Raw genomic sequence first — 103748 nt, 5'->3', positions numbered from 1 at the left:
CAACGACATTTTCTAAGTTTTTTGAATTTTTTACGACACGGATTTGGCTTTTCCCCTGCACCCCTTGGGAATGCTGGATTCCCCCCCTGGGGATCGTCCACCAACGGTCATATTCGAGTCTAATTTGAGCTCTAGCCGATCAATAAGCAGCATCGGTTCGGTCGCTTTTGGCAGCATTGGTCCCGCCAAAGGCAACTGGCAGGTGCCACCGCTTACGGCACCGACACATGCTGCCTACCGTTCCGAGCGTTGACTTGCGTCGGAGCAGCAGTCAAATTCCACTGCATTCGCGGGCCCAGCGATGCAGAATTGCCGGGTCCGCGAGGGCCCACAGTATATAGAGAACAACAAGGGCCACGCATCGAGGCGCCTCCGGGAATGAACAGCAGCACGCCCGCTAGTGAAACATTAGGCGAAGAAGCCCCCATTGTAGCGGACGGTCGCAGCGGCCCTCCCGACCGCCGTGAGATTTCCGCACGCTGGCTGGTCGGCACATTTCTTACAGGCATCACCTCCACCGTCCTGATGGGGGTGGCGCTCTCGGCTGCCCTGGACGGGCGCCAGCAGCTGGCCACCCCGCCCGAAATCGCGCTTCTGGGCGAGATGGGCAATGACGACATCGGCGCAGCCAAGACATCGCGCCTCGTTACCCCCCGCACGGTGAGTCGTGCCGATGAGCGACGCACCATGGAAGTCTCCACCATGATTCGCAGCGGCGACACGGATGTGGTGCGCACCCTGCCTTTCGTGCATGTGAGAATGTCGCTCACCGCCAACCATCCGGCCACCAAGGATTACCCGCCCTTCGACCCGCTCACCGTATTTGCCGAAGACGGAGCCGCGAGCACCGCCCGCATGGGGCTGATCTACGGCGCCAAGGTGGAAAGCGAGGTGGCGCTCAAGACCGTCGATTTTCCGCTCGACACGGAAACCTTCAATTCCGCGCGCAGCCTGACGACCGAAGAGGTCGAGGTGATGGTGCGCAATACGGGCGCCATCCTCACCGACGGCGCGGTCCAGGTTGCCTCGCTTCATTATGTTGATCCGCAGCGCTTCGGAGAAACCCTCTCCACTCAGGCACTTTCCGCCTTCAACGCCCGCATCGTCAGGGAGAACGTCTCCGTTGCTTCGCGCACGGCGCCGGAGCTCGCTCCGGAATTCGCCGAAGACCTGATTCCCTTCCGCACAGACCGCGCCATTGCCGACGTCTTCAAGCAGGCCGGCTATATCGGCAAGGAAGCCGACGGAATGATCGAGGCGATCAGCAAGCTTCTGAACACGAAGGAACTCAAGGCAGGGTCAATTCTGCGCATCGGCGTGGAAACGGTAGGCGAGAAAAGCCACATCATGCGCGCCAGCGTATATAATGGTAAGAAGCACATGCTCACCATTGCGCTCGACGACCGCAATCAGTTCGTACCGGCGGACGAGCCGGAGGTAAACCCGGTTCTACTGGCAGCTTTGGACCATCCCGCCGCTCCAAGACGCGCTCGTGCGGACCTGCCTCTCGCCTATGACGGCATTTATCGCGCGGCCTATTCCTATGGGCTGACGCCGGAAATGACCAAGCGACTGGTCAAGCTTCTTTCCGCGGATGTCGACTTTCAGGCGCGCCTGTCGCCTGCCGATAAACTCGACGTCTTCTTTTCCGCGCCCGATGCAAATGGCAACGCCACCTCCGAATCGGCCCTTCTTTATGTAAAGGCCAGCTTTGGCGGCCAGGCCCGCACCTTCTATCGTTTCCAGTTCCAGGACGGAACCGCCGACTATTTCGACGACGAAGGCCGAAGCGCCCGCCGTTTCATGCTCCGCAACCCTGTCCCGAACGGTCGCTTCACCTCCGGCTTCGGCATGCGCCGCCACCCCGTTTTGGGCTACAGCAAGATGCACACCGGCGTCGACTGGGCCGCGCCGCGCGGAACACCCATCATCGCTGCCGGCGATGGTGTCGTGGAAAAGGCAGGATGGGCCGGCGGCTACGGCCGGCAGACCATCATCCGGCACAATAATGGCTTCAAGACCTCCTACAATCACCAGAGCGGCATCGCCAAGGGAGTGACGCCAGGCGCCCGCATCCGCCAGGGCCAGGTAATCGGCTACGTCGGCGCGACCGGCCTCGTCACCGGCAATCACCTGCACTATGAAATGATGGTGAATGGCACGAAGGTCGACCCGATGCGTGTGCGCCTTCCCGACAACCGCTCGCTCAAGGGTGAGGATCTGGTGGCCTTCAAGCGCGAGCGCGACCGCATCGATGCACTCCTGAAGGATTCCGAGCAAAATCCCTTCTCGATCGCCTCCGGAAACTAGGGCATTTTGCAGTCAGATGAAATCATCTGACATCCGAACAAATGCGGAAATACAAAGAGAGAGATCGGTTCAGGGTTTCCGTGAAACAGTAAACCGATCTGGGGAAAGAGGCCGGAAGCGCGCCAAGCGAATCTGCAACCAACTGGAATTGACTGGCTTCCGAACGCGGACGAAAGCCAGAAGATGAAGCAGCGCAACGTTTTCATGAAACGGTTGCGCCACCTCGGCCTCGGGACCTACTCCTCGAAGACGACCGGGACACCCGGCTTGACGCGTTTGGCAAGTTCCTCCGCATCCCAGTTGGTCAGGCGGACACATCCATGCGATGCAGTCTTGCCGATCTTTGAAGGATCGGGCGTACCGTGGATGCCGTATGTGGGCTTCGACAGAGCAATCCAGACGGATCCGACCGGCCCATTCGGCCCGGGCGGAATGCGCAGGACCTTGTCATTGGCGCCCTGCTTGAAGTTGATCTTCGGGTTGTAGGTATATTCCGGATTCAGCGCGATCCGCGCCACAGTGTGCGATCCGGAAGGCGACGGTGTATCGGATGAGCCGATCGTCGCGGGGTATGCCGCCATCAGCCGTCCGTCCTCGCCATAGACACGCAATTGCTTGTTTGCCTTGTCGGCAACGATGCGCCCCACCTGCCCGGCAAGCTTCTTGCCCGGATTGACGACCTTGATGATCGAGCCTGCCCGGTTGAAGTTGACCCCGGGGTTGAGCGCGATCAGATATTTCTCATCCATGTGGAAACGCTCAGCAAGCATCTCCGTCACAGACGTATAGGACAACGCATCGAGTTGAGCCTTGTGGCTGTAGTCTGCGGGCACCGAGGCAATGAAAGGACCGGCGGCGTCCTGTGCCGTGATCGTGTATTCCTGGAATGCCGGGCCGCCGGTGCGCTCCAGCTCCGCCTCCACCCAGTCCTTGTCATAGGTTTTCACCGTATCGCCGGTGATCTCGCGATAGGCGCGGATCGCCTTGTTGACGTTGTCACCCATGCGCCCGTCGATCACACCGGGCGAAGCATTGGCCCTGTCGAGCAGAATCTGGATGCGCGCAACCTCCTCGGTTGCACCGGTTGGCGCGAGCACTGCGCTTTCATTGGGCAGCGGCTGCCTGGTCGGGTCCACACGCTGGAAGCTGCCGGTCTGCCCATTGTCGAAGCCGTTATCGGGGTTCATTTCCTGCCGGGGAACAGAGGCCATATCATTGCGACCGCCTGGCGCCGGCAAGGGTGAACGCTGCACCTGGCCATTTCCGCCATACGAGGGCTCCTGTCGGGTGGCGCGCCGATTGTCGTTCCAGTCCGGCTCCTGATAGGTGTCCGCCGGAGCTTGACGGCCATAGGAACGGCGGTCGCGGCGATAGCGCTCGACCTCCTGCGGATCGTTGAAATCATAGAACTCGCCGTTCCATTCACGCAGGCGAGGCTCCTGCCGCTGCCGATAGACCGGCTGCCGCGGCGCCTCTACAGGTGGGCGAATCTCCACGACCCGCCCCGTATAGGCGTCGACGATGATTTCCCGACCCTGCTGATCGACATAGACATCGAAATCATAATTCTGAGCGAGCTGAACCGGCTTTTCGGCGGGCACGGATTGCATTCCCGGAAGCCCACCGCCGCCACGCACCTCCCCCGTTCCCGGATACAAAGAGGTGTCGGACTGACTGGCGAATACGGAAGCCGGTGCAACCGACAGGAAAAGAGCCGTCAGAAAATACAATCTCAAAACCTTTGCCCCTCATTCCAGACAATACAGGCCTCGAACCGCCCCGCCGGCGATTCGCGTTTTGACGAATTCTTCACCATAGTAGATGAACCGGACGTGAAGATGGCAACGCCTGCAACCGCAAACTGCGGAATGAGGGCGCATCCATAAGGGCGAAACGGCCAGGGCCGACCATGGGTTCCCTGCAAGCCCAGAGGATTGACCAATGTGATCTATGCGTCTTCGAAACCCAGTTCCCGCCGCAACTTGCGGGTCAGACCCGCAGCGACAAGACGATGACTTTCGGCAAGATAATCGCCGAGCGCGGCATCATCCATGGCCTCGGCGCTCTGGCGCTGTATCCATTTCATCCCGCGTGAGGCGAGATAAGGAGCAGGCCGCAGGCCGGGCTGTTCCTTGAGAATATCGTAGGCGAGCTCGGAAACCTTGAAGGACACGTCGAGAAAATCGCCACCTGACCCGATGGCAAACACCTTGCCCCCCACTTTCCAGACCTGTGAACCACCCCACTGCACCACATGCGAGGCATGGGGAAGGGAAGAACAAAGCCGGTTAAAGGCGTCGACCTGCATTCTTCCCTCCCCATTTCCTGTTCTGCCTAAATCCGTCAGGCTGCCTGTTCGGCCTCATCTTCCGGCTGCGTGCGCTGCGGTCGGAAGTTCAGCCTGTCGGAACCTGCCGTGACCTTTACCGTCGAGTTGTCGAAAATCTCGCCGCTCAGGATTTTCTCGGCCAAGGGGTCCTGAAGTTCCTTCTGCATGACCCGCTTCAAGGGCCGCGCACCATAGGCAGGGTCATACCCCTTGTTGGCCAGCCATTCGATCGCATCATCGTCAAGCGAGAGGCTGATCTTGCGGTCGGTCAGGAGCCTGCCCAGCCGTTCGAGCTGGATATGGACGATCTGGCCCATGTCCTGACGGCGCAACCGGTGGAACAGGATCACCTCATCTATACGGTTGAGGAATTCGGGCCGGAAGGCGTTTCTGACGACGCCCATCACCTCGTCGCGAACCTTGTCGACATCCTCATCCTCGCCGAGATTGACGAGATATTCCGCTCCCAGATTGGAGGTCATGACGATCAGCGTGTTGCGGAAATCCACGGTCCGGCCCTGACCATCGGTCAGACGCCCATCGTCGAGGACCTGCAGCAGAACGTTGAACACATCGGGATGCGCCTTCTCGACCTCGTCGAACAGGATCACCTGATAGGGCCTGCGGCGAATGGCTTCGGTAAGAACACCGCCCTCCTCATAGCCGACATAGCCGGGAGGCGCGCCGATCAGCCGGGCAACGGAGTGCTTCTCCATGAACTCGGACATATCGATGCGCACCATCGCCTGCTCGTCGTCGAACAGGAAGTTCGCAAGCGCCTTGGTCAGTTCCGTCTTGCCCACACCCGTGGGGCCGAGGAACATGAATGATCCGATCGGCCGGTTCGGGTCTTGCAGGCCCGCACGAGCACGCCGGACCGCCTTGGAAACGGCTTGCACCGCCTCGCCCTGGCCGACGACCCGCTTGGCGATCTCGTCCTCCATGCGCAGAAGCTTTTCGCGCTCGCCTTCCAGCATCTTGTCGACCGGAATACCCGTCCAGCGCGACACCACATGGGCCACATGGTCCGGCGTCACGGTCTCCTCGACCATTCCGCCCTTGCCGTCGTCGCCCTGAGCTTCGGCTTCGGCGAGCTTCTTCTCAAGTTCGGGAATGCGTCCATAGGCAAGCTCGCCCGCACGCTGGAATTCGCCACGGCGCTGGGCAATGGCAAGTTCGTTGCGCGCTTCGTCGAGCTGCCCCTTGAGGTCAGCGGCAAGGCCGAGCTTATCCTTCTCGGCAGCCCACCGGCTGGTCAGCCGGGCCGATTCCTCTTCAAGACCGGACAGTTCCTTTTCAAGCTTGGTCAGGCGATCCCTGGAAGCATCGTCCTTTTCTGCCTTCAACGCCTCACGCTCGATCTTGAGCTGCATGATACGTCGGTCAACCTCGTCCAGCGCCTCCGGCTTGGAATCGACCTGCATACGAAGGCGCGAAGCAGCCTCATCCACCAGGTCGATTGCCTTGTCGGGCAGGAAACGGTCGGCGATGTAACGGTTCGACAACGTCGCAGCCGCCACCAGTGCGGAGTCCGAAACACGCACCTTGTGGTGCTGCTCATACTTCTCCTTCAGACCGCGCAGGATCGAGATCGTGTCCTCGACTGTCGGTTCATTGACGAACACAGGCTGGAAGCGCCGGGCCAGGGCAGCATCCTTCTCCACATATTTGCGGTATTCGTCGAGCGTCGTCGCACCCACGCAATGCAATTCGCCGCGCGCCAGAGCCGGTTTCAGAAGGTTGGAAGCATCCATTGCCCCGTCCGACTTGCCGGCCCCCACAAGCGTGTGCATCTCATCGATGAAAAGGATGATATTGCCGCTCGCCGCCGTCACTTCTGACAACACCGCCTTCAGGCGCTCCTCGAACTCGCCGCGATATTTCGCACCGGCAATCAGCGCGCCCATATCGAGCGCCATCAGCTGCTTGTCCTTGAGCGATTCAGGCACGTCGCCGTTCACGATGCGCAACGCCAGTCCTTCGGCGATGGCCGTCTTGCCGACGCCGGGTTCACCGATCAGCACAGGGTTGTTCTTGGTACGCCGCGACAGGACCTGGATCGTCCGGCGGATTTCATCATCGCGGCCAATTACCGGGTCGAGCTTCCCGGCACGGGCATCGGCGGTCAGGTCGCGCGCATATTTCTTCAGCGCGTCATAACCCTGTTCCGCGCTCGCCGAGTCTGCGGTGCGGCCCTTGCGGATATCATTGATGACCTGATTGAGGCCGGTCGCGGTAACACCCGCCTTGGCGAGAATATCGGCCGTTTTCGCCGATTTCTCGACGGCCAGAGCGGTCAGCAGGCGCTCCACCGTCACAAAGCTGTCGCCAGCCTTCTTCGCAAGCTCTTCAGCGATGGCGAAAACCTTGGCCAGGGGCTGGGCCATATAAAGCTGCCCGTTACCGCCTTCCACCTGCGGCATGGCCTTGAGCGCAGCGTCCACGGCAAGCCGCACATCCTGGGCACGACCGCCTGCGCGTTCGATCAAGGAAGCGGCAAGCCCCTCCTCGTCATCGACCAGCACCTTCAGAAGATGCTCTGGTGCGAACTGCTGATGATTCCTGGAAAGCGCCATGGTCTGCGCAGACTGGATGAAACCCCGAACGCGTTCGGAATACTTCTCGATATTCATATGTGTCTCCACTTCCATGCCGGCCCGCTGTGCGGCACCGGCGATGTCTAAGGTGACGGACCCCCTACCAGCCGGGATGAAGTCGATTATCGCGACCGATCACAGGCAGGTCCAGTTGAATGGGATATGGGGAGCGGAAGGGAAGCCGACAAGGAAGGAACAAACGAAAAACGGCGGGAAATTCCCGCCGTTCAAAACATTTCGACAATGCCGTTGAAAACAGGTCTCAGCCCTGCGCCACAGCCTCTTCGGCAGGAGCCGCTGCGGCCTCGCCTTCTTCGGTGTTGCGGGTGCGCGGACGCCGCGTGCGGCGAACAGGCTTTTCGTCGCCTTCAGCCTCGGGCGTGCCCTCGGCTTTCGCTGCGGCGGGACGAGGGCGGCGGCGCGGCGCGGCCTTTACCGGAGCAGCATCTTCGTCGCCATTGGCGGCTTCGTGCGCATGGCCATTGGTCTGCCCCGAATTGGAATTTCCATCCGTAAGCGCGAGTTCTGCCGGCACGCCCTCGATGTCAGGCTGCGGGCCGGAGCCGTCATCAACGCGCGCAGGCTGCTTGCGACCGTTCACATTGGGGTTTTCGGAGGCTTCACGCTCATCGCTGTCATCCTCATCGTCGTCGCGCTGGTCGCGCGCACCCTGCTGCTGCTGGATCTGCGCCTGCGCGGCAGCGATGATGCGATTGTAATGTTCGGCGTGCTGAAGATAATTCTCGGCCATAACGCGATCGCCGGAACTCTGCGCATCGCGCGCTAAAGTCGCATATTTGTCGGCGATCTGCTGCGCTGTTCCGCGGATTTTTACATCCGGGCCATTGCTCTCATAGCTACGCGCCAGCGGGTTTGGTCCCTTGCGGTTATTGTTGTTACCGCGACCGCGCATACGCCTGTTCTGCTGTTGTGGCCTCATTCGACTCTCTTGGTTTTCGAGACTGCTTGTTGAGACAGTTGGTTAGAAACTCGACCCTCGACGCGGCGGGGAAGGCGGGAAGCCAGCAGTCTCACATCTCCCCTCGGCCTCACGCTGCGCATGTCCTGCGCACAGGGCCATCCTGTTCCGCTTCATGTCAGTTGCCGGACAATCCCCGTAAAGAAGCCTAGGCGTCCAAAACGCCACCCATGACAGCCAGTCCTCGGGAACCGAATCGATAACGGCGCTGCCAGCTTCGTCTCATCCGGTAGCCGGAAACTAGCCGCATTCGATTGCGATGCCAAGTTTTTTTTCATTTCCATTCACGGGGTCTTTTCAGCGTGAAAAATCAACGCTCTGTTATGGCCGGCAAGGTCTTTGGCTGCAGTCGCGCGCCGAAACGCGCACGCTTTGAAGACCCGCGTGACGGCTTCTTTCTGATCGTATCCGATCTCCACGGCCACTCTTCCACCCGTCGCGAGATGCCCATGGCACCCCTGGGCAATGGCCCTGTAGGCATCCAGTCCGTCCACCCCGCCGACAAGTGCCTTGCGGGGATCGAAATCGCGCACTTCGCGCGACAGGGACTTCCAGTCATGTTCTCGTATGTAAGGCGGGTTCGACACGATGAAGTCGAAACGTCCCTCGATTTCGGAGAACCAGTCGGACCTCAATCCGACAAAGCGCCCGCCTACCCCATTCATATCGGCATTGCGTCGCGCCGTTGCAAGGGCATCTTCCGAAATATCCGCGCCGATGGCGCAAGCCGAGGGCAGCGCACTGAGCAGGGCAATAGCAATCGCACCGCTTCCCGTCCCGAGGTCCAGAATGCGATAGGGACGGTCCTCCCCGCCCTCCTGCCGCGCTTCGCCCAGCACAAGATCGACGAGAATTTCAGTATCGGGGCGAGGCTCCAGCGTCTCGTCGGAAAGACCCAGCGTGAGACCGTAGAACTCGCGCTGCCCCATGATGCGGTGCACCGGCATGCCCAAAATGCGGCGCGCCAGCGCCTCATCCAGCGCAGAGACGCTTGGCGCGGCAATCTCCAGCTCAGGCCGCACGAGAGCATCGGTTCGCGATGACTTGGTAAAATGCTCGACCAGAAGACGCGCATCCAGAGCAGCATCCTCTATACCCGCCTGCGCAAGACGTGCGCGCGCCTCGGCGTGAAGCATGCCAAGCGTCGGACGAGCCTCAGCCATCCATACCCGTTTCCGCAAGGAGCCTGGACTGATGATCGGCGATCAGCGCATCGATCAGTTCGTCCAGCTCACCCTCGATAACGCGGTCGAGCTTGTAAAGCGTCAGGTTGATACGGTGATCGGTCACACGCCCCTGCGGAAAATTGTAGGTGCGGATACGCTCCGAACGGTCGCCGGACCCCACCTGCAGACGCCGCGCTTCCGAGCGCTCATCAGCCGCTTTCATGCGCTGCATGTCGAACAGGCGCGAACGCAGGATCTGCATCGCCCGCGCACGGTTCTGATGCTGTGACTTCTCCGCCTGCACCACGACGATGCCGGAAGGAATATGCGTGATGCGCACGGCCGAATCGGTCGTATTCACGTGCTGGCCGCCGGCACCGGATGCGCGCATCGTGTCTATGCGGATATCCTCGTTGCGGATTTCCACGTCGATCTCTTCGGCTTCCGGCAAAACCGCCACTGTCGCCGCAGAGGTGTGAATGCGGCCCTGCGCCTCGGTGGCCGGCACACGCTGCACACGATGAACGCCGGATTCGAATTTCAGGCGTGAGAACACCCCGCGCCCTGAAACCGTGGCGATGATTTCCTTGTACCCACCTGCTTCGCCCTCGCTGGTGGAAACCACTTCCACACGCCAGCCCCGGTCGGCGGCGTAGCGTTCGTACATGCGAAACAGATCGCCTGCGAAAAGAGCAGCCTCATCACCACCCGTGCCGGCGCGAATTTCCAGAATGGCGTTTTTCTCGTCCGCCTCGTCCTTCGGCAAAAGAAGGAGCTGCATCTCAGCGCTCAAGGTCTCGAGCCGCTCTTCCACCGTTTCCAGGTCGGCTTCCGCAAGCTCCCGCATCTCGCGATCGGTGGAGGCATCGTTCAGCATGGCCGTCAGATCGGCAAGCTCGCCTTCAGCCTGCTTCAATTCACGGATCTTGGCCGCTACCTCCTGCAATTCCGAATATTCGGATGCAAGCTTGACGTAGGTTTCCGCATCGGGGCCAGCCGCCATCTGCGTCTCGATGAGTTCGAAACGTTTGAGCACTTGATCCATACGATCACGCGGCAGTTCGGTCATTGGCGGAAAAGCCTGTCGGTTCTAGAGGGTTCGGTTGATTCTAAAGGGGGATATCGCGGCTCTCGGCGAATTGCCGAAGCAGCGCGCGAATATCGGTGGATGCGCTGTGCTTGGCAAGAGCTTCCTCCATGAGCGCCGAAAGCTCATGGAGCGGCAATTCACGCAACATGGCCTTCACCGGACCGATAGCGGCCGGCGCCATGGATATGGAACGGTAGCCGATGCCCAGAAGCGCCATCGCGGAGACAGAGCGGCCGGCAAGTTCGCCGCACAGCGTCACCGGCGTGCCCGACGCCTCGCCCGCCTTCACGATCTGGCGTAGAAGACGCAGGAAAGGCACACTGAGCGGGTCGAAGCGATCCGCGATCCGCGTGTTGCCCCGGTCCGTCGCTGTCACGAACTGGAAAAGGTCGTTCGAGCCCACCGACACAAAATCGACCGCCTGCATCAGCTCGTCGAGCTGCCACAGGAGAGAGGGAACCTCGATCATGGCTCCTAGTTTCAGCCGCGTCGGCAGATGATGGGCAAACCGCGACAAGTGCCGCACTTCCCGGTCGATGACAGCCCGCGCCTGCCGCACCTCGGCCACTTCCGTCACCATGGGCAGCATCATGCGCAATTCGCGCCCACCCGCAGCCTTCAGAAGTGCGCGAATCTGCGTGCGCAAAAGGCCGGGCCGGTCGAGCGTAAGCCGGATCGCCCGCCAGCCCAGGGCCGGGTTTTCCTCATTGTGCGAATCCTTGAAATAAGGAAGCACCTTGTCGCCACCGATGTCGATGGTGCGGAAGGTGACCGGCTTGCCGTCCGCCGCATCCAGCACTTCCCGGTAAAGCCGTTCCTGGGCTTCCACACGCGGGAAAGCAGCAGCCACCATGAACTGCAGCTCCGTGCGGAAAAGGCCGATTCCATCGGCGCCCGACTGGGCGAGCTGCGGCAGGTCCACCGCCAGCCCCGCATTCATCATCATGTCGATGTGAACGCCGTCCTTGGTTTCGGAAGGTTCATCACGCAATTCCTGATAGTGCTTCTGACGCCGGGCGCGGAAACGGACCTTTTCCGCATAGGCCGCCTCGACATCGCCCTGCGGACGCAGATGCACCTGCCCATCCTCGCCATCGACGATGATGGCATCGCCATTCTCCGACATGGAGACGGCGCCTTTCACCTGCCCCACGGTGGGCAAACCGATGGCGCGCGCAACGATCACGATATGGCTGGTCGGAGCCCCTTCCTCCAGCACGAGGCCGCGCAACTTCTGCCGCGGATAATCGAGCAGCTCGGCAGCGCCCATGGAACGCGCGACGATAATCGCGTCCTTCGGCACGATCTCGGCCAGCGCATCGGGCCCACGCCCCATCAGCTGGCGCAGCAGCCGGTTTGCCAGGTCGTCGAAATCGCTCATCCGCTCACGCAGATAGGGATCAGTCATATGCAGCATGCGCGCCCGCATGTCGCTCTGGACTTTCTCCACCGCCGCTTCCGCCGTCAGCCCGTTGTTCACCGCCTCCTGAAGCCGGCGCACCCAGCCCCGGTCATTGGCGAACATGCGATAGGCTTCCAGAACCGCCCTGTGCTCGCCCTCGAAAGCGACATCGCGGCGCGAAAGCATGTTGTCGATGGACAGGCGCAACGAATCGAGCGCCGTTTCCAGCCGCTGAAGTTCTTCGTCGCTGTCTTCGTTGAACAGTGCCGTGACCACGATGCGCGGTTCATGCAGAACCACATGCCCCAGCCCGACGCCTTCGTTGAAGGGCAGGCCGTTAAGGCTAACGGGGCGGCTCATGTCGAGTTCGATGCCCGGTCGCGTCAACCGGGCGAGATCGCCAGTCGCGATCATCTCCGCGATCACCATGGCGACGGTTTCGAGCGCTTCCACCTCGTCTTCGCGATAATGCCGCATGGTGCGGTTCTGCACGACGAGCACGCCCAGCGTGCGCCCGGCCCGCAGAACCGGGACACCAAGGAAGGAGTGATAAATCTCCTCCCCCGTTTCCGGCAGATAGGCGAATGCGGGATGCTTCTGCGCATCGGAGAGATTGAGCGGTCGCGCACTGGCGGCGATCGTGCCGACGAGGCCCTGCCCGAGACGCAATTGCGCCAGATGCACGGACCCGGGGTTCAGACCTTCGGTAGCATAAAGCTCAAGCATCGAATCGGCGCGCAGAACGTAGAGCGAGCAAACCTCGGCAACCATATTCTGCGCGATTTCGCGCACGATGCGATCAAGACGCTCCTGTGGCTCGAGCGCCTCGGCCATAAGCTCGCGCAAACGCCTTAACAGCACACGTGGACCACCAGCAGTGTCTCGCATTGAACCCCTCTCCATTGGCTTTTCCGAAATCCCGCCACCCGCGGGACAAAAGCCAGATTCGGGTTTTTCTTTGTCTACTGCTTATCGAGACCGTAGACGGAATGCAAAGTCCGGACGGCCAATTCCGCATAGGGACCGTCAATCAGTATCGAAATTTTGATCTCCGAAGTCGTGATCGCCCGGATATTGATGCCCTTCTCGGCCAGCGCCTTGAAAGCCGTGGCGGCAACGCCCGCATGGCTTCGCATGCCGATGCCGATCACCGAAACCTTTACCAGCCCCGCTTCCGACTGCACAACATCGAAACCGACCGTGTCGCGCACCTTTGCCAGAACCGCCAGCGCCTTGTCGAGGTCGCCGGAAGGAACCGTGAAGGTCATGTCCGTGCGCGAACCGTCCTCGGAGATGTTCTGCACGATCATGTCGACATTGATGTTCGCCTCGGCCAGCGGGCCGAAGATGCCGGCGGAAACCCCCGGCCTGTCGGCCACGCGGCGCAGCGATATCTGGGCTTCGTCCTTGGCGTAGGCGATGCCGGTGACGACTTGCTGTTCCACGATTTCATCCTCATCGCAAATGAGCGTTCCGGGCGGGTTTTCGAAATCCCCCATCCCCGGCGCGTCGGGATCGTCGAACGACGATCTAACAAAGGTTCTGACCTTATGCACCATGGCAAGCTCGACGGAGCGAACCTGCAGGACCTTGGCCCCCAGCGAAGCCATCTCCAGCATTTCCTCGAAGGAAATCTTGGGAAGACGACGCGCGCGCGGCTCAATGCGCGGGTCGGTCGTGTAGACGCCGTCCACATCCGTATAGATGTCGCAGCGATCTGCCTTGACCGCCGCCGCCACCGCCACAGCACTGGTGTCCGAGCCGCCACGGCCGAGCGTCGCCACCCGGTTGTCGGGGCCGATACCCTGAAAGCCTGCAACGACCGCAACCTGCCCCGTGCCCATACGGCGCACGATCTCGCTTCCGTCAATGTCGAGAATGCGTGCAGCGCCATGCGCATTATCGGTGTGGACCGGTATCTGCCATCCCTGCCACGACCGGGCATCCACGCCCATCGATTGCAGCGCGATAGCCAGGAGCCCGCTCGTCACCTGCTCGCCAGAAGCCACGATCGCATCGTACTCCCGCGCATCGTAGAAAGGCGTTCCCGATCCCGCCGTGCGGGCCATGCTCTGCACCCAGCCCACCAGCTCGTTGGTCTTGCCCGACATGGCAGAGACCACGACGGCAACCTCGTGACCGGCGTCCGTCTCGCGTTTGACGTGACGCGCCACATTATGGATGCGGTCGATATCGGCGACGGAGGTTCCGCCGAACTTCATCACAATGCGCGCCATGGGAACGAAGGCCTTTATCCGGAAATTCCAACCGCCTGGGAGGGCGGACATAATGGTCCCGGCGGCAGTAGCTGCCGGGCGTCGCGGCTTCCATACCCAAAAGCCCCGTCATCTGCAAGCAATGTGACAGTGCGCCCGGTGAGACAATTGCCGCCTTGACAATCGGTCCTCCACGCACGACTTCATGGCAACGAAAGCCCGGCAACCGATACACAGGCTACCCCATGTCCGAAGCTCGACAGACGACTATCGACGCGCGCGAAATCGAGCACTTCTCGGCCCTCGCGGCGGAATGGTGGAACCCGACAGGAAAATTCGGGGTTCTGCACAAGTTCAACCCGGTCCGCCTTGCCTATATCCGCGATCATATCGCGGCCCATTTCGGACGCGATCCCCATGCTGCGAAACCGTTCGACAATCTGAGGCTTCTCGATATCGGCTGCGGTGGCGGCCTCCTGTGCGAGCCCATGGCCCGCCTTGGCGCGCAGGTCGTCGGCGCCGATGCCTCGGAGACCAATATCGAAGTGGCAAAAATCCACGCGGCCCAGAGCGGCCTCGACATTGATTACCGCGCGACCACCGCCGAGGCCTTGGCCGATCAGGGCGAAAAGTTCGACATCATCCTCAACATGGAAGTGGTGGAACACGTTGCCGACGTGAACTTGTTCCTGTCGAAATGCGGGGAAATGCTGAAACCGGGCGGCCTGATGTTCGTCGCCACCATCAACAGGACCCTCAAGGCCTGGGGGCTGGCGATCATCGGCGCTGAGTATGTGTTGGGCTGGCTTCCGCGCGGCACGCATCAATATGACAAGCTGGTGCGCCCGCAGGAGCTGGAAAAGGCCCTTGGCGCTGCCGGTGTGCTCATCACGGACCGCAGCGGCGTTGTCTACAACCCACTTGCGGATCGCTGGCAGCGCTCAGGCGACATGGACGTCAATTATATGGTCGCCGCCACCAAGCCCGCTGCCTGACGGCTCTCCTCGAAATCAGTTCTGGTCGTCGGGAAATACCGGCAGCGGCATGAATTCGACGCCTTCGTCGACGAGCGATTTCGCCTCATCGGCCGTCGCCTCACCGTAAATTCCGCGCACTTCGGTTTCACCGAAATGAATCTTGCGCGCTTCTTCGGCAAACTTGTCGCCCACATAATCCGCGTTCTCGCGCACCTTGCGCGACATTTCCTTGAGCTGCGCGAGCGCCTTCTTTTGCTCCTCGCCCATGGCGAGTGCGATCTGTTCCCTGCGCTTGCCTGTGGAAACCGCTGGCGCCATCAACGCTTTCTCGACGGAGATCGATCCGCAATGCGGGCAGGAAACCAGATGGCGCTCCTGCTGGCCTTCGAAATCGGCACTGTTGCGAAACCACGCCTCGAACGTGTGGCCACCATCGCAGATCAGATTATAGCTGATCATGATGCCTTACTCCGCGCCGCGTCCTCCGCCGCGCCCACCTGCTTGACGGTAAAATCGCGGGCATTCCTCAGATTGGGCACCTTGCCGCGCGCCGCTGCCACCTCCGAAATGTCGAGATCGGCAATCACCACTTCAGGCGCGTCGCCCTCCGCTTCGGCAAGAATGCGTCCCCAGGGATCGACGATCATCGAATGACCGAAGGTTTCGCGCCCGTCCTCATGCTTGCCGCCCTGAGCAGCCGCAATCATGAAGGCGCCGTTTTCGATGGCGCGCGCGCGGATCAGCACGTGCCAATGCGCCTCCCCGGTCTGGCGGGTGAAAGCGGCAGGCGCGGTAAGTACCTGCGCACCGGCCACCGCCTCCGCCCTGAAAAGCTGCGGAAAGCGAAGGTCGTAGCAAATGGCAAAGCCCATGCGCCCGAAGGGCAAATCCGCGACAACAGCAGCCTCGCCCGGCGCATACGTTGCCGATTCACGCCAGCTTTCACCATGATCGAGATCCACGTCGAACATATGGATCTTGTCGTAGGTGGCGATGAGATTTCCTTCCGGAGAAAAAAGGAAAGCGCGGTTTGCGACACGGCCATCGGGCAGTGCAACCGCCGTCGACCCGACTTGGACGTGGATCGACAACTCCCTTGCCAACGCCTCGGCCCGCTCGGTGATCAGAGCACCGCGCGCACCTTCGATGCGTTCCAGAAGCTCCGCCCTGCTGCGCACCAGAGCACCGGTCATTTCCGGGCTTTGCACATATTGCGCACCCTTGTCCGCCGCCTCGCGCACCAGTGCCTCGAATGCAACCGCATTCGCTTCCGGTTCTGTTCCGGAGCGCATCTGCAAAGCGGCAACGCGTATCCCGGTCATGCCTGCGTCTCCGCAAGAAGCGCGTCGAGTTTTCCTGCACGCTCCAGCGCGTGCAGCTCATCGCTGCCGCCCACATGCATATCCCCGATGAATATCTGCGGGAAGGTCGCGCGACCGTTGGCGCGCTGGATCATCTCCTGGCGCAGTTCCGGCGAGAAGCTCGCATCGTGCTCCGTATAGGCAACACCCTTCTGTTCGAGAAGGCGCTTTGCAGCGGCACAATAGCCGCACATCATCCGGGTATAAATCGTTACGTCAGCCATGCTTCGTATCCGTTCACAGTCGCTGCCTATATAGGGTTTCCTTCATCTGGCCGAAAGTCCCCCGGCAGCACCCGCGCAAAGGTCAGAACGTCGACCCCGGTTGCCCCTGCGCGCCGGAGCGCGCGGCTTGCAGCGCTCACCGTCGCTCCGGTCGTATAGACATCGTCGATCAGGAGCACCCTGCGCCCCGCTATGGTGACGGAGCGTTCTGTTGGCACGTGAAAAGCACCCCGCACATTGGCTTCGCGTTCGCTGGCCTTCAATCCCACCTGCTGGCGTGTCTTGCGCACACGCACAAGCGTTTCAGGCTCGTAATCGAGGGCAGCCAGACGCGAAAGCGCCCGCGCCAGCTCCGCCGACTGGTTGAACCGCCGCGCGAGGAGACGCCGCCTGTGCAGCGGAACCGGCACAACCGCCGGGTTATCACGGACAAGCTCTGCTCCGGCCCGCAGCATCCACCTTGCCATCCAGGGCGCCAGATCGGTTCTGTCGCGAAACTTGAGCGATTGCACCATCTGCCGGGCGACATTTTCATAGATGACTGCCGAGCGCGCCCGCGCGAAGGGCGGAGGATTGGCGATGGCTTCGGCGGACAGGATTTCGTCTCCCAGGTCCACCGAGAAGGGTGTTCCCATGACCGCGCACCACGGTTTCTCCAGAAATCGCAGGCGCGGCCAGCAGGTCGCACACAGCGTGCCTGGCTCGGCGACCAGATTGGAGCAGCCAAGACAAACCGGCGGAAACAACACCTGCTGTGCCCATCCGAAAAGCGAATGCCTTATTCGCGCTGTCCCGTTCACCGCCCTCGCCTCTGTCGTTGCTATAATTGCCTCTTTGCCAGCATATTCATTTTGTGCGATGCGCAAATTCAATAATTCGCAGCGTTCTTTGGGACCCATAATGGACGCTGCAATCAATCGCAGGTGAAATATGGAAGCCCTCTTCGACACGGACCTGATCATCGCGCGCAAGAAACGGGCAAAACAGCACACCGATGAAGGTGCTGCATTTCTCATGAAGCGCGCGGCCGAAGATCTCGCCGAACGTCTTTCCACCGTCGACCGGCACTTCGAAAAGGCTGCGGCCATCTTCTGCCTCACGCCTCATGCGGCTGATGCCCTGAAGGAAAGCGGCAAGGTCGACACCGTAAGCCGGGTGGAAGCCGATCCCATTCTGCTCGATGGCGAAGGGGTCGTTGCTGCTCCGGAGACCTTGCCTCTCGAGCCGCAAAGCCTTGATCTCGCGGTGTCGTTGCTGACCCTGCATGAGACCAATGACACACCGGGAATGCTTGCCCAGATCAGAAAGGCGCTCAAGCCCGACGGTCTCTTCCTGGGCGCAATGGCCGGTGCGGGAACCTTACAGGAATTGCGCGAGGCGCTTCTTCATGCCGAGACGGAATTGAGTGGCGGCGCTGCACCTCGCGTGAGCCCGTTTGCCGACATACGCGATGTGGGCGGCCTTCTGCAGCGCGCGGGCTTTGCACTGCCCGTGGCCGACCTTGAAACGCTCACCGTTCGTTATGCAAACATGTTCGACCTGATGCGCGATTTGCGGGCCATGGGTGCCACCAGCGCGCTTCGCGCAAGATCGCGCAAACCTGCTTCGCGCGCGCTTTTCATCCGTGCCGCACAGATTTACGCAGAGCGTTTCGCCGACCCGGACGGCCGCATCAGGGCGACCTTCAATATTGTCTGGATTTCGGGTTGGGCGCCGCATGCTTCGCAGCAGAAGCCACTCGCCCCCGGCAGCGCCAAAATTTCCCTGAAAGATGTGCTGGAGAAGAAGGGTTGAACCAGCCAGCTATTGACCGATAGCGTTCATATCGTCGCCAACGCGCGTGAAAAGCCCACGCACGGCCGTGCCGGTTTGCCCGACCCCGACCAGAATACCGACGCTGATAAGCCCGGCGATCAATGCATATTCAATGGCCGTGCTACCCGACCTGTCCGCAAGAAACCGCTTCAGCATCGCTTCATCACCCCCTGTGAAGTCGGTCGACGCTAACGGATAAAAATTAAGAATTCTTAAGAGCGGGTTTTGCGCTTCGTTAACAATCGCCGCTGCGCGTCCCGTTTTCGCGGATAATGCAGATGGATTCGCGACTCGGCTGGAGAACACTGCGCCGCACCGTATAGGTATTGTTGGCGCGCTTGGTGGAAGCGGTTGTTATCGGATCGATGCCGAAGGGCGCGCCGAACTGCGCCAGCGTATTCTTCGAGCGTTTTTCCACGACGGGCGTCAGGATCAGGGCCAAGGCAACGGCTGCTGACCCGAAAAGCAGAGCGATCCGGATGGCGCCGGTTCCAGCAGAATTCAGCCGGTCGGACCAGACGTCCCGTTCATCCTGTTTCCAATCCGCATCGGAAGCCATGAGCACCCCCTGCCAGCCACGCATAATCGGCACGCATCAGGCCGCCGATCCCCGCCTTAAAATTTTCATCTTTGCGTAAAGGAATGCTTAAGCCTGCAACTGGAAAGTTGCCTGCAGCACGGGCTTGCGCCCGTCGACGGCGTACCCGGCCGGACGACTTAAAGAAGATCGATGAGAAACGGGATCAGAGGTGCGTCGGCTGGCGGCATCGGATAATCGCGCATGTCGCGCGGGCGCACCCATTTCAGCCCCTGCCCTTCACGCGGTTGCGGTGTGCCCCAGAAACGGCGGCAGACATAGAGCGGCATCAAAAGATGAAAAGCCTCATAGGTGTGGCTGGCAAAGGTCAACGGCGCAAGACACGCCGTTCGGGTCTCGATACCCAGTTCCTCCTCCAGCTCACGCACCAGCGTTTCTTCAGGCGTCTCGCCCTGCTCGACCTTGCCGCCTGGATATTCCCAGAGCCCTGCCAGCGATTTGCCTTCCGGGCGCTGGGCCAGAAGCACGCGCCCATCGGCGTCGACCAGCGCACAGGCCGCGACAAGGAGGATAGGGCGTGCTTCTTGCGACATCAGGATTTCTTCTTCTTTGTCCGTTCGGCCACCTGCGTGCCCGGCTGCCGGTAATGATAGCGATAGGCCTCGCGAAACCCCAGGGACTTATAGAGTCTGAGCGCAGCCTCGTTATCCGCTTCCACCTGGAGCCAGGCCATCTCCGCCCCGTGCGAGCGCGCCCATTTCAGAGCAGAAAGAAGCACCCTGCGGCCAAACCCCTTGCCACGGCGATCCGGCTGCGTCGCGATCTCGAACAAGCCCGCCAGGCTGCCATCGCGCACGCAGATGGCGGTGGCGATCGGCTCATCGCCCTCCTCGAGCACGAACAGCCCGGTTTCGGGGCGTATGGCCGCGATCACCCTGGAAAGCCCGCTCCTGAGTGTCTCCTCATAGCCATGCACCTTCAGCGTGGCATTGACGAAACGCTGGGTGTCCTTGAGAGGGATCTGATCCATCGCCTCCCCGAGCGGAGCGTTCTCCAGATCAAGCGACATGACGATGGATTCGCCAAAGGTCCGCCAGCCTGCCTCATCAAGATAGGTGGAGATGGCGCCCGCGCAGAGCGGCGACACGCGGAAGGTCGGCACGCGTCCATAAGCCTCGAACTGGTGCACGGCGCGCTCCACCCGTTCGGCAATGTTCCTGTCATCGCCGGGGTCGAGCGGATTGACCGAATTCAGACGTTTGGACGGATGGCCGGCAGTAAGGCGGAGAACCCAGGTGCCGTCATAGGAAACGGTTTCGGCCGGCCACGCACGCAGGCCTCCGGCCTCAAAGCGGCGGATGGTCGCGAAGTCCATCTCTACACCTCGGCCCGGACGCCCTGCCAAGCCTAGCTCCTGTAATCGCCATTGATGGCGACATATTCCTTCGTCAGGTCGCAGGTCCAGACGGTGGCCTTGCCCCGCCCGATACCGATATCGACCCGAATGGCGATCTCATCCCGTTTCATATAAGTCGATGTCGCATCTTCGGAATAGTCCGGATCGCGCTCACCCTGATGTGCAACGCGAATTTTGCCGAACCAGATCGCCAGAAGATCGCGTTCGGCAGGCTCGCCCGCCTTGCCGACTGCCATGACGATGCGGCCCCAATTGGCGTCCTCGCCTGCAACCGCAGTCTTGACCAGCGGGGAATTGGCTATCGAAAGGGCGATCTTTTTCGCCGAACGGGCGGATTTCGCGCCCGTCACGGTGATTTCGATCTCCTTGCGCGCGCCTTCGCCGTCACGCACGACCTGAAGCGCCAGCCCTTTCAAAATGCGGTTGAGCGCCCGGCGGAAACCGGCAAGGCGCGGGTCCTTGGCATCGGTGATGCGCGGTGCACCACGTTTTTCAGCCGCTCCGGTCGCAAACAGCATCAGCGTATCGCTGGTCGACGTGTCACTGTCGACGGTGACGGCGTTGAAGGTCTTGCCGGTCCCCTTGGAAAGCAGCTCCTGCAACACCGGCGCGGCAATCGGCGCATCGGTCGCCACGAAGGAGAGCATCGTCGCCATGTCGGGCGCGATCATGCCAGCGCCCTTGGCGATGCCATTGATGGTGACATCCGTGTCGCCGAGCTTGACCGTGGCGGTGACGACCTTGGGATAGGTGTCCGTCGTCATGATCGCGCGTGCGGCGTCGAGCCAGCCTTCGGGTCGCGCCTTCTGCACAAGGCCTGCAAGATGTTCGCAAATGCGATCAGCCGGCAGCGGCTCGCCGATAACCCCGGTCGATGCCATGAAGACGCTACTTTCGGGTGCCTCGACAGCCTTGGCCGCCGCGGCGCCAACCGTCGCGGTCGTTACGCGCCCCTTTTTTCCAGTGAAGGCATTGGCGTTGCCCGAATTCACCACAAGGATACGCGCCTTGCCCTCGGGTAGGTTCGAACGACAGAAATCGACGGGCGCGGACGGGCATTTCGAGCGGGTGAAGACACCTGCAGCCGTCGTTCCTTCATCGAACACCATGGCCAGAAGGTCCGTTCGGCCCTTGTACTTCACACCCGCTTCGGCGGTGGCGATGCGCACGCCGTCGATCTCGGGCATCGAGGGATATTTCTTAGGAGCGAGGGGAGAAACTGCGGAAGACATGGGCCGAAGCACCCGGATTTGACAACACGAAGGATGGAAGCCTGTTGTCGTCGGTCTGCCCGAGAATTTTGACCGAAGCAAGCCGAAACCGCGCGAGGAGCGCGCGGTTTCTGAAGTTTGTTTCCTCAGGCTCCCGCCATGCAAAGCCGCAAGGTCACGCATTCATCCCGCAGCGCTGCGCACAGCAGGGTTCAGGAAGGCACGGAAGACGCGCTGGACCATGGGAATGAGAAACCACACCATCGCCACCACCACGAAAGGTACGACAATGAGCGTTCGTTGCCACAGGGTCCATCCCTCGGTCAGCGGAAAGACCAGATAAAGGAGACCTGTGACCAGCGGATAGACACCGAGAAAAACCAGAAATGCAAAACGGGTACGGGAAAAACGGGTGGCTGAAGCAGCGGATGCCATGAGGCATTCTCCTATCAAAACGGTACGTTTCGTTAAATAAAACGAGCCGTTTCGTTTTGTCAACGTCTTTGTTAAGATGATCGCCATCCGCAATCAGGGAGGCTACGGCATGTCGAGTGATGAAGAGGAAGCGCCCAGGCGCCATTCCATTGGTGCCAAGCGCAATCCCGACACGGCGGAGGCGATACGCGCAGCCGCTCTCGACATCCTTATAGAGGAAGGACATGCGGGTTTCTCGATAGAAAAGGTCGCCCGCAGGGCACGCGCTGGCAAGCCGACCATCTACCGCTGGTGGCCGAGCAAGGCCGCCCTTCTGCTCGATGTCTACCATCGCCAGAAACGTGACGTGGAATATCCCGTAACGGATGATCTTGAGAGCGATCTCGCCCTCTTTCTGACCAGCCTGCTTCGCTACTGGCGCGACGGGCCAGCCGGAGACATATTCCGTTCGATCGTTGCGGAGGCGCAATCCGATCCCGCGGCCAGAGAAGCATTGCAGGACTATATTGCAGAGCGCGGCAAGCAGGTTGCCGGCATCATTTCAGCGCCGCGCAATGGCCCCGGCCTGGCTCCGGACTTCCCACCCCGGATCATTGCCGAGCTCGTGCAATCCTATGCCTGGATGAAACTGCTGATTCATTCCCTGGATGAGCCACAGGAGAATGCAGGACTGGCCGTGCGCGCCATACTCCGCGGTGCGATGACCGTAAAATGAAAGAGCGGCAGGTTTGAAAGCCCGCCGCTCCTGCAGAATTCCGCTCAGACCAGTTCAGGCCCATTCACGGTTGAGGAAAATGAATTACTCGGCCTTGGCCGGCTCCCCCTCGCCCTCATTATCGTCAGCGCCTTCAGCAGCATCCTGGCGCTGCTTTTCGATGCCGTCGATGACTTCCTTGAGCGCCGGATCCTTCACTTCGATCTTGGCGGTGTCGCGCAGCGCGCTGACCTGCTCGATATACTTCTCGCGCACGAGGACCGAACGGACGCGATCCTTGACCGCATCGAAAGCCGGTGGTTGCTTGGCGCGCTTGTCTTCGACCTTGATCACATGGAAGCCGAACTGCGTCTGCACCGGCTCCTTGGAATATTCGCCCGGGTTGAGGGCAAACGCCGCCTTCTCGAATTCGGGGACCATCTGGCCCTCGGTGAAATAGCCGAGATCGCCGCCATTGGCCGCCGCGCCGTCTTGCGATTTCTCCTTGGCGATTTCTTCGAAATTGCCGCCTTCACCGAGCTGCTTGATGATCGCCTCAGCCTCTTCCTTGGTCTTGACCAGTATGTGGCGGGCATGAACTTCATTGACTGCCGGCGTGTCAGCCACCTGCTTGTCGTAGTTTGCACGCACGTCGTCATCGCTCACGGCACCGTTGACGATCTTGTCGATGTAAACCGCATGCAGCGCCTGCTGACGCATGAAGGCCATCCGACGAGCGAAATCGTCGCTCTTGTCCAGCTCCTGCTTTTCGGCTTCCGAGGAGAGAAGACGGATTTCGATCAGCGCGGACAGAAGAGCCGCCCGCTGCTGGTCGCCCTGCAGACCGCCAAACTGTGCGCCATATTCGCCAGCAGCGACCGCCAGGTCGCCCTCGGTGATTTCCAGACCGTTTACGGTGGCAAGTACATCCGTGTCGGCGGCCGTGGCGCTCATGACGCCGGCTGCGACCAGCGTCAGACCCGCCCCGACCTGAATGGCCAGGAAACGGCGAAACGATTTCAGCATTGAACTCTCCGATAAGTTTTCCGGTTCGATCAAACCGCCTAGGATTATGGCGGAATTTTGCGCAACCACGCATGTTTAACGCGGCGTTGACATCACTCTTGGCCCCTCTTATCTGTCCTGTGGTCCTGCGTCCAGAAGCCTTTTCCGGGCGCTTACCGTCACATAATTGCTCCAGCACGGCGCGAGCGGGGCCTTTCTTCTGCTCGCGGTGTGCCGTCTGTCATGAACTGAAAGGACCACTCGATGGTCAGTCTCGGCGGCATCGCCCGCAAGATTTTCGGCTCCTCCAATGATCGTCGCGTGAAGGGCCTCCGTCCCCGCGTCGAAGCCATCAATGCGATGGAAGAGGAGATGAAGGCACTTTCCGACGAGGCGCTGCGCGCCAGGACGGAGGCCTTCCGCAAGGAACTTGCCGAGGGCAAATCGCTGGACGACCTTCTGGTCCCCGCTTTCGCCACGGTGCGCGAGGCTTCCCGCCGCGCGCTGGGCATGCGCCATTTCGATGTGCAGCTGATCGGCGGCATGGTCCTCCATGAAGGTTCCATTGCCGAGATGAAGACCGGTGAAGGCAAGACGCTGGTCGCCACCCTGCCCGTTTACCTGAATGCCCTAACCGGCAAGGGCGTGCATGTGGTGACGGTCAACGACTACCTTGCCAAGCGCGACTCCGAATGGATGGCACGGCTCTACGGCTTTCTCGGACTGAGCACGGGCGTCATCGTCCACGGCATGTCCGACGAGGAACGCCGAGAGGCCTATGCCTGCGACATCACCTACGGCACCAACAACGAACTCGGCTTCGACTATCTGCGCGACAACATGAAGTATGAGCGCGAACAGATGGTCCAGCGCGGACACAACTACGCCATCGTCGACGAGGTGGACTCGATCCTGATCGACGAGGCGCGCACGCCGCTCATCATTTCGGGGCCCCTGGACGACCGGTCCGAACTCTACAACACCATCGACACTTTCATTCCTCAGCTCGTTGCCGAGGATTACGAGGTGGACGAGAAACAGCGCACGGCGATCTTTACCGAAGAAGGCACGGAAAAGGTCGAGAACATGCTCCGCGAAGCCGGATTGTTCAAAGGTGATTCGCTCTACGACATCGAGAACGTCGCGATCGTCCATCACCTGAACAACGCCCTCAAGGCGCACAAGATGTTCCAGCGCGACAAGGACTACATTGTCCGCGACGGCGAGATCGTCATCATCGACGAGTTTACCGGACGCATGATGCCCGGCCGCCGCTTCTCCGAGGGTCTGCATCAGGCGCTTGAGGCCAAGGAACATGTGGCGATCCAGCCGGAAAACCAGACGCTGGCCTCCATCACCTTCCAGAACTACTTCCGCATGTACGAGACGCTGGCCGGCATGACCGGCACGGCCTCAACGGAAGCCGAGGAATTCGGAAACATCTACGGCCTGGAAGTCATCGAGATTCCGACCAATCTTCCGATCCTGCGTCTCGATGAGGACGACGAGGTCTACCGGACGGTCGAAGAGAAGTTCAAGGCCATCGTCCGCGAGATCAAGGAAGCCCATGCGAAGGGCCAGCCGATCCTCGTCGGCACCACCTCCATCGAGAAATCGGAATTCCTGGCGGAGCTCCTGCGCAAGGAAGGCGTCGGCAGCTTCGAGGTGCTGAACGCCCGCCATCACGAGCGCGAAGCCTTCATCGTCGCGCAGGCAGGCAAGCCGGGTGCCATGACGATCGCCACCAACATGGCTGGTCGCGGCACCGACATTCAGCTTGGCGGCAATCCCGAGATGCGCATCGCCGAAGAGCTCGGCGACATGGAACCCGGCCCCGAGCGCGAAGCCAAGGAGAAGGCGATCCGCGAAGACGTTCAGCGTCTGAAGGAACAAGCCATTGCTGCCGGCGGCCTTTACGTGCTCGCCACCGAACGCCATGAAAGCCGCCGCATCGACAACCAGTTGCGCGGCCGTTCCGGCCGCCAGGGCGACCCCGGTCGTTCAAAGTTCTTCCTGTCGCTCCAGGACGATCTGATGCGCATCTTCGGCTCCGACCGCATGGATGGCATGTTGCAGAAGCTGGGTCTGAAGGAGGACGAGGCCATCGTCCATCCCTGGATCAACAAAGCGCTTGAGAAAGCGCAGAAGAAGGTCGAGGCCCGCAACTTCGACATCCGCAAGAACCTCCTGAAATACGACGACGTGATGAACGACCAGCGCAAGGTGGTCTTCGAGCAGCGCCTCGAATTGATGGACGGCCACAACCTGTCGGAAACTGTTGCCGAAATGCGCCGCGACGTGATCGATGATCTTGTGGAGCGCAACATTCCCGAGCGGGCCTATGCCGAGCAGTGGAAGGTGCAGGAACTCAAGGAAGGCGTTCTCGAAAGCCTCAATCTTGACCTGCCCATCGATGAATGGGCCCAGGAAGAGGGCATCGCTGAGGAAGATATCCGTGAGCGCATCTCCACGGCCGTCGAGACAGCGGCCAAGGACCGTGCGGAGCGCTTCGGCCCCGAGATCATGACTTATGTCGAAAAATCTGTCCTGCTGCAGACCCTCGACCATCTGTGGCGCGAGCATCTGGTCAATCTCGACCATCTGCGCTCGGTCATCGGCTTCCGCGGCTACGCGCAGCGCGATCCACTGAATGAATACAAGTCAGAGGCCTTCGAGCTTTTCCAGGCCATGCTCGGCAATCTGCGCCAGGTGGTGACCTCGCAGCTGATGCGTGTCGAGCTCGTCCGCGAGGCCGCCGAGGCGCCGCCCCCGGAAGCTCCCCAAATGGTCGGTCACCACATCGACGGCACGACCGGGGAAGACGATTTCGGCGAAGAGACCCTCACCCTGACCCGCGCCGAGGCTGGCATCGTACCGCCCGAGCAGCGCGACCCCAACGATCCCTCGACGTGGGGGAAGGTTGGCCGCAACGAGGCCTGCCCCTGCGGTTCCGGCAAGAAATACAAGCACTGCCACGGCACCTTTGCCTGAGGCAGCCTGCATCCCCTGATCGACAACAGCCCGCTTCCTGCGGGCTGTTTCGTTTTTGGACAGGCCGAACTGTTTTTTAAAGACTAGCGGCTAGTTTAACGATCGAACGAAAGCCACTGGCCGCCCCATGCGGGGTGAACCGGCGCGCTTCGTCGGGGCGCGCTTCGGCATCTTCATATCGCAGGCGCTTCAACGTCCTTGCCCATGGTCGTGTCATGACGCCCATCGGCAAGGACGCATATCATGCGCCTTGATGCCGGATGGATGATCCATCCGGCATCAAGGCGCGAGGATAAACGGGAATGGGCGAAGGCGCGGGGCACCCCGACATGACGCCCTGAAGACAGGCAGGGTGCGGTCGGTGCGCTTTTCACCTTCGACGATCGGCAGTCGCTTGCTTCCCGGACGGCTCGCCGTCCGGGCCGAGCCATGGCTGCTGCGTCTGGAAGAGCTGTTGCTTGCGCGGGACGCACGCGGCGAGGCAGGCCGCAATGCCCTGCTCGCCTTCATCATCCGCGTGGTCAACGCGGCAATCGCCTTTCTCAGCCAAGTACTGCTGGCCCGCTGGATGGGCAGCTTCGAATACGGCATCTATGTGCTTGTCTGGGTGACGATGATCATTCTGGGCAACATCGCCTGCCTTGGCTTCCACACCTCGGTGATTCGCTACATTCCCGAATACAAGGCCAAGCAGGAATATGCCGAACTGCGCGGCATCAACCGGGCAAGCCGGCTTTTCGTGCTCGCCTCCTCCACGGCATTCGCTCTGGTGGGCATGCTGGGCATCTGGGCCTTCGAGCCGGTCATCGAATCCTATTATGTGGTGCCTTTTTATCTTGGCCTGATCTGCCTCCCTATGATGGCCCTGAGCGATCTCATGCAAGGGGTGGCGCGCGGCAATGCCTGGGTCGTGCGGGCGCTTTTGCCTGCCTATTTCGTTCGCCCGATTCTCATTCTCGTTTTCATGGGCGTTGCCCTGCTCACAGGCTATGCACCGGATGCGAAAACCGCCGTGGTGACCGCCATTCTGGCGACCTATGTCACGACGATCCTGCAATTCCTGAGCATCAGCGCCCGCGTCGACCGCAAATTGCCACCGGTCAAGCCCGTCTTCCGCATGCGCGAATGGACCGCAGTATCCTTGCCGATCTTCCTGATCGAGAGCTTCTTCTTTCTGTTGACCAATGCCGATGTGCTGATGGTCGGTCGCTACATGGCCCCCACCGACGTCGCCGTCTATTTTGCCACCGTGAAGACGCTTGCCCTCGTCCACTTCGTCTATTTCGCAGTCAAGGCGAGCGTGGCGCAACGATACTCCGCCTTCATGCATGGCGGCGATCATGCGGGCCTGGCAGCCTTCGCCCGCGAGACCGTGGGCTGGACCTTCTGGCCCTCGCTCGCCATGGGCGTGATCGTGCTCATTCTCGGCAAGCCGATGCTGATGATGTTCGGCGAAGGTTTCACCGATGGATATCCTCTTCTGTTCGTACTGATTGGCGGCGTCATCGCACGCGCGGCGGTGGGGCCGGCTGAAAGCCTGCTCACCATGAGCGGTCACCAGAAAATCTGTGCGCTCGTCTATGCACTGACCCTGGCGCTGAACGTCGCCTTGAACATGCTGCTGATCCCTCTTTACGGCCTGTGGGGTGCCGCAGCGGCAACAGGCATCGCCATGGTCTTCGAGGCTTCGGCCCTCTCCTTCACCGCATGGCGCAAGCTTGGCATCCCCATGCTGATCTTCCTCCCGTCGACGAAACACGAGGTTGCGTGATGAGCGTCTCTCCCATCCTCGAGGAACTGAGCGGCAGCGCCTCGGGCGCCATGATCGACCAGTTCGCCGGGCTCACCGAACGCGCTGACCCGGCACAGCTTGAGATGCTGGCAAATCAGAGGCCCGCCCGCAAGCTCGCAATCTATCCCGCCAGCGCCGGTTTCGAACTCGTCGACGAGCTCGATTATCTGGCCGCTCGCGCCATTGAATCCAACATCTTCTTCAATCCCCGTTTCCTGGCGCCGGCCATGCCGCGCCTGGAAGATCGTGAGGTGCGTCTCGCCGTCATCCGCGATGGGACCGAAACGAAAAGCCGCCTGCGCCTGCTGGTGCCGTTCTCCATCGAACGCAGCATTCTGCCCTTCAGTGTTCCGGTGCTGCGCACCTGGGCAAACCCCTTCGGGCCGCTCGGCACACCCCTTGTCGATCATGACGATCCAGCCGGTGTGATCGAGGATTTCTTCGCCATGCTGGCGCGCCCCCACCTGCACCTGCCGAAAGTGTTTGTGCTGCCGGAGGTGCGCCTCGACGGGCCTTTCACCGCCATGCTGAAGGCCGTTGCCGACGCCCGCGGCCTGCCCATCCAGATCACCAATCAGGTCAAGCGCCCGATCCTGCAGAGCAATGAGGATGGCGAAACTTATCTGCGCAATTCATTGCGCGCCCATCACTACCGCGAGTTCCGCCGGTTGAAGCGCCGTCTGGCCGATTTCGGCGAGCTTGAATACCGCATCGCCCGCCAACCCGACGAAATCCGCCATGCGGCCGAAACCTTCCTCACACTCGAGGCCTCGGGCTGGAAAGGCCGGTCCCGTACCGCCATGGCAACCGATCGCTATCGCGCGGCCTTTGCCCGCGAAGCCGTGCATCGTCTTGCCGAGCGCGACATGTGCCGCATCCACATGCTTTCACTGGACGGCAAGGTCATCGCATGCCTGATCGTCTTCATCGAGCATGGCACCGCCTACACATGGAAAACGGCTTACGACGAGGAATATGCGGCCTTCTCGCCAGGCACCTTGCTGATGATCGAGGTGACGAAAAACCATCTCGACGACCCGAACATCACGCTCAGCGATTCCTGCGCGGTGCCCGACCATCCCGTCATGAGCAGGCTATGGAGCGAGCGCCGGCCACTTGGCACGATCGTGATAGGCCTCACTCCGGGAGCCGACCGCCAGGTGCGCAAGGCAGCCGCCCAGATAAGCTTCTATCGTCGGGCCCGCAATGCGTTGCGTCTCATGCGCAACCGCTTGCGCAAGAGCGCCGGTTGAGAACAGGGCTCATTCCAGCCCTGCTTCGCGGCGCGCCCGGTCGCGAAAGATGCGCCGGATCACCTTGCCCGTGGTGGTGAGCGGCATGGACTCAACGAATGCCACCTCACGCGGATATTCGTGCGCGGAGAGCCGTTCGCGCACCCAAAGGCGGATTTCCTCGGCAAGCGCCTCGCTGGGATGCTCCCCCTCGCGCAACACCACATAGGCCTTGACGATCTCCGTGCGAACCGGGTCGGGCTTGCCGACCGCCGCCGCAAGCGCCACCTTGGGATGGCCTGTCAGGCAGTCCTCGATCTCGGTGGGTCCGATGCGATAGCCCGCCGATGTGATGACGTCGTCATCGCGCCCCACGAAATGCACATAGCCGTCTTCGTCGCGCACACCTTGATCGCCGGTCGTCATCCAGTCGCCGACGAATTTTTCCCGCGTTGCCCGTTCATTCTGCCAATATTCGAGGAACATCACAGGATCTGGCCTGAGAACCGCGATATCGCCCGCCTCGCCGACCGGTTTTTCCCGACCTTCATGATCGATCACCGCCACCCGATGGCCCGGAACGGGCAGCCCGATGGCGCCCAGCCGCCCCACCCCGAGCGCATGACATGAAGACAAAACCAGATTGCACTCGGTCTGCCCGTAGAATTCGTTGATGGCGAGGCCCAGGGCTTCGCGCGCCCATTCGAACGTTTCCCGCCCCAGCGCCTCCCCACCCGAGCCGATGCTGCGTAACGACAGGTCAAAACGGGTTCTGATGTCGGAAACGCTCTTCAGCATCCGCAGAGCCGTCGGCGGGATGAAAGCATTGCGCACCTTCATCCGTTCAAGAAGCGTCAAGGCGGCTTCCGGCTCGAACTTCTCAAACCGCCCCGCCACCACCGGCACGCCGAGATAGAGCGCCGGCAGAAGAACATTCAGAAGTCCTCCGGCCCATGCCCAGTCCGCCGGTGTCCAGATCAGATCACCTTCGAGCGGCATGAATTCATGGTGGAACTGCACGCCCGGCACATGCCCGAGCAATACCCGCTGCCCATGCAGGGCACCTTTCGGCGGCCCTGTGGTTCCAGAGGTGAAAATCATCATTGCCGGATCGTCCGGCCCCGTATCCACCGCCTCGAACGGCCCCGCATTGTCCGCGACAAGGCGATGAAAATCGACTGCACCGCCCGCATCCCCATCCACGCAGACAATCGTCTCCAGCATGGGAAGCCGTCCCCGAATCGCAGCAAGCTTCCCGAGCCCCCCGCCATTGGTGACCACCGCCTTCACACCTGCGGTGAAAAGCCGGTATTCGAGCGCTTCCGCTCCGAAGAGCAGCGCAAGCGGCACTGCGATGGCACCGAGCTTGTAGATAGCCACATGGGCAATAAGCGTCTCGAACGATTGCGGCAGAAGCAGCGCCACCCGATCGCCGCGCACAATCCCCTTTCGCGCAAGCCCCCTGGCCAGAGCGTTGGAGCGCTCGGTCAGATCACCGAAAGTCAGGGAGGCGACGGAACCGTCAGCGCGATAATCGTAAAGGGCAACGCGACCGGGAAAACGCCACGCCCATTTGTCTGCGACGGCTGTTCCGATGTTGAAATGTTCCGGGAGGTCCCAGCTGAACCCTTCGTAAAGCGTCTGGTAGCTTTCACGCCTTTGAAGCATGTCTGCGGCCTTCCCTGCCCCGCCCGGGCAGCACAAACGCCGGGCTATGGTGCCCCTGGCCGGGCTCGAACCAGCACTCCTTGCGGAACTCGATTTTGAGTCGAGCGCGTCTACCAATTCCGCCACAGGGGCCCAGCTCAGCATGGCCGGACGGTTGCGGAATATACGGGGAAGCGAACGCGCGTCAACTACCGGTCCGACAATTCGTCGCGACCGGCTTCACCTTTTCGTCATGCCGTTGCGCCACCGATCGACTGGAGCTAGACAGAGGACCTCATCGAGGGCCTTCAATGCTTCGCAAACTCTACGACTGGACCATGTCGCTCGCGGCGACCCGGCACGCCGAAAAGGCCCTTGGAGCCGTGTCCTTCATCGAAAGCTCGTTCTTTCCGATCCCGCCAGACGTGCTGCTCATTCCGATGGTTCTCTCGGAACGGGCGAAATGGCTGCGCTATGCGGTCATCTGTACCATTGCCTCGATTCTCGGCGCACTTCTCGGCTATGCCATCGGCGCGTTTCTCTACGAGACCATCGGCCAGCCCATTCTCGCCTTCTATGGCAAGGAAAACGCATTCGAGCAGGTCGCCGACTGGTACAACACATGGGGCGGCTGGGGCGTGCTGTTCGCGGCGGTCACCCCTTTCCCCTACAAGGTGTTGACCATCTTCTCCGGCGCCACGGGGCTGAACCTAGTCACCTTCATTGCCGTTTCCGTCATCGGCCGGGGCCTGCGTTTCTTCCTCGTTTCCTGGCTTCTGTTCCATTTCGGCCCGCCCATCCGCACCTTCATTGAAAAGAACCTCGGCCTTCTTTTCACCGTTTTCATGGTTTTGCTGGTTGGCGGCTTCGCTGCCATCCGCTACGTGTTCTAAAGGCTATCGCCCATGTCTCTCACCGCTCCCACCGGCAAGACACAAACTTACAGCGCAGCGCTTCTGGCGCTCGGAATGGCGGGAACCGTCGGCACGGCGCTCGGCTTCCAGCATCTGGGTGGATACATCCCCTGCAAGCTTTGCCTCGAACAGCGCACGCCCTACTACATTGGCATTCCGCTCATGGCGCTCGGTTTTGTTGCAGCAAGGCTGAAGGCGCCAGCCATCGTCACCCGTGGCCTGCTTGCGGCGGGGGGCTTGCTGATGCTCTACGGCATGGGCCTGGGCGTCTATCATTCCGGCGTCGAGTGGGGCTGGTGGGAAGGTCCTGCCGATTGCACCGTCGGCGCACCGACCAGCAGCTACGAAGGCGGCAATCTTCTCGATCAGCTCAATGCAGTGATCCCGCCATCCTGCACGCAGGCCGCAGGCCGCTTCCTCGGCCTTTCCTTCGCTGGCTGGAATGTTCTGGCAAGCGCATTGTGGGCCGCCATCGCCCTGCGGGCGGCATTCAAGCGCTGAAAGCCTTACGGCTCCAGTTCCACATCCCAGTAGAGATAATCCATCCAGCTTTCATGCAGATAGTTGGGCGGAAAGAGACGACCGTTATTGTGCAAATCCTGCACCGTCGGCCGGTAAGGTTTCTGGTGGGGCCACATCTTGGCCCGCGCCGGCATCATGCCGCCCTTCTTCAGATTGCAGGGCGAACAGGCGGCAACAACATTCTCCCACGACGTCAGTCCCCCGCAACGCCGCGGGATCACATGGTCGAAGGTGAGATCCTCCTTCGTCCCGCAATACTGGCATTGAAAGCGGTCGCGCAGAAAAACGTTGAAGCGCGTGAATGCCGGATAGCGTGAAGGCTTCACATAGGTCTTCAGGCTGATGACGCTCGGCAACCTCATCGTGAAAGACGGCGAGGAGACCTGTTGCTCGTATTCCGCAACGATATTGACCCTGTCGAGGAAGACCGCCTTGATGGCGTCCTGCCACGACCAGAGTGACAGCGGATAATAACTCAGCGGCCTGTAGTCCGCATTCAGCACCAGAGCGGGCATGCCGTCCGGCGAAGCAGCGATCGTCACGTCCTTGAAGCTCCTTCAGTGGCGGGGCGCGCTGTCCGTTGCTACCAACCTCCGGCGCGTCACTTCCAAATCTTCCGCATTTTGCGGGAAGCAGGCGAGCTGCCTGCCCGCAAAGTGCTCAAGTCGATCGACGCGGATACTGTAAGCCCGCCGTGACAGGAATGTGAAGCTGATATTTTGCTTTGTGACGGGCCAAACACCCGGATTCACGCAGCTTTTTTCGCCGATCAACCGAGCGGCGCGGCCTCCCTGCCCCGCATTTCGCGATAATAGGCCCAAAACAGGCGCGCCGCGACGGCCCGGAACGGCATCCATGATTCGGCGATTTCCGCGGCCGCACGCGCATCGGGACGCGACGGAAGGCCAAAGGCGTGCCCGATAGCCGCCTGCAAGGCTACGTCGCGGGCGGGAAAGACATCCGGATGCCCGGCGGAGACCAGCAGATAGACCTCGGCTGTCCAGGGTCCGACCCCCGGGATCACCGTCATTCTGGAGATCGCCTCTTCAGCCTCCATATGGCAAAGCGCGTCGAGATCGAGCCGGCTGCGGCAGGCCGCTTCGGCAACGGCAAGAAGCGCCCGCTGCTTGGCTCGGGAAAGTCCTGCCGCAATCAGCGGTTCCTCTCCGGCCGCCAGCAGCGCCTGCGGTGTCAGCGGATCGATGAGTTGGGCAAGCCTGCCGAAAATCGCATCGGCGCTTGCACGCGAAACCTGTTGCGACACGATGACGGAGGCAAGACTTGCAAAACCGGGCGGTGTGCGCCGAAGCGGAACATCGCCAGCAACAGCACGAACCGGACCGAGCCGTGGATCGGCCCCAACAAGCGCATCGAGCGCTTCGGTAATGTGGGCTTCGGTCTCGATGCGGCGCATGATGCTCCCTCGGCATCCTTGCTGCCGGCAAGGGAAAGCCGTAGCAATCGTTCGACATGGACTGCAACCCGATTCACACCACGCTCATGACAAGCCCTGTCTTCCGCTTCGCACCGAGCCCCAACGGAGAGCTTCACCTGGGCCATGCCTATTCGGCCTTTTTGAACCGCCGCCTGGCGGATATGGTCGGCGGCCGGTTCCTGCTGCGCATCGAGGATATAGACGTAACCCGCTGCACACCGGAGTTCGAGAGCGGCATAATGCGCGACCTTTCCTGGCTCGACATCGACTGGGAGGAGCCGGTGCGCCGGCAATCCGATCATTTCGACGACTACCAGGGCGCACTGGAACAGCTTGTCGACGCAGATCTCGTCTATCCCGCCTTCATGAGCCGCGGCGAGGTGCGCGCGCGCATCGTCGATGCAGAAGCGGCAGGCGCCCCCTGGAAGCGCGATCCGGATGGCGCACCGCACTATCCCGACGACGATCGACACCTTACCGCCAGCGAAAGGCGCCGGCGCATGAGCGAAGGCGAGCCCTTTGCCTGGAGGCTCCACATGGAGCGTGCAGTGGAGCATCTTCACGCCCCCCTCGACTGGACCGAGGACGGCGAAGGGCCAACGGGTGAAAGCGGCATAGTTCCGGCCAGCCCTCTCGATTGGGGCGACGTGATCATCGCCCGAAAGGAAATTCCCGCAAGCTATCACCTTTGCGTTGTGACCGACGATGCATTGCAGGGCATCACCCATGTGGTTCGGGGCAGAGACCTCTTCCACGCGACGGCCGTCCACCGTCTGTTGCAGGAGCTTTTGGGCCTGCCGGTGCCGCGCTATTTCCACCACGATCTCATTCTGGGCGATGATGGACGCAAGCTCTCGAAAAGCCAGGGTGATACCAGCCTTTCAGCCTTGCGCGATGCAGGTGCCACTCCCGGTGACATAGCGCGGATGGCGGGGCTTTGAAGCATCTTTCAGTCAGGTGAATTCACCTGACCCGGCACGATGGGAGAACAGCCCTGCCGGCAAAACGATATGCCGGAATGGACCTCAGACCGAACGCGTCAACAACGCCTTGATGACGGTCAGCGTCAGCAGCACCACGAATGCCCCGGCCAGTCCGGCAAGGGCTGCTTCCGTGGGGCCTGAAAAGCGAATGCCTTGCTCATTGGCGAGCAGTATGGTGCCAATGAAGGAAATGCTGATGATGCTCGACATGCCGAACGGGCCGAAGCCCTGCTCCTTGAGTATCGCATCAAGGCCGAGCGACAAAAGATAGGAAATCATCGAGACCGCTGCGACGGTGAACATCAACCAGCTTGGATCGAGCTTCATAAGCATTGCGCACCCCGGCCCATGGCCACTTCATCAAGCAGCGCTTCAAGATGATTGATGATAGAATGCAAATCTTTCGCTTTTCTTGCCGCATTGCAGGCATTACAGCGCTTCTGAAGCACCGTACACTCTTTCGGGTACTCCCTCTTTTTCACCTTTCCGCATCGATGCGGATGTCAGCGAATGCCGCCTGACTAGAAATGCTTGCCGCGATTTGGCGGCCGGGATCATCGCCAATGAAGCCGTCAGCCAGGGTAATTCCCGCCATATTCGTCATCCTCTGGGCAACGGGCTTCATCGGCGCGCGCTATGCGATGCCCTGGGCGGAGCCTTTCACCTTCCTGTGGATTCGTTTCGGGCTCACTTTTTGCGTTCTGTTGGCGATCATCCCCATCATCCGCGCCAAATCGATTGGCGCGCGCAACGCCATGCACGCGGTCATCGCCGGCGTCTTGATGCATGCGGTCTATCTCGGCGGCGTTTTCTGGTCTGTGCGCCATGGCCTGCCCGCCGGGCTCGTGGGGCTGATCGTCGGTCTCCAGCCCATGCTGACGGCGATCATGGCGTTCTTCTTTCTCGGCGAACGGATGACCGGTCGCCATTGGATCGGGTTGCTTGTCGGGCTTGCCGGCGTGGGCATCGTCCTGTCGCCGAAATTCGGTGCGATCGGCGGTGGCGTGACCGCCGCAACCGTCAGCGCGGCAACGCTCGGCGTCATCGCAATGAGCGCCGGCACTGTCTGGCAGAAACGTTTCGTCGCCCATGCCGATCTCATCACCGTAACCCTGTTTCAATATGCAGGCGGTTCCCTGGCCACCTTCGGCGTCGCCATGCTCTTTGAGAATGGCGACATAACCTTCAACGGCGAGCTGCTTTTCGCGCTGGCCTGGCTGGTATTCGTACTTTCTCTGGGCGCGATCCTGCTTTTGATGATCCTCATCCGCGAGGGCGAAGTGGCGCGCGTTGCTTCGCTGTTCTACCTCGTTCCCGGCGTAACGGCGCTCCTGGCATGGCTGCTCTTCGGGGAAACGCTGAATGTCGTGCAACTCGCCGGCATGGCCATCACCACATTCGGTGTGGCGCTGGCCACCGGCCGCGCGAAATCTCAAGCATCGCCGGCGACCAGCCGTGCCTCACGGTAACGCTTGATCGCGGCGTTGAGCTCCCCGCCCAGAATGAAAACCGCAGACAATATATAGAGGAACACCACCGCGATCATGATCGAGGCAAGCCCCGCATAAGTGCTTGAATAATTGGCGAAGCTGCCCAGATAGGCCGCGAACAGGCCGGATCCCGCAAAGGAACCGAACAGTGTGAACAGGACACCCGGCAATACGTCGAGAAATGCCCTGCGCCCCGCCGGCAGCCACAGATGCACCGAGATCAGGGCAAGAACCAGCACCGCCAGCGCGATGGCATATCGCCAGAAGGTGATGGTCCCCACATAAGGTGCGATCCATTCGAGATTGTTGACCGCAATGTTGAGGGCGATGGGCGCCGCGACGAGCAGGAGGCTCATGGCAAGAAAGCCCGCCGTGGCAATGAGCACGAAAACAAGGCTTTGCGCCCGCAGCCGGAAGATGGAGCGCTGCTCGCTCACCCGGTAGGCACGGTTGAGCGACAGCCGCAGAGCCTCCACACCGTTCGAGGCGAAGAAACCGGCAAGAACCACGCCGAAGGTCAGGACGCCGCTGCGCCGCACGCCCAGCACATTGTGAACCTCGTTGGCGATCGGTTCGGCGACTTCCTTCGGCCACGTGTCGAATATCAGGTCGACCGCCTGCTGGGAAAACGCGTCCGCCCCGAGAAAACTCGCCAGCGCCGTTGCAAATATCAGGAACGGAAAAAGTGCCATGAGCGCGGAAATGGCCACATGGCTGGCCATGGCCCAGCCGTCATCGGTATTGAAGTGACCAAGCGCATCACCAAGAATACGTCTTGTGGCTTTGATTCCGCGCACGGCGTCATCCTTCTTTTCGATTCGCTTCCGCGTTAAGTGTCGCAGCGCAGCGTAATTTTGAAACCCTTCGCCTTATGCACAAGTGGGGTCTTTCTTGACCAGTACGATACGGACAATTCTTGTGACCGGCGCCTCTTCCGGCATCGGAGCCCATTGCGCCCGCGCCCTGAAGCAGGACGGGTGGCGTGTCTTTGCCACCGCCCGCAAGCCGGAGGATATCCGTGCGCTTGAAGATGAAGGCATAGAAGCCTTCTATCTCGATTATGCAGACGCGGGATCGATCGCGTCCCTCGTCGATAGCGTACTGGAACGAACCGGCGGAACGCTCGACGCGCTGTTCAACAATGGCGCCTATGCGCAAGCCGGCGCAGTGGAAGACCTGCCGGTCGAAGCCTTGCGCCATCAGTTCGAGGTCAATGTCTTCGGCTGGCACGACCTCACACGCCGGATCGTTCCCGTCATGAGGCGGCAGGGACATGGCCGCATCGTCCATTGCTCATCGATCCTCGGCCTGTTGCCCATCCGGTTTCGGGGCGCCTACGCCGCCTCGAAGCACGCGCTGGAAGGCCTGATGCTTTGCCAGCGTGCGGAGCTGGAAGGTTCAGGCATCCATGTCTCGCTGATCGAGCCGGGGCCTGTCACCTCAAAGATCGCCAGCAACGGGCTTTCCTGGTTCGAGCGCTATATCGATCACCGAAACTCCGTCCACCGCGAAGCCTATGAGGCTCAACTGACACGCTTGCGGCAAGGCGGCGTAAAATCCCGTTTCAAGCTCGGCCCGGAAGCCGTATACAACGTGCTCAGCCACGCGCTGGTTTCCCCCGCGCCGCAGCCGCACTATGTGGTAACCACGCCTGCGCGCATCGGTGTCGCATTGAAACGCATTCTGCCGGCGCGCATCTTGTATCGCTTCCTGTCCGACAAGGGCTGACCTCAGAAAAGAAAGCCACCATGTCCACCGTCTTCAACATCTTAGCCATCCTCGTGATGATGGCCGTCGTCATCGTGCTGCTGCGCGGCCTTCTCAATCTCATGCGCGGTGGCTCCGGCAACACGTCCAACAAGCTGATGCAGGCCCGCGTGATCCTGCAGGCCGTCGCCATCGTCTTCGTGATGCTGGCACTCTACTATTCCCGTTCACGCGGCGGTTGAGACATAGGCGATGGTCAAGCTCAACAAAATCTACACCCGCACCGGCGACGACGGCACAACCGGGCTTGGCAGCCGAGAAAGACGTGTGAAGAACGACCTGCGCGTCGCTGCCTATGGCACGATCGACGAAACCAATGCCTGCGTTGGCCTGGCCCGCATTCACACCGGGGCAAGCCATCACGACATAGATGCGATGCTGGCCGCCATTCAGAACGACCTGTTCGACCTCGGCGCAGATCTCGCCACACCCGACACCGGTGCACCGCTTGAATATGAGCCCCTGCGGATCGTGCAAAGCCAGGTCGACCGGCTGGAACGAGACATCGACGCGCTCAATGCCAATCTCGATCCACTCAAATCCTTCATCCTGCCGGGCGGCACACCGGCTGCCGCCGGGCTCCACCTGGCCCGCACCGTCTCGCGGCGTGCCGAACGGCTCATGGTGGAGCTTCGCGCGAAACCCGGAGAAATCGTCGGCGATGCGGCCATGCGCTACATCAACCGCCTCTCCGACTTCCTGTTCGTGGCGGCCCGCGCCGTCAATGACAATGGCGCCCTCGACGTGCTATGGGTTCCAGGACAGAACCGATAGCGCTCCATCCAAGGCCACCCGTCAGGTCGTCCGAGGCAAGTGGCAGCGAAACGACCGCAGGGCCGATCGGGGCCCGCAATGAGGGCTCCGATGTTCATTCCGTTATATGACGCGAACAGCCTGCGCTATATCAAGCGGCAATACGTCACCCTGGCCCTGATCGCCGTCAACATCGTCGCCTATCTGGTGACCACCGTGGGCGGCGAGGATTTCGCTTTCGCCGCAGCCCTCGGTCTTGGCTATATTCCTTCCGTATCCCACGATCTCGCCGTCTTGCCGCCGGAACTGGATCTGGTGCCGGAGCCACTCACCTACATCACCTATTCCTTCCTGCATGGCGATTTGATGCACCTGGGGGGAAACATGCTCTTTCTCTGGGTCTTCGGCGACAATGTCGAAGATGCACTGGGCCATTTCCGCTACCTCGTGTTCTATCTCGCATGCGCGGTTGCCGGCGCCTACATGCACGGCTTCATCGCGCCCGACTCCAACGCGCCGCTGATCGGCGCATCGGGTGCGATTGCCGGCATTGTGGCCGCTTACCTCATACTGCACCCGCGTATCCGCATATGGGTCCTGGCCTTCGCCCGCATTCCGCTGCGCATCCCCGCATTCATCGTCCTTGCCCTGTGGATCGGCTTCCAGTTCCTGATGCTCCTGATCGACACGGAGAACCAGGTGTCCTGGGCAGCGCACGCCGGAGGCATTCTTGCAGGCGCGGTTCTCGTACTCGTCCTGAAACGCCGCGAAGTAACGCTTTTCGACCGGCAGATCGAAAAACCCCGCGCCGTCGAGCTGGAAAAGCCCGACATGGCGGCTCCGGTGGAGGGCAAGCCCCCGCACTGGGGACGGCAATAGGACTTCACGACATATTGACCTGTACGTCAGGTCTCTCTACGGTCCCGCCAACTCCGGCGGCCAGCCGAGCCGTGCGAGGGGCGGTATTGAGCAAAATCGAATTGCCCACGCATGTCGGCCTTCGGCACACCAGCCGGTGTACAGGCTGTTTTGCAGCTCCCAGAACCGAGTTCCCATTACGGAAGGTGAATGCGCATGAAGGTCCTTGTTCCGGTTAAGCGGGTCATCGACGCCAACGTTAAGCCGCGCGTCAAGGCCGACGGCACGGGTGTCGAGCTTGCCAATGTCAAGATGGCGATGAACCCGTTCTGCGAGATCGCAGTTGAAGAAGCGATCCGCCTGAAGGAAGCAGGCAAGGTCGAAGAGATCGTCGCCGTCTCCGTCGGACCGGACAAGGCTCAGGAAACGCTGCGCACCGCGCTCGCCATGGGCGCCGACCGCGCCATTCTCATCAAGACCGACGAAACGGTCGAGCCGCTCGACGTCGCCAAGCTTCTCAAGGGCGTGGTCGAGGCCGAAAGCCCCGAGATCGTCCTCCTCGGCAAGCAGGCGATCGATGACGACAGCAACCAGACCGGCCAGATGCTGGCCGCCCTTCTCGGCTGGTCGCAGGGAACATTTGCCTCCAAGGTCGAACTCGATGGCGGCAAAGCCAAGGTCACCCGTGAGGTCGACGGCGGTCTGCAGGTCGTGGACCTGAAGCTGCCTGCCATCATCACCACCGATCTGCGCCTGAACGAGCCGCGCTATGCCTCCCTTCCCAACATCATGAAGGCGAAGAAGAAGCCGCTCGATGAGAAGGCCCCCGGCGACTATGGCGTCGCGGTGAAGGCGCGCCTCAAGGTTCTGAAGACGGAAGAACCTGCCGGACGCAAGGCGGGCATCAAGGTGGGTTCGGTCGCAGAGCTTGTCGACAAGCTCAAGAACGAAGCCGGCGTGATCTAAGCGGAAGGGAAAAAGACAATGGCCATTCTTTTGATTGCCGAACACGACAACCAGAGCCTTTCCGACCAGACCGCCAAGGCGCTTTCGGCCGCCTCCAGGATCGGTTCCGACATCGACGTGCTGGTGGCCGGCAAGGGCGCCAAGGCGGCTGCCGACGCCGCCGCCAAGCTTTCAGGCGTGCGCAAGGTGCTGCTTGCCGAGAGCGACGCGCTGGCCGAGCAGCTGGCCGAGCCGATGGCCGACCTCGTGGTTTCGCTCGCCGACGGCTACGACACCTTCGTCGCCGCCTCGACCACGACCGGCAAGAACGTCATGCCGCGCGTTGCAGCCTTGCTCGACGTGATGCAGGTTTCCGACGTGATCGAAGTGGTCGACGCCAAGACCTTCAAGCGCCCGATCTATGCCGGCAACGCCATCCAGACGGTGGAATCGACCGACGGCAAACGCGTTCTCACGGTGCGCACGGCCTCCTTCCAGGCGGCAGGCGACGGTGGCTCCGCCGCTGTCGAAAGCGTCTCCGCTCCGGCCGACGCCGGCCTGTCGAGCTTCGTCGAGAACCAGATCGCTGCCAGCGACCGGCCTGAGCTCACCTCTGCCCGGGTCATCGTTTCGGGCGGTCGTGCACTTGGCTCCGCCGAGAAGTTCGAGGAAGTCATCCTTCCGCTTGCCGACAAGCTGGGCGCTGCCGTCGGTGCGTCGCGCGCGGCGGTGGATGCCGGCTATGCACCGAACGACTGGCAGGTCGGCCAGACCGGCAAGGTGGTTGCTCCCGAGCTCTATATCGCCTGCGGCATTTCCGGCGCCATCCAGCACCTCGCCGGCATGAAGGATTCCAAGGTCATCGTCGCCATCAACAAGGACGAGGAAGCTCCGATCTTCCAGGTCGCGGACTATGGCCTCGTCGCCGACCTCTTCGAGGCAGTTCCGGAGCTCCAGAAAGCGCTTTAGGCTCTTTTGGAAAGTGATTTGCAAGAAAACCCCGCCTCTCTGGAGGCGGGGTTTTTCTGTTCGAGCAACACAGCGACAATTAGCCTCCTCCAAACGCCCCGCCACGGGATCGCTCATGCCGAATTATCCGCACGCGGGGTAGACGACCCCGCCGGGGCCAATATAGTTTGCACCGCAATATGTTTGACGAAGGGTGCCGCGCGCCCAACGGGGTTTTCGATATGACAGGCAAGATTGAAAAAGTGGGCGTGATCGGCGCCGGCCAGATGGGCAGCGGCATCGCTCACGTGGCGGCGCTGGCGGGCTATCAGGTCAAGCTCTATGACCTTTCGGCGGAGCGCATCGAAGGGGGCATCGCCACAATTTCCGGCAATCTGGCCCGTCAGGTCTCGTCCGGGAAACTGGAAGACAAGGAACGCCAGGACACGCTTGCACGCATCGGACCGGCCACCACGATGGAAGGCCTCGCCGATATGGACCTGGTCATCGAGGCGGCAACCGAAGACGAGACCGTCAAGCGCAAGATATTCTCGCAGCTCTGCCCCGTCCTGAACCCCGAGGCTCTGCTCGCCACCAACACATCCTCGATCTCGATCACGCGGCTTGCCGCACAGACCGATCGCGCAGAGCGCTTCATCGGCATTCATTTCATGAACCCCGTTCCGGTGATGAAGCTGGTCGAATTGGTTCGCGGCATCGCCACGGAAGACCAGACGTTCGAGATGGCTCGCCATTTCGTGGAAGCGCTTGGCAAGACGATCACCGTGGCCGAGGACTTCCCTGCCTTCATCGTCAATCGCATTCTGCTGCCGATGATCAACGAGGCGATCTACACGCTTTACGAAGGTGTCGGCACGGTGGAAGCCATCGACACTGCCATGAAGCTTGGCGCCAACCATCCCATGGGACCGTTGCAGCTTGCCGATTTCATTGGTCTCGACACCTGTCTGTCGATCATGCAGGTCCTGCACGAAGGCTTGGCGGATTCGAAATATCGCCCCTGCCCGCTCCTCGTGAAATATGTCGAGGCCGGCTGGCTCGGGCGCAAGACGGGCCGAGGCTTTTACGACTATCGCGGCGAAACGCCGGTTCCGACCCGCTAGAGTATTTTGCAGTCAGGTGGAATCACCTGACGTCTGCATAAATGCGGAAAAACAAAGAGATAGACGGTTCAAGGTTTCCCTGAAACGGTGAACCGATCTAACGCATATCTCCCGGGATCGGGAACCGCTTCGGGGGTAAAGACATGCGTAAGGTCGAGAACTTAAAGGGCAAGCAGCGAATCTGAAAGATCGAGGCGTGCTTTACGAGATGGGTGAAAACGCCCGCATCCGTGCGAATACGGAAGAACAACGAGATAGGGCCGTCACTGGCATGGAGAGTGACGGGCCCTTTTTGTTTTGAGGGACTGACACCGGAGCCACCGGGCTCCATGCCTGCCCTTCTCAGGCTGCGCTGCGCTTGCGCTTGTGTTCGGCCAGAAATTCCGCGATTTCTTCCGAGCGGATCGGCTTGCTGAACAAATTGCCCTGAGCCTCGCTGCCTCCCATCGCACGGATGATGCGCAGCTGCTCTTCGGTCTCCACTCCCTCCACCACGGTCGTCATGCCGAGAGTGTAGGAAAGATTGAGGATCGTCTGGACGATTGCCGCCTGATCCGCGCTCTTGGTGATATCCTTAATGAACAACCGGTCAATCTTCACCTTGTCGAAGGCGAATTTCTGCAAGTAGCTCAGCGAGGAATAACCGGTGCCGAAATCGTCCAGCGAGATTCGCGACCCAAGTTTGCGCAACCGTCTCAGATCCGCATGAAGCTTGCGGTTGTCCTCGAGCAGCAGCGTCTCGGTGATTTCGAGTTCGAGCCGATGTGCCTCGGTTTCCGTCTCCTCCAGAAGCCGCGCCACGGTGCTCACGATATCATCGCGCTTGAATTGCATCGGCGAAAGATTGGCAGCAATGCTGATGTCGTCAGGCAGGCGCTTCGTCTCGAGGCAGACCTGTCTCAGCACCCATTCGCCAAGTGGCACGATGGCGCCCGTGTCTTCCGCAATCGAAATGAACTCATCGGGCGGAATGGGTCCGAGCGTGGGATGCGTCCAGCGCAGCAGGGCCTCGAAGGCCGTCACCTTGTTCATGCCAAGATCGATAATGGGCTGGAAGACAAGATGGAACTGCTCGTCGAGATTGGCTGACCGCAATTCGGCTTCCAGCGCGCGGCGCCGCTGCAGGCGCTTGTTCATGCCTCGCTCGTAGAAGCGGAACACGCCACGCCCATCGGCCTTGGCCTGATAGAGGGCGACATCCGCCTGCATCAGCAGATCGTCCACCTCTTCACGGCTGTCGATGGTCGTGGAGATGCCGACGCTCGCGCTCGTCAGAATCTGATGCCCGTCGATGAGATAAGGGGCGTCGATAGCCAGGATGAGCCGTTTGGCCAGCGTGCTCGCCTGCTCCAGCTTCTCCAGATTGCCCTGCACTACAACGAACTCGTCACCGCCAAGCCGCGCGATGCAGTCGCTTTCCCGCACGGTGTTGCGGATGCGGCCCGCCACCGCCCGCAAAAGTGCATCGCCGATGGGATGACCAAGCGTATCGTTGATGCTCTTGAAATTGTCGAGGTCGATGCACATCACCGCCGCCGCAAGCCCGCGTTCGCTGCTGGTCTGCAAGATTTCCTCCAGCCGCTCGCGCATCATGAGGCGGTTCGGCAGGTCGGTGAGCGTATCGTGGCGCGCCATATAGGCCACCTGGGCTTGCGCCTTATGCCGCTCGGTGATGTCCTCATAGGTGGCGACCCAGCCACCGCCCTTCATGGGCTGATGCGAGATCAGGATGGTGCGTCCGTCGCGCAATTCCTGAATCAGCGTATCGGACCGGTTTTGTTTGATCAGCTTCGTCTGCAGGTCCGCGATGCGATGGGCCTCATCCTCCCTGCACGCGCCGCTTTCCACCATGCTTTCCACGAGGCCCGACAGGGAAACGCCGGGCTTCACCTGATCGCTCTTCAACCCGTAGATGCTCTCCATCTTGCGATTGCTGACGATGAGTTCCTGCTCCGCATCGAACATGCACAGGCCATGCGACATGTTGTTGAGCGCGGTGTTGAAAAGCAGGTTCTGCGTGCTGAGTTCTTCATTTGCCAGGCGCGCCGCTTCCGCGCTCTCGATCAGTTCGGCGCTGGTGCGAAGAAGGTCTTCGTTCGTCGCCCTCAGGCGCTCCTGGACGCTGATCTGAAGCCGGTGCTGCCATCGCAGCATGGCCACGAATATGAAGCCGCTGACGACGAGTCCGAGCGCCAGCAGCGAAAAGATCCAGTGCAGCCGCAACAGTTCATTCTGGTCGCGCGCCTGCAATGTTGCGCCATATTCGTTGGCCTGCGAGGCAAGCGACACCATTTGCCGCTCAAGGGGCGCTGTAAGCTCCAGGGCCCGCAGCGCGTTTTCCTTCTCGTCTATGTCGCCGATGAAGGTGGATATCTCATGCACCACCCGCGACATGTCCGCCACCGTCTGCTGTGTATCGGGCACATCATTGACGAAGTTCTTGAACTCGCCGCTGTCGAAAAGACTCATGCGGCTGAGCAGGATCTGATAGCGCAGCTCCACATCCTGTTTGGTGGTCTGCGGCGGATCCACGAGAAGGCCCGCGACACGCTGCCGGAAGCGCAGCAACTCGTTCATGCCCTGGCTTGCGCTGAAGGCGATGTTGTAGCGAAATATCTGGCTGAGCGCTTCCTGGCGCTGGAAAACCAGCACCGAGATGTAAAGCGCGGACACAGCAAGTACGATGATGCTGACGGTGAGAACCGTCTGAACCACTCGTGAGGCCCTGCTGCGCCCCGGAGTTTCCGCGCCCGTCTCCTCCATGGGTCAGCCCGTTTCCCTAGCGGACCGTGAAACGGCGAACCTGCCAGACAGAGCGCGAATAGAATTTCTGCGTGTTGAGCTCGGGGTCAGAATCGTACGGGTAAATGATGAAAAGCGGCCCCTTATCGCTCACCGGCATATAATTGCCATCGCGCTTATAGGCGAGGATCACCCCATATTTGGCAAAATCATCGATCGGCACCGGCGCCTGATAATCGTTGAGCGCGGTGACTACGAGTTCACCGCCATCTGCCTTGACCTGATCCATCAGGGCCGCCAGCAGAACACCCTCGAACTCCACCGACCCGTCGAACCAAGGCGTGGTGGTCTTGATCGTCGCCTTTGGGAGCGCCTCAAGCATTGCCAGGTCGAAATCAGCGGCATCGCCTGCATTTGTAGCCCCGATCTTGCCATCCACCGTCAGGATGACATCGCCGGCGGGCTTTGAAAGTTCATCTGCAAAAGCGGCTGCCGGCAGCGAAAAGGCTGTGGCAAGCACCATCGTTGCCGCAAGGAACCGGCGCCTATTATTATTACTTATACGCATTGTTGAAGCCTCTCCACTGGCACAAATTATTTTGCCCCATCATAACGCCGGCTAACCAAACAACAGGTTAACACGCGCATACCGCATCGCTTTTTGAGCCGGCGCATTGACAGCCTGCCACCTCGATGCAAAACCTCCAACGGCAAGAGTATACATGAACTTGCGTATTCAGCCTAATCGTTGAAATCTTTAGGCGCAAACCTTGCGGAAACCGTCGGGATAAGGTGGATTTACCGTTTTGGGGCAGGGCAGCACCGGAGTTTCTAGGGAGCAGGAACAGTGGAAACATACAAGGAATTCACGTTCGAAGCCGCACATAAACTGGAACCCTATTCCGGCTTACACGGTCATTCGTTCAAAGTGTCGGTGCACCTCGTTGGCGAACCCGATCCGGTCTTTGGCTGGGCAGCGAATCTCTATGAAGTAGAAAAGCAGATCGAAGGTATCCACAAGACCCTCGACCATAAATATCTCAACGAGATCGAAGGGCTTTCCGTGCCCTCGCTCGAAAACCTCGCCAAATGGATCTTCGACAAGTTGTCCGAAAAGACCGACACGCTGGATCGCGTGGAAGTCAAACGCGGAGCGGAAGGACAGGCCGAGGGCTGTGTCTACCGCCGCGCACGGGCGGCCTGAGCGGCCGCAGTTATGCGAAAATCGAAAAGGCGCCTCAGGGCGCCTTTTTTATGCGAAGAAACAAGAAGACGGGGCACCCATTACGTACCCGGCAGGACGCTTAGTGCCCTGACCGAAAACCATGGTGCTACGCCGGCCAAACCATCACCTGCCGGCGGGTAAGGCGGCGTCGATAAGCCGCTTGGCATCCTCGCTGGACCATTCGGCAGGCCCGTTCATATGAGCGATCAGACAACCATCCTTGTCGATCAGCAGCGTTGCCGGCAAGCCGAGTGCCAGCCCCTCCCGTTTCAGGTCGTTGAAAACGCCCATGGAGGCATCGCGATAATAGCCGAGCGAATGGATTTTCGTTTCCTGCAGAAAGGCCTTCGGTTTCTCGTCGTCTCCACGGTCGACATTCACCGCCACCACCTCGAAGCGATCAGACCCCTTGTCGGCCTGCAAGGCATCGAGCGCCGGCATTTCCTCGCGGCAAGGAACACACCAGGTCGCCCACAGGTTCAACAGCACCAGCTTACCCGAAAAGTCGCTGATCGAGAGCTTTTGCCCTTCCGGTCCGTCGAAGCGCAACGCGTTCATGGATTTCGGAGGCGATGCGGCAAGCATTGCCGCCACCTCGCCGGTTGCCGCAGCTCCGATCCTGCGCGCTTCGGCCTCCTTCATGGCGCAGGCTGAATTGTCAGCCTGCGCAACAATCGGCGCAGGCGCCGTGTTGCCATTGGGGTCGCCCTTCACGTATACCGCAATCGCACCTCCGACAGCGCCCGCGGCAACGGCCAGGACGATCAGACGGAGTGCCGGAAATTTGCGTTTCTTTTTAGCCATTCTTCTTTCCAAACGAGCACCCGGTTAACATGATGAGCGAAGATCAAGCCAGCAACCGCATGTGGGGCGGACGTTTTGCCTCAGGTCCCGACGCCGTGATGGAAGCAATCAACGCTTCGATCGGCTTCGACAAGAAGCTCTACGCCCAGGACATTCGTGGCAGCCTCGCTCACGCCGCCATGCTGGCCAAGACTGGCATAATTTCGGCCGAAGACGAAAAAAAGATCGCCGAAGGCCTGAAGACCATCCTGTCGGAGATCGAGAATGGCAAGTTCACCTTTTCTACACGGCTTGAAGACATTCACATGAATGTCGAGGCGCGGCTCGCCGAGTTGATCGGGCATGCCGCCGGTCGCCTGCACACCGCCCGCTCGCGCAACGATCAGGTGGCCGTCGATTTCCGCATGTGGGTGAAGGAAGAGCTGGAACGTGTCGATGGAGCACTCGGCGGCCTGATCGAGGCATTCCTGACCCGTGCGGAAGAACATGCCGCAAGTGTGATGCCGGGCTTCACGCATCTCCAGTCGGCCCAGCCCGTCACCTTCGGCCACCACCTGATGGCCTATGTGGAGATGTTCGGCCGCGATCGCTCGCGCGTGCGCGACGCCATCGAACGGCTGAACGAGAACCCGCTGGGCGCCGCCGCGCTTGCGGGAACCGGGTTCCCCATCGACCGCCACATGACGAGCGCCGCCCTTGGTTTCCGCGAACCGACGCGCAACTCCATCGACACCGTGTCGGATCGCGATTTCGCACTGGAATTCCTGTCCATCTCCGCCATCTGCGCGACGCACCTGTCACGGCTTGCCGAGGAGATCGTGATCTGGTCGACGCCGCAATTCGGCTTCGTGCGGCTTTCCGATTCCTTCTCCACCGGCTCGTCCATCATGCCGCAGAAGAAGAACCCGGATGCCGCCGAGCTCATCCGCGCCAAGACAGGACGCATCAATGGCGACCTGATCGGTCTTCTGACTGTGATGAAGGGCCTGCCGCTGGCCTATTCCAAGGATATGCAGGAAGACAAGGAAGCCGTCTTCGACGCTGCCGAAACGCTGGACCTCATGCTCGCCGCCATGACCGGCATGATCGGCGACATGGAGATCAACACGCAGGCCATGAAGAAGGCGGCGGGCGCGGGCTTCTCCACCGCCACGGACCTCGCCGACTGGCTGGTGCGCGAAGCGGGCCTCCCCTTCCGAGAGGCCCATCACGTCACCGGACGCGCTGTCGCGCTTGCTGAGCAGAAGAAATGCGGTCTCGAAAAACTTGCTCTTGAGGACCTGACAGCGATTAATCCGGCCATCACCGAGGACGTGTTTTCCGTCCTCTCGGTTGCAAATTCCGTGAAGAGCCGCACCTCCTATGGCGGCACCGCCCCGACGGAAGTGCGCCGCCAGATCCGCACCTGGAGGAAAAGGCTGAAACGGGATGCGCAAACCTTCAAAAAAGGCTAAAACCCTGCGCAACCGATTTCGAGGAATGGAATGCAGTCGATGACCGCCCGCAGAACGATCACCCTCCTGGCCCTCGGGCTGGCGCTCGGCCTTGCAGCCTGTGGGCGCAAGGCCCCGCTTGATTCGCCTTATGAGGCGGCCATCGACGCACGCAAGGAAGCACGCAAGAACGACCAACCGGTTCCCCCGGAGCCGCAGAAACCGGTCGAGGATCGGCCCTTCATCCTCGACGGGCTCCTTTAATTCCCATGTTGCAGGAGCCGCATGTCGGCTCCATCTCGCCACCAAGCTGAGCGAAAGTCACGTCCGGTGAACCATTTTGAATATCGCGACGGCGTGCTCCACGCCGAGGACGTTCCGGTGCCTGTCATAGCGCAGGCCGTCGAAACGCCGTTCTATTGCTATTCAACCGCCACGCTGACACGGCATTATCGCGTGTTCTCGGAAGCCTTCGACGGGCTGGATGCGCTGGTCTGCTATGCCATGAAGGCCAACTCCAACCAGGCCGTTCTGAAGACGCTGGCCAGGCTGGGCGCCGGCATGGACGTCGTCTCGGAAGGCGAGCTGCGCCGGGCGCTCGCCGCTGGCGTGCCGGCGGACAAGGTTTTGTTTTCAGGCGTCGGCAAGACCGCACGCGAAATGGACTTTGCTCTTCAGGCCGGCATTCTCTGCTTCAACGTGGAATCGAAGCCTGAACTTGAGCTTTTGTCCGCCCGCGCAACTGCGCTCGGCAAGACGGCAAACGTATCGCTGCGCATCAATCCCGATGTGGACGCGCAGACGCACAAGAAGATTTCCACCGGCAAGGCCGAGAACAAGTTCGGCATCGGCTGGCAGGACGCACGCGCGGCCTACGCCCGTGCCGCCGAGCTTCCGGGTCTCAAGGTAACCGGCATCGACATGCATATCGGCAGCCAGATCACCGATCTGAAGCCGTTCGACGCCGCATTTGCTCTCCTGACCGAGCTCACGGAGACGCTGCGCGCCGACGGTCACGCGATCGAGCATGTGGATTTGGGTGGCGGCCTTGGCGTTCCCTATGCCGAGGATGGCGACCAGCCGCCCCTGCCCGCCGCCTATGCGGAGGTGGTGCGCAAGCATGTTTCGCGTCTCGGCCTCAAGGTGATGTTGGAGCCTGGCCGCCTCATCGCCGCCAATGCCGGCATTCTCGTTTCGGAAGTCATCTTCCGAAAGGACGGTGATGCGAAGAACTTCGTCATCGTGGATGCCGCAATGAACGACCTCATTCGCCCCACCCTCTACGAAGCCTTCCATTCCATCCGCCCCGTTCGCCAGGCCGAGGCAGGCGCACCGCGCTTCAAGGCCGATGTGGTCGGCCCGGTCTGCGAGACCGGCGACTATCTGGCGCTCGACCGCGAATTGCCGGACCTGAAGGCCGGCGATCTGATCGCCATCGGTTCTGCCGGCGCCTATGGCGCCGTGCAGGCAAGCACCTACAACACGCGCCCGCTCGTCCCCGAGGTTCTGGTCAATGGCGATCGCTTCCATGTGATTCGCCCCCGGCCGACCTATGAGGAGATGCTGGCGCTCGATTCGGTGCCGGACTGGCTGGCGGATTGAACCTGCGGCGTGCGATCACAATTTCGCGCGCTGCCTCGCCTTCGCCGCGATTACTGCTATCCTGAATCGCAGGACGCATACGAATCCGCATGCGCCAATGCAGAGTGCTGAGAGTGCCGATGGCCGAGACCCCTGAAAGGCAGACACCCTCCGGCAGCAACTTCGCCCGCCTTGGGCGCACACGGCTTGCCGTTCGGTGTGCCATGCTCATCGAGCGGCTCTGGCCGCTGGTTCTGCCTCTGCTCGTTCTCGTCAGCCTCTTTCTGTCCCTTTCGTGGTTCGGCCTGTTTCGGCTCATGCCGGATGTTCTTCGCATCGGTGTCCTGGCCGTTCTGACACTTGCCGGCCTCGCTTCCCTCTGGCCGCTGCGCGGCTTCCGCCTGCCTGCCCACGCCGAGATCGACCGCCGCATCGAGCAAGCAAACCAGCTTGAGCATGAGCCCATCGCGGCCCAGTCCGACACGCTTGCCGGAGACACCGACGGCTTCGCCGCCGCCCTGTGGCGGGAGCACCAGAAGCGCATGGCCGAAAAACTCGGCCGTCTGCATGGCGACATGCCCTCAACCCGTGTTCCCGAGCGCGACCCATGGGGCATTCGCGCGATGGCGGCGCTTCTTCTCGTCACCGCCGCCGCTTTCTCGACGGGGCCGCTCGGCGGTTCGCTTGGCGACGCCTTCCGCGCCCATGGCGGCGCCGAGGTCGTTCCGCCGCGCATCGACGCCTGGGTCACCCCGCCGACTTATACCCGCAAGGCTCCCATCTACCTGACCGCCGACGCCAATCGTGCGACCAGCACGTTCACTGTGCCGCAAGGCAGTATTCTGGCCCTGCGCATCAGTGGCGGTTCAGGAACCGAAACCCTGTCCCTGCTCGAAAGCGACGGCAAGGAAGCCCAGATCGAGCCGGAAGCCGCTTCACAGGCCGAAGCCGCCTCCGCACAAACCGCGTCGCGGCGCTTTTCCAGCCTGCTCGATCACGACACACGAATCGTTCTGAAGCGGGGCGACAGCGAGCTTCAGGAATGGCTCTTCAGCGTTACCCGTGACACGCCCCCGCAGATCCGCTTCTCGGGCGACCCCAAGCGGGCCGTCAATGGTGCGCTGGAACTTGCCTACGAGATCGAGGACGATTACGGCCCCGCCCATGCGGAGGCACTGTTCGAGCCGGAAGAGGAAACGCCCGGCGCACGCCCTCTTTATCCCGCGCCCGACCTGCCCCTTGCCCTGCCGAGGCGCGACGGCAAGACCATCGCCGCAAAGACCTCCCGCGATCTGTCGGAGCATCCCTGGGCGGGAAGCCGGGTGGAACTCACACTCAAAGCTCTGGACGATGCGGATCAGGAAGGCTTCAGCGAGACGAAGACCCTCACCATGCCGCAACGGACCTTCACCAATCCGCTTGCCAAGGCGCTGGTCGAGCAGCGGCGGATGCTGGCCATGGACGCCAACCAGAAGCCCCGCGTTATGGCGTTACTGGAAGCGATGATGATCTGGCCCGAGGAAACCCTGCAGAACCTCTCCCACTTCCTCGGCCTTTCCACGGCCCGCAGCCGGCTTTCCATAGCCGAGAGCGATGATGCCCTGCGCGGTGTGGTCGACTATCTGTGGGAGATTGCCCTTGTCATCGAGGACGGCGATCTCACGGCGGCCGAAAAGCGTCTGCGTCAGGCGCAGGAGGCGCTCAAGAAAGCGCTGGAGGACGGGGCGAGCGATGAGGAAATCGCCCGCCTCATGGACGAATTGCGCGACGCGATGCGTGACTTCCTGCGCGAGTTCGCCGAGCGGGCGCAGCAAAATCCCAATCTTGCTGAACAGATGAAGCAGAACGGCCAGATGCTGAGCCAGAACGATCTTGAGCGGATGATGGACCAGATCGAGAATCTGGCCCGTTCCGGAGCGAGGGATCAGGCGCGAGACCTGCTGTCGCAGCTTGAGAACATGATGAACAATCTGCAGGCCGGGCGCTCCCAGAACGGCCAGCGTGGCGGACAGCAGCAATCGGAAATGCGCCGTCAGATGGACGAACTCGGAAACCTTCTGCGCCGCCAGCAGGAACTCATGAACGAGACCTTCCGCATGGACCAGATGCAGCGCGACCAGCGCGGGCAGAACGGCAATCAGGGTCAGGAAGGTCAGGGCCAGCCCGGCAACAACCCGCAACAAGGCCAGGGCCAGGGCCGAAACCAAGGCATGACGCCCGAAGAATTCGCTGAGGCGATGCGTGGCCTGCAACAGGGTCAGGGCACGCTGCGCGGTGACCTTGAGAGCCTGATGCGTGGACTGGAGGGTATGGGCATCAAGCCGGGCGAGGGTTTCGGCGAAGCCGGCGAAGCGATGGGAGAAGCCGAAGGTTCTCTCGGCAAGGGCGAAGGTGAGCAGGCTGTCGGCGAACAGGGCCGCGCGCTTGAAGCACTCCGCCGCGGCGCTCAGGATATGATGAACCAGATGCAGCAGGCCATGCAGGGCGGCGAAGGCGAAGGCCAGGAAGGCAACCGCCAGGGCAATAATGGCCGCGACCCGCTGGGCCGGCCGCAGGCGACCACAGGTCCTGATTTCGGCGATTCCGTCAATGTACCTGACGAGATCGACACCCAGCGCGCGCGCCGTATATTGGAAGCGATCCGCAAGCGGCTGGGGGATGCGCTAAGCCCCGACCTTGAGAAGCAATATCTGGAGCGGCTGCTCGATATAGAGTGATCGGTGCGAATGGCGGCCGAGCGATTTTGACGCTCAAGCCCCCCCTCAGGCCGCGACGGCCAGCGCCTGGCCAACCCGCTGGCGCAATTCGCTGAGCGTGAAGGGCTTGTTCACGACACCCGACACCGTGCCCTCAAGTTCTGCGGCCCGCTCACGCTGGTCGGCAAACCCTGTCATGAGGAGCAGCCTGAGGTTCGGAAAACTGGTTGCCGCCGCCCGGGCCATCTCTATGCCATCCATGGCCGGCATCCGGATATCGGAAAGGACCAGATCGTAAGCGCCGGCAACGGCGTTTATCTTCTCCAGGCCTTCGAGCCCGTCTCCGGCCGTTTCCACGGTGTGCCCATCCGACGCCAGGGCGCGGGCGGTGAAAGTTCTGACGGAATCGTCGTCTTCAACGATAAGAAGCTTAGCCATGACCTGTTTTCGCCGGATCCGATTACGCTTCGGTAAACGCGCGAGCCGAATCCGGGTTCCGGCCTTAAATTTCAGGCTTCACCCTTCACCACGCCGACGAACGGCAATTCGCGAAATGCGTGGGCGACATCCATGCCATAGCCGACGACAAAATAGTCCGGGCATTCGAAGCCGACGAAATCAGCCTCAACTTCCGTCTGGCGTCGTGAGCGCTTGTCCAGAAGCACCGCGATGGAAACAGACTTGGCGCCCCGCGAAAGCATGAGTTCACGCGTGAATTTAAGCGTCTTTCCCGATTCCAGAATATCGTCGATCAGCAGGATATCCCGACCTTTGACATCGTTGTCGATGTCACGCAGCACCTTCACTTCGCCGCTCTCGGTGCCCGCGCCATAGCTGGAAATCATGATGAACTCGACCTCCGGCGTGATGCCCACATCATGCATCGCGCGGATCAGATCGCCAGCGAAAATGAACGACCCCTTGAGCACGGAAATGACGAGCAGGTCATGGTATTCCCGGGCGGCGATTTCCTTCGCCAGCTCAAGATTGCGCCGCGCTATGGTCGACGCGGAAAACAGAACCTCGATTTGTTTACCGCGCACAACAGCCATTGCCGAACCCCTGCCTTTCAAGATTGTTCCGCTAAATACAGCATTTCAGAGCCACCTGAAACCGCCCGAAGACAGGATCTCAGGAGCGAAAGGTGACCGAAACGGACTTCACGCCTTCCCTAGGCGCCACCAGCCGGCTGGAGAAGGGAAAGCGTGCTCCCGGCTCCAGAAGGAGATCGTTTGTCCCCAGGAAATACCGGGTCGTAGATCCATCGTCCGAATGCACATCGATGGCAAGACCGGGGACTGCGGCTGCCGCACCTCCGTCATTGAGGGCCGCTCCGTCCACGATCAGAAGTGCCCGCTCTCCATACCGCTCGACCCGGCTTTGCACGTCGACAAGGCGCATGGACGCGACACCGCTCGCAAATGATCGGCCTTCAACGAAACTATGCCCGCCTGAGACCCAGAAGGCCCCCAAGATGAGAAACAGCCCCGCGGCCCAGAAAAGCGGCCCTCCCCGTTTTCGTTCGCGGGGTGCCGAAAGGCCGGAGGAGGTCAGCATGCTGAGCCCCGCCATTTCGCGTTTTGCCGTGAACGAGGGTTCGGTGTCACGGCCAGCGATTTCCGGAAGGGTTTCGAAATCGGCTTCGATCACGTCGCACGAAAGCGAGGCAGCATGCGGCTCCTGCCGAATGCTGCCGGGCGCCATGATCTCGCCATGGACGAATCGTGTTGTGTCCGTCTGCTGCATCGGCTGGCGGGCATCCTTTCACCTTCTGCTTTTCCGGGGTAAACGAAAATGGTTAATGCTTCGCAATCCCGGCTCATAAAGCCAAAGTTAACTTGCCATTAACCATACGCGCTGATGGTCTGGCCGGAGTGCGTCGAGGCAAAGCGGCCACCCCAAGCAGCCCCTCGAGGGCAGCCACTCAAGGAACACAGGTCAGTTCGTGATTCGATTCGAAAATGTCGGCCATCGTTATGGAATGGGTCCGGAAATACTCCGTGACGTATCGTTCCATTTGCCCGAGCGTTCCTTCCAGTTCCTGAGTGGCCCTTCCGGCGCCGGCAAAACCACCCTGTTGCGGCTGCTCTTCATGTCGCTGAAGCCGACCCGTGGCCTCATCACCATCTTCGGCAAGGACCGCTCCAAGATAACGCGTTCGGAATTGCCGCTCATGCGCCGCAACATCGGCGTCGTTTTCCAGGACTTCCGCCTGCTCGACCATCTGACGACCTATGAAAACGTCGCTCTGCCGTTGCGGGTGCGCGGACGCGAGGAAACAAGCTATCGCGCCGACGTCATAGAGCTCCTGAAATGGGTGGGCCTTGGCGAGCGCATGCATGTCCTGCCGCCCATTCTTTCAGGCGGTGAAAAACAGCGCGCCGCCATCGCGCGCGCACTTATAGAGCAACCGCGCATCCTGCTTGCTGACGAGCCCACCGGCAATGTCGACCCGCAACTTGCGCGCCGCTTGCTGCGGTTGCTCATCGAGCTCAACCGGCTCGGCACAGCCGTGCTCATCGCCACCCACGATCTCGGCCTCATGGACCAGGTCGACGCGCGGCGCATGGTTCTTTCTGGTGGAAGGCTGGAAATCTATGACTGAGCCCGGCCGAATCCTGAAAAATCTCGGCGAAAAACTGAACGCGCATATCGGTCCGGGCATACGTGGTGCGGTCGCCAAGAAACCGATGCCCATCGTTCCGTCGGATAACATCGCTGGACGAGCCATGGTGCTGGTCATCGCCATTATGACATTCCTGTCCTGCCTGACGCTTGGCGCTGTGACCCTCGTGCGCGATACGGCTGCCACCTGGCAGACCCAGATCGCCCGCGAGGCCACCATCCAGATCAAGCCCGAGGAAGAGCTCGACATGGCGAATGCGCTGATCACCGCGCGCGACATTGCCATCAGCTACAACGGTGTCACCGGCGCGAATGTGGTCGATGCCGCAGCCACCGCGCGCCTGCTCGAGCCATGGCTCGGCACCGGCCTCGATATCGAGGCCCTGCCCGTTCCGCGCCTCGTCATCGTCACGCTCGACCCAGCCGCACGGCCGGATTTCGCCGCGATGCGGGCGGAACTGCAACAGGCCATCCCCAACGCCACCCTTGATGACCATCGCACCTGGGTAGACCGTCTCGTCGCCATGGCCCGCACAACCGTCACCATTGGCATGACGGCCCTGATATTGATGCTCTCAGCCACGGCCCTCACCGTCATATTCGCCACACGCGGCGCCATGGCCGGCAATGGGCACATCATCGAGGTGCTTCACTTCGTCGGCGCAGAGGCTTCCTTCATCGCATCCCAGTTCCGCAGGCATTTCCTGTTTGCCGGCATGAAAGGCGCCGCCGCAGGCGGTTTCGGCGCCATCGTCGTGTTCATCGCCTTCTATTGGTGGTCTTCGCGCAACATGGCCACTCCCCAAGCCGACCAGGCAACGGCCTTATTCGGCAATTTTTCCATCGGGATGTCCGGCTATCTGGGCGTGGCGATTGTCGTGGCCCTCATCGCCGCCCTGACCGCGATCACCTCGCATGTAACTGTTCTGTCCTATCTGAAGAATGTCGACACAACACATCCCGACGGCATGTAGACCGCCTGCACCAACGCTTTCCTCCAGGAAGACAGCTTGCAGACTATCCAATGCCTCAATTTGAGGTTAACCATCCGCCATGATGCAGGAACAGCGAAATGGCCGCAAAACGGGAGCTGACAAGCGCGGATCCAAGCGCCTGCCTCGCGCCTTGCGCATTACGCTCTGGGTGCCCCTGATTGCACTGGTCCTCTTCGCATCGGGCTTCTGGTTCTTTGCCGACCATGTGGGTCATCTCGCGGCCTCCGGCAATCCGCAGCAGGCTGACGGCATCATCGTGCTGACCGGCGGGCAATCGCGCATCGACGCTGCCGTCGCCCTCCTCAAAGCCGGCAAAGGCAAGCGCCTGCTGATCAGCGGCGTCAATCCTATTGCAAGGGCCGATGACCTGCGCGCCGCGACCGGCGGCGATGCAAAACTCTTCGATTGCTGTGTCGATATCGACCATGCCGCGCTCGATACGATCGGCAATGCCGAGGAAAGCGCCAAATGGGTCAAGGCAAATGCCTATGACAGCATCATTCTCGTGACCAACAACTATCATATGCCGCGCAGCCTTCTGGAAATGAAACGGCTTCTGCCTGAAGCGAGGCTCCAGCCCTATCCAGTGGTCAACACTCCGCTCGACAACGGCGCCTGGCTGGCAAAGCCCGATGCATTGCGCGTCTTATTGACCGAATACACCAAATTCCTCGGCGCTCTTCTGCGCGACTTCCTCCCCATAGAAATCCTGCGCGTCAAAAATACCCGTTCCGCCGAAGCCGCGAGCCATGGCGGATGAAGATGGCTGCACCTGCCGCTTTGTGTTCGCCCCGAGCATGCTGTAAGAGCCTCGGCTGACTGAAACGGGCCGCTCACATGCTCATCATCCGCTCCGCCATCTTCAACGTCCTCTTTTATCTGAACCTCATCCTTCAGATGCTCTTCTGGACGCCGATCTTTTTTTTGCTGCCACGCCGCAAGGCCTGGTTTGTCCCGAAATTCTGGGCGGCCTCCAGCCTCTGGCTTCAGCGCCTTGTCACCGGTGGGAAAAGCCAGATCAGCGGGCTGGAAAACCTGCCCGACGGGCCGTGCATAATCGCGCCGAAACATCAGTCCTTCTGGGACACCATCGCCTTCCTCCCCCACATTCCGGACGCGCTTTACATCCTCAAGCGCGAACTCATGTGGATTCCCTTCTTCGGCTGGTATGTGGCCAAGATGCGCATGATCCCCATCAATCGCGGCAGCCGTGCCAAGGCGCTTAAGCAGGCCGTGCGCAAGGCCCGCGATCTGATGAGGGAAAATCGCCAGCTGATCATCTATCCCGAGGGCACCCGCCGGCCGCCGGGCGCCGAGCCCGCCTATAAATACGGCATCGTCGAGCTGTACGACCAGTTGCAGGTTCCCGTGGTGCCGGTGGCCCATGCAGCCGGCCTCTTCTGGCCCCGCCGCAAGTTCCTGCGTCATCCGGGCATCATTCGCGCCCAGTTCCTGCCGCCCATCGAGCCTGGCCTGCCGCGCGCCGTGTTTCAGGAGCGGCTCCTGCGTGAAACCGAGGCCGCCTGCGATGCAATGCTTGTGGAAGCCGCAACCACCGAGAACCCGCCGCCCCTTCCCGAGACCGCCCGCAAAAGACTGCGCGAACTGGGCGTTCTGAACGCCTGATCCATCAGGATTTGATGCGGCGGGCGACACTTTCAAGCCAGTGATCGCGAATACCGAGCGCCTGGAGATGTTCCACGGTGTTCAGAACATATTCCTCATTACGGCCCGACTGACCGACGGAGCCGCTGACCTGACGCACCGCGTGCTCGACATCGATCCCGCCCGCATATTGCCCATGCGCCCTGTCGACCACATAGGTCAAGGCCCGCACATCCGGACCTGCTTCCAACCGAACAGTCACCTGCCGCTCGAGATAGACATGGGTCACCAGTTCGCGCTCGCGCAGATAGGCGACCACCTCTCCCTCCAGCTCTCCGGGAACGCGAAAGGCAAGACCGACGCAGGAACCGCCCCGGTCGAGTCCGAGAACGAGCCCCGGTCGGTCCGGCGTACCGCGATGAACATGGGAGTAGACGCACAGGGATCGACGATAGCCATGCAACCGCGCTTTGCGCGTTTCGACATGGGCAAAACCGGGTCGCCACATCAGCGATCCATAGCCAAAGACCCAAAAATCGTCCATATCGCCTGCCTGTATCTGGGCATCTGCGGTCCGCTGGAACGAGCCAGGGCCGCAGGAATGCGGGAAGAAACGAAGAGACAGAGCCTTTCCAGAGAAGCGTTTAACTGGAAACGCCCTATAAGCCTGTCCCGGTTAGCGCATTTGGCCGCCTTGAGGAAACACCTTGCCTGGCCAAGGCGCGCGAAAATCCGGGGATGAAACGGCGCGGCCCCGCCCGCGCCTGAACGGAGAACCGGATGCCATCGAGAAAACGCGCCAAACGCAGCTACAGCCGTCGCTTCCTCCTGTTGAGCGTTCTGATTGTCCTTGCCATCCTCGCCTATACCGGCGGCTGGTTCTATGCCGCCAATCTTCTGGAAACGCGCACCGTCGCCCTGATGGACAAACTGAACCTGCACCAGCGGCGTGCAAGCTGCGAGGAACCAAATGCACGCGGATATCCATTCCGCATTGGCCTGTTCTGCCGCAGCGTCTTCTATGAAGATGGCGAGAACGGCATTTCGTTAAGCGCCGGCGCTTTCCGGTCCGCCGCGCAGGTTTATGAGCCGCTGCGAACTGTCGGCGAACTCGACGGTCCCGCCCGCATCTCCATTCCGTTCCTGCCGCCGCTTGAGGCCAATTGGGAAGAGATGCGCATGAGCGCCCGCCTCACAACCACAGACCTGCCGCAACGCCTGTCGAGCGAGACGCGTAAACTGGTCCTGACCCTTGAGGAACCCGAAAACGGCGGAGTGGCCACCGCGGAAGTTTTTCAGGCCCACACACGGCGCAATGGTGCCGATGTGGATGTCGCCCTCATCGTGAAACGTCTGGCTCTTGATCCCGCGATTGCGGGCGATGCCGCAGTGCCACCGCTGGATGGCGAAATGCTCATAACCGTGACCGATGGCGTCGAACTGATCGAGCAGCGCAATCCAAGCTTGCGCGGACGCTCAGGGCGCGTCGGAAATCTTGTTCTGAAAACCAGTGATGAGAATGCATCCATCACTCTGCAGGGGCCGGTCGAGATCGATCCGGACGGGCTGATCAACGCCGAACTCAGCGTGACGGTGACCGAGCCGCAAACCGTGGCACGCCTGATCGCAGATGCCCTCCCCGAACAGCGCGACCAGATTGAAGGCGTGATTGCGGGCCTTTCCGGTCTTGGCAAGGCTCCGACCCTGCCGGTGAACATTCGCCAGGGCCGCGTCTTCATTGGCTTCCTGCCTATCGCCCGGATACCGCCCGTGCAGTAATGTTTACCGGGAGCAGGCGAGGCCGCCCGGTCCCGGTAAGATTCGCGAAACAACCGTACGGACGTGACCGGTTACGGCTTCGGAGAAGCCGGCCGTGCATGCCGTCCGAAATCCGGAACGTCGATATCCTGCCCAGCCTCGATGATCGACCGCCGGATCGCCCGCGTGCGGGTGAAAAGGTCGAACAGCTTGTCACCGTCCCGCCAGCGGATCGCCCGTTGCAACGCGGCCAGATCTTCCGAGAAGCGCGCGAGCATTTCCAGAATGGCCTCGCTGTTGTTGAGACAGACATCCCGCCACATGGTCGGATCGGAGGCCGCAAGACGCGTGAAATCGCGGAAGCCCGAGGCCGAATATTTGATGACCTCGGATTTCGTTACCGTTTCCAGATCGTCGGCCGTACCCACGATATTGTAGGCGATGATATGCGGCAGATGCGAAACGATAGCGAGCACCTTGTCATGGTGATCGGGATCCATCGTATCGACCATCGCCCCACAGCGCGTCCAGAAAGCGGTGAGGCTTTCGAGCGCGGCGGGATCCGTATTCGCAAGCGGTGTCAGAATGCACCAACGCCCTTCGAACAGTTCCGCAAAACCGGCATCGGGGCCTGAATCCTCTGTGCCCGCGATGGGATGCCCCGGAATGAAGTGCACATGTTCGGGAAGAAGCGGCTGCATTTGCGCAATCACCGACCCTTTGGTGGAACCCACATCGGTAACGATGGCGCCCTTCTTCAGCGACGGAGCAATCGCCGCAGCCACGGCGCCTGAGGCACCCACGGGAACCGAAACAAGCACCAGATCGGCGTCCCGCACGGCCTCGGCGGCATCGAGCAAATAGCGGTCGCCGAGATCGAGCTGCCGCGCCCGCTCCAGCGTTGACGCGCTGCGCGAGGAGACAACAACTTCGCCCGCCAGCTTCTCCCGGCGCACGACGCGTGCGAGGGAAGATCCGATCAGGCCGATGCCGATCAGCGCGACTTTCTCAAAAAGCGGTTCAGGCACGGTTCAACTTTCCAGAAACTCTGTCAGAGCGGCAATCAGGCCGCGATTGGCTTCTTCCTCGCCCACGCTCAGGCGCAGCGCATTGGGGAAACCATAGGACGTCACCCGCCGCAGCACATAACCACGCGCGCTGAGGAAGGCATCCGCCTCTTCCGCCGACTTGCCGCCATTGTCCGGGAAATGGATCAGCAGGAAATTGCCGACACTCGGCGTAACCCGCAAACCGAGCCGGGAAAGCTCGTGCGTGAGCCAGGAGAGCCATTTCTCGTTATGATCGACAGCGCTCTGCACATGCGCCTTGTCGCGGATGGCCGCAGCGCCCGCCTCGATGGCAAGAGCGTTGACATTGAACGGCCCACGCACCCGGTTGATCGCATCGATGATGTGCAGCGGCGCATAGATCCAGCCGATGCGCATGGCAGCAAGCCCGTGAATCTTGGAGAAAGTCCGGGTCATCACCACGTTCTCACTCGCCGAAACCAGTTCGATACCGGCCTCGTAATCGTTGCGGCGCACATATTCCGCATAGGCAGCATCGAGAACGAGGATCACGTTCTTGGGCAGGCCCGCTTGCAGACGGCGCACCTCATCGACCGGCAAATAGGTGCCGGTGGGATTGTTGGGGTTGGCGAGATAGACGATCCGCGTCTTCGGCGTCACAGCCGCCAGGATCGCATCCACATCGGCGCGCTCATCCGTCTCCTTCACCACCACCGGCGTTGCGCCGGCGGCCAGAATCTGGATGCGATAGACGAGAAAACCATGCTCGGTGAAGATGCCCTCGTCACCAGGCTTCAGATAGGTCTGCGCCAGAAGGCCAAGCAGCTCGTCCGAACCGTTGGAGCACAGGATGTTTGCCGGGTTCAGCCCATGGGCTTCCGCGATGGCGTCACGCAACTTCGTCGCCGAACCGTCCGGATAGAGCGCCAGATGGTCCATTGCCTTGGAAACGGCTTCCAGAGCCTTCGGCGAAGGGCCGAGCGGAGACTCGTTGGAGGACAGTTTCCACACCTTTGCCACACCGGGCGCGCTTTCGCGGCCGGGCACATAAGCGGCAATATCCATGACACCGGGCTTCGGTTCGGGACGGACGGGCGTGCTCATCGATTGGTCCTGTGTTGGGGAAAGCGTTGAATGAGATTTCCAAATCCGGCTGGGGGAACAAAGTCAAGCGTCAGCCGCCACCTGCTTTAGAGCATTTTACCGTCAGATGGAAACATCTGGTGTCCGCATAGATGCGGCAAAGCAAAGCACTGGCTTGATCTTCCACCCACGCAGGATGAGTACGATCTCAGCCCAAAGAATGCCACGGAGCGATTGACGCAAAGGGAACCCCGTTCTAAAAACGCCTCCTCATCCGTGGTGATTTGGCCGGTCGGCTTGCAGCCACGTAAAACAATTCGCTAAAAGACCGAGCGAAGCAAAAGTTTGCGGAGACCGGTCGCGATTTCGCCGCCGGTCTTTTTGTTTGGAGCTTATGCTATGCCCATCAAGATTCCCGATCAGCTTCCCGCCCACGACGTGCTCGTGCGCGAGGGCGTTTCCGTAATGGATGAACGAACGGCGCTGCGCCAGGATGTTCGCCCGCTGCAGATCGGGCTCTTGAACCTCATGCCGAACAAGATCCGGACCGAAACGCAGTTTGCCCGCCTGCTCGGCGCGACCCCGTTGCAGGTCGAGCTGACATTGGTGCGCATCGGCAACCACAAGCCCAAGAACACCTCCGAAGAACACCTGATCGCCTTCTACCAGACATGGGAAGAGGTTCGGGCGCGCAAGTTCGACGGCTTCATCATTACAGGTGCTCCCGTGGAGCTCCTTCCCTATGAGGAAGTGACCTACTGGGAAGAGCTTGAGCAGATTTTCGACTGGACGGCCACCAACGTCCATTCCTCCAACTTCATCTGTTGGGGAGCGATGGCAGCCGCCTGGCATTTCCACCGCATTCCCAAGCACACCCTGGAAAAAAAGGCATTCGGCGTCTATCGCCACCGCAACAACAACCCGGCCTCGCCCTATCTGGCGGGCTTCTCGGACGATTTCGCCATCCCCGTCTCGCGCTGGACTGAAGTTCGCGCCGCAGACGTTCCGGCGGATAGCGGTCTCGAAGTGCTGATGGAATCCGACGATGTGGGCCTGTGTCTGCTGACAGAGCAGGTGGGCAACCGGCTCTACATGTTCAATCACATTGAATATGATTCCACCTCGTTGAAGGAAGAATACGACCGGGACGTCTCGACGGGTGTTCCCGTGGACATGCCGCATGAGTATTTTCCCAAAGACGATCCGGCGCGGCCGCCTCTCAACCGCTGGCGTTCCCATGCGCATCTGCTCTTCGGCAACTGGATCAATCAGGTCTACCAGACGACGCCCTACGAACTGGACATGATCGGCGAAGGCCGCTGATCCCTGGAGCGCCCGGCATCCTTCAGGAAGCATGAAGGGTGCTCCACCCCGCTTTCGCATCCACACGGATGTCGGGAAATTCTACCCGCCTGCAAATGACTTAGCTCTGCAGGAGCCGTTGGGCATCGCGCATCAGCTTGACCGTCAGCTCTCCCGCTTCCATCGGCGCGGAGAGCGCGGCAGCCTGCCCTGCCCAGAGCGGCGAGAAATCGGAAAGCCCCGCAGCCTCTGCTGCCGCGCGCAATGGCCCGACGCCGGCGGTTGCAAGAGGAAACTCCGGCGCAACATCGCTCATCGGTCCCACTTCGCTGACAAAACGGTTGAGCAGGCCACGCGCCGGTCTCCCCGTGAAGACATTGGTCAGAACGGTTCGGTCGTCGCGCGCTCTGGCCAGTGCCTCGCGATGCCCTTCCGAGGTAAGCGCTTCCGGTGAGGAAAGATAGGCCGTCCCCACCTGGACCGCCGACGCCCCCAGCACGAAACAGGCAGCGACACCGCGCCCATCAGCAATGCCGCCCGCCGCAATCACCGGAACCGACACGGCATCGACCACTTGCGGCACCAACGCCAGCGTGCCGGGCTGCGTTGCGATATCGGCTTCGAGGAAGACACCCCTGTGCCCGCCCGCTTCCGCGCCTTGCGCAATGATCGCATCGCAACCGCGCTCCTCCAGAAAGCGTGCTTCCGCAACGGTGGTGGCGGAGGCGATCACCTTTGCACCGGTTGCCTTCACCCGTTCCATCAGCGCTTCGTCAGGCAGACCGAAATGGAAACTCACCACTTCAGGCCGGAACTCCTCGACTATGGCGCAGCTTTCCGCGCTGAACGGGTTACGCCCGGCTCCTGCGGGTGCCGTATCGGGATCGATGCCGAACTCCGCATAATAGGGTCTAAGCCGGTCACGCCAGGCCGCCTCGTTGCCAGGGTCGGGCACCGGAGGCACATGGCAGAAGAAATTGAGATTGACCGGGCCATCCGTACGTTGGCGGATGATCCCCATTTCCGTGCGGATTTTCTCTGCGCTCAGCATGGCACAGGGCAAGGCTCCAAGACCGCCTGCCGAACTCACGGCAATCGCCAGCTCCGAACCTGCCGCCCCCGCCATCGGAGCGAGCAGAATAGGAAGCTCCATGCCCAGGAGATCGGTGATGCGATTGTCCGGTATCATGCCCCTTGCCCTTTCTTTTCCACACGCCGGGTAGCGCCCAGCCGTGTCGCGCCCTGCGGCGAGAGCACCGGCACGAACACGCGCCGTGAAGCGCGTGCTGCGACCGGCAATCCCTGATAAAGACGCTTTTCAGCTTCCACCACCAGAACGCCTGCGAATATCGGCCAGAAACGCCGCCCTGCCTGTTCCAGAAGATTGTGCAGTTTCAATATCGCGCGGCGCTGTGAGGGCGGGAAATGCAGCGCATCGCTCCACGACGTCGCCGTGAAATTCGCTTCGCGCAGCGCTTCGGCAAGTTGCGCGCGCGAAAACGGCCGCCCGGTACCAAAAGGTGTATGCTCGAAACGCGCCCACATGCCCCGGCGATTGGGCACGGCAATCACCAGCCGGCCGCCCGGTGCCAGAACGCGCCAGATTTCCAGAAGCGTCTGCTGGGGATTTTCCGCATGCTCAAGCGAATGCACCATCAGCACCCGGTCCACCGAAGAATCCGGCAATGGCAATTCTTCCTCGAAGACCAGAGCCGTGGAGCACGCACCGCCCACCGGCCAGGCGACAGCTCCCTGTGCCGCAGGCATGAAGGCGAAACACCGCTCAGCGTCTCCGCCGAACCGGTCCAGCCAGGGCAGTGTGTAACCGAGCCCGACAAGCCGCTCGCTGCTCCCCTTCGACCAGATGGAGGAAAGCGCCATGGCGATGGAACGCTCCGCGAGGCGTCCAATCAGTGAGGAATAGAAGGCCCTGAGCGCGACGATATCCGTGATCATGGTAAGGACGGTACCCGTCGGCACGCTCCGCCGCAACAAATGTCGTGCGGGGCGTGACAAGCGGTCGCCCGGCTCATGAAACGCCGGACATCCCCCTTCGGCATCGCGCCGGTTGTGTGTCCGCCCGACGATAGAATGCGAGTTCCTTTCTCTGCATTTATGCTGTCTCGGTGTTTCCACCAAACCGCAAAATGCCCTATCGTCCCCGGCGAAAATGGAGATCCCCATGGTTCTGAAAATCGAGCAATTCATGTGCCGAAGCGACAATTTCGGCATCCTTGCCCATGATACGGAGAGCGGCCAGACGGCATTGATCGACGCGCCCGAGGAACGACCGATCCTTGCCGCCATCGAGCGAACCGGCTGGCGCCCCACCATGATTCTCACAACCCATCATCACCCGGATCACGTGGAAGCGAACCTCGCGCTCAAGGAACGCTTCGGCCTGACCATCGTCGGCCCGGCAGCGGAAGCCGAGCGCATTCCCGGCATCGACCGCAAGGTTGTCGAAGGCGACATTCTCAAACTCGGAAATCAGGCCATCCGCGTCATCGAAACGCCGGGCCACACGGCGGGGCATGTGAGCTATTATTTTGCCGATGCCGGCGTCGCATTCACGGCCGATACGCTTTTCGCACTGGGTTGCGGCCGTCTTTTCGAATGCAAGCCGCCAGTGATGCTCGCATCTTTAAGGAAACTGACTGCCCTTCCCCTCGAAACAATCATCTATTGCGGCCATGAATACACCGAATCCAACGCGCGTTTTGCTCTGACGGTGGACCCCACCAACTCCGCTCTCAAGGAGCGCGCCGCGAAGATCGCCGCTCTGCGCAATGATGGCAAGCCAACCCTGCCGACAACGCTCGAACTGGAAATGGCGACAAACCCGTTTCTGCGCTGGCATGATCCGGTCATACGCCGGAATCTCGGCATGGAAAACGCCACCGACGATGAGGTTTTCGCCGAAATCCGCAAGCGCAAGGATATTTCCTGAAGAAATTCTGTGAAACGACCGAACTCAGGCCGTTTCACCGGCCCGTTTGCGCCCGGGTTTCAGGATCATGTTCTTGGCGGCAAGCGCCGCGCCGAAAGTGATGAGCAGACAGGCGGCAAGAACGGTGAGAGTGGGTTCGGCCGCCCCTGCCGCGATCAGGATCAGCGTCGAAAGAAGCGGTGCCGCATAACTGGATGCGCCGAGCACCTGGATGTTGCCCCGCTTCACGCCGTAGTCCCAGGCATAGAAGGCCGCCCCCACCGGCATCAGGCCGAGCCCAAGCACGGCAAGCCACTCACCCGGCGTAGCCGGCCACACGGTCTGTTCCAAAGCCAGATGGCAAAGTGCTGAGAGAATGGCCGTTGCCGCGCAGAACCATGTCACAGTGCTTGTCGGCACCGCCTGGAACCTGCGCGACAAAAGCGAATAGCCCGACCAGAAGATCGCGCAGACACCGGCCATGGCGTATCCGAGCGTGTAGCGGCTGTCGAAGGTAAGGCCACCACCCTTCGTCACGATGAGAGCCGTACCGGCAAGCCCCAGAAGCGCGCCGGCGATATGATGCCAGCCAAGCCTCTCACCCGGCATCAGCGCAGAACCGAGCACGATCAGCAACGGCCACAGATAGGCGATCAGGCTGGCCTCCACGGCCGGAGCGTTGCGCAGGGCCGTGAAGTAGAAGAAATGGTATCCGAAGAGCCCGGCAATCCCGACAAGCCAGACGACGGGAGGTATCGGCGTACCCTTCTCCTTGGCCGGAGCGACGACACGCATGGCAAGCCCTATTGCCGTTGCGACTGAAAACGAAAGCGCCGAGAGGAGAAAAGGCGGCACATTGCCCGATGCAGAGGTAAAGAGCGCGAGCAGCGCCCACATGACGACAGCGGAAAATCCGATCAGCGTGGCGCGTGCCAATAGTCCCTCCTGAAGCATCTGGCCTCAGGCGCAATACCTGACACAGCTCGAATGCGGCAAGAACAAATAGCCGAAGACGCACCGATGCGAAACGTTCGATGTCTGCCCGCGTCAACGCAGGATCAGTTCATCGGTCGGCCACTCACATGCACCGTGCCGACCTTTGTGCCGATCCGCATTTCCACAGGGGTGTGATGCCCCTTTGAGCCGAGCGGTTTGAATGCAACGAGAATCCGCGCCTTGTCGCGCAGGAAAACGATGGTCGAGCGCCCCTTGCGATACCCGGAGACAGGCACGAAACGCGCCTTGCAGGTGATCGTATCCTTGCCGATCTGCTCGCCTCTGCTTGCGGGGCTGAACATGATGTCGGCGCGCATCTCGCCATCGAACACCCTGACACGGCGATTACAGACCTCCGCCGCGCTGGAAGCGGGCGAAAGCAGGGCCGAAAGCGGGTCCATAGCCCCCGCAAGATCCTTGTCGCTCACCGCGATCCAGTCCTTCGGGCGCTTCTTCGGCGTAGGCGTGATGACGGTCTCTGCCACCCGGCCCCTGGCGTATCGAATGGACGTGCTCTCGCGCTTCTTGCCGCTCTGGTATTGAAGGTCGTAACGCCCTGGCAAGACCCTGTCGCCCGACAGGCTTCCCTGCGCGCTGACGCTTCCATCCACCGCATCGAACAGACGTGCGAGCCCGGCGCTGGAAAAACGCCCGTTCACCGCGAAGCGATTCTCTTTCAGCTCGCTGGTGAAATCTGCCCGGCCGATCGGCAGACCGTAGATTGAGGCGTCGTAGCGAAGACGATAGGTTTCCTCTTCCGCCTGCGCCGGAAGGGCGTGCGAAAGGAAAAGGGTCCCGAGAGAGAAAACGAATGCGGCACGGCGCATCGTGCGATGTCTCCTGTTCGGCCGATAACCCGGCCAGCGTCCCAGCCTTTCTCTAGGATGAGCAATGCGGCAAATCTTTGGACAACGGTCGGCAAACCTGTCACAAGCGTGTTCGCGTGGGTCATGAATCGCCCACGGGTGCTTGACCATCGCCCCAAATATCTCTATGGAACGGCGACTTTTTCCATAAGGCCGCCAAGAAATGACCGCGCGCCGCCAGCTAGAGGTGCGGCAACGGGGTATGGACGGGCCCAGACGACGAAGGTTTTTAAAATGTCCCGCGCTTGCGAACTGACCGGCAAAGCCGTTCTTACCGGCAACAATGTGAGCCACGCGAACAACAAGACGCGTCGCCGCTTCCTGCCGAACCTGTGCCACGTGACGCTGCAGTCCGAGACGCTCGGCCAGAGCGTGCGCCTGCGCGTTTCCGCCAACGCCCTGCGTTCGGTGGAGCATCGCGGTGGCCTCGATGCCTTCCTCGTGAAGGCGAAGACGAATGAGCTGTCCCAGCGCGCTCGTCTCCTGAAGAAGCAGATCGAAAAGAAGCTCGGCGAGCAGACTGCTGCCTGATCTTCCGGCGCATTGGCGCCCGGAAGAAAGCTGACTGTCGAAAATCCCGGCCCGCCTTCTGGCGGGCTTCTGGTTCCATCACCCAGGATAAAAAAATGAACCGCACGATTGCGATCTGGCCCTTCATGGCCGCCATGGCGATCATCGTCGTCGCCTCGAACATTCTCGTTCAATATCCGTTCCGGCATTTCGGTCTCGGTGAAATTCTCACCTGGGGCGCATTCACCTATCCCATCGCCTTTCTGGTGAACGACCTCTGCAACCGCCGCTTCGGTCCCCGTGCGGCGCGCCATGTGGTGCTCGCCGGGTTCGTGATCGCGGTGATCCTGTCGATATGGCTTGCCAGCCCGCGCATTGCGCTCGCCTCCGGCTCGGCTTTCCTGTTTGCCCAGCTTTTGGATGTCGCGGTGTTTCATCGCCTGCGCGGCAGTGCCTGGTGGCGCGCGCCGCTCATCTCCACCCTGATCGGCTCCGCACTCGACACAGTCCTGTTCTTCTCGATAGCCTTTGCGGCGCATTTCGCCTTCCTCGACACCGCCCTTGGCCGTGAAGATGGTTCACTCGCCTTTCCGGTCTCTCTGTTCGGCACAGGCATCGAAGCGCCGCTTTGGCTTTCGCTCGCCCTCGGCGATTTCGTGGTGAAGCTGCTGATCGGCCTGGTGATGTTAGCCCCTTATGGAGCGCTACTCACCTTCCTGCGTCCTGCGCATAACCTCGACCAGGCCTGAAACCGGCAAGCCGGTGGGGCGCAATCATCTGCCCCCAAAAGACGCGAACTTCGGCCCAAAAGCCGGGCTTTCCATCGGGGATCGCCAAGCCGGTCTACTTGATCTTACGGCAGAAGCGTTTTGTGTGGTTCGACAAGCTCACCTTGAGGAAGAGGGATGGTGCAAAATCTTTCTGCAGCGTCCCCGAAGAAGTCATCCTGCCGATCTCAGCGTCCCTCATGGTGAGCGTGTCGAACCACGCACAGGGCCGATGCAACGGCATGTAAGCCTTTGTGTCGCGCCCCTCGGTATCGGACGAACCATCTTATCCTTCGGCAAGCTTGGTCAGAAGCCGAAGGAAGGTTGCGGTTTCGCGCGGTGTCAGCGGCGCCAGCGTTTCCTCGGTCACCTCGAGGGCCTCGGGCAAAAGCGCCTCCACGGTTTCCTGTCCCTCGGGACTCAGGCTCACCATCAGCCTGCGCCGGTCGCTCTCATGCGGCTCCAGCGTAACGAGCCCGCGCGCCTTAAGCCGGTCGATCACCCCCTTGATGGTCGCCGCATCCATGGCGACGAGCTGTCCAAGCTGATTCTGCGAGGTCGCGCCGACTGAATAAAGTTTGGCGAGTGCCGCGAATTGCGGCGGTGTCAGATCGCCGATCCGGGCCGCGAAAATCGCCAGATGTCGCTGATTTGCCTTGCGCAGGATGAAGCCTACCTGCTCATCCAGTTCATAGGCATCGGTCGAAGGCCCTCCCGGCAGCGCCTTCGACGTTTCGTCGGCCCTCGTCATCTGAGGCCATCCTCGCCCTTGACGTCCTCTGCCCTCAAGCCGCCCATGCGGGCATGGACGCGCGGGCCGGCCGTCATGGCGAGCACGAACAGAATCTCGTCGGGCCGCGGCCCGTCCGAAAGCCCCACCTCCATGGCGTCGAAATGGCTGCGCACATAGGCTGCATTGATGTGCCCGAGCGGGATATCGATGCGCGAACCGAACGCCCCGACTTTCTTGGCTGAAGGAACAATGGCCTTTGAATCGCCGAGGCGCTCGCGCATGGCATAGCCGCCGGGCACATGCCACAGCGCGCCATGTTCCAGTTCACCAGCCGTGCCGACGATAGCGCCTTTGCCGAAACCGTCGATAACGGAAGCACCACCTTCGAACGCAGCGACGAGCCTGTCGGTCATCTCAAGGCCGAGCGGCTTCAGATCTCCCATCGCGTCCTCAAGCTCTTCAACGTAGCGCCCGGCAAAGGGATTTTTGACCAGTGCCATTACCGCTGCACGCCGGCGCGGCACGGCTGGACGAGGCCCGCCCTCGTGAAAGATCTCCTCGGTCAGAAGCGCGATCTTGCGCACGGTGAATTCAGGCATGCTCTCGATTCCTTTCGCTGGACCCGGCTCGTGATCCCAGCCGTTCCGTTATGGCGGTGTTTGCCCCTTGATCGCAATCCCTTTCGCGCCGCGGCGCGCATAGCAATTGCCCCGGGAACGCCTCGTACAAACGATGAGCGCCGCACAGGAACAGGGCTGCTGCCGTTATCAGCCCGCGCGAGCGCATGTCTTCCGCGACAGCAAGGCCGCTTGCAAGCGCCTCGTCGATTTCCTGCGTCGTGAGTGCTCCAACGCCCTGCGTCACCATGCGCGCGCCCAGATCGCTGTCTGGATCGATGCTGTTTGCAGGTTCCCGCACGATTGCAGGATGCCCCGGCAGATCGACCGCGTTGGCAATCAGCGTGGCGGCCGCATCGGCCATCGCCGCATTCCTGGCAAGCACGGTCACCGCATCGGCAATGCCCAGCGAGTGGCTGCGCCCGCGCCAGCCACTGGTGGCAAGCCCGCGCACGGGATGCTCAGAGGCGATCTCGATCCGATCCGAAAGCTCCTGCCCGGTTCCAGCGATCGCCGCCGCCATCCGCGCGCCAGGCGCAAGGTGAAACGCGATATCGCCGCCATTGTTCACATAAGCGCGCTGCAGATCGCGCCCCTCGACCATCGCGGCCAGAACCTCATCCGCCACGCTGCCGGCCACCGCCGCCATGGGCGTTACGAAAGCGGGAAAATGCGGGCATACCGCCCTCTCCATCCGCCGAGCAGTGCCACTCGCAAAGACCTGTCTCTCCTGCCCCACCGGACGCCTGAGCGCGGGCAGCTCCGCCACCAGCTCACCGAGCACGGTTTGGAAACGCCCTGCCGCCTGCCGATAGGCCAGACGGCGCTCTCCGTCATCCCCGAACGCCTCAACGATCAGGTCTATGGGCCCGTGATTGAGATGCAACCGCCGCCCATCGGGGAGCCATCTTGCGACAGGGCCATTCATCGCGGCGGCTCACGGCGCAATTGCTGGCGCGGCGGCCATGGATTGTCGTCCTGCGCCTGCCTGCTCTCTCGTGCATTGAAATATTCCCCGCCCTTTTCGAGCACATCGTCAATGCTGCGGATTTCATCCGCATAACCGCCAAGGCGAATATAATCGTCGCGTCGAAGCGTGAATTCGATGGGCGCCACCAGGGCCGGCGTGGGCACGTATCCGAAAGCATTGTCGGGCGTGCGCGAAACATCGACCATGATCGTGATACCGCCGCCCGGCCACACATAGACCGGCGCGCCGCCGCAGGTGACATAGGTCTTGAGGCCCTGTACGGAGCGGGTCAGGTTGACCGGATTTTCCGTCACGCCGGCGCGCAGCGATCCCCCGGCTCCGCCCATGAACAGGACGGTGCAAAGCGCCGGTTCGCAATTTTCCTCGATCAACTCCACCGACTTCCGTAAGCGCTCGGGAAAAGGTTTCTTGACCGGCTTCAGCGCCTCATCAAGCTCGTAATAGGCAAACTGTTCACCCGTGGTCGAGACCATCAGCAGTGAAAGCCCCGGACGCGCGCCTTTTTTCTCATTGAACGCGCCGAGGATTTGGAGCGGATCCTCAATGGTCGTGCCACCCCAGCCGAGGCCGGGCTCCGAAACCTTGAAATAGCGTCCGGGCGTCGAACGCCGCCCGACGATCCTGATGCCGGTGTCTTCCCAGCCGATCACCTTGCCCGCCTGATGCTCGGACACTACGCCGGTGATATGATCGTCCACGACCACCACCTCGTCCACCAGCCCCTTCCACTGGGTTGCGAACATGCCGATGGCTGCCGAGCCGCAACCGACCCGCATACGCTCCTCGCGCTTGCCATCGATGACCGGCGGCTGCCCCGCCTGAACGATCACCGTGGCTCCACCATCGATGGAAAGCTCCACGGCCTTCTTGTTGCAAAGGTCCATCAGCGCCTGACAGGTGACACGACCCTCGGCCTTCGAACCGCCGGTGAGGTGGTGCACCCCGCCCAAAGACAGCATCTGGCTGCCATATTCTGCCGTGGTCACATGGCCCACCGCTTCTCCCGCCACCCGCACCGTGGCGGTTTCGGGACCGAGGAAACGGTCCGTGTCGATCTTCACCTTGACGCCGCAATAGGAGAAAATCCCCTCGGTGACGACGGTAACGAGATCGACGCCCTCCACCTCCTGCGAGACGATGAAAGGGGCCGGCTTATAATCGGGATAGGTGGTGCCGGCGCCGATGGCGCTCACGAAGCGCCGCTTTGTGTTGACGAGCTCACCGTTCCAGGGCTCGCCGCTGTCGAGCGGCACCAGCGCGGCCCCTTCTTCTGCCGCATGTTCGAGCACCATGACGGGATCGCAGCGCGTGATCCGGCCTCCGAAATTGCCATAGCGGTCGCAGGCGCCGGTTCGCCCTTCCGCGATGTAGCACATCACGGGACAGGCATCGCAGCGCAGCTTTTCTCCCGCAGCCTGCTTTTCTGGCGGGGAGGCTTCAAAGCGTTCGGTAAGCTCGTTCATGCCTCACCCTCCCGCTCACGGATCGCCGCAAGAACACGGCTCGGCGTCGCCGGCACCTTGCCGATTGCGATCCCCGTCGCATGACGGATCGCATTGAGGATCGCCGGTGCGGTGGGAATGAGAACATGCTCGCCAAGCCCCTTGGCCCCGAATGGCCCTTCGGGATCGGGCACTTCCACCAGAATGGTTTCGATGGGTGGCACGTCGCCGATGGTCGGGATCAGATAATCGTGCAGGTTTTCCGTGCGCCCGGGCACATATTCCTCCATCAGCGCAAGCCCAATGCCCTGCGCGATACCGCCCTCGATCTGGCCTTCGACCAGCAAGGGATTGATCGCCCGGCCTATATCGTGGGCCGCCACGATGCGCAGGAGCTTGACCGTGCCGAGCGTTATGTCGACTTCGAGTTCCACGAGCTGTGCTCCATATCCATAGACCGCATAGGGTACACCCTGCCCTTTTTCATCGAGCGCGGTCGTCGGCGGATCGTAGGTCTCTTGCGCCGAAAAAACATAGCCCAGCGCATCCGGCTTCATGTCGTTGAGCGCGATACGCCGCAGGGCCTCACCCTCGCGCACCGTGAGGAACCCGTCTTCCAGCCCGATCTCGGCGGCCTCGGAAACATTTGCAAAGCGCAGGATCTTCTCCCGCAGGGCCTGCCCCGCCTTTTGCGCGGCCTTGCCCGAAATGAAGGTCTGCCGCGAGGCGGAGGTCTTGCCCGCATCCGGCGTGATCGATGTATCGCCACATAAGAGCTCAAAGGCGGAAAGCGGTAGGCCGAGCGCATCGGCACAAATCTGTGTCACCACGGTGTTCGAACCTTGCCCGATATCGACCGCGCCCTGATGCAGCACCACGCGGCCGGCTGGCGAAATCCCCACGCGGATCGTCGATGGATTGGGCAGCGCCGTGTTGCCGCAGCCATACCAGCAGGAGGCGACACCCACACCGCGCCGGATCTTGCCGCCCGCCGCATTTGCCGCCTGCGCTTCCAGCAGCGCGCGCTCCCACCCCGGCTGCAAGGCTTCCAGGCACTGCTTTATGCCCACACCCGCAAGACGCTGCCCACAAGTCGTGCGGTCGCCGTCCACATAGGCGTTGTCGATCCGCAATTGCAGCCGGTCGCGCCCGAGTTTTTCGGCGAGCCGATCATAGAGCGTTTCCTGCATGATGGTCGCTTGCGGAACGCCGAAACCGCGAAACGCGCCGGAAATCGGCCCGTTCGTATGGATGGCTCGCCCCTCGGCCCGATAATGCGGCGTACGATAAGGACCGGAGGCATGGACCGGCACACGGTTGGCGACCGTCGGCCCCCAGCTCGCATAGGCGCCCGTGTTGAAATCGCCCTCGAACACCATACCGGTGATATGCCCGTTCTCGTCAGCCCCGATGGTGGCGCGCATCGAAGCCGGATGCCGTTTCGTGGTGGAGCGCATGGAATCGCCACGCGAATAGACCAGCGCGGCCGGTCTGCCGGTGCGCATGGCCACCAGCCCGACGAGGGGCTGCAGTGAAATATCAAGCTTGGAGCCGAACCCGCCGCCGGTGGCGAGCGGAACAATCCGCACCTTTTCCGGCGGCAGGCCAAGAATGCGCGCCGTATCATCCCGGTCCATATAGGGTGCCTGCGTGCACGCCTTAATGACGAGCGTATCGCCCTCCATCACCGCGTAGCCCGCTTCCGGTTCGATATAGGCATGTTCCACATAGGAGGTTTCGATTGAAGCGCTTGCCGTGACATGCGATGCGGCCAACGCCGCTTCCGGGTCGCCGCATTCAACGAACCCCTTGGTAAGCAGATTGCCCGCCCGCCCCTCATGCAATGGCGCGAAGTCTTCCCGTTTCGCCTCCGACGGTGACAAGGCATGAGGGAGCGGATGCCAGGAAACCGGAAAATCGCCAAGGTCCAGCAGGTCTATCGCTGCCCGCTCGCCTGCAATCAGCGCCACCGCCTCACCGCGAAACCGCGCCCGCCCTTCCGCGAGCGCCGGCTGATCGGCAAAGGGGGGAATGACACCGAAACGGTTCTCGCCGGGGATATCTGCCGCGGTAAAAACCGCAACCACCCCCGGATGAGCAGCGACAAATGCATCCACGTCGCCGATCTCGAATTCCGCATGCCAGTGCGGCGAGCGCACCACGGCGACGGACAAGGCGTCGGCCGGGCGCTCATCGGCCCCGAAAACTTCCGCGCCCGTCACCTTTCGTGCGCCATCGAGACGGATGGGTGAGGCCCCGACTGCCTCTCCCCTCTTCACCAGCCCCGGCTCGACGCCCGCCCGACGGTTGGCATCCATCACCGCATCGATGATTTTCCGATAGCCCGTGCAGCGGCAAAGCACACCGCCCAACGCGTCTTTCACCTCGTCTTCGGTGGGTGAAGCATTCTGTTCCAGAAGTGCTGCCGCGCTCACGAGTATCCCCGGTGTGCAGATGCCGCATTGCGCAGCCCCATGGCGCAGGAAGGATTCCTGCAAAGCCGATAACGCGCCATTGGACAGCCCTTCCACCGTGCGCACCTGTGCACCCTCAAGGTTTGCCGCCGGCACCAGACAAGCGCATACGACCTTGCCATCGACCACAACCGAACAGGCACCGCAATCGCCGGCATCGCACCCCACTTTCGTGCCGGTCAGTCCCAGTTCGTCACGCAACACGGAGGATAATCGCTGCAGGGGCGAGACCTCGGCCTCGACCAGCGCGCCATTGACGGCGAAGGAAAGCGAAAGCTTCATGCGGCAATCCCTCCGCCCAGCACTTCGCCCGCAGCCTGCGCGAGCGCCCTTGCGACGATCTCCCGCGCAGCCTCGCGCCTGTAGCTGGCCGTACCGCGCACGTCATCGATGGGAGCAAGCTCGGGAAAACCGTAGGCCGCCACCAGCGCCGGCACGGCATCGGGCGACGCTCCGGCAAGCACGGCCTCCAGCCCCGCAAGCCGTCGTGCCACCGCAGAGCAGGATCCGACCGCAATTGCCACCCCTCGAACCCGGCCACTGTCGAGCACAAGCCGCGCGGCGGCCATGGCGATGGAGATCACCAGATAACGGCGTGCGCCCAGCTTGACGAAACCCGACCTGCCCTCGCATGCCGCCATGGGAACGCGGATCGCCGTCACCAGCTCATCGGCTTCCCGCATTGTCTTGCGGTTGCCCAGGATGAAGCGCGAAAGCGGCACATGGCGCTTTCCCGCATGACTGGTGAGAGTGACCTCCGCATCGAGCGCCAGCAGCGGCGGAACGCCATCGGCGGCGGGCGATGCATTACAGAGATTTCCCGCCACCGTGCCCACATTCTGAATCTGGACGGAGCCCACGTCCCGCGCCGCCTGTTTCAGCATGTCGAAGACTGGTGGCAGAGGTGCTTCGAGAAGCTCGCTCCAGCTCATGCGCGCACCGATTACGATATGGCTGTCGGAGCGGGAAAAGCCCTTGAGTTCGCGGAGACTGTTTATGTCGAGTACATCGGCCTTGACGGGTCCGCCGCCAAGGGCCGGATAGAAATCGGTCCCGCCCGCAAGAACGGTCCAGGGCCGGGAGCGCATAAGCTCCAACGCCTCCTCCAGCGTGGTCGGTCTGGCATAGTCCATACTGCACCTGCCTGCCTGAAAACGATGTCGTTCCCCGCGCCCTTCTTGTGTTTTTGTCGGCGCGCAAAATCATTCGCATACAAATGATACGCTCCTCCCGCCGCTTGTCAAAGGGGAACATTCGGTCCACCTTCGCCGAAACTCGCGAGAAGGAGAAGAGCGCAATGGCAAATGAAGCCCTGATCGTCATCGACGTGCAGAACGATTTCTGCCCCGACGGCGCGCTGGCGGTCGCCGGCGGCGATCAGGTGGTGCCGGTCATCAACGCGCTCATCGGTCGCTTCGAGCATGTGGTGCTGACGCAGGACTGGCACCCCGCCGGCCATTCGAGCTTCGCCTCCTCGCACCCGGGAAAAGCGCCTTTCGAAACGGTTGAGATGGCTTACGGAACACAGACGCTCTGGCCGGACCATTGCGTACAGGGCACAGCCGGAGCGGCATTCCACCCGGAGCTCGAATGGACGAGCGCCGAGATGATCATCCGCAAGGGGTTTCGCAAGGCGATCGACAGCTATTCGGCCTTTTTCGAGAACGACCACGAAACGCCGACGGGGCTTTCCGGCTACCTTCGGGAACGGGGCATTTCGAGAGTGACGCTGGCCGGCCTTGCGACGGATTTCTGCGTTGCCTATTCGGCACTCGATGCCCGCCGCCAGGGGTTCGACGCGACAGTCATCCTTGAAGGGTGCCGCGCCATAGACCTTGGCGGTTCCCTGGCCACAATGACGGCGAAGATGAAGGAGGCCGGAGTGACGCTGTCATAACGCCGCTCCACCGCAGCACAGGCCACCCTGTACCTACCCAACCCCCACATAGCGATGCACCATCTGCGGGTCCGCGCGCAGTTGCTCGACTGCCACGGTCTCACGATTGCGCCCGTTCTCGATAAACGCCACCCGGTCCGCAACGGGCAGAACCGCATCCACCCGCTGCTCCACCAGAATAGTGGAAACGCCGCGTTCCCGCAGCCCCGCGACGGTTTCGCGGATGCGTGCGATCATGGAGGGCATCAGCCCCTCGGTGGGCTCATCCAGCAAAAGCACCTGTGGCTCGAGACAAAGCGCGCGCGCCATGGCGAGCATCTGCTGCTCACCGCCCGAAAGCGTGCCCGAGCGTTGGGTCAACCGCTCACGCAGAACGGGGAAGAGATCGAGCACGCTTTCCCGCGTCGCCCGGCCCTTTCCTCGCGTCATCAGGCCAATCTCGATGTTCTCGCCAACCGTCATTTCCGCAAACAACCGCCGCCCCTGCGGGACATAGGCCACACCGGCGCGGGGCACCTCATGCGGCGCGAGGCCGGAAAGCTCGATATCGCCAAGCAGAATGCGTCCCGCCGTTGCCGGCACCAGGCCCATGATGGTCTTCAGCGCGGTGGTCTTGCCGGCTCCATTGCGGCCAAGCAGGCACAGCACTTCGCCGCGCCGCAACTCCAGCTCGAAGGAGCGCAGCACCTGGACATGGCCGTAATGGCTGTCGACACCTTCCACTCTGAGCGCCGCCGTCATCTCACCCTCCGAGATAGGCTTGCTGGACGGCCGGATTGGCGCGGATTTCGGCCGGGCCGCCTTGCGCCAGCACTCGCCCCTGTTCCATGACCGTGATGCGTTGCGCCAGCGCCATGACCACATCCATATTATGCTCGATCAGAAGCACCGTCGCTTCTTCGCCAATCTGGCGTACGAGAGAAATGAAATTCTCGATCTCGCTGTCGGAAAGCCCCTGTGTGGGCTCATCCAGGATCAGCAGGCGAGGCTTGAGCGCAAGCCCCATGGCCACCTCCAATAATCGCTGATGTCCGTAGGAGAGATTGCCCGCCACCTTGTCTGCAAGGGCCGCAAGCCCGACCTTGTGGAGCGCATCCATGCCGTGCTCCACCAGCGCCCGGGACGTGAGCCCGCGCTCGTGATCGTCGATCAGCCGGCGCTGCACCGCCAGCGCCACATTGTCGAAGGCGGAGAGATTGGCGAACACGCTGGTGATCTGGAACGTATAGGCAATACCCGCGCGCACACGCTTGTGGGCCGGCATGCGGGAAATGTCCGTTCCATCGAAGACCACGCTGCCTGAGGTAGGCGCAACCCGCCCGCAGATCAAGCTGACAAAGGTAGTCTTGCCCGCACCGTTCGGGCCGATGATTGCATGGGTTTCCCCCTCCGGCAGCGAGAAGTCCACCTGGTCCACGGCGCGCAGGCCGCCGAAGGAGCGGCACAGATCGCGCGTGATGAGAAGCGGGGTCAGGGAAGCCATCGCAACCACCTTTCGCGCACCGTCCCCGCAATGCCTTTCGGGAAAAAAAGAATGACCCCGATGAGAACGAGCCCGACCACCAGAAGATGCGCGGTGGTATAGCTGGAGGCGGTATCGATGACATAGAACATGAAGAGCGTGCCGATCAGCGGCCCGAGCGTCGTTGCCGCGCCGCCGACAAGCACCCACAACAGCGGCAGGATGGAATACTGGATCGAGGCAAAGCCCGAACCGACATAACCGAAAAGAACGCCATAGGCCGCCCCGGCCGCAGCGCAGAAGGTTCCGGAGAGGACCACGGCCGCCAGCTTGTTGGCAAAGACGTCATATCCAAGCATCCGCATGCGCTCCTCGTTCTCGCGGATCGCGACGAGCGAACGCCCATAGGGCGCGCGCACGAGGAAGAGGATCGCCGCAAGAACCACGGTGAAGAGCGAGAGCGCCACGAGATAGCGCGTCGACGGGTCGCTGAGATCGAGCGGGCCGTCGGGCAGGGAAAGACGCCGCACGGCCTGCGGCAGAACCAGCCCTTCCTCGCCCCGCGTATAGGTCGTGAAATAGAGCGTCGTCAGGTAGAAGACCTGCGCGAACATCAGTGTCACGATCATGAAGGCGACGCCCGTCGTCCTCAGCGCCAGGAACCCCACCACGAGCGCAAGAGCGCCACCGGCGAGTATCCCTGCCCCGAAGGCCGGCCAGACATTCCAGCCCAGATGATAGATGGGAAGTCCGGCCCCATAGAGGCCGGCGGCAAAGAACATGGCGTGGCCGAGGCTGAGAAGCCCCGTATAACCGAAGGCCAGATTATAGCCCATCGCAAACACGCTCAGCACCAGAACGCGCGCGAAGATGCCGCGGTGATATTCCGGCAGCAGAAAATTGAGCGCCAGAAGCAGGAGCACCACGCCGGCATGCAGCGCGAGGCTCTTTGCGGAAGGCGCAAGGTTCGTCTGGATTTTCATGCCGATCCGCTCCTGCCACGCCTCCCCGCCCCGCCTCATCGCGCCGCCGTCCCGAACAGGCCCTGCGGCCGGAACACGAGAACCAGCGCGACCAGCAGCGTCGCCAGCATCTTGGCGAGCGTCGGCGAAAAGAACATGGAGATGATCCCGTCGGACAGGCCGATCAGAACCGCCGCCACCACCGTGCCCCGCAGACTGCCGAGCCCGCCGATGATGACCACGATGAAGGACAGGAGAAGCGGATCGAGCCCCATCAGATAATGCGCCTGCTGGATCGGCACGATCAGCACAGCAGCAACCGCCGCCAGTGCAGCGCCCAGGGCGAAGACCCCGGCATAGACGCGCCCGACCGGTATGCCGAAGGCCTGTGCGGTTTCCCGGTCGAACTGGGTGGCGCGCATGATGAGGCCGATTTTGGTACGCGTCAGAAGCAGCCAGGTGGCAAGCATCATGAGCACCGAGAAGCCTATGACGGAAAGCTTGTAGGCAGAATAGCCGAACCAGGGCAGGCTGATGCGATAATTGAACGGCGCCTGCACCGGGCGGGCTTCTGGACCGTAGAAGGTCAGCGCCAGTTGCTGGATGATGTAGAGCAGGCCGATCGTGGCAACGATTGTGGCTTCCGGCTCGTAGTGAAGGCGGCTGAGTACCAGTCTTTCGGCCACGAATGCAATCGCAGCCACCACCAGCGGGCTGATGACCAGCGCCAGCAGGAAACCGATGGCTGGATGACCCCCGAGCAGCGACGCCACCCACCAGGCGACGACCGCGCCGAGCATATAGAATTCGCCATGGGCGACGTTCACCACCCGCATCACGCCGAAGACCAGAGATAATCCCAGCGCCATAAGAGACAGAACTGCCGCCGTTACCAGACCTTCAAGCGAAGCAAGCAGGAAATAGGGTCCAAAGGCCATTCAGAAGCGCACTTTCATGAGGGGACTTGGTGACCTGGGTGGAAATGCAGTTTCGAGGATTGCCACGCCAGCTTCCACCCTCGTGGTTCGACAAGCTCACCGTGAGGGTTTGCATTGGCAACCGGAGACCGAAACAGCCAAGGCGTCGCCATGCCGCCATCCTCATCCTGAGCTTGTCGAAGGGCGAGAATGGCGGCACGCACGGCAATACCCGAACTCACCGGCCTCAGAACGACATCGTCGTGTAGTCGGCTTCCGGCTCGTAGCTTCCATCCTCGATGGAAGTGCGGTGCACGACCTTCAGCTTGCCGTCAGAGACCTGGCTGATGCTCTGCTCGCCGAAAACCTGATGGGTCTTTCCGTTGAAAAGCTTCTTGCCCTGCGGATGATCGGGCCCGGCTTCCATTTCGGTCATGGCCTCGGTCGCCTCGATCATGGCAGCGCGGTCCTCCGGTCCCCTGTAACCACAGGCTTCCATCGAAGCCTTGATGATGTTCAGAGTTTCCCAGCACCCGAACATATGGGCCGCCGTGGAGATATCCTTGGCATCGCCGGTGCTCGCCCCGTTTTCGTCGATCCCCACCGCTTCGCGGTAGGCGGTGACATAATCGGGCTGATCGGGCTGTGCGTAGCGTGGCATGCCCTCCCAGAAATGGCTGCCTTCGAGAAATTCCAGCCCCGGGCTCTTGATGTCCACCGCCTCGAGCGAATCGATGAAACCGAACAGCTGCGGACCGCCCGAGCCAAAGAATTCACCCAGCTCCTTGACGAAGGTCAGAACCGCCGGTCCCACCATCACGTGGTAGATCACATCCGTGTCGGAGGGTATCTGCGGGAAGTAGCGGGTGAAGGAGGTTTCCGTCGGCGGGATCGGAACCTTGGCGACGACCTCGCCGCCCTGCGCCTTGATTGCCGGCTCGAAGAAATCGCGGTGATCGTGGCCGAAGGCATAGTCGGGATAGACCAGCGTGACCTTCTTGCCGAGATTGCCGGCGATCCAGGGGGCGACGGAACGGACCTGCGCCTTCACGTCGGTGATGCCGGGCTGCACGCAGTAGCGGTTCAACTTGCCGGAAGCGACGTGGTAGCCCTCGCTAACGACATAATAGGGAATCTTGAGCTCGCCAGCCGCCGGGGCGGAACCGACAACCACATGCGAAAACAGCGTGCCATATACGAGGTCCACCTTGTGCTGGTTGGCGAATTTCTCCACCACCTCTGCCCCGCGCTTGGGGTCGGTGCCGTCATCCTCGATGACGATTTCCAGCGGACGGCCATTGATGCCGCCGGCATCGTTGATGCGCTTGGCAGCAGCCGCCGTCACCCTTTCATACCAGCGGCCATAGGCGGCGCCTATGCCCGTGCGATGGCATTGAAAGCCGATCTTGATCGGCGCGGAAGACTGCGCCTGGCCATAGCGCACGAAGCCCGGCGCGGCGATGAGACCGGCGGCGGCGCCGAGCCCTTTCAGCGTGGTGCGACGGCTCAGGCCGTTGCGGCGGTCTAACTTCAGGATGCGATCTTCACTCATGCCAGTTCCCCATTCTTGTGATGTTTGACCGAGCGTTCTCGATGACGGAAGCAGTTCCAGACACCGGAAAAATCACTTGTGTACAAACTAAATCACCAATCCAATCCGTTGACAACAGAAACTGCCGCAACGGAACAATCCCCGTCTTTTTAGAACACTTTCACCCTGAACGAAATCGCGCAAAATGGATAAAATGACGAAGAAACAACGAGTTACCTGATATGCCCGAAATCAGGCATATTGCCCCGACAATTGCGGGTTTCACGTCCCGAAAGCTCAATCTGTCCTATCCGCCCGTCGGAGCGGAAAGGAGCCACAAGCCAAAAACGGTGTAGAGAACCATCAGCACGGCAAGGGGTATCTGGCTGAGTCCGGCGCGTTTGCGCCCCCCATAAAGCCTGTGCGCGATCATATGCGCGACAATGATTGCAAATACATGGCCGCCGATGATGGCGAACGCCTGCGCGTTCCAGATTTTCCAGGCGGATTCCGCACCAAGCGCAACACCGGCCTGAACATACATGTCTGCCGTGCCGAACAGATCCCATCCCTGCATGAGCGGATCAGAGAGGGCAGAAAGCGCATATTGGCTGTTGATGGCGAAAGCCACGAGATAATGCGAGAAATGATAGGCGAGCGCGATGGGAATGATCGACCACACCAGATGACCCGCCGCGCGCCGGGGCGGCTCGCCTCCCGCGAGCGCATTGCCGGCCCGCACGGCAAGCAGGAATGCCGTGCACAGGGCAGCGAACATCGAAAGAAGCCCGATCGTGTTGGGCAGCACCACTGCCGAGCGGCCAGGAAATTCCAGCGGGTTCACGCCGATCGCCCCGAGCCACAGAAACGTGCGCATGAAGCCGTCGAACGAAACCGAGCTCAAAGCCAGCAGGAGAAACAGTATGCCCGAAAGCGGCAGCGCGGCAGTGTCGCGCAACTTGTGTCCGGGAACGCCAACGAAAAGAACCCTGCTTCTCCCTGTCTCCCGCCGTAGCGAAAAGAGAGAGAGCCGTGAAATCATCGTGAAGAAGATCGTGAGAAACTCCACCCGCCGCGACCAGCCATGATAGCCGAAAATGACCGCCCCGAGCATGCTAAAGACCCAGTAGGTGAGGACCGCTATGGCCAGTCGCGCCGGATCGTCCGGCGCGGGATAGATGAGTTCGAACCAGGCGAATGCGAAAAGCAGGAGCACCGCCGGTATCATGCCGATGGCGCGCGGCAGGCGCAGAAAACCTCGCGACGGCACGCCGAGGCGCAATATCAACCGCCACGGTCCGTACCAGGGATTGAGCCATGCCCAGATGTTGCCCGCCAAACCCTGAAACAGGGTCAAGCCGACCCAGAGCAGCGTCCACACGGTCAGGGGCAGCGGATTGGACAACGGATCGCGGCTGCCTGCAAAGCCTGTGTAGATGAGCCCGGCCAGAAAGAGCGCGGAAAGACAACTGACAAACCCGCGCCCGTCGAAGCGAATCCGAGCGATTGGCAATCGCTGAGAAGAAAGCCGCAAGAGCCCTTCTGGAGGCAGAAAGACCAGGACCAGAAAGCTCAATGCCACGGCAAGCATACCGCCGAAGAGATAGTAATGCGTGGGCAGAAGCAGAACATGCCCGCGATCCGAAGCATGGGCGAAGGCCCGGCTACACCACATCAGAGAGAAAAAGATGCCGACGAACAAACTCGCGAACAAAGAGGTTGCATCGCGCCGGTCGCTCACGCCTCTTTTTCCTCATCTGCAAAGGCAAATGCATCTGCTGCCGCGGTCACATGCTGCTTCATCAGAGCAACCGCTCCCTTCACATTCCGGTCGAGCGAAAGCTCCATCAGGCGTGTGTGCTGGTCAAGCGCCATGGCGTCCTGCAAGGCCGCGACAGCCGCCGCCTGCCCCTTTCCGTCAGCTGCAATGGCCTTCAGCGTTGGCCTGACGGTCAGGAAGATATGGTGACGGCTGAGTTGTCCCCATATCTGGCCGTAAAAATGCTTGAGCCAGGCAGCGTCCGCCGCAGCCAGAAGCGCTTCATGAAAAGCCTGATGCTTTTCAACCCAATCGTTCAACGCGGTTTCCGAAAGCTCCGCCGTCGGCACGCTGCAACGCGACAAACGGTAGTGCGCGGTCACCACACCCGCTTCCCAGTCGCTGCCTCCATGCCGGATGGATTCCTCCAGCAAGGCAGCCTCGACGGGGATGCGCGCCTTGGAAAGATCGGCCAGCTCCCGGGGTGAAACGGGCGCAACAGCGAATCCGCGATTGCTGACCGCCGTGACCAGCCGCTCCGCTTCAAGGCGCGAAAGCGCCTCGCGCAACGGGGTCCAGCCAAGATCGTATTCCTCGCAAAGCGCAGCAATCCGCAACGGCGCGCCGGGCAGAAGCCGGGCAGCAAGAATATCCCGCCGCAATGCGCGATAAGCGGCTTCCATCTTGGTTTGAGGTTGGCGTCTGTCACTCATACCGATCTGCAAGAAACTCCCTTTGCCGACATGATTATATATAATCTGATCCGATCACAACAATTATATATAGCATTTGACAGCCTCTGTGCTCGCGATATGATGCCTTCGCTAAGGGTGGGAGGCGAGCGCCAGGGCGGCGCGCGGCATCTATCCGGCGGAGGAATGGGCAAGCCCCGCCTTCTTCGATCATTCTGGACGAAACGGGCAAGGCCACCGGGCCTGCGGCCCGTTTTCGTCTGCGCATAAACGGGAGAGAAGACATGACCCGCAAATCCGCATTATGGCTTCGCGGCCTTGCCGCTGCCGGCGCCCTTTTCTTCAGCCTGGGCGCGGCCAACGCGGACCCGATCCGCATCGGCATAGCCAATTTCGGCGAGCATCCGCAGCTCAATGCAGCGATTGAGGGCTTCAAGCAGGCGCTGACCGGCAATGGCTACGAGGAGGGCAAGGACGTCGTCTATTCCGAGAGCCACACGAATTTCGACGCCTCGCTCGTCCCGCAGATGATCGCCAAGCTGCAGGCTGAAAAGCCCGCGCTGCTCTTCACGGTCACGACGCCGGTTTCCCAGATCGCCAAGAAAGCGCTCGCCGGATCCGGCATTCCGATCGTGTTTTCCGCAGTCACGGACCCCGTAGCGGCCAAGCTCGTCCCCTCCATGGAGGCTGGCGACGAGGGCATGACGGGGGCCACCGATCTTCAGGACATCGCCGCCGTGATGGAGTTTGCCAAGAAACTCGTCCCCGGCGCGAAGCGTTTCGGCCAGCCTTACAATCCCGGCGAGGCAAACGACGTGGCCCTGCTCGAAAAGGTCAAGGAAGTGGCTACCAACGCGGGCTTCGAGGTGGTCGAGGTCGGCGTGGACAATGTCAACGACATCCAGCAGCGCATTGCATCGCTGGCCGGCAAGGCCGACGTGATCTACACGCCCTCCTCCAACCTGCTTCAGCCGGCCATCGCGGCCGTGGCCGCAGCAGCGCGCCAGGCAGGCATTCCGATCATCAATTCCGATGAGAGCGCGGTCAATGACGGCATCGTGCCGGCAAGCCTTGCGGTGAACTTCCATCAGGTCGGCATGAATGCCGGCAAGATCGCCGTCGACATTCTCAAGGGTGCCGATCCGAAGACCATCGCACCGGTCAATCCGGCCTATGAGGACCACGCCCCGCGCATCTCCCGCAAGGTGATGGCGGAATTCGGCCTCACCATTCCGGATGAATTCGCCGATTGCGGCTGTATTGCCGAATAGGCGAAGCCGCACACGAAAGCGGGGCTTAAAAAGCATCCGCTTTCACTTGAACTCGGGCCGGGCTTTCAAGAGCCGGCCCTTCGTGTTTTTCTGATTGCATGCGGCCCCTCGCAAGCCGCTCGCAAGAAACAATGACAGGGAGGTGCCGGTGCTGGAAATCCGCGCGGCGCGCAAGATTTTCTACAAAGGCCAGCCGGACGAGAAAATCGCCCTGAACGGGCTGAATCTCAAGCTTGGGAATGGCGATTTCGCTGTCGTCATCGGTTCCAACGGAGCCGGCAAGAGCAGCATGCTCAACGCCATCTCGGGTGCGCTGAAACTTGATTCGGGCAACATCGTCATCAATGGTGACGACATCACCGAAAAGCCCGTCCACAAGCGCGCCGTCCACATCGCCCGCGTCTTCCAGGACCCCATGCTCGGAACCGCATCGAGCATGACTGTCGCCGAAAACATGCTTCTGGCAGAACTGCGCGGTAAGCCGCACACACTGCGGCCTGGCCTCAATGCAAGGCGCCTCTCCGATTACCGCGAACGGCTCGCCATGCTCGGCCTCGGCCTCGAAGACCGCCTCAACACCCGCGTCGATCTTCTTTCCGGCGGCCAGCGGCAATCGCTGTCGCTGGTTATGGCGGTCGGAGGCTCGCCCGATCTTCTCCTGCTTGACGAGCACACCGCCGCACTCGATCCACGCACCGCCGAGATCGTCATGAACGCCACCGTGCGTGCGGTCGATGCGCTGAAGCTCACCACCCTCATGGTAACCCACAACATGCAGCATGCCGTCGACTACGGAAACCGCGTCGTGATGCTCGATGCCGGCCAGGTCCGCCTTGAAATCGGCGGAGAGGAGAAGAGCCGCGTGACGGTGCCCGATCTGATCGGTCATTTCTCCACCAAGACCGATCGCATGATGCTGGCGAGCTGACCCATGGATTTCATTCAAACGACCCTGTCGAGCTTCCTCTCGCTCATTCCCGTCACGCTTGCCCAGAGCCTCATCCTCGGCTTCGTGGTGGCGGGCATCATGATCCCGTTTCGCATGCTGAGCTTTCCCGACCTGACCAGCGAGGGCGCTTTTCCGCTCGGCGGTTGCGTGTGCGGCGTCGCCATGGCCGCCGGGTTCTCGCCGCTCATTGCAATAGCGCTTGCGCTTGCCACGGGCTTCGTCGCCGGATGCTCCACGGCCTTCATTCACTTGCGGTTCCGCATCCACACGCTGCTTGCCGGCATCCTTGTCATGACGATGCTCTACAGCATCAACCTGCGCATCATGGGCCGCTCCAACCTGTCGGTCTTCGGATCCACCACGGTCTTCGACTGGGTGCCTTTCGCACAGCCTGGCTTTCCAGTGGCCAAGATCGTGGCAGCCGGCTTCCTGACCCTTGTCGTTTTCGCCCTCCTCAACTTCTTCTTCAAGACGGAGAAGGGCACCGCCGTGCGCGCCGTCGGCTCCAATCCGGTGATGGCCGAAGCGCAAGGCATCAATGTCTGGGCGGCCACTATCGGCGGCATAGGCCTTGCCGGTGCCTTTTCAGCGCTGAGCGGCGCGCTAATGGTGCAATCGCAGGGTTTCGCCGACGTGAATATGGGCCTTGGCATCCTTATCAACGGCCTTGCGGCCCTGATGATCGGCGAAGCGATCGTCGGCAAGGAAAAGGTATGGCGCCAGCTTCTGGCGCCCTTCGTCGGCGCCATTGTCTACTATCAGCTGGTTTCGCTATGTCTTGCTGCAGGCATGCCCCCACCCGACCTGAAACTGGCGACCGGCCTGTTCGTGCTGATCATGCTTGCTCTGCCGAGCCTGCGCGGATCACGCCGTGCGGCAGGTCCCAAGGAGAGCTTTCGCGAATAGAGCGCTGCTGTCAGATATACAGCTCTGACTGCAAGAGCACCGGCCTTCAGCCCCGTGAAGCGCGCTCGGGATCGAGAGAGCGCGCTTCGGAGGGAAGGAGAATGGGAATGCCGTCGCGCACCGGATAGGCAAGCTTTGCGCTTTTCGAAAGAAGCTCACCCGTTCCCCCATCCCAGACCAGCGGCCCCTTGGTAAGCGGACACACGAGAAGTTCGAGCAATTTGGGATCGATCGGGTTTTCAAGTGTCTGCGTCATGGCTTGCTCCGCCTCGATGCCGGTTCACTGCAACTGGCGACCGGAACCGTGGCGCCCCTGCGCCAAAACGATTTCGGTGATGGCGATCAGCGTATCCGCGCGCGTTTTCAGGTCAGGGGCTTCCAGAAGAGCCTGCTTTTCCGCCGCACCGTAAGGCACCATCATGGAGAGCGCATTGACGAGACTCGCATTCTCGGCCTGGTTCACGCTGTCCCAATCGGCTTCGAGATTGTTGGCGTCGAGATAGGCACGGAACGCCCGTAAGAGAGCGCCCCGGTCGATCGCCTCTTCATCGTCTTCATTCTCGTGCAGGTCGCTCTCGAAGGGAACGATCCGGCATTGGCGGAAGGGCGTTTTCACGGCGATTTCCTCGATCACCCGGAAACGGCATATGCCGTTCAAGGTGACGAGATAACGCCCATCGCCTGTTTCCGATACGGAAGAGAGCCTGCCGACACACCCCACCTGACAGAGCTCCGGCTCGCCATCGGCGCGGATTGCTCCATCGAGGCGCGGCTGGATCATGCCGATCAGGCGAGAGCCAGCCAGCGCGCGGTCGGTCATCGCCAGATAGCGCGGCTCGAAGACGTTGAGCGGAAGATGCCCGCCCGGCAACAACAACGCCGCCGAAAGCGGAAACACGGGAATGACAGTGTCAATGTCGGTCGCCCGGCGATAGGAATGATTGCCTGCCTTCACTCGACGTCTCCCGTTTCTACTCCCTTATCTGGAGCGTATTTGCCGATAGGCAAATAAGCCGCGGCTTTACGAGAACAGGAGGGAAGAGAGTTTCCGGCGCGCCGACAGAGTTGCCGGATCCGTCGGCCCCCAGGCCTCGAAAAACTTGATCAGCTGGCCACGGGCGCCATCCTCCTGCCAGTCGCGGTCTGCCCGCACGATGGCAAGCAGGTTCTCCGCAGCACCCGCCCGGTCGCCCTTCGCATTCTGCAGAAGCGCAAGATCGAACCGCGCCTGATGGTCGGCCGGATCTGCGGCAAGACGGGCCTCGAATGCGGCCGCATCGCCCAACCCTGCAACCTGCTCGGCAAGCGCCATCTTGGCCTTCAGCGCTGCCACCGGCGCCGCATTGGCCTTATCCGCAGGGACCTGTGAAAGAAGCTCGCTCGCCTCTTCTTCCTGGCCCGCTTCATAAAGGAGCCCCGCAAGCCCTGCGAGCGCATCGACATTTTCCGGTTCGCGCTGGAGCACCGCTGAATAAATCTGCGCGGCCATTTGCTGGTCGCCGGCTTCAAGAGCCTCCGCAGCGGCGGCAAGCGCATCCTCGATCTCGGTTCCTTGCGCCGAACCGGCACCCAGCTTGTCGATGAACGCCTTCACCTGACTCTCGGGAAGAGCCCCCATGAAGCCATCGACCGGGCGACCGTCCTTGAAGGCGAAAACCGCCGGAATGGACTGCACGCCAAGCTGGCCGGCCACGGCCGGGTGCTCATCGATGTTCATCTTGACGAGCTTTACCTTGCCGCGCGCCTCACGCACCACCTTCTCGATGATCGGGCCGAGCTGGCGGCATGGGCCGCACCACGGCGCCCAGAAATCGACGAGCACCGGCTGGCGCCGCGACTCTTCGATCACGTCGGCTGCAAAACCGGCCGTCGTGGTGTCCTTGATGAGTTCGCCCGCAGCAGGCTCCGGCGCATCCGACAGGGTGAAGCCGCCGGCAGGTTTCGGCGCGGCGTCCTGCCCCCCGCTGAAACCGACATTGGTGGTGTATTGCGCCCCACCCATATCGTAGCCGCCGGACTTGTCATACGGGTTGTCGTTGCTGGCCATTATCGTCCCTTCCTTGCCCGGCTGCCGCGCCGGCTTGTCTCATACCCAGGGGCCTGGTTTTTTAAGAGACCCGAGTTTTGCATATTTCGCCACCAATGTGGCGATCACTCCGCGACTTTCAAGACGAGCGGCTCATGGTGCGTTTCGGAAAGAAAACACAGGAGGTCTCCCCGCCCGATGGAGGTCGTCGCCTCGTTTGTCAGCGGGTGCCCGTTGATGATGTCGTTCTCCATCAGGCTCTCATCGAGAACCACCTTGACCCGCCCCTGCACATCGTTGATCGCTCCGAACACCGTGACCGAGCCCGGCGCGACCCCCAGCAGTTCCATCAGCGCTTCCGGCTTACCGAAGGAAACCCGCCCCGACGCACCGATCTTGTGATGAATCGTCTTGAGATCGACTGTGGCATCCTCGTCCACGGTGACCAGAAAGAAATTATCCTTCTTGTCCTTGAGGAAAAGGTTCTTCGTGTGGCCGCCGGCGATCTCCCCTCTCAGGGATTGCGAATCGGCCACGGTAAAAAGCGGCGCATGACGGCGCGTCTTCGTCTCGATCCCGAGCGACTTGAGAAAGTCGAGCAATTCTTCAGGCGTTTTCGGCACGGCGGGCGGCCTCCGGCAAACTGTTCGTCGTCGCAATGGCTGTAACGAACCGCACCCCCAACTTGCAAGCCCGCCGTTCCCGAGCGCTTTCGGGAGAAGGTCGCAGGCGCGGTTTCCCACAGGCGGAAGCGACCTTGAAAAAAGGTCTCGCCGACCTGTCGTTTTCCTGTTGCAATTGCCAGCGAGATCAGACTATAAGCGCGCCGTCGGCAGCGACATAGTGAGCGGGCGTAGCTCAGGGGTAGAGCACAACCTTGCCAAGGTTGGGGTCGAGGGTTCGAATCCCTTCGCCCGCTCCAGTTTTATCAAAGAGAAACAAGAACTTAGCAGACGCCCTCAAGGGCGTTTTCTGCTTCCCCGGCGTTATCCGCGAACGCGGGGAAGCAGGGGGGAAGCAGTTGGAGCCATTTCGTTTTGTGTGCGGCGCAGCATCGACGTGGCCGGTCAGCTGTCTTATGGGGAGACAATCGTGCGCTACAGGTTCCCGCTTTGAGCAGGCAGACGGCGATGCAAGCTGCACATTCCGCCCCATCCTGTGCGCCTTCCTAACCGCTCCTAACATCAATACTGCTCCGCTGTTTAAGCGTGCTTACCTTAGCACAGACGCTAATTAATCCAAGAGCTGATTGCTTAATTAACGCGCGCCGTCCATAATCTTTGGATGGCTGATATTCCCAATGCCGATTCGCGCCTTGGCCGCTTCATCGAAACGCCCGTTGGGTGTGAGATCGTCCGCGCCTTCGTGCCGCCATCTCTTCCACCGCAGCCGCCGATCGGCATCCTGTCCCTCTTGCCGCACCTCAGCCTCGCCGAGCGGGCGCTCGGCCGCCTCGACGGCATCACGACCCTCCTGCCGCGCCAGGAGCTCTTCCTCTACATGTACGTGCGCAAGGAGGCGGTGCTTTCCTCGCAGATCGAAGGCACACAGTCGACCCTCGCGGACCTCCTCCGGTTCGAGACGGAAGCGCAATTCGGCCAGCCGATCGATGATATCCGCGAAGTCTCGAACTACGTCGACGCGATGATGTACGGTCTGGAGCGGCTGAAGGAACTGCCGCTCTCACTTAGGCTTATCTGCGAGATGCATGCCCGTCTTCTCGAGAGTGGCCGCGGCGGTACGAAGAGCCCCGGCGAGTTCCGGCGTTCTCAGAACTGGATCGGTGGCACCCGCCCAGGCAATGCGCTATTCGTCCCGCCGCCGGTGACCGAACTCGACGCTTGCCTCGCCGCCTTCGAGGCCTTTATGCACGAGGATCAATCGCGGCTGCCAGCAGTCATCAAGGCTGGTCTGCTCCATGTGCAGTTCGAGACGATCCACCCATTCCTCGACGGCAATGGCCGTATCGGGCGCCTGCTGGTGACGCTGTACCTGTGCGTCAATGGAGTGCTGCGGCGGCCACTCCTGTATCTCAGCCTCTATCTGAAGACGCATCGGGCCGACTACTATCGCCTCCTGCAGGAGGTGCGCGAGCGAGGCGCGTGGGAACCCTGGCTCGAGTTCTTCCTCGATGGCGTCGCAGAGACCGCAAACCAGGCCTTTGACGCTGCAACGCGTATTGTCGACCTGTTCAAGACAGATCGCGACCGGATCACGGCTCAAAGCGACCGCGCTGGATCGGCGCTGCGTGTCCACGAGCTTCTTCAGCAGCATCCGTTTCTTGCGGCCGGGCAACTCGTCAAGCAGACGGGACTCTCCATGCCGACTGTCAACGCCGCCCTCGCCGATCTCGAGCGGCTCGGCATCGTCGAAGAGGTGACCGGACGCAAGCGAGGTCGTGTGTTCGGCTACCGGCGCTATCTGGGAATTTTAAGTGAGGGCACCGATCCGCTTCCCTCGTCGAACGGAATGCCGCAGGAGAGGTAGACTTGACCGGACCTCCATGTAACGGGTCTGACGCATGACTAAACCTGAAATCCGTCCTGCGACGCCCACCGACTTGCCCGGTGTTCTGGTCCTCTATCGTCAGCTCAATCCCGGTGATCCTGTTGTCGACCTACCCGCTGCTGAGACCGCGTGGTTGGCTTGCTCTCCTGCGGCATGACTCCAGCACTTTGCTAAACAGACTGCTTCCGATGGGGCTGCGCTGAAATTCCAAGACGGTCGTCAGCGCTAGGCGGCAGTCTGGGGGTTAATGCATGCCGACGAACAATTGGGACCGGTTTCTTCGGAACTACGGACCGATTCCACCAATGACAATCGACGTCCATCCCCTGCTTGCCCGCCTTCGCCATGTGGACGGCTTTCCCGCCCTCGGACCACTACGCAGGCTCCGCACCCGCTTCGCGCGCTCGCCGGTCGCTTCGGCCAACCGTCCCCGGAAGGACGGCAACGCGGGCGGGTTCCCAAGTTCCACCAACTGCCCCTTGTCCGCTGTAGGAGCCGACTCTACCCCGTGTGGACTCCGGCATCCGGGCCTTGCAGGCTTTCCCGGCTGCTGACCTCGGGTTTCCCCAACGTCCCTGATGTGCACCCATCAATCGCGCGTCGGCGCTCCACAAGTCTTTCGACTGCCCCACCCACTTCCGAGTCGGTGAGATGCCTTCTGACGGGGCTTCGGCCATCGGTTCACCTCCGATGACGAACGGCACTGTCGGATACCTGCTTTAAGGTGCATGGAGCGATTCTCTGCCGCGCCGAACTCACCGGAAGTATTCTGTCTATCGGGAGCTGTGCGAGTGAAGTTGAAGGTTATGCCACTGGGGAGCTCAGCCCGAAAATTCCGACAACTCAAATGAGCCGGTTGTCCTCGGCCTTCTGGCGGGCGCGGCGACGTGTGCCGTCGGTGTCCGCCTTCCGGTGACGTTCGGCAGCCGCCTTGCGGATCTGCTCGAAACGATTGTCTTCGACCTGCGGGGCTATCGGCTGCATATCTGTCTTCTTGACAAACGAAATCATTGCTGACGTTCCTTCCTGGGGCGGGTGGAAACGCCCTGGCGCCTGCCTGAGCGCTTTAAGCGGGGTATTATGCGCCAAGTCCGGTGACACAGCCCTGGACTCCAAGCCGGTCGGCAGTCGTCTGGCCCGGCATCGTTGCCCAGCCACCGGCTTCGACGAACTGCCGTTTCTTGTAGCTGTCGGATATAGCCTTGAACTCAGCAAGTTTCGCGGCCGCATCCGGCGCTGCGTTGAACCGTTCAACGCATATGGCGGACGCCAGTTCGCCACGCGCCGTGTCGCCAGCGGTCACGGCCATCTTCTGTGATGTGCCGCCGGTGACCCAGCCGCCCCAGGCGAATCCGACGACGATCGTTGCGATGATCGCGGCGATGCATGCCCAGACCAGCATGGTCTTTGAAGGTTGGTAGTTCTCCCAACGGCGGGAGAGAGACGGGTTCGTTGTGCTCTGCGTAGCCATGGTGGTCTTCCTTCCAGATTGTGGTGAGGATTGCTTCATCCGACCGTGCCGGCCGAACGGTTCAGGCACTGCTCTCAGTATCCCATTCCACCCATGCCACCGTTGCCGGCCGTTAACGTGGAATCCTTCGCTGGGACGTCGGCGATCATCGCCTCGGCGGTGATCAGGAGCGCCGCGATCGAGCCGGCGTCCTGCAGGGCGGTTCTGACAACCTTGGCGGGATCGACGATGCCGGCCTTGATCATGTCGACATAGGTTTCGGTCTGGGCATCAAAGCCCTGGTTGGGGTCCTTGCTGTCCGTGAGCTTGCCGACCACGATCGAGCCCTCGACGCCTGCATTCTCGGCGATCTGTCGGACCGGCGCTTCAAGCGCCCGCCGCACGATCGAAATGCCTGCGGTTATATCGGCGTTGTCACCTGTCAGAGGGGCAAGCACCGCTATGGCACGCAGCAGCGCCACGCCGCCGCCCGGCACGATGCCTTCCTCGACAGCCGCGCGGGTGGCATTCAGCGCGTCGTCTATGCGGTCCTTCTTCTCTTTGACCTCGGTCTCAGTCACGCCACCAACACGGATGACAGCGACGCCGCCGGCGAGTTTGGCCAGCCGCTCCTGCAGCTTCTCCTTGTCGTAGTCGGAAGTCGTTTCCTCGATCTGCGCCTTGATCTGGCTGATGCGCGCCGCGATGCTTGGCTTGTCGCCGGAGCCGTCGATGATTGTCGTGGTATCCTTCTCGATCACGATGCGCTTGGCACGGCCGAGCATGTCGAGCGTGACATTCTCCAGCTTGATGCCGAGATCCTCGGAGATTATCTGGCCGGCGGCCAGCACCGCGATGTCCTCGAGCATGGCTTTGCGGCGGTCTCCGAAGCCGGGAGCCTTGACGGCCGCTACCTTGAGGCCACCACGCAGCTTGTTGACGACCAGCGTGGCGAGCGCCTCGCCCTCGACGTCTTCGGAGATAATCAGCAGCGGCTTTCCGCTTTGCACCACTGCTTCCAGTACGGGCAGCATGGCCTGCAGATTGCCAAGCCTCTTCTCATGAATGAGGATGTAAGGGTCATCCAGTTCCACGCGCATCTTCTCGGGATCGGTCACAAAGTAGGGCGAGAGATAGCCGCGATCGAACTGCATGCCCTCGACCACGTCGAGCTCAGTCTCGGCCGTCTTGGCTTCCTCGACGGTGATGACGCCTTCGTTGCCGACCTTGTCCATCGCCCTCGCAATCATCTCGCCCACGGTCGCGTCGCCGTTAGCCGCGATCGTGCCGACTTGGGCGACCTCTGCCGACGACTTGACCTTCCTGGCGCGAGTCTGGATTTCCCTGACGACGGCAGCGACACCGAGATCGATGCCGCGCTTCAGGTCCATCGGGTTCATGCCGGCAGCGACCAGCTTGGCACCCTCGCGCAGGATGGAAGCGGCGAGAACCGTCGCGGTGGTGGTTCCGTCGCCGGCGAGGTCGTTGGTTTTCGAGGCCACCTCGCGCACCATCTGCGCGCCCATGTTCTCGAACTTGTCGGAAAGCTCGATCTCCTTGGCGACGGTCACACCATCCTTGGTGATGCGCGGCGCGCCATAGGCTTTGTCGATGACGACGTTGCGGCCCTTCGGCCCGAGCGTCACCTTGACGGCGTTGTTCAGCAGCTCGACGCCGCGCAGCATGCGGTCGCGGGCGTCATTAGAGAATCTGATTTCCTTGGCAGACATGATGTCGGGTCCAGTTCGGTTGTGAGGATCACAGGATCGGAAGCTGGCCGCTCAGGCACTTTTCCTGCTCGCAGCTTCGGTCTTCTCAACGATTCCCATGATGTCACTCTCCTTCATGATCAGAAGGTCTTCGTGATCGATCTTGACCTCGGTCCCGGACCATTTGCTGAACAGGATGAGATCGCCCGGCTTGACGTCGAGCGGGATCAGCTTGCCGCTTTCGTCGCGGGAACCTGGGCCGACGGCGATGACCTCGCCTTCCTGAGGTTTTTCTTTCGCGGTGTCGGGAATGATGATCCCGCCTTTGGATTTGAGATCGCCTTCCGCACGTCGAATGACGACGCGGTCATGGAGAGGCCGGAATTTCATGTGGGTTCTTTCTGAGGCCGGCGCATAGGGCGGCCCCCTCAGATACATAACCCCGTTGGCACTCGAATGATAGGAGTGCCAAATGTATTTCTTTGAAAAGGCGCAACTGGGAAAAATTTATGTCGCTTCTATCGATGCGATATTTGTTGTTTTCAATACGTATTTTCTGATTTTTCAATGCGATTTATTATTATGGAAGAGACATTATTCAATTCCAGATAAAATAATATCGACCCGCTCCTTGCTTACCGGGTAGGGACAGCCCATATATAAAACTCGTTGATTTGGCCGACTTGGCTTTTTGCGGTGTCAGAGACCCGCCATTCACCACCGAATTCTCGATAGCGAATGCATCAAGCGCCGACCCGGCGCGCATATCGCTCTGTTCGAACCTTGGAATGAACGCGCCGCTGACCACGGATGTACTGGCAGCACGGAAATTCGTTCCGGTTCGAACGGGAATGATGCAGGAGGCGCGTTTGCGTGCTCCTGCGGAGGTATCGACCATGACAACGCGCACCACACAAACCATCGTCCGGTTCTCCGCACCCTTCATGCTGCCCGGCTTCGACGCCGCACAGCCCGCCGGCGAATATCGCGTGGACCAGGATGAGGAACTGCTGGAGGTATCCTCCCGCCTCGCCTGGAGACGTGTCGGCGCCTTCATCCACCTGCCCGCCATCGGCATTGATGGCCACACACATCAGATGGCGTCGATCGATCCCGCCGATCTCGACGCCGCTCTCGAAAAGGATCACCAACAATCATGATATCGACCAACCCAATCCGACGCACGATCCGTCCCGCCCGCCACGAGGCTCCTGCTCATCTCTTCGCGATCGGACAGGCTGTCCGGCTCAAGGGCGGTTTCATGAGACCAGCTTTGCCCGGCGATATCTACCGCATAACCGGCAGACTGCCGGCACGGGGAGATTCACTGCAATATCGCATCCGCAACGACGACGAACGCCATGAGCGAGTGACGACGCAGGACAGCCTCGAGCCGGTCGACATGTCGCAATCCGGTAATGGCGCAACTCTCATCGAAAGGACGTTCGGACATGGCTAAAGGCCAGAAACGAAGCAATCGCGAGATCAGAAAGCCGAAGCAGGAGAAGGCTCCGCCAAAGCCTGAAAGCACCTTCGGCAACCAGATCAAGGTCGCTGCAAATGCCAACGCGTCTCAAGGCAAAGGTAAGCACTGAGGCAGTGTTGCTCCGGCTGAAAGCGCAATGGGCGCCATGAAAGTTGTCATCGAGTTTTACCGCACGCGGGAGACAGATGACGCCCATGCCGTCGTGGGCCGAGAGGCGGTGGAAGCCGTCGATCTCGCTAACGCCATTGAGATTGCGCACCTGCTTTCACAGACGCTCGACATGCCTCAACGACCCGACGCCATCGCGATCACCGACTTATTCGGTAACGCGCTGTTTTCCGGCATCATTGATGCCGACGTGACCACTAGAGAAAGGCCACGATCATGACCCGATACATAGATGAAATCGAACGGGAGCGGCACGACCGCGCGATCAGCGTCTGGGACAATGAAGGCGGTGCATCCGCCCGCGCACCAGGCGACGAACAATATGGCCGCCGGATCGAAGCCGACCGGTCCTGGACCATCTATCATGTCTTCACCGGCGTTCCAGCCAGCCGCGAAGGGCAGGAGATGATCGGCCTTAGCCACTCGGCCGCAACCGACGGGATGCTTTCCCTCAATCGTCGGAATGATGTGCGACGCAAGGAGCACATGAACGGGTTTATGCGTGTACCACTGCTGCTGCAAACGGCAAGGGCAGATCAACGATGACCCTTGAATTCCTGAACCCCAGCCGCAGCTTCGACGAAGTGCGCAACGCCATTCGCTTTATCGGGCACGACGGCATGTTCGAAGTGCCGTTCTTTGTCGAAGTGGAAGCGCTCGCCAGGTCCCCTGCTGAATTGCGCAGCACTGAGGTGTCGGAAGAGATGTATCTCTCGACCTTCGATGCGACGCGCAGTTCGATCCACGATGTCGCCCGCGAGGCCTACTCGCATCGTCGCCAAACCTCCTATACGCTGACCGCTGCCGATTTCCGGTAAAGACACCACTCAATGCTGATCCGCTACGGGTATGAGATCACACTGACCTGCCAGCAGCCGACAGCCCTGGTGTGTCTGCTGTCGGTGCACGAGGATCGCGCGGCTGACATACGGGTGCCGGAGACGACGTTCACCACACCCGATGTGCACGTATCGACCTACCGCGATCTCTTCGGCAACAAATGCCGGCGGCTGGTCGCGCCTGCGGGCGACCTGACCATGTGGGGTGATGCCACGATCGAGGACGACGGCAGGCCGGACGGGATTGTGCCGGGTGCCCGGGAACTGCCGGTGCCGGACTTGCCGGACGATTGCCTCGTCTACCTCATGGGCAGCCGCTACTGCGAAACCGACCGTCTCAGCCAGACCGCTTGGGACCTGTTCGGCAAGATGCCGCCCGGTTGGAGCCGGGTGCAGGCGATCTGCGATTTCGTCCACAACCACATCCGCTTCGACTACATGCAGGCTCGATCTACGCGGACGGCGTTCGAGGCGTTCCATGAGCGCGTTGGCGTTTGTCGCGATTTCGCGCATCTTGCGGTCACGTTCTGCCGATGCCTCAACATCCCCGCTCGCTATGTCAACGGCCATCTCGGCGACATTGGTGTGCCGGTTGTCGATCCCATGGATTTCAGCGCCTGGATGGAAGTGTTCCTCGATGGCGAATGGCACACCTTCGATCCGCGCAACAACGTCCCTCGGATCGGCAGAATCGTGGTGGCGCGCGGCCGCGACGCAGCCGACATACCGCTCGTCAATTCCTTCGGACCACACGTCCTGAAGGGGTTTAGGGTATGGACCTACGAGATCGCAGGAACAAGCTGATGCTGTCGATGTGCATGTTCCCAAACTCGGTAAGATCCCGACCGAGTCCAGGCTATCAATGCGCGCTTTAGCGCTCCCCTATTGAATTTCGTTAGGTCGCTGACATCAGGGGCACAGCTGCCATTCACAGCCGCACAAGTGGCTACTGCGAAGGATCAAGGCGACTAATCGACGGTAAGCGATTCGAACTTTTTTACCGCCAAACGCCGCCTTTTCTACGCATTCCGATATACAGGCTATCCTCTCTTCCCTTTTACAGGCGTAGTTTCGGCGGCTGGAGCGTATTGTGGAGGGTAATCGGCGGTATTTGGCGCGCCGTGGCAGGTGATGATGAGAACTATGTCTACTCTAGGCGAACAGCTCGCCTCCGAGACCGGCCTGCCGCACTCTCCCGCCCAGGCCGGTGAGCATGTCGCCGGCGTCTATCGCCGCCAGCTCACGCTCTCGTCGGGCCGCTTCGCCATGATCGAGGGCCTCACTCCCGACGGGGGCCTCGGCTTCCAGCTCGTCCCCTGGTCGCGCGAGATCGAGAGAAAGCTCGGCCAGCACATCTCCGGCGTCGCGAGGGCTGGCGGCGGTATCGACTGGAGCCTCGGGCGCAAGCGCGACCTCGGCATCTGACGAAAGGAACCTCGCCATGACGCAAACGAAGATCCTCTGGGGCCAGATCACCATCGTCTTCGTGATCGTGCTGACATCCGTATGGGGCGGCACGCAATGGGTGGCGTGGCGGCTCGGCTTCCAGCCCCAGCTCGGGCTCCCTTGGTTCGAGCTGGCTGGCTGGCCGGTCTATCTGCCGCCGTCGCTGTTCTGGTGGTGGTTCTCGTTCGAGGCATACGCGCCCCGGATCTTCTGGGAGGGCGGCATCATCGCGGCCTCAGGCGGTATCCTGTCGATCGCCGTCGCCATCACCATGTCGGTGATGCGTGCCCGCGAGGCGAACGATCTCGACACCTACGGCTCGGCGCGGTGGGCCGAGCGCAAGGAGATCGAAGCGGCGGGGCTGCTCGGCCCGGATGGCGTGGTGCTCGGAAAGCTCGACCGCGACTATCTTCGGCACGATGGCCCGGAGCATGTTCTGTGCTTCGCGCCCACGCGATCTGGGAAGGGCGTCGGCCTCGTCGTGCCCTCGCTGCTCACCTGGCCTAGCTCTGCCATCATCCACGACATCAAGGGCGAGAACTGGCAGCTGACCGCAGGCTTCCGGGCACAATATGGGCGGGCGCTGCTGTTCGATCCGACCAATGCGAACTCGGCCGCCTACAATCCGCTGCTCGAAGTGAGGAAAGGCGAGTGGGAGGTGCGCGATGTGCAGAACGTCGCCGACGTCCTGGTCGATCCCGAAGGCTCGCTCGAAAAGCGCAACCACTGGGAGAAGACCTCGCACTCGCTTCTGGTCGGCGCGATCCTGCACGTCCTCTACGCGGAACCGGACAAGACCCTCGCCGGCGTTGCCGGTTTCCTCTCCGATCCGCGCCGCCCGGTCGAGACGACGCTGAAGGCGATGATGACCACGACGCATCTGGGCGAGAAGGGTCCGCATCCCGTCGTCGCTTCCGCCGCGCGCGAGCTGCTCAACAAATCCGACAACGAGCGGTCGGGCGTGCTCTCCACCGCCATGAGCTTCCTCGGCCTCTATCGCGATCCCGTCGTCGCGCATGTCACGCGCCGCTGCGACTGGCGCATCGCGGATTTCATCTCCGGCGAGAAACCCGCCAGCCTCTACCTCGTCGTGCCGCCTTCCGACATCTCGCGGACCAAGCCGCTCATCAGGCTGGTGCTCAACCAAATCGGGCGCAGGCTCACCGAGGAGCTGAACGCGAAGGACCGGCGCCATCGCGTGCTCATGATGCTCGACGAGTTCCCGGCTTTGGGGAGGTTGGATTTCTTCGAGAGCGCGCTCGCCTTCATGGCGGGCTACGGCATCAAATCGTTCTTGATCGCCCAGAGCCTCAACCAGATCACCAAGGCGTATGGCGACAACAATTCGATCCTCGACAACTGCCACGTCAGGGTCAGCTTCGCCACGAACGACGAGCGCACGGCCAAGCGCGTGTCCGATGCGCTCGGCACCGCGACCGAGCTGAAGGCCATGCAGAACTATGCCGGTCATCGGCTCGCGCCCTGGCTCGGGCATCTGATGGTGTCGCGCTCGGAGACCGCTCGCCAACTCCTCACCCCCGGCGAGATCATGCAGCTTCCGCCCGACGACGAGATCGTGATGGTCGCAGGCTCGCCGCCGATCCGCGCGAAGAAGGCCCGGTATTATGCGGACGCCCGATTTGCCGAACGCGTGCTCCCCCCGCCAGACCCCACGACCGAGCAGCTTGTCTCCAATGCCGATGGCTGGTCGGCGCTGAAGCCGCAGCAGCCCGACGCCACGCTCCTGGCCGAGGTCGAGAAGAACGAACAGGACCGCGCCAATGCCGGCCTGCGCCGCGAGCCCGAGTTGCCGCAGCATGTCGAGATCGTCCACGACACCGACGATCGCAAGCCCGAGCGCGAGTTCACGATCGTAGAGGACAATGCCGAGGAGCGGCTGCGGCAGGCCCAGAACCAGGCGCTGCGCCGCCAGATGCGCGGCGTCGCGCGGCAGGTCTCGATGAACCCGAACGACAGCATGGACTTGTAGGAAGGCTACGATGCGCAGCAGGATGAACGTATATTTTCCGCCGGCCATGCTCAGGCAGATCGACGATCTCGCCGTTCGCAAGCGTGTCTCGCGCTCCTCGATCGTCGAGGCGGCGGTCGCCTCCTTCCTGTCGCCCGATGGCGCCGACCAGCGCGAGGCTGCCTTTACACGCCGCCTTGACCGCATGTCGCGCCAGCTCCTGCGGCTCGAGCGCAATGTCGGCGTGACTGCCGAGACCCTCGCGCTCTATGTCCGCTTCTGGCTCGCGATCACGCCTTGGCTCGATCCCGAGGCACATGCAAGCGCCCAGGCCAAGGGCCGCGAACGCTACGAAGGCTTCATCGACACGCTCGCCCGTCGCGTGCAGGCCGGCGAGAGCTTCCTCAAGGAAATCCCCGACGACGTCGAGGCGGAAAGCAGTGAGCCGACACAACCGGCCGGGGACGCATAGGGATCGCTGGAGGGTTCGTGCGTCACGCGATGGCCTGGAGGCCCTTTTCCTGCACGACCGTCAGCAGCCGCAGCGCGGCGCCGCTCGGCTTCTTGACCCCGCGCTCCCAATCCGAGACGAGGTTCTTGCTCACATTGAGGTAGCGGGCGAACACCGGCTGCGACAGGTGCTCGCGCTTGCGGATGGCGCGAATCTCGATAGGTTGCAGCGGACGCACCGGCGTCAGGCACGCCTCGTCGAACTCGCGCATGGTTTGCTTGTCGACCGCGCCAACCTCGTGCAGCGCCTCCATCGTCTCGTGGATCGCCGCGAACGCCTCGCTCCTATATTTCTTCGTCGTCATAGCCTTCTATCTCCACGAACTGTCCTGCCTCGACCAAAGCCGCCAGATGCGCGTCCGACAGGGCGAGGACATGCCCCGCCATACGCCTGAACTGCTCCTCCTCGTCATCCGCGATATTGTCGCGGCCGCTCTTCGCGAAGCCGAAGACGAAGAACGACCGTTGACCGCGCCGGTAGAGGACGATCGTGCGGTAGCCGCCAGATCGTCCCTGGCCCGCTCGCGCGACGCGCTGCTTGATGACGCCGCCGCCGAGATCGGCATCGATCTGCCCGCGCTCGGCGCGGCGCACCGCATCGAGCAGGGCGGCGTCGGCAATCCGTTCCTTGCGCGCGAAACGCCCAAACCAAGCATTTCTGTAAATCCTCACGAGCCGGCTCCGCTCCCCTATATGTCATCTTTAGTGTGATACTTCAAGTTCGGCGGTGCGACCGATCCGAAGCGCGAGGCTATCGCGATTCGCCGCTGGCGCCATTTTTCTCGGTCGCTTCGCAAAGCCGTCTCCGTCTTTCATTCGCCCCGTCACGCCACGACCCTTCTACGATCAAATCACTGTTGCCAAACGGCTTTTTCCGGTTCTCTTAATCGTCCCCGACGTGTGAACCGGCATGCAAAATTGA

107 protein-coding genes, 2 tRNA genes, 1 pseudogene and 1 riboswitch are annotated in these 103748 nt (G+C 61.4%); of the genes and pseudogenes, 48 read left to right on the top strand and 62 right to left on the bottom strand.

Going from position 1 to position 103748, the window contains the following annotated elements; all coding sequences use genetic code 11:
- Window positions 1-378: 378 nt before the first annotated feature.
- On the top strand, window positions 379-2310 hold the full coding sequence (locus tag NA8A_RS21265) for a M23 family metallopeptidase (RefSeq protein WP_009452476.1): 1932 nt from the start codon (window positions 379-381) through the stop codon (window positions 2308-2310).
- A 236-nt stretch (window positions 2311-2546) separates the two neighbouring features.
- Here NA8A_RS21265 and NA8A_RS21260 read toward each other — a convergent pair whose 3' ends face one another.
- From NA8A_RS21260 to NA8A_RS21225, 8 genes are all read right to left on the bottom strand, one after another.
- Window positions 2547-4040, bottom strand: coding sequence for a L,D-transpeptidase family protein (locus tag NA8A_RS21260; protein WP_009452475.1), 1494 nt, complete (start codon window positions 4038-4040; stop codon window positions 2547-2549).
- A 218-nt stretch (window positions 4041-4258) separates the two neighbouring features.
- Window positions 4259-4618, bottom strand: a complete 360-nt coding sequence (locus NA8A_RS21255; RefSeq protein WP_009452474.1) for an MmcQ/YjbR family DNA-binding protein — start codon at window positions 4616-4618, stop codon at window positions 4259-4261.
- A 35-nt stretch (window positions 4619-4653) separates the two neighbouring features.
- On the bottom strand, window positions 4654-7272 hold the full coding sequence (gene clpB, locus NA8A_RS21250) for an ATP-dependent chaperone ClpB (RefSeq protein WP_009452473.1): 2619 nt from the start codon (window positions 7270-7272) through the stop codon (window positions 4654-4656).
- Window positions 7273-7498: 226 nt separating this feature from the next.
- Window positions 7499-8176 (bottom strand): DUF4167 domain-containing protein, encoded by a 678-nt coding sequence (locus tag NA8A_RS21245; protein ID WP_040673276.1) that lies wholly within the window; start codon window positions 8174-8176, stop codon window positions 7499-7501.
- A gap of 323 nt (window positions 8177-8499) precedes the next feature.
- Entirely contained in the window at window positions 8500-9378 is an 879-nt protein-coding gene (gene prmC / locus NA8A_RS21240) for a peptide chain release factor N(5)-glutamine methyltransferase (protein ID WP_009452471.1), read from the bottom strand.
- Complete coding sequence (prfA, locus tag NA8A_RS21235) at window positions 9371-10450, bottom strand: peptide chain release factor 1 (RefSeq protein WP_009452470.1); 1080 nt, start codon at window positions 10448-10450, stop codon at window positions 9371-9373. Before prfA ends, prmC begins: the two co-directional genes overlap by 8 nt.
- Before the next feature lie 40 nt (window positions 10451-10490).
- A complete protein-coding gene (gene ptsP / locus NA8A_RS21230) occupies window positions 10491-12761 on the bottom strand; it encodes a phosphoenolpyruvate--protein phosphotransferase (RefSeq protein WP_009452469.1) in 2271 nt (756 codons plus the stop codon).
- A gap of 74 nt (window positions 12762-12835) precedes the next feature.
- On the bottom strand, window positions 12836-14110 hold the full coding sequence (locus tag NA8A_RS21225) for an aspartate kinase (protein WP_009452468.1): 1275 nt from the start codon (window positions 14108-14110) through the stop codon (window positions 12836-12838).
- Window positions 14111-14334: 224 nt separating this feature from the next.
- On the opposite strand from NA8A_RS21225, the gene ubiG reads away from it, so the two are divergent.
- Entirely contained in the window at window positions 14335-15084 is a 750-nt protein-coding gene (gene ubiG, locus NA8A_RS21220; protein ID WP_009452466.1) for a bifunctional 2-polyprenyl-6-hydroxyphenol methylase/3-demethylubiquinol 3-O-methyltransferase UbiG, read from the top strand.
- A 15-nt stretch (window positions 15085-15099) separates the two neighbouring features.
- Here the strand turns inward: ubiG and NA8A_RS21215 are convergent, their stop codons facing one another.
- Genes NA8A_RS21215 through NA8A_RS21200 form a run of 4 tightly spaced genes read right to left on the bottom strand, consistent with a single transcriptional unit; the run spans window position 15100 to window position 17451 of the window.
- On the bottom strand, window positions 15100-15525 hold the full coding sequence (locus NA8A_RS21215) for a DUF1178 family protein (protein ID WP_009452465.1): 426 nt from the start codon (window positions 15523-15525) through the stop codon (window positions 15100-15102).
- Window positions 15522-16388 (bottom strand): carbon-nitrogen hydrolase family protein, encoded by an 867-nt coding sequence (locus tag NA8A_RS21210; RefSeq protein ID WP_009452464.1) that lies wholly within the window; start codon window positions 16386-16388, stop codon window positions 15522-15524. Before NA8A_RS21210 ends, NA8A_RS21215 begins: the two co-directional genes overlap by 4 nt.
- Window positions 16385-16651 carry a glutaredoxin 3 gene (gene grxC, locus NA8A_RS21205; protein WP_009452463.1) on the bottom strand — a complete coding sequence of 89 codons (267 nt, stop codon included), beginning with the start codon at window positions 16649-16651 and terminating at the stop codon, window positions 16385-16387. The genes NA8A_RS21210 and grxC overlap by 4 nt, the downstream gene beginning before the upstream one ends.
- 26 nt (window positions 16652-16677) lie before the next feature.
- Entirely contained in the window at window positions 16678-17451 is a 774-nt protein-coding gene (locus NA8A_RS21200) for a ComF family protein (protein ID WP_040673299.1), read from the bottom strand.
- 130 nt (window positions 17452-17581) lie between these two features.
- On the opposite strand from NA8A_RS21200, the gene NA8A_RS21195 reads away from it, so the two are divergent.
- The gene (locus NA8A_RS21195) at window positions 17582-18445 is read left to right on the top strand and encodes a methyltransferase domain-containing protein (RefSeq protein WP_009452461.1); all 864 of its coding nucleotides are present in this window, start codon (window positions 17582-17584) and stop codon (window positions 18443-18445) included.
- 9 nt (window positions 18446-18454) lie between these two features.
- Here NA8A_RS21195 and NA8A_RS21190 read toward each other — a convergent pair whose 3' ends face one another.
- The 6 genes from NA8A_RS21190 to NA8A_RS21165 all read right to left on the bottom strand — a co-directional run bounded on the left by NA8A_RS21190 (window position 18455) and on the right by NA8A_RS21165 (window position 22067).
- Window positions 18455-18622: a Flp family type IVb pilin gene (locus NA8A_RS21190; RefSeq protein WP_009452460.1), complete on the bottom strand. Its 168-nt coding sequence runs from the start codon at window positions 18620-18622 to the stop codon at window positions 18455-18457.
- A gap of 79 nt (window positions 18623-18701) precedes the next feature.
- Window positions 18702-19025 (bottom strand): hypothetical protein, encoded by a 324-nt coding sequence (locus tag NA8A_RS21185; protein ID WP_009452459.1) that lies wholly within the window; start codon window positions 19023-19025, stop codon window positions 18702-18704.
- A gap of 158 nt (window positions 19026-19183) precedes the next feature.
- Window positions 19184-19597, bottom strand: a complete 414-nt coding sequence (locus NA8A_RS21180) for a (deoxy)nucleoside triphosphate pyrophosphohydrolase (protein ID WP_009452458.1) — start codon at window positions 19595-19597, stop codon at window positions 19184-19186.
- Window positions 19597-20379, bottom strand: a complete 783-nt coding sequence (locus tag NA8A_RS21175; RefSeq protein WP_009452457.1) for a GNAT family N-acetyltransferase — start codon at window positions 20377-20379, stop codon at window positions 19597-19599. Before NA8A_RS21175 ends, NA8A_RS21180 begins: the two co-directional genes overlap by 1 nt.
- Window positions 20380-20411: 32 nt before the next feature.
- Window positions 20412-21653, bottom strand: a complete 1242-nt coding sequence (gene argJ, locus NA8A_RS21170) for a bifunctional glutamate N-acetyltransferase/amino-acid acetyltransferase ArgJ (RefSeq protein WP_009452456.1) — start codon at window positions 21651-21653, stop codon at window positions 20412-20414.
- A 162-nt stretch (window positions 21654-21815) separates the two neighbouring features.
- A complete protein-coding gene (locus NA8A_RS21165) occupies window positions 21816-22067 on the bottom strand; it encodes a putative antibiotic biosynthesis monooxygenase (RefSeq protein ID WP_009452455.1) in 252 nt (83 codons plus the stop codon).
- Window positions 22068-22176: 109 nt separating this feature from the next.
- Between NA8A_RS21165 and NA8A_RS21160 the strand changes: the two genes are divergently transcribed.
- Window positions 22177-22782, top strand: coding sequence for a TetR/AcrR family transcriptional regulator (locus tag NA8A_RS21160; RefSeq protein ID WP_040673298.1), 606 nt, complete (start codon window positions 22177-22179; stop codon window positions 22780-22782).
- 84 nt (window positions 22783-22866) lie between these two features.
- Here NA8A_RS21160 and NA8A_RS21155 read toward each other — a convergent pair whose 3' ends face one another.
- Entirely contained in the window at window positions 22867-23787 is a 921-nt protein-coding gene (locus tag NA8A_RS21155; RefSeq protein ID WP_009452453.1) for a peptidylprolyl isomerase, read from the bottom strand.
- 243 nt (window positions 23788-24030) lie between these two features.
- On the opposite strand from NA8A_RS21155, the gene secA reads away from it, so the two are divergent.
- From secA to NA8A_RS21140, 3 genes are all read left to right on the top strand, one after another.
- On the top strand, window positions 24031-26757 hold the full coding sequence (secA, locus tag NA8A_RS21150; RefSeq protein ID WP_009452452.1) for a preprotein translocase subunit SecA: 2727 nt from the start codon (window positions 24031-24033) through the stop codon (window positions 26755-26757).
- Between the two features lie 361 nt (window positions 26758-27118).
- Window positions 27119-28528 (top strand): lipopolysaccharide biosynthesis protein, encoded by a 1410-nt coding sequence (locus NA8A_RS21145; protein ID WP_040673297.1) that lies wholly within the window; start codon window positions 27119-27121, stop codon window positions 28526-28528.
- Window positions 28528-29802 (top strand): GNAT family N-acetyltransferase, encoded by a 1275-nt coding sequence (locus NA8A_RS21140; RefSeq protein ID WP_009452450.1) that lies wholly within the window; start codon window positions 28528-28530, stop codon window positions 29800-29802. Before NA8A_RS21145 ends, NA8A_RS21140 begins: the two co-directional genes overlap by 1 nt.
- Window positions 29803-29811: 9 nt before the next feature.
- Here NA8A_RS21140 and NA8A_RS21135 read toward each other — a convergent pair whose 3' ends face one another.
- Both NA8A_RS21135 and NA8A_RS21130 read right to left on the bottom strand, forming a co-directional pair.
- Window positions 29812-31449 (bottom strand): AMP-binding protein, encoded by a 1638-nt coding sequence (locus NA8A_RS21135; protein WP_009452449.1) that lies wholly within the window; start codon window positions 31447-31449, stop codon window positions 29812-29814.
- Window positions 31450-31496: 47 nt separating this feature from the next.
- Window positions 31497-31581 (bottom strand) — tRNA-Leu (locus NA8A_RS21130).
- A 158-nt stretch (window positions 31582-31739) separates the two neighbouring features.
- On the opposite strand from NA8A_RS21130, the gene NA8A_RS21125 reads away from it, so the two are divergent.
- Both NA8A_RS21125 and NA8A_RS21120 read left to right on the top strand, forming a co-directional pair.
- On the top strand, window positions 31740-32321 hold the full coding sequence (locus NA8A_RS21125) for a YqaA family protein (RefSeq protein ID WP_009452448.1): 582 nt from the start codon (window positions 31740-31742) through the stop codon (window positions 32319-32321).
- Between the two features lie 12 nt (window positions 32322-32333).
- Window positions 32334-32843, top strand: a complete 510-nt coding sequence (locus tag NA8A_RS21120; RefSeq protein WP_009452447.1) for a disulfide bond formation protein B — start codon at window positions 32334-32336, stop codon at window positions 32841-32843.
- Window positions 32844-32848: 5 nt separating this feature from the next.
- Here NA8A_RS21120 and NA8A_RS21115 read toward each other — a convergent pair whose 3' ends face one another.
- Both NA8A_RS21115 and NA8A_RS21110 read right to left on the bottom strand, forming a co-directional pair.
- Window positions 32849-33406 (bottom strand): HNH endonuclease, encoded by a 558-nt coding sequence (locus NA8A_RS21115; protein ID WP_009452446.1) that lies wholly within the window; start codon window positions 33404-33406, stop codon window positions 32849-32851.
- 227 nt (window positions 33407-33633) lie between these two features.
- A complete protein-coding gene (locus NA8A_RS21110) occupies window positions 33634-34278 on the bottom strand; it encodes a DNA-3-methyladenine glycosylase family protein (protein WP_009452445.1) in 645 nt (214 codons plus the stop codon).
- 86 nt (window positions 34279-34364) lie between these two features.
- Here NA8A_RS21110 and gluQRS point away from each other — a divergent pair, with 86 nt between their 5' ends.
- Window positions 34365-35240 (top strand): tRNA glutamyl-Q(34) synthetase GluQRS, encoded by an 876-nt coding sequence (gluQRS, locus tag NA8A_RS21105; RefSeq protein ID WP_040673295.1) that lies wholly within the window; start codon window positions 34365-34367, stop codon window positions 35238-35240.
- Window positions 35241-35324: 84 nt separating this feature from the next.
- On the opposite strand, the gene NA8A_RS21100 is transcribed toward gluQRS, so the two are convergent.
- Window positions 35325-35615, bottom strand: a complete 291-nt coding sequence (locus NA8A_RS21100) for a hypothetical protein (RefSeq protein WP_009452443.1) — start codon at window positions 35613-35615, stop codon at window positions 35325-35327.
- Between the two features lie 230 nt (window positions 35616-35845).
- Between NA8A_RS21100 and NA8A_RS21095 the strand changes: the two genes are divergently transcribed.
- Window positions 35846-36751: a DMT family transporter gene (locus NA8A_RS21095; RefSeq protein WP_009452442.1), complete on the top strand. Its 906-nt coding sequence runs from the start codon at window positions 35846-35848 to the stop codon at window positions 36749-36751.
- Here the strand turns inward: NA8A_RS21095 and NA8A_RS21090 are convergent.
- On the bottom strand, window positions 36715-37569 hold the full coding sequence (locus NA8A_RS21090) for a YihY/virulence factor BrkB family protein (RefSeq protein WP_040673273.1): 855 nt from the start codon (window positions 37567-37569) through the stop codon (window positions 36715-36717). The two genes, NA8A_RS21095 and NA8A_RS21090, sit on opposite strands and share 37 nt — an antisense overlap.
- Window positions 37570-37663: 94 nt before the next feature.
- Here NA8A_RS21090 and NA8A_RS21085 point away from each other — a divergent pair, with 94 nt between their 5' ends.
- The 7 genes from NA8A_RS21085 to NA8A_RS21055 all read left to right on the top strand — a co-directional run bounded on the left by NA8A_RS21085 (window position 37664) and on the right by NA8A_RS21055 (window position 43167).
- Entirely contained in the window at window positions 37664-38500 is an 837-nt protein-coding gene (locus NA8A_RS21085; RefSeq protein ID WP_240532832.1) for an SDR family oxidoreductase, read from the top strand.
- Between the two features lie 20 nt (window positions 38501-38520).
- On the top strand, window positions 38521-38721 hold the full coding sequence (locus NA8A_RS21080; protein WP_009452438.1) for a twin transmembrane helix small protein: 201 nt from the start codon (window positions 38521-38523) through the stop codon (window positions 38719-38721).
- Window positions 38722-38731: 10 nt separating this feature from the next.
- Window positions 38732-39313, top strand: a complete 582-nt coding sequence (locus NA8A_RS21075) for a cob(I)yrinic acid a,c-diamide adenosyltransferase (RefSeq protein ID WP_009452437.1) — start codon at window positions 38732-38734, stop codon at window positions 39311-39313.
- Window positions 39314-39403: 90 nt separating this feature from the next.
- On the top strand, window positions 39404-40171 hold the full coding sequence (locus tag NA8A_RS21070; protein WP_009452436.1) for a rhomboid family intramembrane serine protease: 768 nt from the start codon (window positions 39404-39406) through the stop codon (window positions 40169-40171).
- A 195-nt stretch (window positions 40172-40366) separates the two neighbouring features.
- Window positions 40367-41116 (top strand): electron transfer flavoprotein subunit beta/FixA family protein, encoded by a 750-nt coding sequence (locus NA8A_RS21065; RefSeq protein ID WP_009452435.1) that lies wholly within the window; start codon window positions 40367-40369, stop codon window positions 41114-41116.
- An 18-nt stretch (window positions 41117-41134) separates the two neighbouring features.
- The gene (locus NA8A_RS21060) at window positions 41135-42064 is read left to right on the top strand and encodes an electron transfer flavoprotein subunit alpha/FixB family protein (protein WP_009452434.1); all 930 of its coding nucleotides are present in this window, start codon (window positions 41135-41137) and stop codon (window positions 42062-42064) included.
- 221 nt (window positions 42065-42285) lie between these two features.
- Window positions 42286-43167 carry a 3-hydroxybutyryl-CoA dehydrogenase gene (locus NA8A_RS21055; RefSeq protein WP_009452433.1) on the top strand — a complete coding sequence of 294 codons (882 nt, stop codon included), beginning with the start codon at window positions 42286-42288 and terminating at the stop codon, window positions 43165-43167.
- 342 nt (window positions 43168-43509) lie between these two features.
- Here NA8A_RS21055 and NA8A_RS21045 read toward each other — a convergent pair whose 3' ends face one another.
- A complete protein-coding gene (locus NA8A_RS21045; protein ID WP_009452431.1) occupies window positions 43510-45930 on the bottom strand; it encodes a putative bifunctional diguanylate cyclase/phosphodiesterase in 2421 nt (806 codons plus the stop codon).
- 16 nt (window positions 45931-45946) lie between these two features.
- Entirely contained in the window at window positions 45947-46432 is a 486-nt protein-coding gene (locus tag NA8A_RS21040; protein WP_009452430.1) for a putative pterin-binding protein, read from the bottom strand.
- A 324-nt stretch (window positions 46433-46756) separates the two neighbouring features.
- On the opposite strand from NA8A_RS21040, the gene NA8A_RS21035 reads away from it, so the two are divergent.
- Window positions 46757-47113, top strand: coding sequence for a 6-pyruvoyl trahydropterin synthase family protein (locus NA8A_RS21035; protein ID WP_009452429.1), 357 nt, complete (start codon window positions 46757-46759; stop codon window positions 47111-47113).
- Window positions 47114-47257: 144 nt separating this feature from the next.
- Here the strand turns inward: NA8A_RS21035 and tlpA are convergent, their stop codons facing one another.
- Entirely contained in the window at window positions 47258-47938 is a 681-nt protein-coding gene (gene tlpA / locus NA8A_RS21030; RefSeq protein ID WP_009452428.1) for a thiol:disulfide interchange protein TlpA, read from the bottom strand.
- A gap of 32 nt (window positions 47939-47970) precedes the next feature.
- Here tlpA and argH point away from each other — a divergent pair, with 32 nt between their 5' ends.
- The 4 genes from argH to NA8A_RS21010 all read left to right on the top strand — a co-directional run bounded on the left by argH (window position 47971) and on the right by NA8A_RS21010 (window position 53669).
- Window positions 47971-49392 carry an argininosuccinate lyase gene (argH, locus tag NA8A_RS21025; RefSeq protein WP_040673291.1) on the top strand — a complete coding sequence of 474 codons (1422 nt, stop codon included), beginning with the start codon at window positions 47971-47973 and terminating at the stop codon, window positions 49390-49392.
- Window positions 49393-49431: 39 nt separating this feature from the next.
- On the top strand, window positions 49432-49635 hold the full coding sequence (gene lptM / locus NA8A_RS21020; RefSeq protein WP_040673289.1) for an LPS translocon maturation chaperone LptM: 204 nt from the start codon (window positions 49432-49434) through the stop codon (window positions 49633-49635).
- Window positions 49636-49701: 66 nt separating this feature from the next.
- Window positions 49702-50973 carry a diaminopimelate decarboxylase gene (lysA, locus tag NA8A_RS21015; protein WP_009452425.1) on the top strand — a complete coding sequence of 424 codons (1272 nt, stop codon included), beginning with the start codon at window positions 49702-49704 and terminating at the stop codon, window positions 50971-50973.
- Window positions 50974-51092: 119 nt separating this feature from the next.
- Window positions 51093-53669, top strand: coding sequence for a TIGR02302 family protein (locus NA8A_RS21010; RefSeq protein ID WP_009452424.1), 2577 nt, complete (start codon window positions 51093-51095; stop codon window positions 53667-53669).
- 45 nt (window positions 53670-53714) lie between these two features.
- Here the strand turns inward: NA8A_RS21010 and NA8A_RS21005 are convergent, their stop codons facing one another.
- From NA8A_RS21005 to NA8A_RS20995, 3 genes are all read right to left on the bottom strand, one after another.
- Entirely contained in the window at window positions 53715-54086 is a 372-nt protein-coding gene (locus tag NA8A_RS21005; RefSeq protein WP_009452423.1) for a response regulator, read from the bottom strand.
- Between the two features lie 71 nt (window positions 54087-54157).
- Window positions 54158-54700: a hypoxanthine phosphoribosyltransferase gene (gene hpt / locus NA8A_RS21000; RefSeq protein ID WP_009452422.1), complete on the bottom strand. Its 543-nt coding sequence runs from the start codon at window positions 54698-54700 to the stop codon at window positions 54158-54160.
- 79 nt (window positions 54701-54779) lie between these two features.
- Window positions 54780-55394 (bottom strand): hypothetical protein, encoded by a 615-nt coding sequence (locus tag NA8A_RS20995; RefSeq protein WP_009452421.1) that lies wholly within the window; start codon window positions 55392-55394, stop codon window positions 54780-54782.
- 199 nt (window positions 55395-55593) lie between these two features.
- On the opposite strand from NA8A_RS20995, the gene ftsE reads away from it, so the two are divergent.
- The 4 genes from ftsE to NA8A_RS20975 all read left to right on the top strand — a co-directional run bounded on the left by ftsE (window position 55594) and on the right by NA8A_RS20975 (window position 58894).
- Complete coding sequence (gene ftsE / locus NA8A_RS20990) at window positions 55594-56253, top strand: cell division ATP-binding protein FtsE (RefSeq protein ID WP_009452420.1); 660 nt, start codon at window positions 55594-55596, stop codon at window positions 56251-56253.
- Window positions 56246-57247 (top strand): cell division protein FtsX, encoded by a 1002-nt coding sequence (locus NA8A_RS20985; protein ID WP_009452419.1) that lies wholly within the window; start codon window positions 56246-56248, stop codon window positions 57245-57247. Before ftsE ends, NA8A_RS20985 begins: the two co-directional genes overlap by 8 nt.
- 79 nt (window positions 57248-57326) lie before the next feature.
- Window positions 57327-58028 (top strand): YdcF family protein, encoded by a 702-nt coding sequence (locus NA8A_RS20980; protein ID WP_009452418.1) that lies wholly within the window; start codon window positions 57327-57329, stop codon window positions 58026-58028.
- A 77-nt stretch (window positions 58029-58105) separates the two neighbouring features.
- Window positions 58106-58894, top strand: a complete 789-nt coding sequence (locus tag NA8A_RS20975; RefSeq protein WP_009452417.1) for a lysophospholipid acyltransferase family protein — start codon at window positions 58106-58108, stop codon at window positions 58892-58894.
- A gap of 4 nt (window positions 58895-58898) precedes the next feature.
- Here NA8A_RS20975 and NA8A_RS20970 read toward each other — a convergent pair whose 3' ends face one another.
- Window positions 58899-59417 carry a gamma-glutamylcyclotransferase gene (locus tag NA8A_RS20970; protein WP_009452416.1) on the bottom strand — a complete coding sequence of 173 codons (519 nt, stop codon included), beginning with the start codon at window positions 59415-59417 and terminating at the stop codon, window positions 58899-58901.
- A gap of 236 nt (window positions 59418-59653) precedes the next feature.
- Between NA8A_RS20970 and NA8A_RS20965 the strand changes: the two genes are divergently transcribed.
- On the top strand, window positions 59654-60652 hold the full coding sequence (locus NA8A_RS20965) for a DUF2125 domain-containing protein (RefSeq protein WP_009452415.1): 999 nt from the start codon (window positions 59654-59656) through the stop codon (window positions 60650-60652).
- 71 nt (window positions 60653-60723) lie between these two features.
- On the opposite strand, the gene NA8A_RS20960 is transcribed toward NA8A_RS20965, so the two are convergent.
- Window positions 60724-61659: a prephenate/arogenate dehydrogenase family protein gene (locus NA8A_RS20960; RefSeq protein ID WP_009452414.1), complete on the bottom strand. Its 936-nt coding sequence runs from the start codon at window positions 61657-61659 to the stop codon at window positions 60724-60726.
- A gap of 3 nt (window positions 61660-61662) precedes the next feature.
- Window positions 61663-62763 (bottom strand): histidinol-phosphate transaminase, encoded by a 1101-nt coding sequence (gene hisC, locus NA8A_RS20955; protein WP_009452413.1) that lies wholly within the window; start codon window positions 62761-62763, stop codon window positions 61663-61665.
- A gap of 245 nt (window positions 62764-63008) precedes the next feature.
- Window positions 63009-63086: riboswitch (SAM riboswitch) on the top strand.
- 55 nt (window positions 63087-63141) lie between these two features.
- On the opposite strand from hisC, the gene metA reads away from it, so the two are divergent.
- Entirely contained in the window at window positions 63142-64065 is a 924-nt protein-coding gene (gene metA, locus NA8A_RS20950) for a homoserine O-acetyltransferase MetA (protein WP_009452412.1), read from the top strand.
- A gap of 100 nt (window positions 64066-64165) precedes the next feature.
- Here the strand turns inward: metA and NA8A_RS20945 are convergent, their stop codons facing one another.
- Together NA8A_RS20945 and NA8A_RS20940 are read right to left on the bottom strand one after the other, a co-directional pair.
- A complete protein-coding gene (locus tag NA8A_RS20945) occupies window positions 64166-65233 on the bottom strand; it encodes an NAD(P)H-dependent flavin oxidoreductase (RefSeq protein ID WP_009452411.1) in 1068 nt (355 codons plus the stop codon).
- A complete protein-coding gene (locus NA8A_RS20940) occupies window positions 65230-66000 on the bottom strand; it encodes a class I SAM-dependent methyltransferase (protein ID WP_009452410.1) in 771 nt (256 codons plus the stop codon). Before NA8A_RS20940 ends, NA8A_RS20945 begins: the two co-directional genes overlap by 4 nt.
- 226 nt (window positions 66001-66226) lie before the next feature.
- Between NA8A_RS20940 and gloB the strand changes: the two genes are divergently transcribed.
- Window positions 66227-66994, top strand: a complete 768-nt coding sequence (gloB, locus tag NA8A_RS20935) for a hydroxyacylglutathione hydrolase (protein ID WP_009452409.1) — start codon at window positions 66227-66229, stop codon at window positions 66992-66994.
- A 24-nt stretch (window positions 66995-67018) separates the two neighbouring features.
- On the opposite strand, the gene yddG is transcribed toward gloB, so the two are convergent.
- Together yddG and NA8A_RS20925 are read right to left on the bottom strand one after the other, a co-directional pair.
- Complete coding sequence (gene yddG / locus NA8A_RS20930) at window positions 67019-67909, bottom strand: aromatic amino acid exporter YddG (protein WP_009452408.1); 891 nt, start codon at window positions 67907-67909, stop codon at window positions 67019-67021.
- A gap of 122 nt (window positions 67910-68031) precedes the next feature.
- Window positions 68032-68796, bottom strand: coding sequence for a DUF3108 domain-containing protein (locus NA8A_RS20925; RefSeq protein WP_009452407.1), 765 nt, complete (start codon window positions 68794-68796; stop codon window positions 68032-68034).
- A 273-nt stretch (window positions 68797-69069) separates the two neighbouring features.
- Here NA8A_RS20925 and rpmB point away from each other — a divergent pair, with 273 nt between their 5' ends.
- Together rpmB and NA8A_RS20915 are read left to right on the top strand one after the other, a co-directional pair.
- Complete coding sequence (gene rpmB / locus NA8A_RS20920; protein ID WP_009452406.1) at window positions 69070-69366, top strand: 50S ribosomal protein L28; 297 nt, start codon at window positions 69070-69072, stop codon at window positions 69364-69366.
- Between the two features lie 95 nt (window positions 69367-69461).
- Window positions 69462-70094, top strand: a complete 633-nt coding sequence (locus NA8A_RS20915) for a queuosine precursor transporter (protein WP_009452405.1) — start codon at window positions 69462-69464, stop codon at window positions 70092-70094.
- Between the two features lie 304 nt (window positions 70095-70398).
- On the opposite strand, the gene NA8A_RS20910 is transcribed toward NA8A_RS20915, so the two are convergent.
- From NA8A_RS20910 to NA8A_RS20885, 6 genes are read right to left on the bottom strand one after another with little or no spacing between them, the layout of a single operon-like run.
- Complete coding sequence (locus tag NA8A_RS20910) at window positions 70399-70863, bottom strand: MarR family winged helix-turn-helix transcriptional regulator (protein ID WP_009452404.1); 465 nt, start codon at window positions 70861-70863, stop codon at window positions 70399-70401.
- Window positions 70860-71444 (bottom strand): amino acid synthesis family protein, encoded by a 585-nt coding sequence (locus NA8A_RS20905; RefSeq protein ID WP_009452403.1) that lies wholly within the window; start codon window positions 71442-71444, stop codon window positions 70860-70862. Before NA8A_RS20905 ends, NA8A_RS20910 begins: the two co-directional genes overlap by 4 nt.
- On the bottom strand, window positions 71437-72390 hold the full coding sequence (locus NA8A_RS20900; RefSeq protein WP_040673270.1) for a UPF0280 family protein: 954 nt from the start codon (window positions 72388-72390) through the stop codon (window positions 71437-71439). The genes NA8A_RS20905 and NA8A_RS20900 overlap by 8 nt, the downstream gene beginning before the upstream one ends.
- Window positions 72387-73916 (bottom strand): hypothetical protein, encoded by a 1530-nt coding sequence (locus tag NA8A_RS20895; RefSeq protein WP_009452401.1) that lies wholly within the window; start codon window positions 73914-73916, stop codon window positions 72387-72389. The genes NA8A_RS20900 and NA8A_RS20895 overlap by 4 nt, the downstream gene beginning before the upstream one ends.
- Window positions 73913-76651: a molybdopterin-dependent oxidoreductase gene (locus NA8A_RS20890; protein ID WP_009452400.1), complete on the bottom strand. Its 2739-nt coding sequence runs from the start codon at window positions 76649-76651 to the stop codon at window positions 73913-73915. Before NA8A_RS20890 ends, NA8A_RS20895 begins: the two co-directional genes overlap by 4 nt.
- On the bottom strand, window positions 76648-77502 hold the full coding sequence (locus NA8A_RS20885) for an FAD binding domain-containing protein (protein ID WP_009452399.1): 855 nt from the start codon (window positions 77500-77502) through the stop codon (window positions 76648-76650). Before NA8A_RS20885 ends, NA8A_RS20890 begins: the two co-directional genes overlap by 4 nt.
- A 164-nt stretch (window positions 77503-77666) precedes the next feature.
- On the opposite strand from NA8A_RS20885, the gene pncA reads away from it, so the two are divergent.
- On the top strand, window positions 77667-78266 hold the full coding sequence (pncA, locus tag NA8A_RS20880) for a bifunctional nicotinamidase/pyrazinamidase (protein WP_009452398.1): 600 nt from the start codon (window positions 77667-77669) through the stop codon (window positions 78264-78266).
- A 33-nt stretch (window positions 78267-78299) separates the two neighbouring features.
- Here the strand turns inward: pncA and NA8A_RS20875 are convergent, their stop codons facing one another.
- From NA8A_RS20875 to NA8A_RS20845, 7 genes are all read right to left on the bottom strand, one after another.
- Window positions 78300-79007, bottom strand: coding sequence for an ABC transporter ATP-binding protein (locus tag NA8A_RS20875; protein WP_009452397.1), 708 nt, complete (start codon window positions 79005-79007; stop codon window positions 78300-78302).
- Window position 79008: 1 nt separating this feature from the next.
- Entirely contained in the window at window positions 79009-79749 is a 741-nt protein-coding gene (locus tag NA8A_RS20870; protein WP_009452396.1) for an ABC transporter ATP-binding protein, read from the bottom strand.
- A complete protein-coding gene (locus NA8A_RS20865; RefSeq protein WP_040673285.1) occupies window positions 79737-80711 on the bottom strand; it encodes a branched-chain amino acid ABC transporter permease in 975 nt (324 codons plus the stop codon). Before NA8A_RS20865 ends, NA8A_RS20870 begins: the two co-directional genes overlap by 13 nt.
- Window positions 80712-80746: 35 nt before the next feature.
- Window positions 80747-81628 carry a branched-chain amino acid ABC transporter permease gene (locus tag NA8A_RS20860; protein WP_009452394.1) on the bottom strand — a complete coding sequence of 294 codons (882 nt, stop codon included), beginning with the start codon at window positions 81626-81628 and terminating at the stop codon, window positions 80747-80749.
- Window positions 81629-81854: 226 nt separating this feature from the next.
- Entirely contained in the window at window positions 81855-83159 is a 1305-nt protein-coding gene (locus NA8A_RS20855; protein WP_009452393.1) for an ABC transporter substrate-binding protein, read from the bottom strand.
- 286 nt (window positions 83160-83445) lie between these two features.
- The gene (locus NA8A_RS20850; protein ID WP_009452392.1) at window positions 83446-84879 is read right to left on the bottom strand and encodes a hypothetical protein; all 1434 of its coding nucleotides are present in this window, start codon (window positions 84877-84879) and stop codon (window positions 83446-83448) included.
- Window positions 84876-85610, bottom strand: a complete 735-nt coding sequence (locus tag NA8A_RS20845; protein ID WP_051018044.1) for a GntR family transcriptional regulator — start codon at window positions 85608-85610, stop codon at window positions 84876-84878. Before NA8A_RS20845 ends, NA8A_RS20850 begins: the two co-directional genes overlap by 4 nt.
- A 263-nt stretch (window positions 85611-85873) precedes the next feature.
- On the opposite strand from NA8A_RS20845, the gene NA8A_RS20840 reads away from it, so the two are divergent.
- The 3 genes from NA8A_RS20840 (at window position 85874) to NA8A_RS20830 (ending at window position 88715) form a co-directional block, all read left to right on the top strand.
- On the top strand, window positions 85874-86860 hold the full coding sequence (locus NA8A_RS20840; RefSeq protein WP_009452390.1) for an ABC transporter substrate-binding protein: 987 nt from the start codon (window positions 85874-85876) through the stop codon (window positions 86858-86860).
- A gap of 148 nt (window positions 86861-87008) precedes the next feature.
- A complete protein-coding gene (locus NA8A_RS20835) occupies window positions 87009-87788 on the top strand; it encodes an ABC transporter ATP-binding protein (protein WP_040673281.1) in 780 nt (259 codons plus the stop codon).
- A 3-nt stretch (window positions 87789-87791) separates the two neighbouring features.
- On the top strand, window positions 87792-88715 hold the full coding sequence (locus tag NA8A_RS20830; protein WP_009452388.1) for an ABC transporter permease: 924 nt from the start codon (window positions 87792-87794) through the stop codon (window positions 88713-88715).
- Window positions 88716-88761: 46 nt separating this feature from the next.
- Here the strand turns inward: NA8A_RS20830 and NA8A_RS20825 are convergent, their stop codons facing one another.
- The 4 genes from NA8A_RS20825 to NA8A_RS20810 form a co-directional block, all read right to left on the bottom strand.
- Complete coding sequence (locus NA8A_RS20825) at window positions 88762-88971, bottom strand: Trm112 family protein (RefSeq protein WP_009452387.1); 210 nt, start codon at window positions 88969-88971, stop codon at window positions 88762-88764.
- Window positions 88972-88995: 24 nt separating this feature from the next.
- Window positions 88996-89670: an LON peptidase substrate-binding domain-containing protein gene (locus tag NA8A_RS20820; RefSeq protein ID WP_009452386.1), complete on the bottom strand. Its 675-nt coding sequence runs from the start codon at window positions 89668-89670 to the stop codon at window positions 88996-88998.
- Window positions 89671-89736: 66 nt separating this feature from the next.
- Window positions 89737-90762 carry a thioredoxin gene (gene trxA / locus NA8A_RS20815; RefSeq protein WP_009452385.1) on the bottom strand — a complete coding sequence of 342 codons (1026 nt, stop codon included), beginning with the start codon at window positions 90760-90762 and terminating at the stop codon, window positions 89737-89739.
- A gap of 104 nt (window positions 90763-90866) precedes the next feature.
- The gene (locus tag NA8A_RS20810; protein WP_009452384.1) at window positions 90867-91364 is read right to left on the bottom strand and encodes a prolyl-tRNA synthetase associated domain-containing protein; all 498 of its coding nucleotides are present in this window, start codon (window positions 91362-91364) and stop codon (window positions 90867-90869) included.
- Window positions 91365-91588: 224 nt separating this feature from the next.
- On the opposite strand from NA8A_RS20810, the gene NA8A_RS20805 reads away from it, so the two are divergent.
- Both NA8A_RS20805 and NA8A_RS20800 read left to right on the top strand, forming a co-directional pair.
- Window positions 91589-91663: transfer RNA gene (locus tag NA8A_RS20805), tRNA-Gly, on the top strand.
- 362 nt (window positions 91664-92025) lie between these two features.
- A complete protein-coding gene (locus NA8A_RS20800) occupies window positions 92026-93228 on the top strand; it encodes a Fic family protein (RefSeq protein WP_009452383.1) in 1203 nt (400 codons plus the stop codon).
- 864 nt (window positions 93229-94092) lie between these two features.
- On the opposite strand, the gene NA8A_RS25325 is transcribed toward NA8A_RS20800, so the two are convergent.
- The 5 genes from NA8A_RS25325 to NA8A_RS20780 all read right to left on the bottom strand — a co-directional run bounded on the left by NA8A_RS25325 (window position 94093) and on the right by NA8A_RS20780 (window position 97306).
- Complete coding sequence (locus NA8A_RS25325) at window positions 94093-94260, bottom strand: hypothetical protein (protein ID WP_009452382.1); 168 nt, start codon at window positions 94258-94260, stop codon at window positions 94093-94095.
- 67 nt (window positions 94261-94327) lie between these two features.
- Window positions 94328-94720 carry a hypothetical protein gene (locus NA8A_RS20795; protein ID WP_040673268.1) on the bottom strand — a complete coding sequence of 131 codons (393 nt, stop codon included), beginning with the start codon at window positions 94718-94720 and terminating at the stop codon, window positions 94328-94330.
- A gap of 74 nt (window positions 94721-94794) precedes the next feature.
- Window positions 94795-96429, bottom strand: coding sequence for a chaperonin GroEL (gene groL / locus NA8A_RS20790; RefSeq protein WP_009452380.1), 1635 nt, complete (start codon window positions 96427-96429; stop codon window positions 94795-94797).
- Window positions 96430-96480: 51 nt separating this feature from the next.
- Window positions 96481-96798, bottom strand: a complete 318-nt coding sequence (locus NA8A_RS20785) for a co-chaperone GroES (RefSeq protein WP_009452379.1) — start codon at window positions 96796-96798, stop codon at window positions 96481-96483.
- Window positions 96799-97006: 208 nt separating this feature from the next.
- The gene (locus NA8A_RS20780) at window positions 97007-97306 is read right to left on the bottom strand and encodes a hypothetical protein (protein WP_040673267.1); all 300 of its coding nucleotides are present in this window, start codon (window positions 97304-97306) and stop codon (window positions 97007-97009) included.
- Between NA8A_RS20780 and NA8A_RS20775 the strand changes: the two genes are divergently transcribed.
- From NA8A_RS20775 to NA8A_RS20735, 10 genes and pseudogenes are all read left to right on the top strand, one after another.
- Window positions 97305-97568, top strand: a complete 264-nt coding sequence (locus NA8A_RS20775) for a hypothetical protein (RefSeq protein WP_040673266.1) — start codon at window positions 97305-97307, stop codon at window positions 97566-97568. The two genes, NA8A_RS20780 and NA8A_RS20775, sit on opposite strands and share 2 nt — an antisense overlap.
- A complete protein-coding gene (locus tag NA8A_RS20770; protein ID WP_009452377.1) occupies window positions 97565-97867 on the top strand; it encodes a hypothetical protein in 303 nt (100 codons plus the stop codon). The genes NA8A_RS20775 and NA8A_RS20770 overlap by 4 nt, the downstream gene beginning before the upstream one ends.
- Window positions 97860-98003, top strand: coding sequence for a hypothetical protein (locus tag NA8A_RS25320; protein ID WP_009452376.1), 144 nt, complete (start codon window positions 97860-97862; stop codon window positions 98001-98003). Before NA8A_RS20770 ends, NA8A_RS25320 begins: the two co-directional genes overlap by 8 nt.
- A gap of 36 nt (window positions 98004-98039) precedes the next feature.
- Window positions 98040-98282, top strand: coding sequence for a hypothetical protein (locus NA8A_RS20765; protein ID WP_040673278.1), 243 nt, complete (start codon window positions 98040-98042; stop codon window positions 98280-98282).
- On the top strand, window positions 98279-98608 hold the full coding sequence (locus NA8A_RS20760; RefSeq protein ID WP_009452374.1) for a hypothetical protein: 330 nt from the start codon (window positions 98279-98281) through the stop codon (window positions 98606-98608). Before NA8A_RS20765 ends, NA8A_RS20760 begins: the two co-directional genes overlap by 4 nt.
- Entirely contained in the window at window positions 98605-98880 is a 276-nt protein-coding gene (locus tag NA8A_RS20755) for a DUF1488 family protein (RefSeq protein ID WP_009452373.1), read from the top strand. The genes NA8A_RS20760 and NA8A_RS20755 overlap by 4 nt, the downstream gene beginning before the upstream one ends.
- A gap of 12 nt (window positions 98881-98892) precedes the next feature.
- Complete coding sequence (locus tag NA8A_RS20750) at window positions 98893-99705, top strand: transglutaminase-like domain-containing protein (protein ID WP_009452372.1); 813 nt, start codon at window positions 98893-98895, stop codon at window positions 99703-99705.
- A gap of 348 nt (window positions 99706-100053) precedes the next feature.
- Window positions 100054-100326: pseudogene (locus tag NA8A_RS20745) on the top strand (DUF3363 domain-containing protein); the annotation flags it as partial.
- Between the two features lie 16 nt (window positions 100327-100342).
- Window positions 100343-102337 carry a conjugal transfer protein TraG gene (locus NA8A_RS20740; protein WP_009452370.1) on the top strand — a complete coding sequence of 665 codons (1995 nt, stop codon included), beginning with the start codon at window positions 100343-100345 and terminating at the stop codon, window positions 102335-102337.
- A 10-nt stretch (window positions 102338-102347) separates the two neighbouring features.
- Window positions 102348-102788, top strand: a complete 441-nt coding sequence (locus tag NA8A_RS20735; protein WP_009452369.1) for a hypothetical protein — start codon at window positions 102348-102350, stop codon at window positions 102786-102788.
- A 22-nt stretch (window positions 102789-102810) separates the two neighbouring features.
- On the opposite strand, the gene NA8A_RS20730 is transcribed toward NA8A_RS20735, so the two are convergent.
- Window positions 102811-103131, bottom strand: a complete 321-nt coding sequence (locus NA8A_RS20730) for a helix-turn-helix domain-containing protein (RefSeq protein ID WP_009452368.1) — start codon at window positions 103129-103131, stop codon at window positions 102811-102813.
- Entirely contained in the window at window positions 103112-103498 is a 387-nt protein-coding gene (locus NA8A_RS20725) for a type II toxin-antitoxin system RelE/ParE family toxin (RefSeq protein ID WP_009452367.1), read from the bottom strand. The genes NA8A_RS20730 and NA8A_RS20725 overlap by 20 nt, the downstream gene beginning before the upstream one ends.
- Window positions 103499-103748 lie beyond the last annotated feature (250 nt).

This window comes from Nitratireductor indicus C115 (assembly GCF_000300515.1).
GTDB lineage: Bacteria > Pseudomonadota > Alphaproteobacteria > Rhizobiales > Rhizobiaceae > Nitratireductor > Nitratireductor indicus.
The sequence above is the reverse complement of the archived record's forward strand: the minus strand, read 5'-3'. Positions and strand labels throughout refer to the sequence as shown.

What these genes read in the sequence shown, in the direction of transcription:
- NA8A_RS21110 (WP_009452445.1), bottom strand. Translation starts at nt 34,278, where the DNA reads ATGCGCCGCATCGAGACCGAAGCCCACATTACCGAAGCGCTCGATGCG.
- argJ (WP_009452456.1), bottom strand. Translation starts at nt 21,653, where the DNA reads ATGTCTTCCGCAGTTTCTCCCCTCGCTCCTAAGAAATATCCCTCGATG.
- NA8A_RS20800 (WP_009452383.1), top strand. Translation starts at nt 92,026, where the DNA reads ATGGCTGATATTCCCAATGCCGATTCGCGCCTTGGCCGCTTCATCGAA.
- NA8A_RS20860 (WP_009452394.1), bottom strand. Translation starts at nt 81,628, where the DNA reads ATGGCCTTTGGACCCTATTTCCTGCTTGCTTCGCTTGAAGGTCTGGTA.
- prfA (WP_009452470.1), bottom strand. Translation starts at nt 10,450, where the DNA reads ATGACCGAACTGCCGCGTGATCGTATGGATCAAGTGCTCAAACGTTTC.
- trxA (WP_009452385.1), bottom strand. Translation starts at nt 90,762, where the DNA reads ATGGCCAGCAACGACAACCCGTATGACAAGTCCGGCGGCTACGATATG.
- NA8A_RS21210 (WP_009452464.1), bottom strand. Translation starts at nt 16,388, where the DNA reads ATGACCGGGATACGCGTTGCCGCTTTGCAGATGCGCTCCGGAACAGAA.
- NA8A_RS21065 (WP_009452435.1), top strand. Translation starts at nt 40,367, where the DNA reads ATGAAGGTCCTTGTTCCGGTTAAGCGGGTCATCGACGCCAACGTTAAG.
- NA8A_RS21225 (WP_009452468.1), bottom strand. Translation starts at nt 14,110, where the DNA reads ATGGCGCGCATTGTGATGAAGTTCGGCGGAACCTCCGTCGCCGATATC.
- NA8A_RS21215 (WP_009452465.1), bottom strand. Translation starts at nt 15,525, where the DNA reads ATGATCAGCTATAATCTGATCTGCGATGGTGGCCACACGTTCGAGGCG.
- NA8A_RS20995 (WP_009452421.1), bottom strand. Translation starts at nt 55,394, where the DNA reads ATGCAGCAGACGGACACAACACGATTCGTCCATGGCGAGATCATGGCG.
- NA8A_RS21125 (WP_009452448.1), top strand. Translation starts at nt 31,740, where the DNA reads ATGCTTCGCAAACTCTACGACTGGACCATGTCGCTCGCGGCGACCCGG.
- NA8A_RS20785 (WP_009452379.1), bottom strand. Translation starts at nt 96,798, where the DNA reads ATGAAATTCCGGCCTCTCCATGACCGCGTCGTCATTCGACGTGCGGAA.
- NA8A_RS20750 (WP_009452372.1), top strand. Translation starts at nt 98,893, where the DNA reads ATGCTGATCCGCTACGGGTATGAGATCACACTGACCTGCCAGCAGCCG.
- NA8A_RS20740 (WP_009452370.1), top strand. Translation starts at nt 100,343, where the DNA reads ATGACGCAAACGAAGATCCTCTGGGGCCAGATCACCATCGTCTTCGTG.
- NA8A_RS20910 (WP_009452404.1), bottom strand. Translation starts at nt 70,863, where the DNA reads ATGACGAGGGCCGACGAAACGTCGAAGGCGCTGCCGGGAGGGCCTTCG.
- grxC (WP_009452463.1), bottom strand. Translation starts at nt 16,651, where the DNA reads ATGGCTGACGTAACGATTTATACCCGGATGATGTGCGGCTATTGTGCC.
- NA8A_RS20760 (WP_009452374.1), top strand. Translation starts at nt 98,279, where the DNA reads ATGACCCGATACATAGATGAAATCGAACGGGAGCGGCACGACCGCGCG.
- NA8A_RS20795 (WP_040673268.1), bottom strand. Translation starts at nt 94,720, where the DNA reads ATGGCTACGCAGAGCACAACGAACCCGTCTCTCTCCCGCCGTTGGGAG.
- gloB (WP_009452409.1), top strand. Translation starts at nt 66,227, where the DNA reads ATGGTTCTGAAAATCGAGCAATTCATGTGCCGAAGCGACAATTTCGGC.
- argH (WP_040673291.1), top strand. Translation starts at nt 47,971, where the DNA reads ATGAGCGAAGATCAAGCCAGCAACCGCATGTGGGGCGGACGTTTTGCC.
- NA8A_RS21135 (WP_009452449.1), bottom strand. Translation starts at nt 31,449, where the DNA reads ATGCTTCAAAGGCGTGAAAGCTACCAGACGCTTTACGAAGGGTTCAGC.
- NA8A_RS21190 (WP_009452460.1), bottom strand. Translation starts at nt 18,622, where the DNA reads ATGCTGAAGCGGTTTCTTGCGGACAGGTCGGGTAGCACGGCCATTGAA.
- NA8A_RS20755 (WP_009452373.1), top strand. Translation starts at nt 98,605, where the DNA reads ATGACCCTTGAATTCCTGAACCCCAGCCGCAGCTTCGACGAAGTGCGC.
- NA8A_RS21100 (WP_009452443.1), bottom strand. Translation starts at nt 35,615, where the DNA reads ATGCTTATGAAGCTCGATCCAAGCTGGTTGATGTTCACCGTCGCAGCG.
- NA8A_RS20865 (WP_040673285.1), bottom strand. Translation starts at nt 80,711, where the DNA reads ATGAAAATCCAGACGAACCTTGCGCCTTCCGCAAAGAGCCTCGCGCTG.
- NA8A_RS20900 (WP_040673270.1), bottom strand. Translation starts at nt 72,390, where the DNA reads ATGAATGGCCCTGTCGCAAGATGGCTCCCCGATGGGCGGCGGTTGCAT.
- NA8A_RS21185 (WP_009452459.1), bottom strand. Translation starts at nt 19,025, where the DNA reads ATGGCTTCCGATGCGGATTGGAAACAGGATGAACGGGACGTCTGGTCC.
- pncA (WP_009452398.1), top strand. Translation starts at nt 77,667, where the DNA reads ATGGCAAATGAAGCCCTGATCGTCATCGACGTGCAGAACGATTTCTGC.
- NA8A_RS20885 (WP_009452399.1), bottom strand. Translation starts at nt 77,502, where the DNA reads ATGGACTATGCCAGACCGACCACGCTGGAGGAGGCGTTGGAGCTTATG.
- NA8A_RS21165 (WP_009452455.1), bottom strand. Translation starts at nt 22,067, where the DNA reads ATGGCATCCGCTGCTTCAGCCACCCGTTTTTCCCGTACCCGTTTTGCA.
- tlpA (WP_009452428.1), bottom strand. Translation starts at nt 47,938, where the DNA reads ATGGCTAAAAAGAAACGCAAATTTCCGGCACTCCGTCTGATCGTCCTG.
- metA (WP_009452412.1), top strand. Translation starts at nt 63,142, where the DNA reads ATGCCCATCAAGATTCCCGATCAGCTTCCCGCCCACGACGTGCTCGTG.
- rpmB (WP_009452406.1), top strand. Translation starts at nt 69,070, where the DNA reads ATGTCCCGCGCTTGCGAACTGACCGGCAAAGCCGTTCTTACCGGCAAC.
- NA8A_RS21005 (WP_009452423.1), bottom strand. Translation starts at nt 54,086, where the DNA reads ATGGCTAAGCTTCTTATCGTTGAAGACGACGATTCCGTCAGAACTTTC.
- NA8A_RS21245 (WP_040673276.1), bottom strand. Translation starts at nt 8,176, where the DNA reads ATGAGGCCACAACAGCAGAACAGGCGTATGCGCGGTCGCGGTAACAAC.
- NA8A_RS20770 (WP_009452377.1), top strand. Translation starts at nt 97,565, where the DNA reads ATGATATCGACCAACCCAATCCGACGCACGATCCGTCCCGCCCGCCAC.
- hpt (WP_009452422.1), bottom strand. Translation starts at nt 54,700, where the DNA reads ATGGCTGTTGTGCGCGGTAAACAAATCGAGGTTCTGTTTTCCGCGTCG.
- NA8A_RS20895 (WP_009452401.1), bottom strand. Translation starts at nt 73,916, where the DNA reads ATGAACGAGCTTACCGAACGCTTTGAAGCCTCCCCGCCAGAAAAGCAG.
- NA8A_RS21155 (WP_009452453.1), bottom strand. Translation starts at nt 23,787, where the DNA reads ATGCTGAAATCGTTTCGCCGTTTCCTGGCCATTCAGGTCGGGGCGGGT.
- NA8A_RS20825 (WP_009452387.1), bottom strand. Translation starts at nt 88,971, where the DNA reads ATGACGCAGACACTTGAAAACCCGATCGATCCCAAATTGCTCGAACTT.
- NA8A_RS21070 (WP_009452436.1), top strand. Translation starts at nt 39,404, where the DNA reads ATGTTCATTCCGTTATATGACGCGAACAGCCTGCGCTATATCAAGCGG.
- NA8A_RS20925 (WP_009452407.1), bottom strand. Translation starts at nt 68,796, where the DNA reads ATGCGCCGTGCCGCATTCGTTTTCTCTCTCGGGACCCTTTTCCTTTCG.
- NA8A_RS20940 (WP_009452410.1), bottom strand. Translation starts at nt 66,000, where the DNA reads ATGATCACGGATATCGTCGCGCTCAGGGCCTTCTATTCCTCACTGATT.
- NA8A_RS21040 (WP_009452430.1), bottom strand. Translation starts at nt 46,432, where the DNA reads ATGGTGCTTGCCACAGCCTTTTCGCTGCCGGCAGCCGCTTTTGCAGAT.
- NA8A_RS21075 (WP_009452437.1), top strand. Translation starts at nt 38,732, where the DNA reads ATGGTCAAGCTCAACAAAATCTACACCCGCACCGGCGACGACGGCACA.
- NA8A_RS20845 (WP_051018044.1), bottom strand. Translation starts at nt 85,610, where the DNA reads ATGAGTGACAGACGCCAACCTCAAACCAAGATGGAAGCCGCTTATCGC.
- secA (WP_009452452.1), top strand. Translation starts at nt 24,031, where the DNA reads ATGGTCAGTCTCGGCGGCATCGCCCGCAAGATTTTCGGCTCCTCCAAT.
- NA8A_RS20780 (WP_040673267.1), bottom strand. Translation starts at nt 97,306, where the DNA reads ATGGTCGATACCTCCGCAGGAGCACGCAAACGCGCCTCCTGCATCATT.
- NA8A_RS21045 (WP_009452431.1), bottom strand. Translation starts at nt 45,930, where the DNA reads ATGGAGGAGACGGGCGCGGAAACTCCGGGGCGCAGCAGGGCCTCACGA.
- NA8A_RS21095 (WP_009452442.1), top strand. Translation starts at nt 35,846, where the DNA reads ATGAAGCCGTCAGCCAGGGTAATTCCCGCCATATTCGTCATCCTCTGG.
- NA8A_RS20890 (WP_009452400.1), bottom strand. Translation starts at nt 76,651, where the DNA reads ATGAAGCTTTCGCTTTCCTTCGCCGTCAATGGCGCGCTGGTCGAGGCC.
- NA8A_RS20855 (WP_009452393.1), bottom strand. Translation starts at nt 83,159, where the DNA reads ATGAGTGAAGATCGCATCCTGAAGTTAGACCGCCGCAACGGCCTGAGC.
- NA8A_RS20840 (WP_009452390.1), top strand. Translation starts at nt 85,874, where the DNA reads ATGACCCGCAAATCCGCATTATGGCTTCGCGGCCTTGCCGCTGCCGGC.
- prmC (WP_009452471.1), bottom strand. Translation starts at nt 9,378, where the DNA reads ATGGCTGAGGCTCGTCCGACGCTTGGCATGCTTCACGCCGAGGCGCGC.
- NA8A_RS21160 (WP_040673298.1), top strand. Translation starts at nt 22,177, where the DNA reads ATGTCGAGTGATGAAGAGGAAGCGCCCAGGCGCCATTCCATTGGTGCC.
- NA8A_RS21265 (WP_009452476.1), top strand. Translation starts at nt 379, where the DNA reads ATGAACAGCAGCACGCCCGCTAGTGAAACATTAGGCGAAGAAGCCCCC.
- ubiG (WP_009452466.1), top strand. Translation starts at nt 14,335, where the DNA reads ATGTCCGAAGCTCGACAGACGACTATCGACGCGCGCGAAATCGAGCAC.
- NA8A_RS20970 (WP_009452416.1), bottom strand. Translation starts at nt 59,417, where the DNA reads ATGGACGATTTTTGGGTCTTTGGCTATGGATCGCTGATGTGGCGACCC.
- NA8A_RS20765 (WP_040673278.1), top strand. Translation starts at nt 98,040, where the DNA reads ATGAAAGTTGTCATCGAGTTTTACCGCACGCGGGAGACAGATGACGCC.
- NA8A_RS20775 (WP_040673266.1), top strand. Translation starts at nt 97,305, where the DNA reads ATGACAACGCGCACCACACAAACCATCGTCCGGTTCTCCGCACCCTTC.
- NA8A_RS21010 (WP_009452424.1), top strand. Translation starts at nt 51,093, where the DNA reads ATGGCCGAGACCCCTGAAAGGCAGACACCCTCCGGCAGCAACTTCGCC.
- NA8A_RS20730 (WP_009452368.1), bottom strand. Translation starts at nt 103,131, where the DNA reads ATGACGACGAAGAAATATAGGAGCGAGGCGTTCGCGGCGATCCACGAG.
- NA8A_RS20945 (WP_009452411.1), bottom strand. Translation starts at nt 65,233, where the DNA reads ATGATACCGGACAATCGCATCACCGATCTCCTGGGCATGGAGCTTCCT.
- NA8A_RS20980 (WP_009452418.1), top strand. Translation starts at nt 57,327, where the DNA reads ATGATGCAGGAACAGCGAAATGGCCGCAAAACGGGAGCTGACAAGCGC.
- NA8A_RS20875 (WP_009452397.1), bottom strand. Translation starts at nt 79,007, where the DNA reads ATGACGGCGGCGCTCAGAGTGGAAGGTGTCGACAGCCATTACGGCCAT.
- NA8A_RS21195 (WP_009452461.1), top strand. Translation starts at nt 17,582, where the DNA reads ATGGAAGCCCTCTTCGACACGGACCTGATCATCGCGCGCAAGAAACGG.
- lptM (WP_040673289.1), top strand. Translation starts at nt 49,432, where the DNA reads ATGACCGCCCGCAGAACGATCACCCTCCTGGCCCTCGGGCTGGCGCTC.
- clpB (WP_009452473.1), bottom strand. Translation starts at nt 7,272, where the DNA reads ATGAATATCGAGAAGTATTCCGAACGCGTTCGGGGTTTCATCCAGTCT.
- NA8A_RS21060 (WP_009452434.1), top strand. Translation starts at nt 41,135, where the DNA reads ATGGCCATTCTTTTGATTGCCGAACACGACAACCAGAGCCTTTCCGAC.
- NA8A_RS21055 (WP_009452433.1), top strand. Translation starts at nt 42,286, where the DNA reads ATGACAGGCAAGATTGAAAAAGTGGGCGTGATCGGCGCCGGCCAGATG.
- NA8A_RS21140 (WP_009452450.1), top strand. Translation starts at nt 28,528, where the DNA reads ATGAGCGTCTCTCCCATCCTCGAGGAACTGAGCGGCAGCGCCTCGGGC.
- groL (WP_009452380.1), bottom strand. Translation starts at nt 96,429, where the DNA reads ATGTCTGCCAAGGAAATCAGATTCTCTAATGACGCCCGCGACCGCATG.
- NA8A_RS20870 (WP_009452396.1), bottom strand. Translation starts at nt 79,749, where the DNA reads ATGGCTTCCCTGACCCCGCTTCTCATCACGCGCGATCTGTGCCGCTCC.
- gluQRS (WP_040673295.1), top strand. Translation starts at nt 34,365, where the DNA reads ATGACAAGCCCTGTCTTCCGCTTCGCACCGAGCCCCAACGGAGAGCTT.
- NA8A_RS21080 (WP_009452438.1), top strand. Translation starts at nt 38,521, where the DNA reads ATGTCCACCGTCTTCAACATCTTAGCCATCCTCGTGATGATGGCCGTC.
- NA8A_RS21120 (WP_009452447.1), top strand. Translation starts at nt 32,334, where the DNA reads ATGTCTCTCACCGCTCCCACCGGCAAGACACAAACTTACAGCGCAGCG.
- NA8A_RS20905 (WP_009452403.1), bottom strand. Translation starts at nt 71,444, where the DNA reads ATGCCTGAATTCACCGTGCGCAAGATCGCGCTTCTGACCGAGGAGATC.
- NA8A_RS20985 (WP_009452419.1), top strand. Translation starts at nt 56,246, where the DNA reads ATGACTGAGCCCGGCCGAATCCTGAAAAATCTCGGCGAAAAACTGAAC.
- NA8A_RS21180 (WP_009452458.1), bottom strand. Translation starts at nt 19,597, where the DNA reads ATGTCGCAAGAAGCACGCCCTATCCTCCTTGTCGCGGCCTGTGCGCTG.
- NA8A_RS20735 (WP_009452369.1), top strand. Translation starts at nt 102,348, where the DNA reads ATGCGCAGCAGGATGAACGTATATTTTCCGCCGGCCATGCTCAGGCAG.
- NA8A_RS21255 (WP_009452474.1), bottom strand. Translation starts at nt 4,618, where the DNA reads ATGCAGGTCGACGCCTTTAACCGGCTTTGTTCTTCCCTTCCCCATGCC.
- NA8A_RS25320 (WP_009452376.1), top strand. Translation starts at nt 97,860, where the DNA reads ATGGCTAAAGGCCAGAAACGAAGCAATCGCGAGATCAGAAAGCCGAAG.
- NA8A_RS25325 (WP_009452382.1), bottom strand. Translation starts at nt 94,260, where the DNA reads ATGATTTCGTTTGTCAAGAAGACAGATATGCAGCCGATAGCCCCGCAG.
- hisC (WP_009452413.1), bottom strand. Translation starts at nt 62,763, where the DNA reads ATGAGCACGCCCGTCCGTCCCGAACCGAAGCCCGGTGTCATGGATATT.
- NA8A_RS21175 (WP_009452457.1), bottom strand. Translation starts at nt 20,379, where the DNA reads ATGGACTTCGCGACCATCCGCCGCTTTGAGGCCGGAGGCCTGCGTGCG.
- ptsP (WP_009452469.1), bottom strand. Translation starts at nt 12,761, where the DNA reads ATGCGAGACACTGCTGGTGGTCCACGTGTGCTGTTAAGGCGTTTGCGC.
- NA8A_RS20915 (WP_009452405.1), top strand. Translation starts at nt 69,462, where the DNA reads ATGAACCGCACGATTGCGATCTGGCCCTTCATGGCCGCCATGGCGATC.
- NA8A_RS20830 (WP_009452388.1), top strand. Translation starts at nt 87,792, where the DNA reads ATGGATTTCATTCAAACGACCCTGTCGAGCTTCCTCTCGCTCATTCCC.
- NA8A_RS20965 (WP_009452415.1), top strand. Translation starts at nt 59,654, where the DNA reads ATGCCATCGAGAAAACGCGCCAAACGCAGCTACAGCCGTCGCTTCCTC.
- NA8A_RS20975 (WP_009452417.1), top strand. Translation starts at nt 58,106, where the DNA reads ATGCTCATCATCCGCTCCGCCATCTTCAACGTCCTCTTTTATCTGAAC.